The organism is Flavobacterium glaciei, assembly GCF_003350545.1.
Taxonomy (GTDB): Bacteria; Bacteroidota; Bacteroidia; order Flavobacteriales; family Flavobacteriaceae; genus Flavobacterium; species Flavobacterium glaciei.
Genome location: NZ_QQBA01000001.1, coordinates 1 through 115,343, shown reverse-complemented (window position 1 = coordinate 115,343; position 115,343 = coordinate 1). Strand labels below are relative to the sequence as shown.

At 33.1% G+C, this 115,343-nt stretch carries 112 protein-coding genes, 3 tRNA genes, 1 pseudogene and 1 riboswitch (1 of these 117 running past the window's edge); of the genes and pseudogenes, 56 read left to right on the top strand and 60 right to left on the bottom strand.

All coding sequences use genetic code 11. The features are described from left to right. The 3 genes in view from fmt to DFR66_RS00560 are tightly spaced (at most 59 nt apart) and all read right to left on the bottom strand, a layout consistent with a single transcriptional unit that may run on beyond the window. On the bottom strand, positions 1 to 845 hold the 5' portion of the coding sequence (gene fmt, locus DFR66_RS00570; RefSeq protein ID WP_114752927.1) for a methionyl-tRNA formyltransferase. 103 nt of this gene lie to the left of the window's left edge; the window shows 845 of its 948 coding nt (coding positions 1–845); it begins with the start codon at positions 843 to 845; the stop codon falls past the left edge of the window. Then, positions 845 to 2,740, bottom strand: a complete 1,896-nt coding sequence (locus DFR66_RS00565) for a RecQ family ATP-dependent DNA helicase (RefSeq protein WP_114752926.1) — start codon at positions 2,738 to 2,740, stop codon at positions 845 to 847. Before DFR66_RS00565 ends, fmt begins: the two co-directional genes overlap by 1 nt. 59 nt (positions 2,741 to 2,799) lie before the next feature. After that, complete coding sequence (locus DFR66_RS00560; protein WP_114752925.1) at positions 2,800 to 3,339, bottom strand: AAA family ATPase; 540 nt, start codon at positions 3,337 to 3,339, stop codon at positions 2,800 to 2,802. 146 nt (positions 3,340 to 3,485) lie between these two features. Between DFR66_RS00560 and DFR66_RS00555 the strand changes: the two genes are divergently transcribed. From DFR66_RS00555 to DFR66_RS00540, 4 genes are all read left to right on the top strand, one after another. Beyond that, entirely contained in the window at positions 3,486 to 3,770 is a 285-nt protein-coding gene (locus DFR66_RS00555) for a DUF493 family protein (protein WP_114752924.1), read from the top strand. Positions 3,771 to 3,859: 89 nt separating this feature from the next. Beyond that, complete coding sequence (locus tag DFR66_RS00550; protein WP_114752923.1) at positions 3,860 to 4,585, top strand: DUF4290 domain-containing protein; 726 nt, start codon at positions 3,860 to 3,862, stop codon at positions 4,583 to 4,585. Between the two features lie 104 nt (positions 4,586 to 4,689). Then, complete coding sequence (gene murA, locus DFR66_RS00545; RefSeq protein WP_114752922.1) at positions 4,690 to 6,000, top strand: UDP-N-acetylglucosamine 1-carboxyvinyltransferase; 1,311 nt, start codon at positions 4,690 to 4,692, stop codon at positions 5,998 to 6,000. A gap of 115 nt (positions 6,001 to 6,115) precedes the next feature. After that, on the top strand, positions 6,116 to 6,985 hold the full coding sequence (locus DFR66_RS00540; protein ID WP_114752921.1) for a cation diffusion facilitator family transporter: 870 nt from the start codon (positions 6,116 to 6,118) through the stop codon (positions 6,983 to 6,985). 156 nt (positions 6,986 to 7,141) lie between these two features. Here DFR66_RS00540 and DFR66_RS00535 read toward each other — a convergent pair whose 3' ends face one another. From DFR66_RS00535 to DFR66_RS00525, 3 genes are all read right to left on the bottom strand, one after another. Further along, positions 7,142 to 9,628: a DUF5686 and carboxypeptidase regulatory-like domain-containing protein gene (locus DFR66_RS00535; RefSeq protein ID WP_114752920.1), complete on the bottom strand. Its 2,487-nt coding sequence runs from the start codon at positions 9,626 to 9,628 to the stop codon at positions 7,142 to 7,144. Between the two features lie 94 nt (positions 9,629 to 9,722). Next, positions 9,723 to 10,136, bottom strand: coding sequence for a type II 3-dehydroquinate dehydratase (gene aroQ / locus DFR66_RS00530; RefSeq protein ID WP_114752919.1), 414 nt, complete (start codon positions 10,134 to 10,136; stop codon positions 9,723 to 9,725). Between the two features lie 184 nt (positions 10,137 to 10,320). Next, positions 10,321 to 10,884, bottom strand: a complete 564-nt coding sequence (locus DFR66_RS00525) for a porin family protein (RefSeq protein ID WP_114752918.1) — start codon at positions 10,882 to 10,884, stop codon at positions 10,321 to 10,323. 425 nt (positions 10,885 to 11,309) lie between these two features. Here DFR66_RS00525 and DFR66_RS00520 point away from each other — a divergent pair, with 425 nt between their 5' ends. The 3 genes from DFR66_RS00520 to DFR66_RS00510 all read left to right on the top strand — a co-directional run bounded on the left by DFR66_RS00520 (position 11,310) and on the right by DFR66_RS00510 (position 14,571). Further along, positions 11,310 to 11,906, top strand: a complete 597-nt coding sequence (locus DFR66_RS00520) for a porin family protein (protein WP_114752917.1) — start codon at positions 11,310 to 11,312, stop codon at positions 11,904 to 11,906. 76 nt (positions 11,907 to 11,982) lie between these two features. After that, positions 11,983 to 12,879, top strand: a complete 897-nt coding sequence (gene xerD, locus DFR66_RS00515; protein ID WP_114753168.1) for a site-specific tyrosine recombinase XerD — start codon at positions 11,983 to 11,985, stop codon at positions 12,877 to 12,879. A 165-nt stretch (positions 12,880 to 13,044) separates the two neighbouring features. Continuing rightward, positions 13,045 to 14,571 (top strand): sensor histidine kinase, encoded by a 1,527-nt coding sequence (locus DFR66_RS00510; RefSeq protein ID WP_114752916.1) that lies wholly within the window; start codon positions 13,045 to 13,047, stop codon positions 14,569 to 14,571. 113 nt (positions 14,572 to 14,684) lie between these two features. On the opposite strand, the gene rny is transcribed toward DFR66_RS00510, so the two are convergent. From rny to DFR66_RS00490, 3 genes are all read right to left on the bottom strand, one after another. Further along, a complete protein-coding gene (gene rny / locus DFR66_RS00505; RefSeq protein WP_114752915.1) occupies positions 14,685 to 16,250 on the bottom strand; it encodes a ribonuclease Y in 1,566 nt (521 codons plus the stop codon). A 206-nt stretch (positions 16,251 to 16,456) separates the two neighbouring features. Beyond that, positions 16,457 to 16,750, bottom strand: coding sequence for a cell division protein ZapA (locus tag DFR66_RS00495; protein WP_114752914.1), 294 nt, complete (start codon positions 16,748 to 16,750; stop codon positions 16,457 to 16,459). An 8-nt stretch (positions 16,751 to 16,758) separates the two neighbouring features. Further along, entirely contained in the window at positions 16,759 to 17,049 is a 291-nt protein-coding gene (locus DFR66_RS00490; protein WP_114752913.1) for a hypothetical protein, read from the bottom strand. 174 nt (positions 17,050 to 17,223) lie between these two features. Between DFR66_RS00490 and DFR66_RS00485 the strand changes: the two genes are divergently transcribed. From DFR66_RS00485 to DFR66_RS00475, 3 genes are all read left to right on the top strand, one after another. Next, positions 17,224 to 18,921: a M23 family metallopeptidase gene (locus DFR66_RS00485; protein WP_114752912.1), complete on the top strand. Its 1,698-nt coding sequence runs from the start codon at positions 17,224 to 17,226 to the stop codon at positions 18,919 to 18,921. Between the two features lie 72 nt (positions 18,922 to 18,993). Beyond that, a complete protein-coding gene (locus DFR66_RS00480; RefSeq protein ID WP_242008616.1) occupies positions 18,994 to 21,405 on the top strand; it encodes a TonB-dependent receptor in 2,412 nt (803 codons plus the stop codon). Positions 21,406 to 21,511: 106 nt separating this feature from the next. Continuing rightward, the gene (locus DFR66_RS00475; RefSeq protein ID WP_114752910.1) at positions 21,512 to 22,234 is read left to right on the top strand and encodes a hypothetical protein; all 723 of its coding nucleotides are present in this window, start codon (positions 21,512 to 21,514) and stop codon (positions 22,232 to 22,234) included. A gap of 10 nt (positions 22,235 to 22,244) precedes the next feature. Here DFR66_RS00475 and DFR66_RS00470 read toward each other — a convergent pair whose 3' ends face one another. The 5 genes from DFR66_RS00470 to DFR66_RS00450 form a co-directional block, all read right to left on the bottom strand. Further along, on the bottom strand, positions 22,245 to 22,946 hold the full coding sequence (locus DFR66_RS00470; protein WP_114752909.1) for a hypothetical protein: 702 nt from the start codon (positions 22,944 to 22,946) through the stop codon (positions 22,245 to 22,247). A gap of 101 nt (positions 22,947 to 23,047) precedes the next feature. Then, complete coding sequence (locus DFR66_RS00465) at positions 23,048 to 24,895, bottom strand: ABC transporter ATP-binding protein (RefSeq protein ID WP_114752908.1); 1,848 nt, start codon at positions 24,893 to 24,895, stop codon at positions 23,048 to 23,050. A 78-nt stretch (positions 24,896 to 24,973) separates the two neighbouring features. Further along, complete coding sequence (locus tag DFR66_RS00460; protein ID WP_114752907.1) at positions 24,974 to 26,701, bottom strand: phospho-sugar mutase; 1,728 nt, start codon at positions 26,699 to 26,701, stop codon at positions 24,974 to 24,976. Positions 26,702 to 26,833: 132 nt separating this feature from the next. Next, positions 26,834 to 27,790 (bottom strand): glycosyltransferase family 2 protein, encoded by a 957-nt coding sequence (locus DFR66_RS00455; protein WP_114752906.1) that lies wholly within the window; start codon positions 27,788 to 27,790, stop codon positions 26,834 to 26,836. 12 nt (positions 27,791 to 27,802) lie between these two features. Next, positions 27,803 to 28,336 carry a DUF4199 domain-containing protein gene (locus DFR66_RS00450; RefSeq protein WP_114752905.1) on the bottom strand — a complete coding sequence of 178 codons (534 nt, stop codon included), beginning with the start codon at positions 28,334 to 28,336 and terminating at the stop codon, positions 27,803 to 27,805. A 237-nt stretch (positions 28,337 to 28,573) separates the two neighbouring features. Between DFR66_RS00450 and DFR66_RS00445 the strand changes: the two genes are divergently transcribed. The 3 genes from DFR66_RS00445 (at position 28,574) to DFR66_RS00435 (ending at position 32,010) form a co-directional block, all read left to right on the top strand. Further along, the gene (locus tag DFR66_RS00445; protein WP_086455156.1) at positions 28,574 to 28,825 is read left to right on the top strand and encodes a type B 50S ribosomal protein L31; all 252 of its coding nucleotides are present in this window, start codon (positions 28,574 to 28,576) and stop codon (positions 28,823 to 28,825) included. Positions 28,826 to 28,971: 146 nt separating this feature from the next. Beyond that, positions 28,972 to 30,147: a GlmU family protein gene (locus DFR66_RS00440; RefSeq protein ID WP_114752904.1), complete on the top strand. Its 1,176-nt coding sequence runs from the start codon at positions 28,972 to 28,974 to the stop codon at positions 30,145 to 30,147. A gap of 228 nt (positions 30,148 to 30,375) precedes the next feature. Then, positions 30,376 to 32,010: an ABC-F family ATP-binding cassette domain-containing protein gene (locus DFR66_RS00435; RefSeq protein ID WP_114752903.1), complete on the top strand. Its 1,635-nt coding sequence runs from the start codon at positions 30,376 to 30,378 to the stop codon at positions 32,008 to 32,010. Positions 32,011 to 32,070: 60 nt separating this feature from the next. Here the strand turns inward: DFR66_RS00435 and DFR66_RS00430 are convergent, their stop codons facing one another. Then, positions 32,071 to 32,355 (bottom strand): GNAT family N-acetyltransferase, encoded by a 285-nt coding sequence (locus DFR66_RS00430; RefSeq protein ID WP_114753167.1) that lies wholly within the window; start codon positions 32,353 to 32,355, stop codon positions 32,071 to 32,073. 23 nt (positions 32,356 to 32,378) lie between these two features. Further along, entirely contained in the window at positions 32,379 to 33,101 is a 723-nt protein-coding gene (locus tag DFR66_RS00425; RefSeq protein ID WP_114752902.1) for a pirin family protein, read from the bottom strand. Positions 33,102 to 33,214: 113 nt separating this feature from the next. Between DFR66_RS00425 and DFR66_RS00420 the strand changes: the two genes are divergently transcribed. Continuing rightward, positions 33,215 to 33,883 (top strand): alpha/beta hydrolase, encoded by a 669-nt coding sequence (locus DFR66_RS00420; RefSeq protein WP_114752901.1) that lies wholly within the window; start codon positions 33,215 to 33,217, stop codon positions 33,881 to 33,883. A gap of 42 nt (positions 33,884 to 33,925) precedes the next feature. Then, positions 33,926 to 34,819 (top strand): lytic transglycosylase domain-containing protein, encoded by an 894-nt coding sequence (locus DFR66_RS00415; RefSeq protein WP_114753166.1) that lies wholly within the window; start codon positions 33,926 to 33,928, stop codon positions 34,817 to 34,819. A gap of 117 nt (positions 34,820 to 34,936) precedes the next feature. On the opposite strand, the gene DFR66_RS00410 is transcribed toward DFR66_RS00415, so the two are convergent. After that, a complete protein-coding gene (locus DFR66_RS00410; protein ID WP_114752900.1) occupies positions 34,937 to 35,452 on the bottom strand; it encodes a DUF2892 domain-containing protein in 516 nt (171 codons plus the stop codon). A gap of 164 nt (positions 35,453 to 35,616) precedes the next feature. On the opposite strand from DFR66_RS00410, the gene rpmH reads away from it, so the two are divergent. Further along, a complete protein-coding gene (gene rpmH, locus DFR66_RS00405; protein WP_007136275.1) occupies positions 35,617 to 35,778 on the top strand; it encodes a 50S ribosomal protein L34 in 162 nt (53 codons plus the stop codon). A gap of 150 nt (positions 35,779 to 35,928) precedes the next feature. Further along, on the top strand, positions 35,929 to 38,784 hold the full coding sequence (gene carB, locus DFR66_RS00400; RefSeq protein ID WP_114752899.1) for a carbamoyl-phosphate synthase large subunit: 2,856 nt from the start codon (positions 35,929 to 35,931) through the stop codon (positions 38,782 to 38,784). Positions 38,785 to 38,995: 211 nt separating this feature from the next. Here carB and DFR66_RS00395 read toward each other — a convergent pair whose 3' ends face one another. The 3 genes from DFR66_RS00395 to DFR66_RS00385 all read right to left on the bottom strand — a co-directional run bounded on the left by DFR66_RS00395 (position 38,996) and on the right by DFR66_RS00385 (position 44,795). After that, positions 38,996 to 41,431, bottom strand: a complete 2,436-nt coding sequence (locus DFR66_RS00395; protein ID WP_199755466.1) for a zinc-dependent metalloprotease — start codon at positions 41,429 to 41,431, stop codon at positions 38,996 to 38,998. A gap of 406 nt (positions 41,432 to 41,837) precedes the next feature. Further along, the gene (locus tag DFR66_RS13985) at positions 41,838 to 43,373 is read right to left on the bottom strand and encodes a CHRD domain-containing protein (protein ID WP_242008606.1); all 1,536 of its coding nucleotides are present in this window, start codon (positions 43,371 to 43,373) and stop codon (positions 41,838 to 41,840) included. 534 nt (positions 43,374 to 43,907) lie between these two features. Further along, positions 43,908 to 44,795: a dienelactone hydrolase family protein gene (locus tag DFR66_RS00385; protein WP_114752898.1), complete on the bottom strand. Its 888-nt coding sequence runs from the start codon at positions 44,793 to 44,795 to the stop codon at positions 43,908 to 43,910. A gap of 197 nt (positions 44,796 to 44,992) precedes the next feature. Here DFR66_RS00385 and DFR66_RS14110 point away from each other — a divergent pair, with 197 nt between their 5' ends. From DFR66_RS14110 to DFR66_RS00350, 8 genes are all read left to right on the top strand, one after another. Next, a complete protein-coding gene (locus DFR66_RS14110; protein ID WP_317048664.1) occupies positions 44,993 to 45,571 on the top strand; it encodes an ion channel in 579 nt (192 codons plus the stop codon). 8 nt (positions 45,572 to 45,579) lie between these two features. Then, positions 45,580 to 45,936 (top strand): hypothetical protein, encoded by a 357-nt coding sequence (locus tag DFR66_RS14105; protein WP_317048663.1) that lies wholly within the window; start codon positions 45,580 to 45,582, stop codon positions 45,934 to 45,936. 74 nt (positions 45,937 to 46,010) lie between these two features. Further along, a complete protein-coding gene (locus tag DFR66_RS00375; RefSeq protein ID WP_114752897.1) occupies positions 46,011 to 46,907 on the top strand; it encodes a MerR family transcriptional regulator in 897 nt (298 codons plus the stop codon). Positions 46,908 to 46,942: 35 nt separating this feature from the next. Beyond that, complete coding sequence (locus DFR66_RS00370) at positions 46,943 to 48,418, top strand: phytoene desaturase family protein (protein ID WP_114752896.1); 1,476 nt, start codon at positions 46,943 to 46,945, stop codon at positions 48,416 to 48,418. 1 nt (position 48,419) lies between these two features. Beyond that, positions 48,420 to 49,259 carry a phytoene/squalene synthase family protein gene (locus DFR66_RS00365; protein WP_113633488.1) on the top strand — a complete coding sequence of 280 codons (840 nt, stop codon included), beginning with the start codon at positions 48,420 to 48,422 and terminating at the stop codon, positions 49,257 to 49,259. Between the two features lie 46 nt (positions 49,260 to 49,305). Beyond that, the gene (locus DFR66_RS00360; protein WP_114752895.1) at positions 49,306 to 49,746 is read left to right on the top strand and encodes a sterol desaturase family protein; all 441 of its coding nucleotides are present in this window, start codon (positions 49,306 to 49,308) and stop codon (positions 49,744 to 49,746) included. Positions 49,747 to 49,925: 179 nt separating this feature from the next. After that, positions 49,926 to 50,387, top strand: a complete 462-nt coding sequence (locus DFR66_RS00355; RefSeq protein WP_114752894.1) for an SRPBCC family protein — start codon at positions 49,926 to 49,928, stop codon at positions 50,385 to 50,387. Continuing rightward, the gene (locus DFR66_RS00350) at positions 50,387 to 51,682 is read left to right on the top strand and encodes a cryptochrome/photolyase family protein (protein ID WP_114752893.1); all 1,296 of its coding nucleotides are present in this window, start codon (positions 50,387 to 50,389) and stop codon (positions 51,680 to 51,682) included. The genes DFR66_RS00355 and DFR66_RS00350 overlap by 1 nt, the downstream gene beginning before the upstream one ends. Before the next feature lie 77 nt (positions 51,683 to 51,759). Here DFR66_RS00350 and DFR66_RS00345 read toward each other — a convergent pair whose 3' ends face one another. From DFR66_RS00345 to DFR66_RS00305, 9 genes are all read right to left on the bottom strand, one after another. After that, positions 51,760 to 53,178, bottom strand: coding sequence for an SDR family oxidoreductase (locus DFR66_RS00345; RefSeq protein ID WP_114752892.1), 1,419 nt, complete (start codon positions 53,176 to 53,178; stop codon positions 51,760 to 51,762). A gap of 126 nt (positions 53,179 to 53,304) precedes the next feature. Continuing rightward, the gene (gene folE / locus DFR66_RS00340) at positions 53,305 to 53,916 is read right to left on the bottom strand and encodes a GTP cyclohydrolase I FolE (protein WP_242008605.1); all 612 of its coding nucleotides are present in this window, start codon (positions 53,914 to 53,916) and stop codon (positions 53,305 to 53,307) included. A 148-nt stretch (positions 53,917 to 54,064) separates the two neighbouring features. Continuing rightward, positions 54,065 to 54,748 (bottom strand): SDR family NAD(P)-dependent oxidoreductase, encoded by a 684-nt coding sequence (locus tag DFR66_RS00335; RefSeq protein ID WP_114752891.1) that lies wholly within the window; start codon positions 54,746 to 54,748, stop codon positions 54,065 to 54,067. 53 nt (positions 54,749 to 54,801) lie between these two features. Further along, positions 54,802 to 55,086, bottom strand: coding sequence for a TIGR03643 family protein (locus DFR66_RS00330; RefSeq protein WP_262510413.1), 285 nt, complete (start codon positions 55,084 to 55,086; stop codon positions 54,802 to 54,804). A 47-nt stretch (positions 55,087 to 55,133) separates the two neighbouring features. Next, positions 55,134 to 56,618: a cryptochrome/deoxyribodipyrimidine photo-lyase family protein gene (locus tag DFR66_RS00325; RefSeq protein WP_114752889.1), complete on the bottom strand. Its 1,485-nt coding sequence runs from the start codon at positions 56,616 to 56,618 to the stop codon at positions 55,134 to 55,136. Between the two features lie 7 nt (positions 56,619 to 56,625). Further along, entirely contained in the window at positions 56,626 to 57,930 is a 1,305-nt protein-coding gene (locus DFR66_RS00320; protein ID WP_114752888.1) for a DASH family cryptochrome, read from the bottom strand. Further along, positions 57,906 to 58,040, bottom strand: coding sequence for a DUF2256 domain-containing protein (locus DFR66_RS00315; protein WP_114752887.1), 135 nt, complete (start codon positions 58,038 to 58,040; stop codon positions 57,906 to 57,908). The genes DFR66_RS00320 and DFR66_RS00315 overlap by 25 nt, the downstream gene beginning before the upstream one ends. Further along, positions 58,040 to 59,347: an ABC1 kinase family protein gene (locus DFR66_RS00310; RefSeq protein ID WP_114752886.1), complete on the bottom strand. Its 1,308-nt coding sequence runs from the start codon at positions 59,345 to 59,347 to the stop codon at positions 58,040 to 58,042. Before DFR66_RS00310 ends, DFR66_RS00315 begins: the two co-directional genes overlap by 1 nt. Continuing rightward, on the bottom strand, positions 59,347 to 60,006 hold the full coding sequence (locus tag DFR66_RS00305; RefSeq protein ID WP_114752885.1) for a TetR family transcriptional regulator C-terminal domain-containing protein: 660 nt from the start codon (positions 60,004 to 60,006) through the stop codon (positions 59,347 to 59,349). Before DFR66_RS00305 ends, DFR66_RS00310 begins: the two co-directional genes overlap by 1 nt. A gap of 117 nt (positions 60,007 to 60,123) precedes the next feature. Between DFR66_RS00305 and DFR66_RS00300 the strand changes: the two genes are divergently transcribed. Beyond that, positions 60,124 to 61,038: a TIGR01777 family oxidoreductase gene (locus DFR66_RS00300; RefSeq protein ID WP_114752884.1), complete on the top strand. Its 915-nt coding sequence runs from the start codon at positions 60,124 to 60,126 to the stop codon at positions 61,036 to 61,038. 3 nt (positions 61,039 to 61,041) lie between these two features. Here DFR66_RS00300 and DFR66_RS00295 read toward each other — a convergent pair whose 3' ends face one another. The 4 genes from DFR66_RS00295 to rmuC form a co-directional block, all read right to left on the bottom strand. Then, the gene (locus DFR66_RS00295; RefSeq protein WP_114752883.1) at positions 61,042 to 61,581 is read right to left on the bottom strand and encodes a YceI family protein; all 540 of its coding nucleotides are present in this window, start codon (positions 61,579 to 61,581) and stop codon (positions 61,042 to 61,044) included. 176 nt (positions 61,582 to 61,757) lie between these two features. Then, positions 61,758 to 62,303, bottom strand: coding sequence for an acyl-CoA thioesterase (locus DFR66_RS00290; protein WP_114752882.1), 546 nt, complete (start codon positions 62,301 to 62,303; stop codon positions 61,758 to 61,760). Between the two features lie 5 nt (positions 62,304 to 62,308). After that, positions 62,309 to 62,674 (bottom strand): 6-phosphogluconate dehydrogenase, encoded by a 366-nt coding sequence (locus DFR66_RS00285; RefSeq protein ID WP_114752881.1) that lies wholly within the window; start codon positions 62,672 to 62,674, stop codon positions 62,309 to 62,311. 7 nt (positions 62,675 to 62,681) lie between these two features. Then, positions 62,682 to 64,052, bottom strand: a complete 1,371-nt coding sequence (gene rmuC, locus DFR66_RS00280) for a DNA recombination protein RmuC (protein WP_114752880.1) — start codon at positions 64,050 to 64,052, stop codon at positions 62,682 to 62,684. Between the two features lie 746 nt (positions 64,053 to 64,798). On the opposite strand from rmuC, the gene DFR66_RS00275 reads away from it, so the two are divergent. The 3 genes from DFR66_RS00275 (at position 64,799) to DFR66_RS00265 (ending at position 67,581) form a co-directional block, all read left to right on the top strand. After that, the gene (locus DFR66_RS00275; protein WP_114752879.1) at positions 64,799 to 65,374 is read left to right on the top strand and encodes a pseudouridine synthase; all 576 of its coding nucleotides are present in this window, start codon (positions 64,799 to 64,801) and stop codon (positions 65,372 to 65,374) included. Positions 65,375 to 65,400: 26 nt separating this feature from the next. Then, on the top strand, positions 65,401 to 65,856 hold the full coding sequence (locus tag DFR66_RS00270; RefSeq protein ID WP_114752878.1) for a tRNA (cytidine(34)-2'-O)-methyltransferase: 456 nt from the start codon (positions 65,401 to 65,403) through the stop codon (positions 65,854 to 65,856). 114 nt (positions 65,857 to 65,970) lie between these two features. Next, positions 65,971 to 67,581, top strand: a complete 1,611-nt coding sequence (locus tag DFR66_RS00265) for a class I SAM-dependent methyltransferase (protein ID WP_114752877.1) — start codon at positions 65,971 to 65,973, stop codon at positions 67,579 to 67,581. A 13-nt stretch (positions 67,582 to 67,594) separates the two neighbouring features. On the opposite strand, the gene DFR66_RS00260 is transcribed toward DFR66_RS00265, so the two are convergent. The 4 genes from DFR66_RS00260 to DFR66_RS13980 all read right to left on the bottom strand — a co-directional run bounded on the left by DFR66_RS00260 (position 67,595) and on the right by DFR66_RS13980 (position 70,903). Further along, the gene (locus tag DFR66_RS00260; protein WP_114752876.1) at positions 67,595 to 68,377 is read right to left on the bottom strand and encodes an ABC transporter ATP-binding protein; all 783 of its coding nucleotides are present in this window, start codon (positions 68,375 to 68,377) and stop codon (positions 67,595 to 67,597) included. Further along, positions 68,377 to 69,408 (bottom strand): iron ABC transporter permease, encoded by a 1,032-nt coding sequence (locus DFR66_RS00255; RefSeq protein ID WP_114752875.1) that lies wholly within the window; start codon positions 69,406 to 69,408, stop codon positions 68,377 to 68,379. Before DFR66_RS00255 ends, DFR66_RS00260 begins: the two co-directional genes overlap by 1 nt. A 1-nt stretch (position 69,409) precedes the next feature. Continuing rightward, entirely contained in the window at positions 69,410 to 70,552 is a 1,143-nt protein-coding gene (locus DFR66_RS00250; RefSeq protein ID WP_114752874.1) for an ABC transporter substrate-binding protein, read from the bottom strand. 90 nt (positions 70,553 to 70,642) lie between these two features. Next, positions 70,643 to 70,903: a hypothetical protein gene (locus tag DFR66_RS13980; protein ID WP_242008617.1), complete on the bottom strand. Its 261-nt coding sequence runs from the start codon at positions 70,901 to 70,903 to the stop codon at positions 70,643 to 70,645. On the opposite strand from DFR66_RS13980, the gene DFR66_RS13975 reads away from it, so the two are divergent. From DFR66_RS13975 to DFR66_RS00215, 7 genes are all read left to right on the top strand, one after another. Beyond that, a complete protein-coding gene (locus DFR66_RS13975; RefSeq protein WP_242008615.1) occupies positions 70,815 to 71,033 on the top strand; it encodes a DUF5522 domain-containing protein in 219 nt (72 codons plus the stop codon). The genes DFR66_RS13980 and DFR66_RS13975 overlap by 89 nt on opposite strands. Then, positions 71,030 to 71,545, top strand: a complete 516-nt coding sequence (gene cobU / locus DFR66_RS00240) for a bifunctional adenosylcobinamide kinase/adenosylcobinamide-phosphate guanylyltransferase (RefSeq protein ID WP_114752872.1) — start codon at positions 71,030 to 71,032, stop codon at positions 71,543 to 71,545. Before DFR66_RS13975 ends, cobU begins: the two co-directional genes overlap by 4 nt. Positions 71,546 to 71,635: 90 nt before the next feature. After that, a complete protein-coding gene (locus DFR66_RS00235; RefSeq protein ID WP_114752871.1) occupies positions 71,636 to 72,280 on the top strand; it encodes a Dph6-related ATP pyrophosphatase in 645 nt (214 codons plus the stop codon). A gap of 109 nt (positions 72,281 to 72,389) precedes the next feature. After that, positions 72,390 to 74,072, top strand: a complete 1,683-nt coding sequence (gene cobT, locus DFR66_RS00230; protein ID WP_114752870.1) for a nicotinate-nucleotide--dimethylbenzimidazole phosphoribosyltransferase — start codon at positions 72,390 to 72,392, stop codon at positions 74,070 to 74,072. 50 nt (positions 74,073 to 74,122) lie between these two features. After that, positions 74,123 to 74,929: an adenosylcobinamide-GDP ribazoletransferase gene (locus DFR66_RS00225; protein ID WP_114753162.1), complete on the top strand. Its 807-nt coding sequence runs from the start codon at positions 74,123 to 74,125 to the stop codon at positions 74,927 to 74,929. Then, entirely contained in the window at positions 74,914 to 75,450 is a 537-nt protein-coding gene (gene cobC / locus DFR66_RS00220) for an alpha-ribazole phosphatase (RefSeq protein WP_114752869.1), read from the top strand. Before DFR66_RS00225 ends, cobC begins: the two co-directional genes overlap by 16 nt. A gap of 39 nt (positions 75,451 to 75,489) precedes the next feature. After that, a riboswitch (cobalamin riboswitch) is annotated at positions 75,490 to 75,766 on the top strand. A gap of 77 nt (positions 75,767 to 75,843) precedes the next feature. Continuing rightward, positions 75,844 to 77,754, top strand: coding sequence for a TonB-dependent receptor plug domain-containing protein (locus DFR66_RS00215; RefSeq protein WP_114752868.1), 1,911 nt, complete (start codon positions 75,844 to 75,846; stop codon positions 77,752 to 77,754). Positions 77,755 to 77,842: 88 nt separating this feature from the next. Here DFR66_RS00215 and DFR66_RS00210 read toward each other — a convergent pair whose 3' ends face one another. Together DFR66_RS00210 and DFR66_RS00205 are read right to left on the bottom strand one after the other, a co-directional pair. Further along, positions 77,843 to 78,463: an N-acetylmuramoyl-L-alanine amidase family protein gene (locus DFR66_RS00210; RefSeq protein ID WP_114752867.1), complete on the bottom strand. Its 621-nt coding sequence runs from the start codon at positions 78,461 to 78,463 to the stop codon at positions 77,843 to 77,845. Positions 78,464 to 78,652: 189 nt separating this feature from the next. After that, positions 78,653 to 80,101 carry a S41 family peptidase gene (locus DFR66_RS00205; protein WP_114752866.1) on the bottom strand — a complete coding sequence of 483 codons (1,449 nt, stop codon included), beginning with the start codon at positions 80,099 to 80,101 and terminating at the stop codon, positions 78,653 to 78,655. A 120-nt stretch (positions 80,102 to 80,221) separates the two neighbouring features. On the opposite strand from DFR66_RS00205, the gene DFR66_RS00200 reads away from it, so the two are divergent. Genes DFR66_RS00200 through DFR66_RS00185 form a run of 4 tightly spaced genes read left to right on the top strand, consistent with a single transcriptional unit; the run spans position 80,222 to position 82,369 of the window. Beyond that, positions 80,222 to 80,731, top strand: coding sequence for an RNA polymerase sigma factor (locus tag DFR66_RS00200; protein WP_114752865.1), 510 nt, complete (start codon positions 80,222 to 80,224; stop codon positions 80,729 to 80,731). Next, complete coding sequence (locus DFR66_RS00195; protein ID WP_114752864.1) at positions 80,718 to 81,203, top strand: hypothetical protein; 486 nt, start codon at positions 80,718 to 80,720, stop codon at positions 81,201 to 81,203. Before DFR66_RS00200 ends, DFR66_RS00195 begins: the two co-directional genes overlap by 14 nt. Before the next feature lie 55 nt (positions 81,204 to 81,258). Beyond that, positions 81,259 to 81,834 (top strand): DUF4252 domain-containing protein, encoded by a 576-nt coding sequence (locus DFR66_RS00190; RefSeq protein ID WP_242008604.1) that lies wholly within the window; start codon positions 81,259 to 81,261, stop codon positions 81,832 to 81,834. Between the two features lies 1 nt (position 81,835). Beyond that, on the top strand, positions 81,836 to 82,369 hold the full coding sequence (locus tag DFR66_RS00185; RefSeq protein ID WP_114752863.1) for a DUF4252 domain-containing protein: 534 nt from the start codon (positions 81,836 to 81,838) through the stop codon (positions 82,367 to 82,369). Between the two features lie 324 nt (positions 82,370 to 82,693). Here the strand turns inward: DFR66_RS00185 and DFR66_RS00180 are convergent. The 3 genes from DFR66_RS00180 to DFR66_RS00170 all read right to left on the bottom strand — a co-directional run bounded on the left by DFR66_RS00180 (position 82,694) and on the right by DFR66_RS00170 (position 83,004). After that, positions 82,694 to 82,776, bottom strand: a tRNA-Leu gene (locus DFR66_RS00180). A 43-nt stretch (positions 82,777 to 82,819) separates the two neighbouring features. Continuing rightward, positions 82,820 to 82,892, bottom strand: a tRNA-Lys gene (locus DFR66_RS00175). Between the two features lie 39 nt (positions 82,893 to 82,931). Continuing rightward, positions 82,932 to 83,004: transfer RNA gene (locus DFR66_RS00170), tRNA-Lys, on the bottom strand. Between the two features lie 127 nt (positions 83,005 to 83,131). Here DFR66_RS00170 and DFR66_RS00165 point away from each other — a divergent pair. After that, positions 83,132 to 83,650, top strand: coding sequence for a shikimate kinase (locus DFR66_RS00165; protein WP_114752862.1), 519 nt, complete (start codon positions 83,132 to 83,134; stop codon positions 83,648 to 83,650). Here DFR66_RS00165 and DFR66_RS00160 read toward each other — a convergent pair. Next, complete coding sequence (locus DFR66_RS00160; RefSeq protein ID WP_114752861.1) at positions 83,642 to 84,142, bottom strand: phosphoribosyltransferase family protein; 501 nt, start codon at positions 84,140 to 84,142, stop codon at positions 83,642 to 83,644. The two genes, DFR66_RS00165 and DFR66_RS00160, sit on opposite strands and share 9 nt — an antisense overlap. A 169-nt stretch (positions 84,143 to 84,311) precedes the next feature. Then, positions 84,312 to 84,713 (bottom strand): RNA-binding S4 domain-containing protein, encoded by a 402-nt coding sequence (locus tag DFR66_RS00155; protein WP_114752860.1) that lies wholly within the window; start codon positions 84,711 to 84,713, stop codon positions 84,312 to 84,314. A 79-nt stretch (positions 84,714 to 84,792) separates the two neighbouring features. Between DFR66_RS00155 and DFR66_RS00150 the strand changes: the two genes are divergently transcribed. Then, complete coding sequence (locus DFR66_RS00150) at positions 84,793 to 85,773, top strand: FKBP-type peptidyl-prolyl cis-trans isomerase (protein ID WP_114753160.1); 981 nt, start codon at positions 84,793 to 84,795, stop codon at positions 85,771 to 85,773. Between the two features lie 71 nt (positions 85,774 to 85,844). Here the strand turns inward: DFR66_RS00150 and DFR66_RS00145 are convergent, their stop codons facing one another. The 3 genes from DFR66_RS00145 to DFR66_RS00135 all read right to left on the bottom strand — a co-directional run bounded on the left by DFR66_RS00145 (position 85,845) and on the right by DFR66_RS00135 (position 88,235). Further along, the gene (locus DFR66_RS00145; RefSeq protein WP_114752859.1) at positions 85,845 to 86,798 is read right to left on the bottom strand and encodes a transketolase family protein; all 954 of its coding nucleotides are present in this window, start codon (positions 86,796 to 86,798) and stop codon (positions 85,845 to 85,847) included. Positions 86,799 to 86,913: 115 nt separating this feature from the next. Continuing rightward, positions 86,914 to 87,765: a transketolase gene (locus DFR66_RS00140; protein WP_114752858.1), complete on the bottom strand. Its 852-nt coding sequence runs from the start codon at positions 87,763 to 87,765 to the stop codon at positions 86,914 to 86,916. A gap of 185 nt (positions 87,766 to 87,950) precedes the next feature. Further along, on the bottom strand, positions 87,951 to 88,235 hold the full coding sequence (locus DFR66_RS00135) for a rhodanese-like domain-containing protein (protein ID WP_114752857.1): 285 nt from the start codon (positions 88,233 to 88,235) through the stop codon (positions 87,951 to 87,953). 391 nt (positions 88,236 to 88,626) lie between these two features. On the opposite strand from DFR66_RS00135, the gene DFR66_RS00130 reads away from it, so the two are divergent. Next, complete coding sequence (locus DFR66_RS00130; protein ID WP_114753159.1) at positions 88,627 to 89,475, top strand: alpha/beta hydrolase; 849 nt, start codon at positions 88,627 to 88,629, stop codon at positions 89,473 to 89,475. A 72-nt stretch (positions 89,476 to 89,547) separates the two neighbouring features. Here the strand turns inward: DFR66_RS00130 and DFR66_RS00125 are convergent, their stop codons facing one another. From DFR66_RS00125 to DFR66_RS00110, 4 genes are all read right to left on the bottom strand, one after another. Then, positions 89,548 to 89,961, bottom strand: a complete 414-nt coding sequence (locus DFR66_RS00125; protein ID WP_114753158.1) for a DoxX family protein — start codon at positions 89,959 to 89,961, stop codon at positions 89,548 to 89,550. An 88-nt stretch (positions 89,962 to 90,049) separates the two neighbouring features. After that, the gene (locus tag DFR66_RS00120; RefSeq protein WP_242008603.1) at positions 90,050 to 90,490 is read right to left on the bottom strand and encodes a ribosomal maturation YjgA family protein; all 441 of its coding nucleotides are present in this window, start codon (positions 90,488 to 90,490) and stop codon (positions 90,050 to 90,052) included. Between the two features lie 385 nt (positions 90,491 to 90,875). Then, positions 90,876 to 91,907, bottom strand: a complete 1,032-nt coding sequence (locus DFR66_RS00115; RefSeq protein ID WP_114752855.1) for a histidine kinase — start codon at positions 91,905 to 91,907, stop codon at positions 90,876 to 90,878. Then, complete coding sequence (locus DFR66_RS00110) at positions 91,904 to 92,560, bottom strand: hypothetical protein (RefSeq protein ID WP_114752854.1); 657 nt, start codon at positions 92,558 to 92,560, stop codon at positions 91,904 to 91,906. The genes DFR66_RS00115 and DFR66_RS00110 overlap by 4 nt, the downstream gene beginning before the upstream one ends. Positions 92,561 to 93,127: 567 nt before the next feature. Between DFR66_RS00110 and tgt the strand changes: the two genes are divergently transcribed. The 10 genes from tgt to DFR66_RS00060 all read left to right on the top strand — a co-directional run bounded on the left by tgt (position 93,128) and on the right by DFR66_RS00060 (position 103,729). Further along, the gene (gene tgt, locus DFR66_RS00105; RefSeq protein WP_114752853.1) at positions 93,128 to 94,258 is read left to right on the top strand and encodes a tRNA guanosine(34) transglycosylase Tgt; all 1,131 of its coding nucleotides are present in this window, start codon (positions 93,128 to 93,130) and stop codon (positions 94,256 to 94,258) included. A gap of 73 nt (positions 94,259 to 94,331) precedes the next feature. Then, positions 94,332 to 95,420, top strand: a complete 1,089-nt coding sequence (locus DFR66_RS00100; protein ID WP_114752852.1) for an LptF/LptG family permease — start codon at positions 94,332 to 94,334, stop codon at positions 95,418 to 95,420. Continuing rightward, positions 95,407 to 96,294, top strand: a complete 888-nt coding sequence (locus DFR66_RS00095) for a DMT family transporter (RefSeq protein ID WP_114752851.1) — start codon at positions 95,407 to 95,409, stop codon at positions 96,292 to 96,294. The genes DFR66_RS00100 and DFR66_RS00095 overlap by 14 nt, the downstream gene beginning before the upstream one ends. A gap of 115 nt (positions 96,295 to 96,409) precedes the next feature. Then, on the top strand, positions 96,410 to 97,363 hold the full coding sequence (locus tag DFR66_RS00090; RefSeq protein ID WP_114752850.1) for an acetyl-CoA carboxylase carboxyltransferase subunit alpha: 954 nt from the start codon (positions 96,410 to 96,412) through the stop codon (positions 97,361 to 97,363). 152 nt (positions 97,364 to 97,515) lie between these two features. After that, positions 97,516 to 99,060 carry a replicative DNA helicase gene (gene dnaB / locus DFR66_RS00085; protein ID WP_114752849.1) on the top strand — a complete coding sequence of 515 codons (1,545 nt, stop codon included), beginning with the start codon at positions 97,516 to 97,518 and terminating at the stop codon, positions 99,058 to 99,060. Between the two features lie 187 nt (positions 99,061 to 99,247). Continuing rightward, entirely contained in the window at positions 99,248 to 99,628 is a 381-nt protein-coding gene (locus DFR66_RS00080) for a hypothetical protein (protein WP_114753157.1), read from the top strand. Positions 99,629 to 99,873: 245 nt separating this feature from the next. Further along, positions 99,874 to 100,266, top strand: a complete 393-nt coding sequence (locus DFR66_RS00075; RefSeq protein WP_242008602.1) for a hypothetical protein — start codon at positions 99,874 to 99,876, stop codon at positions 100,264 to 100,266. A 3-nt stretch (positions 100,267 to 100,269) separates the two neighbouring features. Then, positions 100,270 to 101,061 carry a sensor histidine kinase gene (locus DFR66_RS00070; protein WP_114752847.1) on the top strand — a complete coding sequence of 264 codons (792 nt, stop codon included), beginning with the start codon at positions 100,270 to 100,272 and terminating at the stop codon, positions 101,059 to 101,061. A 3-nt stretch (positions 101,062 to 101,064) separates the two neighbouring features. Further along, a complete protein-coding gene (locus tag DFR66_RS00065; RefSeq protein WP_114752846.1) occupies positions 101,065 to 101,733 on the top strand; it encodes a response regulator transcription factor in 669 nt (222 codons plus the stop codon). A gap of 736 nt (positions 101,734 to 102,469) precedes the next feature. Beyond that, positions 102,470 to 103,729, top strand: a complete 1,260-nt coding sequence (locus tag DFR66_RS00060) for an asparagine synthetase B (RefSeq protein WP_114752845.1) — start codon at positions 102,470 to 102,472, stop codon at positions 103,727 to 103,729. Positions 103,730 to 103,918: 189 nt separating this feature from the next. Here the strand turns inward: DFR66_RS00060 and cphA are convergent, their stop codons facing one another. Then, entirely contained in the window at positions 103,919 to 106,543 is a 2,625-nt protein-coding gene (gene cphA / locus DFR66_RS00055) for a cyanophycin synthetase (RefSeq protein ID WP_114752844.1), read from the bottom strand. 265 nt (positions 106,544 to 106,808) lie between these two features. Here cphA and DFR66_RS00050 point away from each other — a divergent pair, with 265 nt between their 5' ends. Next, positions 106,809 to 107,681 carry a cyanophycinase gene (locus DFR66_RS00050; protein ID WP_114752843.1) on the top strand — a complete coding sequence of 291 codons (873 nt, stop codon included), beginning with the start codon at positions 106,809 to 106,811 and terminating at the stop codon, positions 107,679 to 107,681. Between the two features lie 61 nt (positions 107,682 to 107,742). Then, complete coding sequence (locus DFR66_RS00045) at positions 107,743 to 108,585, top strand: isoaspartyl peptidase/L-asparaginase (RefSeq protein ID WP_114752842.1); 843 nt, start codon at positions 107,743 to 107,745, stop codon at positions 108,583 to 108,585. A gap of 1 nt (position 108,586) precedes the next feature. Here the strand turns inward: DFR66_RS00045 and DFR66_RS00040 are convergent, their stop codons facing one another. The 7 genes from DFR66_RS00040 to DFR66_RS13790 all read right to left on the bottom strand — a co-directional run bounded on the left by DFR66_RS00040 (position 108,587) and on the right by DFR66_RS13790 (position 113,708). Then, positions 108,587 to 109,390: an endonuclease/exonuclease/phosphatase family protein gene (locus DFR66_RS00040; protein ID WP_114752841.1), complete on the bottom strand. Its 804-nt coding sequence runs from the start codon at positions 109,388 to 109,390 to the stop codon at positions 108,587 to 108,589. Between the two features lie 455 nt (positions 109,391 to 109,845). Beyond that, positions 109,846 to 110,118 (bottom strand): hypothetical protein, encoded by a 273-nt coding sequence (locus DFR66_RS00035; protein WP_114752840.1) that lies wholly within the window; start codon positions 110,116 to 110,118, stop codon positions 109,846 to 109,848. Between the two features lie 18 nt (positions 110,119 to 110,136). Continuing rightward, the gene (locus DFR66_RS00030) at positions 110,137 to 110,442 is read right to left on the bottom strand and encodes a hypothetical protein (protein ID WP_114752839.1); all 306 of its coding nucleotides are present in this window, start codon (positions 110,440 to 110,442) and stop codon (positions 110,137 to 110,139) included. Between the two features lie 155 nt (positions 110,443 to 110,597). Further along, positions 110,598 to 110,885 carry a hypothetical protein gene (locus DFR66_RS00025; protein WP_114752838.1) on the bottom strand — a complete coding sequence of 96 codons (288 nt, stop codon included), beginning with the start codon at positions 110,883 to 110,885 and terminating at the stop codon, positions 110,598 to 110,600. A gap of 180 nt (positions 110,886 to 111,065) precedes the next feature. Next, entirely contained in the window at positions 111,066 to 111,734 is a 669-nt protein-coding gene (locus DFR66_RS00020) for a DNA-binding transcriptional response regulator (protein WP_114752837.1), read from the bottom strand. Between the two features lie 12 nt (positions 111,735 to 111,746). Then, positions 111,747 to 113,471: a tetratricopeptide repeat-containing sensor histidine kinase gene (locus DFR66_RS00015; RefSeq protein ID WP_146841063.1), complete on the bottom strand. Its 1,725-nt coding sequence runs from the start codon at positions 113,469 to 113,471 to the stop codon at positions 111,747 to 111,749. A gap of 57 nt (positions 113,472 to 113,528) precedes the next feature. Then, positions 113,529 to 113,708, bottom strand: a complete 180-nt coding sequence (locus tag DFR66_RS13790; RefSeq protein WP_146841061.1) for a hypothetical protein — start codon at positions 113,706 to 113,708, stop codon at positions 113,529 to 113,531. Positions 113,709 to 114,053: 345 nt separating this feature from the next. Here DFR66_RS13790 and DFR66_RS00010 point away from each other — a divergent pair, with 345 nt between their 5' ends. Further along, a complete protein-coding gene (locus DFR66_RS00010; RefSeq protein ID WP_114752835.1) occupies positions 114,054 to 114,908 on the top strand; it encodes a hypothetical protein in 855 nt (284 codons plus the stop codon). Positions 114,909 to 115,146: 238 nt separating this feature from the next. Here DFR66_RS00010 and DFR66_RS00005 read toward each other — a convergent pair. Then, positions 115,147 to 115,230 (bottom strand): annotated as a pseudogene (locus DFR66_RS00005) (50S ribosomal protein L20); the annotation flags it as partial. Between the last annotated feature and the right edge of the window lie 113 nt (positions 115,231 to 115,343).

The following is a 115,343-nucleotide window of genomic DNA, read 5'->3' as shown; positions in this document are numbered from 1 at the left end:
CCATTTTTTACTGCAATCTTCATTTCTTTTTTGGTACAAATCAAACTTCCTAAACTATAATTATGATCCTCATTAACAATTTTAGTTTCATATATTTTTACATTCCATTCGTCATTTTTGTCCTGAATAAAGCACCAAGCTGAAGGATAAGGGCTTAAACCTCGAATTTGATTATTGATTTCTACAGCTGATTTTGACCAATCGATTTTGCAGTTTTCCTTATTAAGTTTGTATGCTGTTTTAATGTCAGAAGTGTCTTTTTGAATAATTGTTGATACTTTTCCTTTTTCAATCATTTGCAAAGTGTCAATTACTGTTTTGCTCCCTAAATCCATTAATCGGTCATGTAGTTGTCCTGCATTTTCGGTTTCATCAATTGAAATGTCCGAGCTTAAAATCATTGCACCAGTATCAATTTTATCATCAATGAAGAAAGTAGTTACACCTGTCTTGGTTTCTCCATTTATTATTGCCCAATTAATAGGCGCTGCTCCGCGATAATTGGGCAGGAGGGAAGCGTGAAGATTGAAAGTTCCTAAAGCGGGCATCTCCCAAACGACTTTTGGTAACATTCTAAAGGCTACCACGATTTGTAAATTGGCATTTAGTGATTTCAATTCCGATAAAAAAGTTTCGTCTTTAAGATTTACGGGCTGTAATAAAGGTAGGTTATTAGATAGCGCATATTCCTTTACTGCTGAATATTTTATTTTTTGTCCACGACCTGCTGGTTTGTCTGCGGCTGTAATAACACCTACTATTTCGTAGTCGTTTTTTAATATTGTATCTAATATTCCCACAGCAAATTCGGGAGTTCCCATAAAAACAATTCGTAATTTTTCCATTATGATTTTAAAGTATATTTATTGTTTGATTTAACCAAAATAGTGTTATTTTCTAATAACTCCTTAAGTATAAAGAGAACTTCTTCCGGATTATTTTTAGTTCTGTTTTGTATATCTCTTGAATTCAAATCTTCGGATTGTAGTAGATTAATTATTTCATTAGAAAGTGACGTACTATTTTTTTTCTTATTTTTCTTTGTTATGCAAAAGGAACAAATTCCACAATCGACCTCCGTTTTTTCTCCAAAATAACGCAAGATAAGTTTGTTCTTGCAAACTTTTTTTTCGCTTATGTAATTCAGAACGGATTGAAGTTGTTCTTTTTTTAATTGATTTTGATTTTCTAAATATTTTGAAACCCGACTGATGGTTCTCTCATCTTCCCGAACTTCATTAAAAATTAATGTAGAATCATTGTTTTTCGAATGATATTCTATTATTTCTTTTCCTTTTAATTTATGTAAAACTGCTTGTATTTCGGATTCTTTATGATTTGATTTCTTTGCAATCAATTGTAAGTTGAAAGCAGTTTGCATTTCATAAATTCCGGGATATGTTCGCAATATTGCCAAAATAATTTCTTCATCATTTGGATTTAAACTCATATACCGAATCACTTCTTTGGAAGGAATTAGAAATTGTAGTGTGATTTTTTCTGAAAATTCTTGGGACAGACTAATGATTCCTTGTCGGTCTAGGAATTGCATGGCATTATATGTTTTCAATGTGGGGAATTCATATTTCAAACAAAAATGATGTAAATTAAAGGTATACTGTTCGTTGATTCCTTCTCCGTAAGCAATCTGGAAATAATTACAGAGTTTTACATACATGAGATTCAAAAACTTTTTATCAGGAAGAATATTTATAAATTGACTTTCAGCCTGAATAATATCTGAAGGGCTTGTTAGTAAAACGGCATAAGCTTTTTCTCCATTTCTTCCAGCACGACCTGCTTCTTGGTAATAATTTTCTAAATTTTCAGGTAGTTGAATGTGTATTACGGTTTTTACATTGGCTTTATCAATTCCCATCCCAAAGGCATTTGTGGCAACAATAACTTGTATATCTTCATTCATCCACATCTGCATGTTTTTATCTTTTTCTTTGGACGAAAGTCCACCGTGATAGTACGTTGCTTTAAATCCTAATGCATTTAATTGTGAGGAAATTTCTAAACAGGACTTTCTGTTTCTTACATAAATGATGGAGGGTTCTGGGTTTTTTTTCAGAATTTGTTCTATTCTAAAAAATTTATCTTCCACTTCAAAAACCATATACGCAATATTTTCTCTAGTAAATGATTTCTCAAAAACTTGCGCATTATGCAATTCCAGCTCAGTGATGATATCTTCTTTGACCCTTGGTGTTGCAGTGGCTGTCAAGGCTAAAAAAGGTACCTTTGGAAAATGTTTTTTTAATGTAGAAATCTTCAAATAAGCAGGACGGAAATCATGTCCCCATTGTGAAACGCAATGTGCTTCATCAATAGTAATCAAGTTTATGGGAAGGCTTTTTATTCGTTCCAGTATCCAGTCAGATTGTAAGCGCTCTGGCGATAAATAAAGAAATTTATAATTTCCGAACTGGCAATTGTCCAGTAAATCTATCATTTCTTCGGATCTGATGCCACCTGTTAATGCTATCGCTTTGATATTTCGCTTTTGCAAATTTGCAACTTGATCTTTCATTAGCGCTACTAATGGCGAAATCACTAAACAAATACCGTCGTTCATAATCGCCGGAATCTGGAAACATATTGATTTTCCTCCACCGGTTGGCATCAATGCAAAAGTATCTTGACCACTTAAAACGGAATCAATAATTTCCTTTTGTAGTGACCTAAATTTGTCGTGTTTCCAATATTTTTGAAGAATGGCTAACGCATCTTGCATAGATTACAGATTTCAATTCGTAGAAAAAAATCCCAAATTGTAACTTCTAAACTTTAAAATTATTTAGAAATTTCATCTAAGATAAAAAGAATTCTGTTATCTAAGGTATCTTTAGGTACTTCTATAAGACTGTAGCCGTAACTTTTATATGTTTCTGTAAGATGATTATAGATTAGTTTAGCTTGTTCGAAATTTTCATAACGCTCGTGATCACTTACATAGATTTCTTCCCACGGGGGAAGAATGAAGATTTTTGAGTAGGTATGTTCGCGACAAGCGATGTCAAAAGAAGCCGGATAACTATCGCCAATGTAATGCATGTAAGCTAAAACATCCGGAATTCCGCGATCTATAAAAACGACTTCGTGAGGCTCTTTGCAAGCATTTTGAAATTGTTTTTTTCTTCCTTCTAGAAGTAATTCGCTGAATAAGAGTGGTTTTTCGAGGAATAACTGCTCAATTCCTTGTTTTTTTGCTTCTAAAGTTACTTCCCGTGAAATTTCGGGATAACAACAATGTCCTTTGGCTACCAATCCATCGATGATAGTTGTTTTACCTGTTCCTGGACCGCCAATGATAACTATGATTTCTTTCTGCACCTTTAAAAAATAAGGGGCAAATTTACTTAAACTTATTGGGATTTAAAAAAATGATTGCGGGAAAAATAAGATTAGGTAAAAAATCATAATCCAAAATTCATAATTTACGTTTGAAACAGTATATTTGCCTTTATTTTAAATAAGAAATGGATAAAAACACTCAAGAATTTTATGATAGATTAAAAGTAGAGTTGGATTTGAGTAATACTTGGCCAGCTGAATACTTATTTAAGTTTATTGTGCCAACAGAAGATGATAATATTGAACGTGTTCAATTGGCTTTTGATTGTATGGGAGCGATTATAAAAACGACAAAATCTAAGACGGGTAGGTTTACCAGTATATCTATTGACGTAACCATGAAAGATTCGCAAGAAATAGTAGATAAATACCTAGAAGTTTCTACTATTAAGGGAATTATATCTCTTTAGATACAAAACAAAATTTTGATGCATTTACAATCGAATGATTACTAATCTTCGAAAAAGAGCATGTGAGATTAATAAATATACATTCGGATATGAATTCAAAATATATTAAAGAAAACTCGAACGATGTGGTACATCATTTGGAATACAATGCAGAGAGATCTCATTTGATTATTCCGGAGTACGGCCGTCATTTGCAGAAATTGATTGATCAAGCAACTAAGATTGAGGATGATGTAGAACGCAACAAAGTGGCTAAGTACATCATTCAGGTTATGGGGAACTTGAATCCGCATTTGCGTGATGTTCCTGATTTTCAGCACAAATTGTGGGACCAGATTTTTATTATGTCTGATTTTAAATTAGTGGCTGATTCACCCTATCCAGTTCCATCGCGTGAGGTATTGCAATTAAAACCGGACGTGTTAAGTTATCCTCAGAATTTTCCAAAATACAGGTATTATGGCAACAACATAAAGTATATGATTGATGTAGCTAATAAATGGGAAGATGGTGAAATGAAAAGTGCTTTAGTGAAAGTGATTGCTAATCATATGAAGAAATCCTATCTGAGTTGGAACAAAGACACTGTTAAAGATGATGTTATTTTCGAACATTTATATGAGTTGTCAGGAGGAAAATTGAATTTACTTCAAAGTACCGAAGAACTTCTTAATACTAATGATTTATTGCGAACTAACAAACGCGTTTCCAATAAAATCTCTCCTGTAGGTCCGTTAAAAATACAAAGTAATAAAAACACAAAGACAGGAAAACCAAATCCGATTCACAAAAATCAAAATAGAAAACCGCTTTAGGTTAGTTATGAATTAGGAGTTTTAAGTTTTGAATTTTCAATGTAACTTTTAACTCATCTCTTCTAACGCGCAATCAATAATTTATAACTCATAACTGTAAAAAAATGGGAATTTTTAAAATAGAAGGCGGTATCAGTCTTAAGGGAGAAATCACGCCACAAGGAGCTAAAAATGAAGCATTACAAATCTTATGCGCCGTTCTTTTAACTCCAGAAAAAGTGATTATTAATAATATTCCTGATATTATTGACATCAATAAACTCATAACACTTTTAGGAAATTTAGGTGTTAAAATCCAAAAAACAGGACCCGGATCGTACACTTTTCAAGCTGATGAAGTTGATATTCAGTATTTAGAAACAGAAGCATTCAAGAAAGAGGGTGGTTCTCTTCGTGGCTCTATTATGATTGTTGGGCCACTTTTGGCACGATTTGGAAAAGGATATATTCCAAAACCAGGCGGAGATAAAATAGGTCGCAGAAGATTAGATACGCATTTTGAAGGATTTATCAATCTTGGAGCAAAATTCCGTTACAATAGAGAAGATCATTTTTATGGAGTAGAAGCACCTAAAGGATTGAAAGGTGCCGATATGTTACTTGACGAAGCATCTGTAACCGGAACTGCAAACATAGTTATGGCTGCAGTTTTAGCAAAAGGAAAAACAACAGTTTATAACGCTGCTTGCGAACCTTACTTGCAACAATTGTGTAAAATGTTGAACTCCATGGGAGCTAAAATAACAGGAGTTGGATCTAACTTATTGACTATTGAAGGAGTTGAAAGTTTAGGTGGTTGCGAGCATAGAATTCTTCCGGATATGATTGAAATAGGTAGCTGGATTGGTCTGGCTGCAATGACAAAATCAGAGATTACTATAAAAGATGTTAGCTGGGACAATCTTGGGGTTATCCCGAATACCTTTAGAAAACTTGGAATTACTCTAGAACGTCGTGGCGATGATATTTATATTCCTGCTCACGTAGATGGTTATGAAGTAAAAACAGATATTGACGGTTCTATTCTTACAATTGCTGATGCACCTTGGCCTGGATTTACTCCGGATTTATTAAGTATTGTTTTAGTAGTTGCCACTCAAGCAAAAGGCGATGTTTTGATTCACCAAAAAATGTTTGAAAGCAGATTATTCTTTGTCGATAAATTAATTGATATGGGAGCCAAGATTATGTTGTGTGATCCACATCGAGCTGTTGTTATGGGACATGATTTTAAATCACAATTGAAAGCTACTACAATGTCTTCTCCAGATATTCGTGCTGGAATCTCTTTATTGATTGCAGCGCTTTCAGCAAAAGGAACCAGTACTATTCAGAATATTGAACAAATTGACAGAGGATATGAGCGTATTGACGAACGATTGAGAGCCATTGGAGCTAACATTGTACGTGCATAAATCAATCAATAATTATAAAATATCGTTTAAGTAAACCAATTAGGATTTGAATCTAACCATTCAATACGGTTTACTTAAACGATTTTAGTTTTAATTCATCTTATAAAAAAAGATCATGTCAACGGAACAAACTGCTATAAAGGCCACTTATTTTAGTATTATTGGAAATACATCTTTGGCCATTATTAAAGGTCTGGCAGGTTTTTTTGGAAATTCTTATGCTTTAATAGCGGATGCAATTGAATCTACAACAGATATTTTTGCTTCATTTTTAGTCTTATTTGGAATTAAATATTCTAATAAACCCGCTGATAAAAATCATCCTTACGGGCATGGAAGGGCAGAGCCATTAATCACTTTTTTAGTTGTAGGTTTTTTAATTACTTCGGCAACAATTATCGCTTACGAAAGTATCATCAATATTGGAACGCCACATGATTTACCAAAACCATGGACACTATTAGTTCTGGGAGCAATCATTATTTGGAAAGAATATTCTTTTCGGATAGTAATGAAACGCAGTATTGAAACTAATAGTTCCTCACTTAGAGCAGATGCTTGGCACCATCGAAGCGATGCAATAACATCAGTAGCAGCATTTCTTGGAATTTCAATTGCTTTGATATTAGGAAATGGTTACGAATCTGCAGATGATTGGGCAGCACTATTTGCTTCTGGGTTTATTCTTTATAACAGTTATCTTATTTTTAGGCCGGCATTGGGTGAAATAATGGATGAGCATTTATACGATGATTTGATAGAACAAATTAGAATAGTTTCCCTTACGGTGGAAGGAATTATTGATACCGAAAAATGCTTCATTAGAAAAGCCGGTATGCAATATCACGTGGATTTACATGCTACAGTTGATTCAAGTGTTACCGTAAGAGAAGGACATGATCTTGCTCATAAATTAAAAGATACCTTGCGGGAAGAAATTCCTGAATTGGGACATGTGATAATTCATGTAGAACCAAATGATTAGATTTTTATCAAATAAAATTAATAAAGGCACCGAGATTATTTACCGGTGCCTTTTTTAATTCGCTATACTTTTGTCACAACGAGAGCAGACGAGATGAAATAATTTTCCATCATAAATTTGAACTGACACTTGTAGTCAAATCTTAAAATTATTATTTTACTCTAATATATTCAAAAACTTTAGCCCAAAAACAACTCCGTCTCCTTGAAATCCATTTTGGTACGAACGGATGTAATCCACACGAAGCATCTTAAATTTCCCAAAACCTAAATTGTCTAAACCAACCGTGACTTCAGTATAGGGTTTGTTATTGGGTGTTGACAATGCATGCGCACCTAATATCAATGTTGATTTGAGTTTACTCAACAACGGTATTTTATTCATGATATAGCCTTTGTCGTTGTATTCAGAATGGGCCTCAAAATAGCTTTCATTAGTGCTGTTAGAGTAATACGGCAATAGATTAAATACATTCAAATAGCGCGCTGATTGTCCAATGTGGGTTTGATTGCCATTAAAATGTTTGTAATCTATAAAAGCAATATTATCTGCATTCAAGAACTTCCCCGCTTTTAGATTTAAACCAAGAATTCCTTTATTTCCCAATGATAAATCATACGTTAATCGGGTATTTAAATGGTCAAACTCATACTTTTTTTCGTTAGCCGCAATTGTTTTATCATAACCTAAATAAAGAGTAGGATATTTTTCATTTCGAATGTTAAATTTTCCATCGGGACGGGAGGAGTATTTATTTCCAAAATTGATTTTGGCCAGCAAATTAATTTTCGTTAAATGGTGTTTTTCAAAAGCTGCTGAGTTGAAATCATTGGGTGCTAACGGATTATTTGATGTATATAAATCGTCTTTGCTTAACAAGGAGAAATCAGTATTGTTGAATAATGGTTTACGTTGCTGGTATTCGATTTTTCCTCCCAGGTTAACTCCATTTGCTATATCCTGACTGAAGCCAATTGCCGCTGATTCCAAATTATACAACTTCATAAAATTGTTCTTGAAAGCTAATGAACTTATTGTGTTTATAACTTTACTTATTGGTTCGTTAGGATTAAATTGCTTTACGGAACTACCTCCTGTTAGGTATAAAGTGGCATAATTTTGATTGTTGAATCTATGGATAAATTGTCCGGTTACACGCAGACGATCTTCGGCAAAACCGTAATTGAGTTTTGTACTTATAGAAGTGTAAATCCCTTTACTCTCCTGATTTTTCCAGTTGGTGTATTTAAACCCTGAATCAAAGTTATAACCTTGTACGGTATTAAAACTTAGTGAACCAAGGTTAAATAATCCCTCGTAACTGAAGCTATTTTTTTCTGTACTGTTTTTGTAAGTGTATCCTGTTAGTAACTTTATGATTTTGAATTTATTTCCTTTTGCATCAATGGAGTCCAAATATTTTTTAGAATTTCTAACTTTGTAAATACTGTCTTTTCGAATGTAATCACTACTTTCTTCAAACGTTAAAGGAATCGGTCTGTTGCTATTCCAGAAAGTACTGTCTTTTTTATTTGAATTGATTTCAACGCTGGTAATTTCATTGGTAAAGGTTTTTTTTGCAAAAGCATCTACAAATTCGTAATTGCTATACACATAAGTATATTTTCCGGTAAATTTTATTCCAAAAGCGCCAGCTTTTATATCAAGACTTTGAGTGTTTTTTGCCCAAATTTTGTTGTTTTTGTTGTAGCTGAAATTTTGTTTTAAGGTCATGACATCAACAAATTCCTCTTTCATTCTGTATCCTTTTATATCCAAGTCAACGGCATAAATTGCCCACGAATCTTCAACAATGTAAATGTAACCTTCAAAAACAGGTTCGCTGTCTCGTTTTGCAATTACTTTTATTTTATTGATCATTTGATTATTAGCATCATAAAAAGTACTTTCCAGTTTGTATTTGTAATAATTGAAAGCATTATTTGCTACAGGAGAAATCATGTTGACTCCAAAGTTAATCGTGTTATCATAAAAATCATAAAACGAAGATCTAGCTGTATTGTAGCTGTATCCATTATCTCTACCGCTTACTTTTGATGCAGTTACGATTTCTTTTAAATTATTGGGTTTTTCAAAAGTAATTTTAGAGAATGTTTCTGATAGTGAAATAATCCCAGTTCCTGTTGAATCCAAAGAGCCATTCAGGTCACCAATTTTTTGTCCTAATATTTTTTTAGGTGCATTTTTTAGTTTAAAAATTCCTCTGGAATAAAAATCAGCATTAAATCGGGCTGTTTTTTCAGTATTTTCTTTTTTATTAGCAATTGCATTTTTTATTATCGCAAGTGCAGGATTGATTTTGGTATTAATTACAACTTCATTTAAAGAATAACTTTCTTCAATCATTTTAATATCAAATGAGTACGGTAACTTATCGGTCTGAATGGTTATTATTTGCGTTTTAAAACCTAAAAATTGAAATACAACAGTTTGTTTTTCAGATTTCTTTAAATTAAGTTCAAATTTTCCTAATTCATTTGAGGTTGTCCCGTTATAGGTTCCTTCTTGAAAAATAGTAACAAACGGCAGGGGATTCCCTTTTTCATCTGAAACGGTTCCTTTTATTTGTGCAGTACTGACAAATGAAACCATGAAAAGTAGTAATAAGTAGTAATTTTTCATGAAAGTTTTTTCTTTCACAAAAATAGAAGAAGTTTAAAAAGAGCGTATTAATTATTTGTTAAAGATTTCTTTGGGAGGGAATTATATTTTAAACCTATAAAAGAGACTGTATTGCTAGCTCGTAACTCTTTAAACCAAAACCTAGAATAACACCTTTTGCATTTCCCGAAATATAGGATTGATGTCTAAAGCTTTCACGAGAAAATGTATTAGAAATATGGACTTCAACAACTGGAGTGGTAATTGCTTTGACAGCGTCGCCAATACCTATTGAAGTATGCGTGTAAGCTCCAGCATTTAATATTATGCCATCGAATGAAAAACCAAATTCCTGAATTTTATCGATTAATTCGCCTTCAATATTACTTTGAAAGTAAACGAATTCTACAGTAGGGAATTTTATTTGTAAAGTGGTAAAATACTCTTCAAAAGTTAAGCTGCCATATACTTCTGGTTCGCGTTTGCCAAGAAGATTTAGGTTTGGTCCGTTGATGATACTGATTTTCATAAGTATTTAATTTTTGTTTTCTATTTGAATATGGAATTACTTCATTTATTAGAAAAAGCTCGGTTTGCATATAGCTTTTCTGCATATCAATTCCGATGCTCATTTCTTATTTCCTATTTTGGTAAAAATAAAAAAACCGTTCCAATTTATAGAACGGTTTAACTAAATTTAATTTTTATTATTTTTAGAATTTAAATCCAGCAGAAATTTGGACTACTGAGTTCTTAACCTCTGCATCTTGAGTCGCTTCAGTCAAGCCTAGTACATAGCGTCCTTGTAGAAAAATGCTTTTCGTAACATTTAATGTTAAACCTCCGGCAACTCCAAATTCAAAAGTCTCTGACTCTTTAAAATCCACATTTTTTCTTTCGCTCAATAAAAAAGAGGCTTGGGGACCAAAATCTAAACTAACCGTTTTATTAAAATTAAATTTTGCTAGAACGGGAATAGAAAGGTAACCCAATTCATTTTTGAATTCTTCTGCGGCATTTTTATATGTTGCTCCTTGTGTGGAATACAATAATTCGGGCTGAATGGAAAAACCATCAGTCACTTTAATTTCAGCAACTAAACCTGCATGATAACTCGTAATGGCTTCATTATTATAATTATCATTGGTAAGGGTTATGCCACTTCCTGACTGATTGGCATAATTTAAACCACCTTTTAAACCAAATTTAACCAACTGTGCTTGCATATCAACAGATGCTGCAAGTAACACTACTGCTACAAGAATTATTTTTTTCATAATTTTTTTTAAATATTAATTAGTATTTATTGATAAGTGACTTTTAACTAAAACTATATAGTTGAATATTTATTGTTTTATTTACCCATTTGTTCTCAATACAAATATTAGTCCAAAAATATTGATTAATTATTATTTTGAGTTTATTTTAATTAAAAAAGCATATTTAATTGTTGTAATTTTATGATTTTTAGTTATTTAGTTATAATTTTATTTTTTTATTTTTTTATTTATTTTTTGGTAACATTATCAATTTTTGTAACTTTAAGAAATATTTTTACGTTGTTTTTTGGTTTCTAAAATTAAAAAAGTAGAAAATAGATTTTAGATTTTTAATATCAATGTTAATAACTTGAGTTGGTAGAAAGTGTATTACTTTATTATTATCATAATTTTATGGCTGTATTTAATTAATCAAGAAAAAAATGAAAAAAATTATTTTGTCAGTACTTATTACTTTGTCATGTATAGGTGGTTATGCTCAAAAAGAAGGTGGATTTAGAGTTGGATTAGATCTAGGAATTGTACCTGCCAATAGCGGTGGGGGTGTACTTTTATCCTTGGAACCAAAATACAATATCAAAGATAATATGAATGTTGGTTTGCGAATAGGAGTAGCTGCGATTGTTCGTGATATAAATGATTCAGGAGCTAATACTAGTGCAAAGGTAGCTGCCAATGGTTCATACGTTGCCACTTATGATTATTATTTTAATGCATCGGGGAAGTCTTTTGTTCCTTATGTAGGTGCTGGAGCGGGATATTACACTATTGCAAATGTAGAGTTTAATGATTCAAGTACTTCTAATAATAATGATGTAAATGTTGAGGCAACAGGTAAATTTGGAGGATTGCTAAGAGGTGGTTTTGAGTGGGGTAAATTCAGAATGGGACTAGAATATAATTTAGTTCCAGAATCTACTTTACAAGATACCAATGGCAATAATCAGGGAAGTGTAGCTAATTCATACGTAGGAATCCATTTAGGATTTTATGTGGGTGGAGGAAAATGGAGAAGATAATTATTTACTGTCTTTATACGCAAAAACCATTCTACAGAATGGTTTTTTTATGCTCAAAAAGAGTTACTTTGTAGACATGAATTGGGACAGTTATATAAAAAATTATCAGTCGTATTTAAAAATCGAGCGCGGTTTATCAAAGAATACAATCGAAAATTATTCTTTTGATATCGAACGTTTGTTTCTTTTTCTGACTAAAAATGAAATTGAAGTATCGCCTGTTACAATTGGGGAAGAACCAGTACAACAATTTATTTATAGTTTGGCAAATGAGGTCAATCCACGTTCGCAAGCCAGAATCATTTCAGGTCTTAAAAGTTTTTTTAATTATTTAATATTTGAAGATTATCGGTTTGATAATCCATTAGAACTTATCGAAACGCCTAAAACGGGCAGGAAGCTTCCTGATACTTTGTCAGTAGATGAGATTGATAATCTAATTCTTGCTATCGATTTAACCACTAATGAAGGCGAACGCAATCGCGCTATGCTCGAAACGTTATATGGATGTGGATTGCGAGTTTCAGAATTAGTTTCATTAAAAATATCTGACTTGTTTTTTGAAGAAGGTTTTATCAAAATAACAGGTAAAGGAAATAAGCAACGCTTTGTGCCCATAAGTGATTTGACGCAAAAATACATTCAAATTTATAGGAATACCATAAGAACACACATTAGGATTCAAAAAGGTTTTGAAGACACGCTTTTTTTAAATAGAAGAGGGAGGCAATTAACTAGAGCGATGATTTTTACTATAATAAAAGATTTAGCAAAAAAAATAGAGTTAAAAAAAACAATAAGTCCGCATACTTTAAGACACTCTTTTGCAACTCATCTTTTAGAAAACGGAGCAGATTTGCGCTCTATTCAATTGATGCTCGGGCATGAATCGATTACAACAACAGAAATATATGTGCATTTAGACAGAAAATTCTTGACACAAGTTCTAAATACTTTTCATCCTCGTAAATAATATTTAATAATCTATCTCATGTATTTTTTAAGTAATAAATAAATTATTGATTATAATGCAAAATTAATTTTTTAAAATCATGAATTAAAGACTTTTAATATTTTTTTTTATTGTTAGTAAAAAAAATGTATATATTGTGGTTTAATAAATTCTGATAAAATTGATATGGAATATGATTTTCCTCAAAATGGAAATTACCAAGATTTGAATAATTTTTACTTTAAATTATTTAATGAAATTCCAGATTTAATTTTTGAATTTGTAATTGCTCCTGACAACACCTATTTTTTTCCTTTAGTGAGCAAATCGGTCACTGATTTCTTTGAGTTGACTTCAAATCATTTTGTAGACAGTGATAAAATTCTTGTTTATGAAAGAATATTTGAAGCTGACCGATTGACGTTTTTTCAGTCATTGGTCAACGCAAAAAGAAATATTACAAGATGGGATTTTGAGTTTCGTGTTATATTACCTAAAAACGGATTACGTTGGTTAAAAGTTTCATCAAAACCAGAATTATATCCTGACGGGAATATTGCTTTTTATGGAAGAATCTCAGATGTGACTGACTTAAAAGATCAAGAAATAAAACTAAAAATTTCTGAAGAGCGTTTTAAATTTGCTCTTGAAGCCTCTACTGCAGGAGTGTGGGACTGGGATTTAACGACTAATAAAGTTTTTTATTCCTCGCAATCGATGAAAATCCTCGAGCAGGAATCTATGGATATCTTTGATAATCCGGAGTTTTGGGATGGTATAGTGCATCCTGACGATTTAGAAAATTATTATTCTGAAATTCAAAATCATTTTGAAAACAAAACAACTTTTTATGAAAATTACCATCGTGTTTTAACTTCAAGTGGAAATTACAAATGGATTTTAGATAGAGGGAAAGTCATTTTGCGTGATTACGATGGTAAACCTTTGCGAGTTATTGGTACTCATACAGATATTTCTTTGCAAAAAGAAAAAGAGTTAGAATTGGTAAGGACTATGGAGTTGTATATTCAACAAAATAGTAGACTTTTAAATTTTTCACATATTGTATCCCATAATCTAAATACTCAAGCCGGTAATATTAAATCAATTTTAGATATAATAGATTACGATCAGGATATAGAAAATAGCAAAGAAATGTTATCTCATTTACGAACTGTGTCTAATGATTTAAATGAAACAATATCTAATTTGACCGAATTAGTTCTCATACAAAGTAATTTGAATATTCCTATAAAGTCTTTAAACTTGAATTTATATTTAATTAAGACTTTTGAATTGATAAATAATTTTCAAAAACTAAATAAAATTACGATTATTAATGAGATTCCAGATGATGTTTATGTAGATTATAATCCGGCATATTTAGAAAGCGTTTTGTTGAATTTTACAACAAACGCCATAAAATATTCAAATCCTAACAAGCCTGTAGAGATAAAATATTCTTTCTCATTGGAAAATGGTAAAAAAACATTATCGATTTCTGATAATGGATTAGGTATCGATTTAAAGAAATATGGAGATTCTCTTTTTGGGATGTATAAAACATTTCATAAGCATGAAGAAGCCAGAGGATTAGGATTGCACATTACTAAGAATCAAATAGAATCTATGAAAGGAACTGTTTCAGTCGAAAGTGAAGTAGGAGTAGGAACAACTTTTAAGATTGTTTTTAACGATAGTCTGAATGCTTAATTACGTTATTTAGTAAATAAGCAAAGTTTTTTAAGTAGATTCTTCGTTTATAATATTCCAAAAAAAAAACTTCTCAGTGATGAGAAGTTTTTTTATATGTCAGATATAATGAATTATTTAGCAATATTCACAGCTCTTGTTTCACGAATTACAGTAACTTTAACTTGCCCTGGATACGTCATTTCTGTTTGGATTTTTTGTGAAATATCAAAAGATAAGTTCGCTGCATTTTCATCAGAAACTTTTTCGCTTTCCACAATTACACGAAGTTCTCTACCGGCTTGAATAGCATAAGCATTCTTTACCCCACTAAATCCGTAAGCAACTTCTTCAAGGTCTTTCAGACGTTGAATATAAGAATCCAATACTTGTCGTCTTGCTCCTGGTCTTGCTCCTGAAATTGCATCACAAACTTGAATAATAGGAGATAATAATGATTTCATTTCAATCTCATCGTGGTGAGCTCCAATAGCATTACAAACCTCTTCTTTTTCGCCGTATTTCTCAGCCCATTGCATTCCTAATAATGCGTGTGGTAAATCACTTTCGGCATCTGGAACTTTACCAATATCGTGTAACAAACCAGCTCTTTTAGCTAGTTTTACATTTAGTCCTAATTCAGCTGCCATGATTCCACAAAGTTTAGAAACTTCACGGGAGTGTTGTAATAAATTTTGTCCGTAAGAAGAACGGTATTTCATACGTCCTACCACTTTAATCAATTCTGGGTGTAGTCCGTGGATTCCTAAATCAATAACGGTACGTTTACCAACTTCTATAATTTCATCGTCAATTTGTTTTGCAGTTTTAGCAACTACTTCTTCAATACGTGCTGGGTGAATTCTTCCGTCAGTTACTAGTTTATGTAATGCTAAACGCGCAATTTCTCTACGAACAGGATCAAAACAAGAAAGGATAATAGCTTCTGGCGTATCATCTACAATGATTTCTACTCCAGTAGCAGCTTCTAATGCACGGATATTTCTTCCTTCACGTCCAATGATTCTTCCTTTTACATCGTCTGATTCAATATTAAATACCGATACACAGTTTTCTACTGCTTCCTCTGTACCAACTCTTTGAATGGTATTGATGATGATTTTTTTAGCTTCTTGTTGTGCAGTCAATTTTGCCTCTTCAATAGTATCTTGAATATGAGACATTGCTTTGCTTTTTGCTTCTGCTTTTAGCCCTTCTACTAATTGTTCTTTTGCTTCTTCAGCAGATAAACCAGAGATAACTTCCAGTTGTTGCAATTGACTTTTATGTAATTTGTCAACTTCAGCTTGCTTTTTATCAAGATTTTCAATTTTAGAAGTGTATTCTAAAGTTTTAGATTCAAAATCATCATTTACCTTTTTAGCTTTTGATAATTCATTAGAAACTTGAGATTCTTTATCGCGAACTCTTTTTTCTATTTCAGCAACTTTTTTGTCACGGGATAAAATAACTTGTTCGTGTTCTGATTTTAATTCAATAAATTTCTCTTTTGCTTGAAGAATTTTATCTTTTTTTATGTTTTCAGCTTCTAGATTAGCATCTTTTAATATTGATGCTGCTTCTTTTTTTGCGTTTTTAATTAAGTTTGAAATATTGCTTTTTTCTATAAGCTTGGCAATACCAAATCCTCCCGCAATCCCTATAATTCCTGAAATAATAATCGTTAATATGTTGTCCATGTTTGTTAAAGTTTATATATAAAAAAGCCTACATTAGATTGATTGTATAAACTCGAAAAGACAAGTTTTGAGCTAACTCGTTGTTCAAGCTTCCAAACTGAATTGGCTTGCTATAGTAACGATGATTTGCTCATTCTAAATTGTTAGTGTTGAGTTTACCAAATATGAACTAATGTAGGCAGTATCTTAGTTTTTGTAAAGAACGTTTATTTGTCGAGATATTGATCTAAAATCGAATTGATTTTTTTAATTCGTTCGATGGTCGCTTCTCCATCTAATGTATTATCAATTTGTTTTTGTTCCGTTTGTGAGGCAAATTGTAAAGCACACATGGCTAACACATCTTGCTTGTCACGAACTGCGTAATTTTCTTCAAATTGCTTGATCATCGTATCAATTTTTTTTGAAGCGCTTCTAAGGCCTTCTTCCTGAGCAAAATCAACCGTTAACGGGTAGACTCTGTCTGCGATTGATATTTTAATTTTAAGCTTTTCGTCCATATCTTTTATTAATCTGATAGCTGTGCTATACAGTAATCAATTTCGCGAATTAATGAATTTATTTTAAGCTTCGTATCTCTTTTATTATCGTCACTGCCTAGTAATGTATTAGCTACTTTGAGTGTTTCATACTGCGTTTTTAATGCTTCAATCTCTTGTGATTGATTTTGTATTATGGATGCAGTTTTTATTAATTCGTTTTTTAAATCTTGATTATTTTTCTCTAAACTTTTCATTTTTATAAAAAGTTTTTCAATCTTACTTTCAAGAATATCAATAATTTCTGCAATTGCACTCATTATATATCTTATTCATTACATAATCATACAAAGTTAGTATTCCTTTTTAATTTTGCAATATTTTATTATTTTTTTTACATTAAATTAGTTAAATGTCAGTTGTACAAATGGTTACGAACTGTTTTTTTTAGCGATGATTTGAATACTTTTTTTATCTTAGCAAAAATGTAAACCATGAGATTTTCTACATATTTTTTATTTTTTTGCACTGCTGTTTTTGCACAAGTTGAATATCCAAAAGATTTTTTTAGATCTCCATTAGATATTCCAATGCAATTGTCTGGGAATTTTGGAGAGTTAAGACCCAATCATTTTCATGCTGGTTTCGACTTAAAGACCCAGCAAAAAGAAGGTTTAAATGTATATGCTGTTGCTGATGGTTATGTGTCAAGAATAAAGATTTCTACTTTTGGAAACGGAAAAACTATTTACATCAATCACCCCAATGGATTTACGTCGGTTTATGGTCATTTAAAAAAGGCCAACGGTGAAATAGAAAATTACATTAAGAAAACGCATTACAAAGAAGAATCGTTTGAAATAGAAATGTTTTTTAAGCCGAATGAAATGGCGGTAAAAAAAGGAGAAATTATTGCTTTCTCGGGAAATACAGGCGCTTCAGAAGGGCCGCATTTGCATTTTGAATTTCGTGATTCTAAAACAGAGTTCATAATCAACCCGTTGCTTTTTGGATTCAATAAGTTTATAAAAGATACTAAGAAACCTATTGTTTCTGGAGTTTATGTGTATCCATTGGATTCAAAAACTACTGTTAATCATTCTAAACGACCTTTATTACTAAATGTTTCATTACAAAAAGACGGAACCTATTTATCTGAAAAAGTCACTGCAAACGGTTCCATAGGTTTTGGTATTTCGGCTTATGATACTGATGATGTTTCGTTTAATAACAATGGAGTTTACAAAGTTCAATCATTTTATAATGGAAAACCAAATTTCGGATACGAATTCAACACTTATTCTTTTGATGATATGCGCTATATCAATGCGCTGATTGATTATTCGCGATATAAGAAAATGCAACAAAGGGTTCAGAAATTATTTATGAAAACGCCTTATAAATTAAGCTTTATTCAAGCCGATGAAAACAAAGGTGCTTTGCAAGTTACCCCAAATTTAGCTTCACTGTATCGTATAGAAGTTTCTGATTTCTTTGGAAATAAAAAAACAATAGCAATTCCTATTCAATATGATTTATTAAGTACAATTGTAAGTCCTGAGCCAGTACAATCAAACTATTTTGTAAAAGCGAATAAAGACAGTAATTTTACTTTAGCGAATATGTCTGTTTTCTTTCCTGCTGGAACTTTTTACGAAGATTTTAATTTAAATTTTGATGTAAAAAATGATATATTGTTTTTACACGACGATACTGTTCCTGCTCATACTAATTTTACGATTTCAATTGAAGACACAAAATCAAATGAAGCGCAAAGAGAAAAAATGTTTATTGGGAGAATAGAAGGAAAGAAAGTAAATTATAATTCAACTTATAGAAAGGACAGCGTATTTACTACAAAGGTTAAAGTTTTAGGAAAGTATGCCCTAGTTTCTGATACGGTTGCCCCAAAAATAAGCATGGTAGTACCCGTAGAAGGCAAATGGATCAGCGATCAAAAAACAATTCAGCTTTCTATTTACGATGAATTGTCAGGTATAAAAACATATAATGGATACTTAAATGGCAAATGGGTATTATTTGAATATGATAATAAAACCAGAAAATTGACTCATTATTTTAATGATGGAATTGTTGCTGATGGTGCCAATGAATTAAAAGTTGTAGTTACGGATAATGTAGGTAATTCAACTACCTTTGAAACACGTTTTTTTAGAAGTCAAAAAAAATAAAAACCAAACCATTTGAGCGCTAATAAATTAATTTTTGTTTTCTTTTTGTACTTCTTTGCCGGCCTCCCTTTATTGGCTCAAACGGCTAGGATTAGAGGAATTATTTTAGACAAAAACAATCAACCTGTAGATAATGTAAACGTTTCTTATTCTAATTTAGGAACGCAATCCAATCAAAATGGATTTTATGATATAAAGGTTCCGGCGAATCAAAAAATAACACTTGTTTTTACGCATGTCTCATTAAAAAAAATTACTGTATTTTTTTCTTTGGATTCTAATGAACAAAAGGAGTTTAATCCAGTAATGAGTGATAAGGAAGAACAAATGGGCGAAGTGATAGTAACTTCCAACAATCGAAAATTGATACAAGGTGTTGCTACAATAGAGCCAGAAATGATTCGGAAAATTCCAGGAGCAAATGCAGGTATCGAAAATATTTTAAAAACGCTACCAGGAGTAAATTCTAATAACGAATTGAGTACACAATACGCAGTGCGTGGAGGGAATTACGATGAAAATTTAGTTTATGTAAATGAAATTGAAGTCTATCGTCCGTTTTTGATTCGGTCAGGACAACAAGAAGGGCTAAGTTTTACCAATACTGATTTAGTACAAAATGTTGATTTTTCGGCGGGAGGTTTTCAAGCGAAGTTTGGTGATAAATTATCTTCTGTTTTAGATATTACTTATAGAAAGCCGGTTAAATTTGGCGCAAGCCTGGAAGCGAGTTTTCTTGGTGGAAGCCTTTCAGTTGATGCGGTTTCCAAGAATAAAAAATGGTCTGCAGTAACGGGAGTTCGATACCGAAACAACAGCCTTTTGGTAAAAAGTCAAGAAACCCAGACTAATTTTACACCATCCTTTGCGGATATTCAAACTAATATAAATTACCAGTCTTCCCCCAAATGGCAATGGAGTTTTCTGGGGAATATTTCCCAAAATAAATACCAATATCAACCCTTAACGAGACAGACTAATTTTGGCACGATAGATAGTCCAATGGCTCTTACCGTTTTTTATGAAGGTCAGGAAAAGGATAAGTACGATACTTATTTTGGAGCTTTAAAAACAACTTTCAACGTTTCTGATAACTTCACTTTGAAATTTATCAGTTCTATTTTTCATACTCTGGAACAAGAGTATTTTGATATTTTTGCGCAATATCGATTGGGCGAAGTGGATTCCAGTATTGGTTCTGAAACTTTTGGAGAAGTTGCTTTTACAAGAGGAATTGGTTCGCAGCTGAGTCATGCCAGAAACGATTTAGATGCCCTGATTGTAAATACAGAGATAAAGGGTTTTCACGATTGGAAAGAAAGTCAATTTGAATGGGGAGTAAAATATACACGAGAATCCATTCGAGACAGAATAATAGAGTGGGAGGTAATTGATTCTGCTGGTTTTTCATTGAATCCACCCATTATTGATTTGCCAAAAAATAATCAGCCGTATTCGCCTTACACAGGACCACTTGTTCCGTATCAAAATATCCGAGCGACAAATTTTAACTCCATCAATAGATTTTCGGGGTATGGACAATGGAGTTTGAAATCAAATATTGGTTCAAGTCAAGTTTGGTATAATGCCGGTATACGTTTTCACAATTGGGAAGTTACAGGTTCTACTATTTCTGGGAAATCCCAAATTACTTTCAGCCCTAGAGCACAATTTGCCATAAAACCAGATTGGGAAAAAGACATGGTTTTTAGGCTTTCAGGAGGATTGTACCATCAACCACCATTTTATAGGGAATTGAGAGATGCAGATGGAATGGTACAACCCAATATTAAAGCGCAACAATCAGTACATTTTGTTTTTGGGAACGATTATAGTTTCAAAATGTGGAATCGTCCATTTAAATTGGTTTCGGAGTTGTATTACAAATCGCTGACTGATGTAAATAGGTATACAATAGACAACGTTCGCATTCGATATGCAGCTAACAATGACGCTACCGCGTATGCGCAAGGATTAGATGTGAGATTGAACGGTGAATTTGTTCCTGGAACCGAATCATGGTTTAGTTTTGGCTATTTGAAAACAGAAGAAAACAGTAATGATAAAGGATTTATTGCCAGACCTACGGATCAACGATTGAAATTTGGGCTTTTATTCCAAGATTACATGCCTAATATTCCTAGTATAAAATTATATTTGAATCTAGTGTACAACACTGGATTGCCAGGTGGTTCTCCATCATATGTTGATCCTTATTTGTACCAAAACAGATTGAATGATTACCGTCGTGTGGATGTGGGTTTTTCTAAAGTATTTATAGATAATACTACTATAAAAAAGAATACAGGTTGGTTTAAAGACTTTAAGGAGTTGGCGATAGGATTGGAAATTTTTAATCTTTTTGACAATCAAAATGCCATTACTAATACATGGGTGCGGGATGTTTATTCTAAAAATCAATTTGCCATTCCAAATTATATGACGACCAGAGTTTTTAATATAAAATTGACCGCGAAGTTATAACAGACAAAGTAGTAAAGTTAACTCAGTTTTAATTCAATAAATCGAGTGTCGAATGACGTTACCATTTTTAAAAATGATTACATTTGAATTTTAATAATGCAAAAACATGAAAAAACTACATATCACAATATTAGGAATCGCAATTTTACTTTTGACCAGTTGTAAAGAGGAGGTTGAAAAACCAAAAGTTACTTACGACGGAACAAGTAGAGCAAAAGAATTGGTTAAAACTGATTCTACTCAAATACAAATTGCCGATTTGCCACTTCAAATGGAAGGAACAGATTATTTGATTCATCCTGTTGCAGACTTAAGCATTCGTGAAAAAGGAATAAAAGCGAGATATGGTTCTTCTAGTGTTAACGATTTGAGTTTTACGATATCCAATTATGGTGAATTTGAAATAACCGGTTTTTTGCAGAATTTGAAATTTCAAAAAATTGATTCGGATTCCATCAGAAAATTGACTGACAAAAGAGTTTTGATTCAAACAGCTACGTATTTGAAGTCGGTTGCGGATAAAACCAATAACCAAATTATGGTGTACACTATGGTCGACATGGATACAAATAAAGACGGAAAATTAGACATAAGTGATATTAAAGCCTTGTATTTAAGCGAGATAAGCGGTGAGAGATTTACTAAAATATCTTCAGATTTTCAGGAATTAATCGACTGGAAATTGATTGGTTCTAATAATCGTTTGTATTATAGAACAGTTGAGGATACCAATAAAAACGGCGAGTTTGATAAGAAAGATGTAGTCAATTATTACTATATTGATTTGTCTAAAAAAGAATGGAAAATTATTAGTTACGAGCCAGTTTAAAATAATGTAATTAAATCAAAATATCACTTTCTAAGTCTGATTTCTCTATGGTAAAATCAAATCCCAGTTGTTTTACTAATTGAATGACCAGATTCTTATACCAGTTTTCGGATTTAGGATGAATGTATATTTTTTCGATTAACTGATTTATGTCTACATTGATTTTCAATCCTTCATTAATTTTGATTTCGCTCTCGCCAATGTCTGTGATGATGCGAACTTCACCTTCATATTGAAAACTTTTTCGTTTGAATAAAAAAGGGAAAAACATATCATCAAACGGAATATGTTCTTTTTTGTAATCGATGTAATTCACTTCCCCTATATATTGTTTGAAATTAGTTTCAGTAATAAGTGATTCCTGCAAACGCCCAATTGTAGATTGAATTGCCAAACCTTCACTGTTTTGTGTGAAAATTTGCCACATGGCAAACGATTCATATTCGTTGATGTGCCAGCTGCTAATGGCTACTTTTTCCCGATGTGTTTTGTAATAATTTAAAAAATTAGGATTGTCAATAGAAAGTTTTTTTATTTCCTCAAATGTAGGTTCGCTAAAAGTGCCTTCATATTGGTCTTCAAATTTATCAGATCGGGACATAAATAATTTTTCGGACATCAATAAATCTAAGAATTTAGATAAATCAAGATATTTCCAAACAACAGTGTTTGGGTCTTTAGGAAGTTTTATGTTAGGATTGTTAATGTACATTTTAAATAAAAGTTTGAATGATTCAAAAATTTAAAAATTAGTTAAAATCTGTATTCATGCTTCATTAATATGTTTCTTCAGTGTGTTGAAAAATACAATTGTTATTCAAAAGACTGCATGGTAACCAACTTGTTATACATTCCATTCAATGCAATAAGTTCTTCGTGTTTTCCGTATTCTACAATTTTTCCTTTTTGCATCACCACAATCAAATCTGCTTTTTGAATGGTCGAAAGTCGGTGCGCAATTACAATTGAGGTTCTGTTTTGCATCATATTCTCAAGTGCTACTTGAACGAATTTTTCACTTTCGGTATCTAATGCTGAAGTGGCTTCGTCCAAAATCATAATTGGAGGGTTTTTAAGAACTGCTCTTGCAATTGATAAACGTTGTTTTTGTCCTCCGGAAAGTTTGTTTCCACTGTCGCCAATATTTGTATTAATTCCTAACGGCAAGTCTTTTACAAATTCGTAAGCATTTGCAATTTTTAATGCTTCGATAATTTCTGTTTCAGTGGCATCGTGTTTTCCTAAAGCTATATTTGCTTTTATTGTATCATTGAATAAAATACTGTCTTGAGTAACTAATCCCATTAAATCACGAAGTGAGTGCAGGTTGATATCCTTGATGTCTATCCCATCAATAGCAATTGTTCCTTCATTTACATCATAAAAACGCGTCAATAAATTGGCAATGGTACTTTTTCCACTACCAGATTGTCCTACAAGAGCGACAGTCTGACCTTTTTTGACTTCTAGAGAAAAGTCTTTTAAAACGTTCTCGTCTTCATACCTGAAATTAATATTCTTAATTGCGATACGGTCTTCAAAAGTTGATTTTTTAACCGCTTTTTCGCTGTCAGTAATCTCATTTTTTACTTCCAGAACTTCAAAAACACGTTGTGCTGCAGCTAATCCATTTTTTACAGAATAAGAGGCTTTAGAAATGGCTTTTGCCGGAGTTAAAATGTTATAAGCAAGACCCATATAAGCTAAAAATTTAGCTCCGTCAAGTAGTGCTTTTCCATTTGGGAGTGTGTCTACAAGCACCATTTTTCCACCAAACCAAAGTAATACGCAAATTGTAATAATTCCTAAAAACTCGCTAAGAGGTGTAGCTAAGTTGTTCTTTTTTCCGATGCTGTTAGATAAATTTAAAACTCGAGTAACTGAATCGTCAAATTTTTGTTTAAAATTTGATTCGGCATTGTAACTCTTAACAACTTTTAGTCCAGAAAGCGATTCTTCTACTATCGAAATTAGATAGCCATTTTCATATTGTACTCTCTCGGATTTGCTGCGCAATGACTTACCAATTTTTGATATTAATAGTCCTGAAAGAGGTATGAAAATAAAGACAAACAATGTCAATTTGAAACTGATTGCAATCATTCCTATCAGGGTAAATATAATAGTCATTGGTTCCTTTACAATCAATTCTAGAATAGAAAAAAAGGAATTTTGAACCTCATTTACATCACCTAACATTCGAGCCATAATATCTCCTTTTCTTTTTTCTGAATAATAGGAAATAGGTAAATTTATAATTTTGTGATACATTGAATTCCTTAAATCTTTTAACACACCATTTTTTAGATGCATCAAATGATTAGATGCTAAATAATTAAATAAATTTTTGAATAGGAAAGTAATGCTCACAATACCTATAACTAAAAGTAAGGCGAATTCAGGTCCATTTTTTTCTGTTAGTAATGTAATGTTGTAATATAAATACTCTTTGGAAAATTTAATAATATCAAAAATAGACTCTAAAACAGGTTTTTTATTGATTTTTTCAGTAGTGCCAAAAAGAACATCCATCATGGGGATTAATGCAATAAATGACAAGGTGCTAAACAGTGCGTAAAAAATATTGAATATCACGTTCCAAAACACATGAGAGCGATATGGTTTTGTGAAAGGAATAATTTTTTTGAAATTGGAGTCCATTTAAGTTATTTTTTTTATCATCAAGACCCGATGAGTGAAGCACTTATCGGGTCTATTAGAAAAATCAATTTTATTTTATTAGTTCAATTGCATTGCAATAATAATATTTTTAATCTTATCGTTTAAAATACTTTCTACTTCTTTGAAATCTTCTACGGATTCCAATTCCGTATTTACACTGATGTAGAATTTTATTTTAGGTTCCGTTCCGCTTGGTCTGGCGCAAATTTTAGAACCATCTTCCATGTAATAAATCAACACGTTCGATTTTGGAATATCCATTTGGGATTCCTCATTAGTAAGTAAATTTTTAGCTATAGAAGATTGATAATCTTCCAGCATAATCACGCGTTGTCCGTTGATTTCTTTCAATGGATTCTCTCTCATATCAATCATCATCTGATTGATTTCCTGTAAACCATCCATTCCCTTTTTAGTCAATGAAACTAAATGTTCTTTGTAAAAACCGTTGTCTACATACAATTTCAGTAATTCTTTGTAAACCGTACTTCCTTTAGCTTTGGCTTGAGCCGCTAATTCGCAAATTAATAAAGTAGCTGCAACAGCATCTTTATCACGTACAGCATCGCCTACCATATAACCAAAACTTTCTTCGCCTCCACCTATGAATTCCAACTCAGGAAAATCCTTAATCATTTTGGCAATCCATTTAAAACCAGTCAAACCTACTTTACATTCTACACCATAATTTGTGGCTAATTCCATCATCATAGGAGTCGAAACTATAGTAGAACCTACAAATTGTTTTCCATTGATTTTCCCTGCTTTTTTCCATTGTTCTAATAGAAATGCTGTCATCAAAATCATGGTTTGGTTCCCGTTCAGTAGTGTCATTTGACCATCATTATTTCTAACGGCAACACCTAATCTATCGCAATCAGGGTCTGTTCCCACTACAATATCCGAATTCGTTTTATCAGCTAATGCTAATGCCATAGTCAATGCTTCCGGCTCTTCTGGATTTGGAGATTTAACTGTCGGGAAATCACCATTTGGCACTCTTTGTTCTTCTACAATGTTCACGTTAGGATATCCCGCTTGCGCTAAAGTATCAGGAACTAGTTTTATAGAAGTTCCGTGCAAAGAAGTGAATACGATATTTAGATTTTCTTTAGCTTCAGTCGAAGTTCCAAAACTTGCATTTTCGATTGTCGATTTGATAAAAGCTTCATCAACTTCTGTATCGATATAATGTATCAAATCTTCATTGGCTGTAAACTTGATTTGATTGTAATTTAAATTCTCAATAACAGTGATAATTCCTTCATCTTCTGGTGGAACAATTTGTCCACCATCCTGCCAGTATACTTTATAACCGTTATATTCCGGTGGATTGTGTGATGCCGTAAGAACGATTCCGCACTGACAACCCAAATGCTTCACTGCAAATGACAATTCTGGTGTAGGTCTCAATTCCGAAAATAAATATACTTCAATTCCATTTGCCGAAAAAACATCAGCAACCGTCTTAGCAAGCGTATCACTATCATGACGACAATCATAAGCAATAACCGCTTTCAATGGTTGGTTAGGAAATGCAGTATGCATGTAGTCCGAAAGTCCTTGCGTACTTTTTCCAAGCGTGTACTTATTAATACGGTTATTACCCACACCCATAATGCCACGCATTCCACCAGTTCCAAACTCTAAGTTTTTGTAAAAACTTTCTTCTAGGTCCTTTGGTGATGTAGTCATCAATTCGGTAATAGCCACTTGTGTAGCGTTATCAAATGTAGGTGTAAGCCATTCGTTTACAGCGTCTAAAATGTTTTGTTTGATTTCCATCGTATGTTTTTTTTAATTTTTTGGAGCTTTTACCTGCTATTCGTTTCAATCTTTTATTCGCCGCGGCGAATAAAAGGATTTCCACTGCTATCAGGGCTAGAATTCGTCTCGTTGTATGTCGTTTTTCTTTAATTACAAATTTACAATACTTGCAATTTTATAGCGCTCTTCATTATTTTTTGTTCTCAAGATAATTTCTCCCAAAAAGCCAGCCAGAAACAACTGTGTTCCCAGAACCATTGTGGTTAATGCAATATAAAACCAAGGATTATTAGTCACAAGACTGTAACGCATGTCATTATACATATAATATAATTTTGAAAAACCAATGTAACCCGCCAGCATAAACCCTATAATGAACATCAATGATCCCATGGCTCCAAAAAGGTGCATCGGTCTTTTTCCAAAACGCGATAAAAACCAAATCGTAATTAGGTCCAAGAATCCGTTAATAAAACGTTCCATCCCAAATTTAGTTTCACCATATTTCCTTGCTTGATGTTGCACTACTTTTTCACCAATTTTTCCAAAACCAGCATTTTTAGCCAATACTGGAATATAACGGTGCATTTCGCCAGAGACTTCAATATTTTTTACCACAATATTTTTGTAGGCTTTCAAACCACAATTGAAATCATTCAATTCCACTCCCGATGTTTTTCTCGCCGCCCAATTGAATAATTTAGAAGGCAAGTTTTTAGCGACTACTGAATCGTAGCGTTTCTTTTTCCATCCGGAAACTAAATCATATTTTCCATTGGTAATCATGTCGTACAATCCCGGAATTTCCTCAGGGCTGTCTTGCAAGTCAGCATCCATGGTAATGATAACATCACCTTGCGCTTTTGCAAAACCAGCGTGCAGTGCCTGTGATTTTCCGAAATTTTTCATGAATCGAACGCCTTTTACATGAGGATTTGCATTTGCAAATCCTTCAATAATAGTCCATGAATTATCAGTACTTCCATCATCCAGAAAAATGATTTCGTACGAATAATTATGAGATTGCATCACTTTGATGATCCAGTTGTATAGTTCACTAAGCGATTCCTCTTCATTAAGAAGCGGTATGAGTATTGATAAATTCATTAATTTAAAAACTTAAGGTTTGTCGTTTTTTACTATTGCACCTATTATTAGGGAGTAAATTAAACCTAGAAAAGAATACATAGCTAAAGTAACAGGAAATACAATTAATGGATTTGAGAATTTTTTCATCATTGAAAGTCCCATTTCTAGTTGTTCAGATGTCATTTCTGGATTTTCTTTTAACATCGCAGTTTTAGAAATAGAAACCATCTCATCAATAAATTCAGGAAAAATAAAATTGAAAATTACACTAAAAGCACCATAAATAAATGCTGCTACAAAAGCGATAGAAACACCAACTTTCAAGCATTGACCAAAACTAATATATCCACCATTAATGTTTTTCTTGTAATGATTGCATCCTACATATATAAATATAAGTGGTAAAATAAGATAATTTGCAACATTTACAATTACACCAAAACTGGTATTTACTAAGGATTTCATTCCAATTACATACATAATTACGAACTCCAACACCATTATAACGCCATATAAGACGCCATAAGAAATTCCAGATTTAGCTGGGGATACATTATTTTCCATAAAGAGTTTATTTATTAATCCACAAATATAACAATTCCCAATATATTCGGAGCGAAAAATCACTTTTTACGATTATATAAAAAAAGTGATACAAAGATTTGTTTATTGGAAAATAATTGTAAATTTGCAAACTCAAAATAATAATGTAAAACAAAAAGTTATAAGGAGTTTATACCTTTTCTGTTAGAAGAAAAGCTTCAAGACTAATTATAATTAACAAATAAAAAGATTAACAAGATGAAAAAAGGAATTCACCCAGAAAATTACAGATTAGTTGCCTTCAAAGACATGTCAAATGAAGAAGTTTTTATCACTAAATCTACTGCAGATACTAAAGAAACAATAACTGTTGATGGAGTTGAATATCCAGTTGTAAAAATGGAGATTTCTAGAACTTCTCACCCTTTTTACACAGGTAAATCTAAACTTATTGATACTGCAGGACGTATTGATAAATTCAAAACTAAATACGCGAAACACGTTAAATAATTTTAACTTGTTCTTATTTATACTAAGGCCTTTCTTTTCTGAAAGGCTTTTTTTATGCAAATTATTTTAAAACTTTGTAACTTTGGGGTCAGTACTATAAAGTTTACGGCTTGCAATGCTTTCATTCATTACTAAAAAAATCACTTATGAACTACATACTTTTTGATGGTCCCTCAAGAAATTCTTTATTACCCTTTACTTTTACACGTCCGGTAGCCGATATTTTAATTGGTATCATGACCATTAGACAAAAATGGGAAATGCATCTAGGGACTACCACTACCACACTCACCGAAGAATATTTGTCTCAAAAATATCCTATGGTAGAGCTGGAAGTAAACGTAATGATAAATGCTTCATTCTTGCCAAATGCTGTATTGGCTGAAATGGTAAGTAATCTGGAACCCAATCAGGCGATTTTCAAAGGCGATGAAGTGATTGCTTTTTATACTTCGGAAGAACAGGAAGAAGTTGATTTTGATTCCTATGAAATTTTAGAGTACGACGAGGATTGTCTGACAGTGCAAAATACTTGGGATATTTTTTCTAAAAATGACGCCGCGATCCGTGAGGATTTTGAATATTTAATGGTGGAAAGAAAATCACAACCCATTCCAAAAAGCGTTAACGTCATTGCACCAGAAAATATATTTATTGAAGAAGGGGCAAAGTTAGAATTTGTAACTTTAAATGCTTCTACAGGTCCAATATATATTGGTAAAGACGCTGAAATCATGGAAGGTTCAGTAATCAGAGGTCCTTTTGCCTTGTGCGAAAATGCACAAGTAAAAATGGCGTCAAAAGTATATGGTGCTACAACGGTTGGTCCTTTTTCCAGAATTGGAGGCGAAGTAAATAATTCTGTTTTATTTGGATATTCTAATAAAGGACATGATGGATTCTTAGGGAATTCTGTCCTTGGCGAATGGTGTAATATTGGCGCCGATAGCAACAACTCTAATTTAAAAAACAATTACGAAGAAGTAAAATTATGGAGTTATGAAACCGAAGGATTTGCAAAAACAGGACTTCAGTTTTGTGGTTTGATGATGGGCGATCATAGTAAATGTGGTATTAACACGATGTTTAATACTGGAACGGTAGTGGGAGTGAGCGCTAATATTTTTGGTAGTGGTTTTCCACGCAATTTTGTGCCGAGTTTTTCTTGGGGTGGCGCCTCTGGGTTTACGACTTATATCACTAAAAAAGCTTTTGAAACGGCCCGTTTAGTTATGAGCCGACGAAATGTAGTCTTTGATGAAATAGAAGCGGCTATATTAGAACACGTTTTTGAGGAAACAAAAAAATGGAGGAAAGATTAAGATAATTTTTTAATTACTATATATTTTATAATGCTATTGCTGTAAAGTTGATACCGAAAGGTTTTGTACTTTATAGTAATAGCATTTTTGTTTTATGATACTCAAAACTTTCTGGGTTGCAAATTGTCTAATTCTGTATTTAAACTATCTTTGCACCTTCAAAAAAATGGGATTTTACAAAGTAATGTTTCCTTCACATTTTTGAACATTAAACTTTAAACTAAAATAATGATTACAGTAAACGATATTTCAGTGCAATTTGGTGGTACAACGCTTTTTAGTGATGTTTCTTTTGCCATTAATGAAAATGACAAAATCGCCCTTATGGGTAAAAATGGCGCGGGTAAATCTACCTTACTTAAAATTATTGCAGGGCAAAGTAAACCTTCAACAGGAAATATCTCGGCACCAAAAGATGCGGTAGTAGCTTATTTGCCTCAGCATTTGTTAACCACTGATGGCGCTACTGTAATGGAGGAAGCATCAAAAGCTTTTGGTGAAATTTTTGCTATGAAAGCAGAAATTGATGAAATCAACGAGCAGTTGACTATTCGTACTGATTATGAAAGTGATGCGTACATGAAATTAATCGAAAGAGTTTCGGACTTGAGCGAGAAGTTTTATGCTATTGAGGAAGTAAACTACGAATCTGAAGTGGAGAAAATCCTAACAGGTTTGGGATTTCTAAGAGAGGATTTTAGTCGTCAAACTTCAGAATTTTCAGGAGGATGGAGAATGCGTATTGAGTTGGCAAAAATTCTTTTGCAAAAACCAGATTTAATATTGCTGGATGAGCCTACCAACCACATGGATATTGAAAGTATTCAATGGTTAGAGGATTTTTTGATTAATGCTGCTAAGGCAGTTGTGGTGATTTCTCACGATAAAGCTTTTGTTGATAACATTACAAATCGTACTATAGAAGTTACTATGGGACGTATTTATGACTATAAAGCTAAATATACACATTACCTAGAGTTGAGAAAAGACCGCCGTATGCACCAGCAAAAAGCATATGACGAGCAACAACGTATGATTGCTGATAACAGAACGTTTATTGATCGTTTCAAGGGAACGTTTTCTAAAACAGATGCGGTGCAGTCGCGTGTTAAAATGTTAGAAAAATTAGTAATTGTTCAAGTTGATGAGGTGGATACATCGGCGTTAAAATTAAAATTTCCACCCGCAGCACGTTCAGGACAATATCCTGTAATTGTTAAGGATTTATCTAAATCATATGGTGATCATGTTGTGTTTAAAGATGCTAATTTGGTAATCGAAAGAGGTCAAAAAGTAGCCTTTGTAGGTAAAAATGGAGAAGGTAAATCGACTATGATCAAGGCTATTATGAAAGAAATAGGCATTGATTCTGGTAGTGTTGAAATAGGTCACAATGCTCAAATTGGGTATTTTGCACAAAACCAAGCTTCGTTATTAGATGAAAATGCAACCATATTTGAAACAATTGATGATATTGCAGTAGGTGATGTGCGTACTAAAATTAAAGATATTTTAGGTGCATTTATGTTTCATGGAGATGATGTGACTAAAAAAGTAAAAGTGCTTTCAGGTGGAGAGAAAACACGTTTGGCCATGATTAAACTTTTGCTAGAGCCAGTAAATTTACTTATTCTGGATGAGCCTTCGAATCACTTAGACATGAAAACTAAAGATATTATCAAAGATGCGTTGCGCGATTTTGACGGAACATTAATCTTAGTGTCACACGATAGGGATTTCCTTGACGGATTAGCCACAAAGGTTTTCGAATTTGGAAACAAGCGAGTGGTGGAGCATTTTGAGGATATTACCGGTTTCTTAGCTAATAAGAAAATGGAAAGTATGCGAGAAATCGAGAAATAATTCTTTTCAAATTATTGCAAATATGAAAGCGGCTATATTTTAAGATATAGCCGCTTTTTCTTATAGTCTAATTCCGGGAGGAAGTAATTCTTTGTAAACAGGATTTTTTTTGAAAAACACTACTATTTTTGGAAGAATAGGAACCACTTTTAATTTTCGTTCAATTGCAATTTCCATGATATTTTTCAGGAAATTAGAGACGAATTCTTCATCTTCGAAGGTTTCGGGAACATTTATTTTAGTTAGAAATATCTTCTTCTCCTGAAAAGAATATTCAACGGTAACTAATCCCTGATCGACTATAGTTTCAAATTGTCTTGAAAAAGTATTGTCTTTGATTTCCATAGTGCTTGCTGCATCCATAATAATTAACTCTGATTCATTGGTACCTCTACCAAAAGTATTTTTGATTTGGTGCTGATTTTGATTTCAATTGTGTCAAAATCTGTAATTCCCATGGCATCTCTTGCCGTCAAAATTTGGTTGTTCACTTCAATTTCACCTTCAATCAAAAATAAGTAAACACCATTTTTAGGAATTCTTACATTGTAACTAACGGTGGTATTGCTGTCGAATATTCCTAAATGGAAAAAGGTTTTTTGGTAAACCCAAAGGGCATTTCCATCATTACTGTCTTTTGGTGAAACAACATTTACAAAGGTATTGATTTGATTTTCAATATCAAATGATTTTTGATCATATCTTGGAGTCACGTTTTCTGTGTCTGGAAAAACCCATAGTTGTAGTGTTTTTGCTTCGTCTTTTTGACTGGCATTCATTTCAGAATGTTCCACTCCGGATCCGGCACTCATCACTTGAACTTCTCCAAAACGGATGACGCCTTCATTTCCCATGCTATCCTTATGCATCAATCCGCCTTCGAGAGGAATAGTGATGATTTCCATATTGGAGTGGCCGTGTGTGCCAAAACCTGTTCCACCCGCAATGGTGTCGTCATTTAAAACGCGTAACATTCCAAATTGTAGTCGTTCTGGATTGAAATAGTTTCCGAAAGAAAAAGAGAAATTAGCATTTAGCCATCCAAAATTGGCCTTTCCTCTTGTGTTTGATTTAAATAATTGTGTATTCATAAATTATTGATAATATAAAGTAAGAAGTGAGTAGAGTTTGAATAAAAAAATTAATTTTATACAAAATTCGCTATAAAAAAGCGGAATTTAGTTATAAAATCGTTAAAACAATTATGAGTAAAATCCCCGTGTATCTAATGCCAGGTTTGGCGTCAAGTGCTGCCATTTTTGAGCGAATTGTACTTCCTGAAGACACATTTGAAATCCATTTATTAGAATGGGAGATTCCGCTGGATCACGAATCTTTGACGGATTATGCCAAGAGGATTACTGCTAAAATAATTCATAAGAATCCCGTTTTGATTGGTGTTTCTTTTGGAGGAATCTTAGTTCAGGAAATGGCTAAATATATCGACACGCTTAAAGTTATCATTATTTCAAGTGTGCGATGTAATGCTGAATTTCCTCGCAGACTGAAAATTGCTAAAACTACTAAAGCATATAAACTGATTCCGATGAGTTTGTTTGCAAATATCGAAAGTCTGGCTAAGTTTTCTTTTGGTGAAAAAGTAAATCAACGACTTAAATTGTATGAAAAATTTCTTTCCGTACGGGATATTAGGTATTTGAATTGGGCGGTCGAGCAAGTGATTTTATGGGATAGAACCATTATTGATGAAAATGTAATTCACATTCATGGTGATGCTGATGATGTTTTTCCAATCAAATATATCAAGAATTGTATCGTTGTAAAAGGAGGGACGCACATTATGATTTTGAATAAATACAAATGGTTGAACGAAAATTTGCCTTCGATTATTTTGGGGATAAAAAATGAGTAATCGCTCTTTTATAACTTTATGAAAGGCACAAAAAATGAAAATATGAAAACAATTAATAGAATAGCTATAATAACTACCGTGGTATTTGCGAGCGGGATATTTATTTTTGCTTCTACAAATGATGCAAAACAAAAAAACAGTAAAAATGAAACTGTTTCTGTTTTTCCTGTAAAATTAGACTTTGCAGGAGAAGAAACACCATTAAAAATAGCAGATGTCAAAGAACGATTTGATAGAGAATTACTGGTAAATGTGAATTTACATGCCTCTACTATTTTGGCTATAAAAAGAGCCAATCGTGCTTTTCCAGTTATTGAACCTATTTTTAAAAAGAACGGAATTCCGGATGATTTTAAATACCTAGCAGTAATAGAAAGTGGCTTAGTAAATGTAGTTTCTCCAGCAGGAGCTAGAGGTATTTGGCAATTTATGCCAGAAACTGCAAAAGAGCGTGGGATGGAAGTGACTGAAAATGTGGATCAGCGCTACGACCTTGAAAAATCTACTGAAGCGGCTTGCAGTTATTTTTTGAGTGCCAAAGGAAAATTTGGAAGCTGGACTTTGGCGGCTGCTTCTTATAATGGTGGAATGTCTGGCGTAAATAAACAAATTGGAATACAGAAAGTGTCAAATTATTATGATTTGCTGCTTACAGAAGAAACATCTAGGTATGTTTTTAGGATTTTAGCCTTAAAAGAAATCATGAAAAATCCTGTAAAATATGGTTTCAGTATTGCTGCAGAAGATTTATATGGAGCTTTGCCTACTCGTAAAATAGAAGTTGACAGTTCAATTTCAGATTTAGCTGAATTTGCAAAAGGACAAGGAATCAATTATAAAATTTTGAAGATTCACAATCCTTGGCTTCGAGAAACGAAATTGATAAATGATACTGGTAAAAAATATCAAATCGAAATTCCATTAAAAGGTTATTAACTATTTTTTTAAACCATATCAGGCAATTAAGCAAACATGTAAGTTTGACTTATTAGTACAAAAAAAAGGGTCAAATATTGTAAGTATTTGACCCTTTTTCTATAAGTATAAAAAAAATTATATTTTCTTCATTTGTTCTTTCATCATGACAATTTGATCTTTCAACATATTCTGTTTGTCTAATTTTTTTGCTTCGTTCAATAGAGCAGTAGCTTCAAGTTTACGACGACGTGTCATGGCAACACCAGCGAGGTTTAATTTGGCTACAGCTAAATCCATATCCATCGATAATCCTAATTCGATTGCTTTTTTAAAATATTTTTCTGCTTGATTGATATTCGTTTGCGAAAGCATGATTCCGTGAAGGTAATTAAAGTATCCTTGTTGTTTTTGAACCAAAGCTGTTTCCGGGTTTTTGATGTAAGCCAACCATTTTTTTGCACCTTCAAAATCTTGTTTTCTTAGTTTTAAGAAAGCTAATAAGATGAATTCGTTTTTAAAGTAAAGGAAAATAGGAATTGCACTCAATAATATAAGGAAAATTCCATTACCTATATTGCTTTCTGTGAATTGCCAAATGCCAGTAATGATAATTAGTCCGGCGATAATAAGTTTAATATTTCTGTGAAACATAGTGTGATTATTTTAAGATCACAAATATAGTAAAATGAATTGAAAATATTTTTACAAAACTACTTGTGAGAAAAAAAAGTCTTTGTATATTTGCACTCGGTTTTAGAATAACAGTTATTCAAAAATAGTAAGACATATAAATAAGATTTTAAAGATACAAAGCAATGAGCAAAAGAACGTTTCAACCATCGAAAAGAAAAAGAAGAAATAAGCACGGATTTATGGACAGAATGGCTTCTGCTAATGGAAGAAAAGTTCTTGCGCGTAGAAGAGCTAAAGGAAGACATAAATTGACTGTTTCTTGCGAACCAAGACACAAAAAATAATGTTTTTATAAACATCAATAAGGCGTTACTTTTTTTAGTATCGCCTTTTTTTATACCTATTCGTTAAAAAAAATTAAGATTTAAAGTTAAAGGGTTTTATTTCAGTAACTTTAAATTTTTGAAGACAACAACTACACAACACTACATACAATGCCAAAAGATACATCTATAAAATCAGTTTTAATAATAGGTTCAGGTCCTATTGTTATTGGTCAAGCATGCGAATTTGATTATGCGGGATCACAATCTGCCCGTTCTATTCGTGAAGAAGGAATTGAAGTTATTTTGATAAACTCCAATCCGGCAACAATTATGACTGATCCAAGTATGGCCGATCATATTTATTTGAAGCCATTAACCACAAAATCAATTATTGAAATTCTTAAAGCACATCCGCAAATCGATGCTGTTTTGCCTACAATGGGAGGACAAACTGCCTTAAACTTGTGTCTGGAAGCTGATGAAAAAGGGATTTGGGAAGATTTTGGGGTACGATTAATCGGGGTTGATGTTAATGCTATCAACATTACAGAAGACAGAGAGCAGTTTAAACAATTGCTTAAAAAAATAAATGTACCTACTGCACCGGCAAAAACAGCTACTTCATTTTTAGAAGGAAAAGAAATTGCACAAGAGTTTGGTTTCCCGTTAGTAATTCGACCTTCTTTTACATTAGGTGGAACTGGAGCAGCTTTCGTTCATAATAAAGAAGAATTTGACGATAAACTTTCGTACGGATTAGAAATGTCGCCTATTCACGAAGTATTGATTGATAAAGCTTTAATCGGTTGGAAAGAATACGAATTGGAATTATTGAGAGATAAAAACGATAATGTTGTTATTATTTGTTCTATCGAAAATATGGACCCAATGGGAATTCATACTGGAGATTCGATTACCGTTGCACCAGCAATGACTTTATCAGATACGACTTTCCAAAAGTTACGAGATATGGCTATCTTAATGATGCGCAGTATCGGAAATTTTGCTGGAGGTTGTAATGTTCAATTTGCAGTTTCACCAGATGATAAAGAAGATATCGTGGCAATTGAGATTAATCCTCGTGTGTCTCGTTCCTCAGCATTAGCATCAAAAGCGACTGGTTATCCAATCGCTAAAATTGCTTCTAAACTGGCTTTAGGTTACAATTTAGATGAATTACAAAACCAAATAACCAAATCAACTTCGGCTTTATTTGAGCCAACATTAGATTATGTTATTGTAAAAATACCGCGTTGGAACTTTGACAAATTTGAAGGTGCCGACAGAACATTAGGACTTCAAATGAAATCTGTTGGGGAAGTAATGGGAATTGGACGTTCGTTCCAAGAAGCCTTGCACAAAGCCACTCAGTCTTTAGAAATCAAAAGAAATGGTTTAGGAGCTGATGGAAAAGGATACACTAACTACGAACAAATTATTGAGAAACTGACTTTTGCGAGTTGGGATCGTGTTTTTGTAATTTATGATGCTATAGCGATGGGAATTCCATTGAGTCGTATTTACGAAATTACTAAAATCGATATGTGGTTCTTGAAACAATACGAAGAACTGTATGTTTTAGAGAAAGAAATTGCTAACTATACTGTAGAAACTTTGCCAAGAGAATTGTTACTTGAAGCAAAACAAAAAGGATTTGCAGACAGACAAATTGCACACATGATGAGTTGTAAGGAAAGCCAAGTGCATACTTTACGAATGGATAAAAATGTCAAACGTGTGTTTAAACTAGTTGATACATGTGCCGCTGAGTTTAAAGCTAAAACACCTTATTATTATTCTACTTTTGAAGCTGAAATCGAGAAAGCAAACGGTGAACGTTATGTAGATAATGAAAGTGTTGTGACAGATAAAAAGAAAATCATAGTTTTAGGTTCCGGACCAAACAGAATAGGTCAAGGAATAGAATTTGATTATTCTTGTGTTCACGGGGTGCTTGCCGCCAAAGAATGTGGCTACGAAACGATAATGATTAACTGTAATCCAGAAACGGTTTCGACTGATTTTGATACGGCTGATAAATTGTATTTTGAACCTGTTTTCTGGGAGCATATTTACGACATCATTCAGCATGAAAAACCGGAAGGTGTAATTGTTCAGTTAGGTGGTCAAACGGCCTTAAAATTAGCGGATAAGCTTTCTAAATACGGAATAAAAATTATAGGAACTAGCTTTGACGCTTTGGATTTAGCCGAAGACAGAGGACGTTTCTCTGAATTGTTAACAGACTTAGAAATTCCTTTCCCACAATTTGGAATTGCAGAAACTGCAGATGAAGCGGCTGCTCTAGCAGATACTTTAGACTTTCCATTATTGATTCGTCCTTCTTATGTATTGGGTGGTCAGGGAATGAAAATCGTTATTAACAAGAAAGAATTGGAAGAGCACGTTATCAATTTATTGAAAACGATTCCTGGAAATAAATTACTTTTAGACCATTATTTGGCCGGAGCAATCGAAGCAGAAGCCGATGCGATTTGTGATGCTGATGGTAATGTGTACATCATAGGAATTATGGAGCACATCGAACCTTGCGGAGTACACTCTGGAGACAGTAATGCTACTTTGCCTCCTTTTAACTTAGGAGAATTTGTGATGCAACAAATAAAAGATCACACGGTTAAAATTGCTAGAGCTCTAAAAACTGTTGGTTTAATCAACATTCAATTTGCGATTAAAGATGATACGGTTTATATCATTGAAGCTAATCCTAGAGCCTCTCGTACGGTTCCTTTTATTGCAAAAGCATACGGAGAACCTTATGTAAACTATGCTACTAAAGTGATGTTAGGACACAATAAAGTAACTGATTTTACTTTCAATCCACAATTAAAAGGGTATGCTATTAAGCAACCGGTTTTCTCTTTCAGCAAGTTCAAAAATGTAAACAAAGCATTAGGACCAGAAATGAAATCAACAGGGGAAAGCATCTTGTTTATTGATGACTTGAAAGACGATCAATTCTACGAATTGTACTCTAGAAGAAAAATGTATTTAAGTAGATAAAAACTTAATTTATTATATGTAAAAAGCCCCAATTGGGGCTTTTTCTGTATACATTATTGCTTTAAAACAGAATCAGGATAGCAATCCCAATGACTTTAACTCAATTATTTTAATAAATATACTTCGACTTTGCTTCTTGCTGAATCGAAACTTTGGTTAGTTTTCTTTCTTAGAAGTGTTAAGAATAAATGGTACCCAGCATGTTTACATTCTAATTTTCATTCGTACCGCATCCTATTGGAGCTCCTGGAGGTGCTGTTTGATGCAAAGTTGCTTTTGCTTTTTCGGGTGATTTAATCCGCTCTAGTGTTAGAAGTAAATATCCTTTTTGAGTATTGTTATTAGTTTTTTTAAGTTGGGCTGTCACCTTCGTTTTGAGGTCGTCTATTGCTTTTAATAGTCCAGCTTTTGTGGCAAAGGAGGCACTATCATTCACGGAAACCGCAAGCAAATAGGTCAGCAACATTTGTTCGTTTTGTTGTTGTATCAATCCTTCTAATCCTACTAATTTTTGTCCGTTCCAAAGTTTAGTAGTAAGGACTTGAATCATATCATCAATTCCAAGACCGCCATTTTCTGCTTGGTATTCTACTAACCGGTTGAGTCTACTGGTATTGAATAAAAAAGAAAGTGGAATATCGGCAGCGGCCTCAGCAGCGGCTAATGGATCAAAAGCTAGACCGGTTTTGCGGTTAAATAGTTCCCGATCATAGTCATAATTAGCTGGACGAGGCGGAATTAATTTTATGATACGTTCTGGCAGTGCTAGTACTTTTGGATCCATACAATCCACAACAGCATTTAAAGCATTAAGTTGCTCTTCCTTAAAAACTGATTTAGTCACCATTTGCCCATCACCCTTTATAGCATAAGAATAATATTGTCCACCTATCACTTTAGTAGCAGCTTCAACTTGATAGCGGTGAAAAAGATAGACCGGTACTAATACATCTTCCAGCATAGCCATCGGAGTGCCTTTGCGAATGTTGTTTTCTCCAAATTTAGAGAGTGCTTTTGCTCTAATTTGCATAACCCTTTTTAGTTCAGTTACAGGATCATTTCCAGTATCCCACAAGTTAGCATTGGGATGTAGTCCGCCAGCATCGCGAGCATCGCGATCGGATATAAAGGTGAGTCCTTTTTTAGTGGCATCAGTCAATAGATTGTCTAATGCAACTGCTTCATCGGTTCCATTAGGGAATTGTTTATATCCATATTGAATACTGACTTTGTCCCAATCCCCAATTTCATTGGTGTACGCATTAGAGAGATCTATTTCATCATTACTGTTTAGGGTAGCCATTGGCGGTGGATAATCCATAACACTGGATCTATTTTGTGAACTTGAAATATAGTTATGCATGAGTCCTAGCGTATGACCAATTTCGTGAACAGCCAATTGTTTTAAGCGTTGCAAGGCCATTTGTAACATTTTATTATCAGCGGGTATATCGCCATTTTCAAAAGGTGCAAGCAATCCCTGCGCAATAAGATAGTCTTGGCGAACACGTAAGGAACCTAAGCTAACATTTCCCTTTAGAATTTCACCAGTTCTGGGATCAGCAATGGAGTAGCCATAACTCCAGCCTCTGGTAGAACGATGGACCCAGTTAATCACATTGTAACGAAGATCCATTGGATCAGCACCTTCTGGTAAAATTTTTATCTGAAAAGCATTTATAAATCCAGCCGATTCAAAAGCTTGATTCCACCAGCTAGCACCCTCTAATAAAGCACCACGTATAGGCTCTGGAATGCCATTGTCTAAGTAGTAAATTATGGGTTTAACGGCTTCACTTCGGTCAGCCAAAGGATCTTTTTTTTCTAGTCGATGTCTATTAATAAAGTTTTTTTGAATAGGCTCTGAAATGGGAGTGCTGTAATCAAAATAAGAATTAGTATTGTAAGGGGAGCGCGGATCATACGTACGAGTTTTAAAATTACTGTCAGGCAACTCAACAAACGAATGATGAATCCTTAGGCTAATGGCTTCACTAGCAGGAGTTACTGCATTGACATAAGCACCAGATTTTCCGCTGTTATTAACAAAAGTCATCGTAGTTTCAAATTCAGAATTCATGGGAAAGTTTTTTGTACGATTTAAGTACAATGCACTGCGTGTTTCGTCGAGCGTGTAGGTGCCTTGGCTATTTGTTTGTAGAATAGCGCTAATTTTTAAAGCATCACGCATGAAAAAAGAGGTGGCATCTACTAAAACGCTTCCGTTAGTTTCGGCAGCAACTGTAAATCCCCATAATATTGATTGTGCAAAGGATTGTTCGACAGCTCTCTTTTCGGCTGCATCATTTGTTATGGCTCGATAGGAATAATTGGGTTGAATCATTAAAATTTTGTTTCCAACCCGACTAAATTTAACAATATACGTTGCGCCCAATTTGCCTCGGTCGAGTCCAATATCATTTGATCCCAAACCAGCTGGAATAGCGGTTTGATACAAGAATTCTTCGTCAAATTTATCAATTTGCAGCCATATTTTACCTGTAGTTTCATCCCAATAAAAAGGTTTGTAGCCATTGTAAACTTTCATTGTTTTTGTTTTTTCGGCAATGGATACTGTTTGTGCCTTTGCGTACAAGGGAATCAAAAAGAGTAGCAATAAAGAGCGAAGTACATATAATTTCATCATAATTTGTTTTTTATTGTTCAATACTGTTTTTGTATAAGTGTTTGAAAATCAATTTTATAAATGAATATTGCTGATCGTAATTTAAATTGTTCCTTCAAATGTAATTAAATTTTTTCTTACTTTTTTAATTCTATTTTTAAGTTTAAAAAGACTTTAGGACCAGAATTGAAATCAACAGTGGAAAGTATTTTTTTATTGATGAATTGAAAGACAATCAGCTCTATGAATTGTACTCTAGAAGAAAAATATATTTGAGTAGATAAAATCTTAATTTGTTATATGTAAAAAGCCCCGATTGGGGCTTTTTCTGTTTATTGTTGTAAAAGGATTTAATAATCTAGTGCAAATTAGTTCATATCACTTATGCCTAAATATGATTAAAATATTTGGACTTGATGTATTTGTGCTAGTTAGTAACTGTGATTACACCTGTCATTGAAGAATGGAATTCACAAATATAGTACAACGTGTTTGGTGCGTTACTTGGAATTGTAAATGTAATCACTCCATTTGATGACCCATTATTAGTAACCCCATCACTATATGGGTTTGCAGTTCCTGTACTTTGAACACTTTTGATTAGAAAAGGATGTCCGGGTGTATTTACAGTGAAAGTATATGTTTTTCCTCTTTGCAATGTTAGATTTGGATTATTGCTATTGGTTAAACCATTTCCATTAAAAATATAAGATGAAGCTCCTGAGTTAGTAACATTATAATTTAAAGCAGTATTATTTCCAGTATTAGATCCAATATTTCCTTGTGCAATTATCGTTGATAAATTAGTAGCACTTTGATGTACGTTGATATATCCATTAAAGTCTAACAGCATATCATAAGTTATTGCTGTGCCATTATTTAGTTTGCTCACACTCGTTTCACTCTTACCTGTTGTACCATTTACAGCAGTTAAATCAATTGCAATTCCACCTCCTTGTGCTACACTATTAAGGTGGATGTGAGCTGGTGAAATTACACCAGCAGTTGTTCCTGTTAAAGCTATACTTATTAATGTTTCACCACTTACTCTTTTTGTGAATTTAGCAGTTCCGCTTATTGCATTATTAGTAACAGCATTTAGTGCATACGTTTTACTGATAGTGGTAAGTTCATTTTTACCTATATCACCTTGGGCAATTAATGTCGAAATTGCACTAGCACTCTCGTGAACATTAATATATCCATTAAAGTTTAAAAGTTCGTCATAAGAGATGGCAACACCTGTATTTAGATTATTTACACTAGTTTCACTTTTTCCAGTTGTGCCGTTAACCGGAGTTAAATCGACCACAACGCCACCAGTTTGAGCAACAGTGTTTAAGTGAATGTGTGCAATAGAGCTTACACCCTGAGTAGTTCCAGTTAACGAAATACTCACTAAAGTTTTTCCATTTACCCTTTTTGTAAGCTTTGCTGTACCACTAATAGCAGGATAAGTTACTGAACTAAGTGTATATGTTTTACTGGTACTAGTAAGTTCATTTATTCCTATGTCTCCTTGAGCAATCAAAGTCGCAAGGTCAGTAGCGCTCAAGTGTACATTGAAATAAGCGTCAAGAGCTAATAACTGCTCATAAGTTATAGCTGAACCATCATTAAGGGTCTTAATCACCGTTTCACTTTTGCCTGTTTTGCCATCAATTGCGTTTAAGTCAACTAAAATTGCACCACCTTGAGCTGCAGAACTTGTGTGAATGTGGGCTGGATGATTTTCTCCTGTTCTAGTACCACTTAGTTGTACTGTAACTAAGGTACTTCCATCATTTTTTTTTGAGAATGTTACTGTACCATTTATTGCAGGATTTGATTTTGCAAACAATACAAACTGTTTTGATTCTCCAGATAGTTCTGGCATGTTAGAATCATTATCACATCTTAAAAAAAGCGTCATGCTTATTAAAAGCAATAACGGTAAAAAAGAAATTTTTAAAAATTTTTTCATGTTTTGTTTAAGTTTTTTGGATTAATGTTAAACAAATGTATAACAAATATTTGTATAAAAATAGTTTTAATTACAATTTAAAAATTAATAAAAAAAAATACACAAAACTTAGTTCGTTCATTATGAACTTAAAGAAGAATTTTCATGATGTTTTTTTTAGATAAACACCTTTAAAATTGAACTTCCTGATTAATTTTAAAATAAGGAATAAGGATAAAGTTTTTTTCATCTCAAGAATACATCATTTGAGATTTGTTAATTTATTTAGTATTTCTTTTTTTTGAAAGTAAACTGAGGTTTTATTACTAAAAATGTAGGTTGAGAAAATTTTGAATTTTACAATGTTTGTAAAAAAGTAAAGGATTTTTGAACGCAAGTAGTTCCCTAACCAACTCGGTTATGATTATTTTGTACTAGTATCTGTAAATGTACTTAAGGTAAGTATCCGTTACGTTTTTTGCGGTATTCTAAAAATGTTGAACTAAACATAAAACATAATAATTTCTTGTTTAGATCAACACTCTAAAATTATCATCATTTCAATTTCTCCTTAAAAAAATCAATGGTTCGTGTCCACGATAAAGTCGCTGCTTTTTCATCGTATCTGGGTGTAGTATTGTTATGAAAACCGTGATTTACACCTTCATAGAAATATGCGATATGTTCTACTTTATTCTTTTTGAGGATAGCTTCGTAAGCGGGCCAACCTTCATTTACGCGGGTGTCTAAACTGGCATATTGTGCCATGATAGGCGTGTTTATTTTTTCAGCCTCTTCAGCTGTGGGCTGACCTCCGTAATATGGAACTGCGGCACACAATTTTGGTATTTTGACCGCCATCATATTGGCAATCCAACCGCCAAAACAAAATCCTACTACACCAATGTGTCCATTACAATCTTTGTGCGATTTTAGGTATTTATAGGCAGCAATGAAATCTTCCAGCATTTCTTCTCGGGTGCGTTTTTTTTGTAATTCTCTACCAGCATCGTCATTTCCAGGATAACCTCCTAAAGGGGATAAGGCATCGGGTGCCAAAGTGATGAATCCATCTACGGCTGCTCTTCTTCCCACATCTTCGATATAAGGATTCAGTCCGCGATTTTCATGTACCACAATGATTCCCGGTAATTTTTTTGTGGTTCCTGTGGGTTGGGATAAAAGGCCCTTGATTGTTCCGCCGCCTTTGGGTGATTTATATGTTATAAATTCTGATTTTAATCTGGGATCACCGGGTTTTATCAAGATAGAATCTACGTAATTAGGTGTCATAAAGCTCAGGAGCGATGGGAGGGTTAGCGTTCCTACCGCAAACAAGGATAGTTTTTCGATAAATTGTCTTCTCTCAATTTTATTGTGTGCGTAGTCATCGTATAAGTCAAATACTTCCTGAGTGATATCTGCTTTGGTTAATTGTTTCATAGTGAATAATTTGTACTAAAGTAAAAAAAAAAGTGGTTACAAATTACTTTTACTGACGGTCTTTATCATACGTTTAAAAAACGTTTTTATGCTAAGTATTCTCTTAGTGGCTTTATATTTATATTTTTGAGGTGTTAAGTACATTTTCAAGTAAATTATAACAGAATATTTTTTAGAATTTTAATAAATAACACGCTATGATTTTAAAAGGGGAGTCACAACAAAATACTGGTTTTGGAACAAATGCAAATAATTATGGTGGACGTTTTATTAATAAAAATGGAGCGGCCAATGTAGAGAAGCGCGGAATGCACTTTTTGAACTGCATTAGTTGGTATCATACTTTGATTGATTTGCCAAGATGGAAATTTATGTTGATTCTTTTGTTGTTCTATGTAGCAATGAATTTTGTTTTTGCCACATTATATTATGCCATCGGAATTGAAAATTTAAATGGGATTGACGCTTCTGGATCAAATTGGGCACAATTTGGTCAGGCCTATTTTTTTAGTGCGCAAACATTTACAACAGTAGGATATGGACACATTAGTCCTTCTGGTTTTTTTACTAGCTTATTAGCTGCTGTAGAGGCCTTAATTGGGTTACTGAGTTTTGCAATTGCTACCGGTTTATTCTTTGGACGTTTCAGCAAGCCTACCGCTTTTTTGAAATTTTCGCACAATGCACTTATCGCTCCTTACGGAGAAACTAGAGGTTTAATGATTAGAATTACACCTTTTAAAAATACTATTTTACAGATGCAGTTGCTAAAATGACTCTCGGGATGAGTGTGGAGGAGAATGGAACTAAAACGAATAAATTTTATGATTTAGAACTGGAATTGGAAAGAATAAATGCATTAACGTTAAGCTGGACTTTGGTCCATCCAATAACTGAGAATAGCCCGCTGTATAACTTTACCAAATCTGATTTTAATAGTATTCATAGAGAAATTCTTGTTTTTGTTAAAACTTTTGATGACATGTTTAGTAATACTGTTGCCATTCGGACTTCTTATACCTTTGAGGAGGTTATATACGGAGCTAAATTTGAACCTATGTACGAGAGAAGTACAGATAATACTAAAACTGTCCTTTATTTAGACAAATTAAATGCCTTTTATAGCGTCAAACTAGAATAATACAATTGTTTTAAAAATATTTCAAATTTATAATAAAATTTATTTTACATTTGTTTAATAAATTTATAGAAACGATGAACAATGTAAAAAGTGTCTTTAGTATCAAAGATCTTGAAAATCTTTCAGGTATCAAAGCACATACCATACGAATCTGGGAAAAAAGATATGATATTCTTCAACCAATGCGAACAGATACTAATATCCGATTGTATGATTTGGCTAGTTTGCAAAAGCTGTTAAATATAACTTTGCTTCACGATTACGGCTATAAAATTTCAAAAATAGCTACATATCCGCAGGATAAAATACCATCTCTTGTACGAGAAATAATTTCAAGTAAGACGGCTAAAAGTCACGCTATTAGTGAGTTTAAGATGGCGATGATGAATTTTGACCAAGAGTTATTTTTTAATACTTACAATTGGTTAATTGCCGAGAAATCTTTCAAGGAAATTTTTCATCAAGTCTTTATACCTTTGATGAATGAACTGGGATTGTTATGGCAATCTGATACAATAACGCCAGCCCACGAGCATTTTATCAGTTATTTAATCAAGCAAAAATTACTCATAAATACTGAAAAATTACAAGTTCTAAAGCCAACAAAAACCGATAAAGTTTTTGTGCTTTCACTTCCTATGAATGAGATTCATGAACTGGGTTTAATGTATTTGAATTATGAAGTTCTTTTGTTGGGCTACAAAACAATTTATTTAGGCGAAAGTATGCCTGTTAGTAATTTGAAAGATTTAAAAAAACATTTTAACTCCATTATTTTTGTGTCCTACTTAACTGTGCAGCCTGAGAGAGACATTTTGGACGAATATATCCAAAACATGTCAGATGAATTACTAGATGAAAATACTGAGTTGTGGTTTACGGGAAGATTGGTTGAATTTATTAATAAAGAAGGACTTTCAGACAAAATATCAATTTTCAATTCTATTTCTGAATTAGTGGATGAAATTTGATTTTTGTTTAAACTTTTCGTATATTTGCTAAACAAATGGAAAAAATAAAAAAAATTACAATAATAGGTTCTGGATTCTCTTCGCTAGCTGCTTCCTGTTATTTAGCACAAAGTGGCCATGATGTTACCGTTTATGAAAAAAATGCAACAATTGGCGGAAGAGCAAGACAATTAAAAATAGATGGTTTCACTTTTGATATGGGACCTAGTTGGTACTGGATGCCAGATGTATTCGATCGTTTTTTTGCTGATTTTGGAAAGAAAACTTCTGATTATTATGAGTTAATTAAATTATCACCAGCTTACCGTGTGTATTATGGGATTGATGATTATATTACTATTGCGGATAATTTAACGGACATTATTTTTGCTTTTGAAGAGATTGAAAAAGGTAGCGGAAAAGTATTAAATGACTTTATGGCTGAGGCCAAAAGTAATTATGATATTGCTATTAAAGATTTAGTCTACCGTCCTGGAGTTTCTCCGCTAGAATTAATAACAGTTGAAACAGCAAAAAAAGTAGGACAGTTTTTTAGCAACATTAGTAAGGATGTTCGCAAGAAATTTAAGAACGAAAGGCTAATTCAAATTCTGGAATTTCCCGTTTTGTTTCTCGGTGCCAAACCTTCTGATACGCCTTCATTTTATAGTTTTATGAATTATGCCGACTTTGGTCTAGGAACTTGGCATCCTAAAACAGGAATGTTTGATGTGGTGCGAGGCATGGAAAATTTAGCGTTAGAATTAGGAGTGAAGTTTCAAACGAATGCCAATATCGAAAAAATAATCGTTGATAATAAAACGGCAAAAGCCATTCAGATCAATGGCGAAATCATTGCTTCAGACTTAATTTTGAGTGGTGCAGATTACCACCATACCGAGACGTTATTGGATCAGGAACATAGAGCGTACTCTGAGAAATATTGGGACAGTCGCGTTTTTGCTCCATCATCATTATTGTTCTATGTTGGTTTCAACAAAAAAATAGATAATATTTCTCATCACGCATTATTTTTTGATGTTGACTTTTACCAACACGCTAAAGATATTTACGATGAACCGCAGTGGCCGCAAGAGCCTTTGTTTTATGCTAATTTTCCATCTATCACTGATAAGACTGCCGCTCCAGAAGGAATGGAATCTGGTTTTTTCTTGGTGCCATTAGCTCCTGGAATTAATGATACTGAAGCATTACGAGAAGAATATTTTGATAAAGTTATACATCGTTTTGAAACATTAACACAACAAAGTGTAAAAAATAATATTATATTTAAACAATCGTTTTGCAAAAATGATTTTGTGTCAGAATACAATTCGTACAAAGGAAATGCATACGGAATGGCTAATACGTTATTGCAAACTGCGTTTTTGAGACCAAAATTGAAAAGTAAAAAAGTGAAAAATTTATATTTCACTGGTCAATTGACCGTACCGGGACCTGGTGTTCCACCAGCATTAATTTCTGGAAAATTAGTGTCGGAATTAATTAATAAGCAATTTTCAGAGCAATAGTATGAAGCAATTATTTGATGATGTATCTTTTAAATGTAGCAAGTTAGTTACAAAAAACTACAGTACCTCTTTTTCATTGGCGGTATATATGCTTTCGCCAAGTATTAGGGATGCTATATATAGTATCTATGGTTTTGTCCGTTTTGCAGATGAAATCGTCGATTCATTTCACGGTTTTGACAAAGAAAGTTTAATCACAGAGTTTGAGGACGAGTACTACAAAGCCTTTGACAGAGGGATTAGTTTAAATCCTATATTAAATTCTTTTCAACAGACGGTAAAGCAAAACAACATATCTGATGATCTTATTCAGGCTTTTTTGAAAAGTATGAAATTAGATTTGATAAAATCAGACTATCACAGCAAAGCAGAGTACGATGATTACATTTACGGTTCTGCGGATGTTGTTGGCTTGATGTGTCTTAAGGTTTTTGTGGCCGGGGATAACAAACGATATGAGCAACTCAAAGACGAAGCCATGCGATTGGGTTCTGCGTTCCAGAAAGTGAATTTTCTACGTGATCTGAAGGATGACAATCTGGTTTTGAATCGTAATTACTTTCCAGGAGTCGATTTGAATTCCTTCGATGAAAATGCTAAAACCGCAATCATTAATGAAATCGAAGAAGATTTTAGAGTGGCTTATGAAGGAATTGTAAAACTTCCAATCGAAGCAAAGTTTGGTGTGTACACTGCGTTTGTGTACTATAAAAAACTATTAAAAAAGTTGGAAAACACACCTTGCCATGAAATCGGAAATGCAAGAATCCGAGTTTCTAATTACACAAAAGCCGGTTTACTTGCTAAATCTTTTGTGTCTTATAAATTGAAATTAGTTTAAATTACAGCTTGTTTTAATAAATTGTTATACTTAAATATAGAATAAAATGATATTTTTTTTGATTTTTCTAGGTACTTTTTTAATAATGGAATGCGTCACTTGGCTTACACACAAGTATGTAATGCACGGTTCAATGTGGTATTTTCACGCTGATCATCACCAGCCTAAATACGCAAATGTTTTCGAACGAAATGATATCTTCTTTGTGATTTTTGCCGTGCCAAGTATAGTGCTTTTCTATTATGGTGTCGAAGGTGGTTTGAATTATAAATTCTTCATCGGACTAGGAATTATGTTCTACGGTTTGTGTTATTTCATGATTCATGACGTCTTAATTCATCAACGTTTTAAGTGGTTCAAACACACTAACAATAAGTATTTAATAGGTTTGCGAAAAGCCCATAAAGTACATCACAAACACTTGGGCAAAGAGCACGGAGAATGTTTCGGAATGCTTTTCGTACCTTTCAAGTACTACAAAATGTAAAGTTTAATTTGGGCGTGACCCAGCTTTCACTAGCGTTACAGCGGGGTCGGGCTATCCGTTCCCGCTTTTTTATATTTGGTCTCGTCAAAAAAAACGAGACCAACTATAAAAAGAGCTCCACTTTTATCCCTCACGCAAACCCAGTGTTGCAAGATGGCATTCAATTTTAAAACACAACCATGAAAATATACAAACAAGAAACTGTTCAGAATGTTAATGCATCAATAGAAGAGTGTTGGTCCTTTTTTTCGAACCCAAAAAACCTTCAGAAAATCACACCGGAAGGAATGGGTTTTCAAATTACGGATTTTGATAATAAATCCATGTATCCAGGACAAATTATTCAGTATAAAGTAACACCCCTTTTTGGAATTACTTTGTCGTGGATGACATTAATAACGCAAGTAAAGGAAAATAGTTATTTTATAGACGAACAGCGTTTTGGACCATACAGTTTTTGGCATCATAAACACTTTTTTGAAGCAACTCCAAACGGAACTAAAATGACCGATGTCGTGCATTATGGATTACCACTTGGTTTTCTGGGCCAAATCATGAACACATTAGTTGTTAAAAATAAATTGAAATCTATTTTTGAATACCGTGTAAAAAAGGTGGACGAAATGTTTAATTCTAAGTAATGAGCAAGCAAGAAGTTTCTATTTTTTGGTTCAGACGCGATTTGCGTTTGGAAGACAATGTGGGTTTATTTCAAGCCTTACAGTTAAAATATTCGGTAATTCCATTGTTTATTTTTGATGAAGCCATCTTGGATAATTTACCAAAAAACGATGCTCGAGTAGGTTTTATTCACGAATCACTTTCGAAAATAAATTCGCAATTACAGGAAATTGGAAGTTCGCTTTTGGTCAAAAAAGGAAAAACTTTTGACGCTTGGCAATCTCTTTTAGAAGAATATGACATCAAAGAAGTTTTTTTCAACAAAGATTACGAACCGTATGCGATTCAACGTGATACGGCAATATGTGAACTTTTAGAAACCAATAAAAGCATTGCATATTCGTTTAAAGACCAAGTTATTTTCGAAGAAAAAGAAATCACAAAAGCAGATGGATTGCCGTACACGGTGTACACTCCTTTTAAAAATAAATGGCTGGAAAAATACAAGTCAATGGCTCCTGTTCAGGAATACGACACGGAATCTCATTTTTCTAATTTTCATAAAAACAGTTTTGATTTTCCCACTTTAGAGCAAATAGGTTTCCAGGAAAGTAACATAAAAGTTAAGCCACACAATTTAAAATTTATTGCAAATTACCAAGATATAAGAGATTTTCCAGCCTTGGATAAAACTTCTTATTTGTCGCCACATTTGCGTTTTGGAACGGTAAGCGTGCGCAAATTAGTAAATTGGGCATTTCATAAAAATGATGTTTTTTTGAGCGAATTGATATGGAGAGAATTCTTCATGCAAATCTTGTTTAGTTTTCCAAAAGTGGTTACGCAAAATTTTAAATCCGCTTATGATGGAATTCAGTGGCGCAATAATGAAGAAGATTTCAAGCGCTGGTGCTCGGGAACTACTGGATATCCTATGGTCGATGCAGGAATGCGTCAGCTCAATGAAACAGGTTACATGCACAACAGAGTTCGTATGGTTGTTGCTAGTTTTTTAATTAAACATTTAATGATTCAGTGGCAATGGGGTGAAGCCTATTTTGCCGAAAAACTACTCGATTACGATATGTCTGCCAATGTAGGCAACTGGCAATGGGCAGCAGGAACGGGTTGTGATGCAGCGCCATACTTTCGTGTGTTTAATCCGGATATTCAGCTAAAGAAATTTGATGAAAAAGGAATCTACATCCGAAAATGGATTAAAGAATTCGATTTAGGATATGGAAAACCTATGGTAGAGCACGCTATGGCTAGAGACAGAGCGATTGCAACATATAAAGAGGGAATCTTGAAATAAAAGATTTAACATATAAGTCATTTAAGTTTTTTAGCATTTTCTAAAAACTTAAATGACTTACATGTTTAAAAAGAAAATTATTTAATCAGTTTCTGAAGCATTCCATTGAAAATGAACCCGTGAAACGGCAAAACAGAATACCAGTATAATTTCCCCCAAATACCTTCAGGTCGGAAAGTTGCAGATTGATACAATGTGTTTCCAATAATTTTGAACTCTAACCAAGCTTCTCCTGGGAGTTTCATTTCTGCAAACAGGATTAATTTTCCCTCTTCTTTATTGGCATACAAAACGCGCCAAAAGTCTAACGCATCACCAGAATGAATTTCGTGTCGGTTTGTTCTACCTCTCCGAGAACCTACTCCTCCGTATAGTTTATCTATAAAACCGCGTAAATCCCACAACCAATCTCCATAATACCAACCCGTTTCGCCTCCGATGGACCAAATCCTATTGATAGTAAAATCACGGTCAATAATTTCCATCTTTCGACGGTCAATAAAGCAATCCTTCTTTGGTACCTTCAAATAATCTGACATATTACTGCTAAAACGTCCGCTGATTAAGGAATCTTTCCAACTCGATGCTACTTTATCTTCATCTACTTTTATCAAAGCACGCGATAAAGCTTGTTTGTAAGTCATGGGCGCTACTCCTAATAAGTCATTGATTCTGTTATCACTGCAAACTACTTCTACTTTCATACTGCTGACAAGAGCTGAAGCGAGTCTATACGATGTTGAGGTTACAAAATAGAGCCAGTAGGACGATAATTTCGGTGTCATTATTGGAACAGTAAAAATCCATCTCTTTAATTTTTTTGCTTCAGCAAAACCCAAAAGCATTTCTTTGTAAGTCAAAATATCGGGTCCGCCAATATCAAAACTCTGATTATAGGTAACAGGATTTAATAGCGATTTTGATAAAAATTCAAGAACATCCGGTATTGCTATTGGCTGACATTTGGTATTAAGCCATTTTGGAGTGATCATTATTGGGAGTTTGTTGACTAAATCCCTAATGATTTCAAATGATGCACTTCCTGAACCGACAATAATTCCTGCTCTTAAAGTAGTTACTGAAAAAGTTCCTGTGTTTAAAATTTCTTCTACTTTTTTTCTGGAAGATAAATGTTTGGATAACGATTTGTCATTGACAATTCCGCTCAGATAAATGACCTGTTTTGCGGTAGTTTCATTAAGGCGCTGAACAAAATTTAGTGCCGATTCACTTTCCAATTTATCAAAATTTGAAGCTGAACCCGACATAGAATGAATCAAATAATATGCTGCATCAATATCTTCAGGAATAGCAGCCATTGTTTCTTGATTCAAAAAATCAACTTCGATTACCGTAACATTTTTTTGAAATTCAACTGGACAATAAAACCTGTTTTTATCTCTTACACAACAGATTATTTCATGTCCTTGTGCCACCAACATAGGCAAAAGTCGCTTACCGATATAACCTGTTGCGCCAGTTAAGAGAATTTTCATTTTTTTTCTTTTTTTTGCTAGAGATTCTACGAATTAACTTCAATTTTAAACCAGTTCTAAAATCAGTGCTTTTCTGTTAAATCTGCAAGCTATTTTATTGATTAAGTTGTATTTCAGTATTTAAAATTAACTTAATTTATTGGAAACTAAACTAATAAATTCTTTTCTTGTTTTATCTTTTTCAAAAGCTCCAGTAAATGATGATGTTGTAGTAACAGAGTTTTGTTTTTGGATTCCTCTCATTTGCATACACATGTGTTGCGCTTCAATTACAACCGCTACACCAAGTGGGTTTAATGCGTCCTGAATACAATTTTTAATCTGATCTGTCAATCGTTCCTGTACTTGCATTCTTCTTGCAAAAGCATCCACTACTCTTGGAATTTTACTCAAACCTACAATTTTACCATTTGGGATATAAGCCACATGCGCTTTTCCAAAAAACGGTAACATGTGGTGTTCACACATAGAGTATACTTCTATGTCTTTTACGACAATCATTTGCTGGTGATCTTCAGTAAACATTGCTGATTTCAGGATTTCTAATGGATCTAATCCGTAGCCGTGTGTTAAGTATTGCATCGCTTTTGCCACGCGTTCCGGTGTTTTCTCCAGCCCTTCGCGTGTAACATCTTCGCCTAAATTTTCAATGATTACTTTATAATTATCAGCTAGTATTTCCGTTATTTCAGTATCGTATTGTTCAATTTTCTCGTAACTTTTCATTTCTTTTATCATGTTATTCTGTCTTTCTATATTAAATTTGGCTAATTATTTTATTGATTTTTTTTTGAACCATTAATGAATTAAGAAAAATTAAGGAATCTTTTCTAAATAAACTTAATTTCTTAATGGTTCAGATTTCTTTATGCGGCAAATAACTTCTTTAGATTTTAAAAGTTACGATTCCGTAATCCATTTCAAATACCTGACCTGAAATTGATTTGGCGTTTTCTGAAATTAGGAAGTTGGCCATATTCGCTACTTCTTCTGGTTTCAGATAGCCTTTCATTGGGTGGCGTTCCACCATGTTTTCTTTCATTCGATCATTTCTCAAAATTCCAGCTGAAAGCGATGTTTCTGTAATGGTAGGAGCAATGGCGTTAATGCGAACTACTGAAGCCAATTCTGCTCCCAGTGATTTAACTAATCCTTCGATTCCAGCTTTTGCAGTTGCGATACTCGCATGAAAAGGCATTCCTAATTTTGCTGCTACTGTACTAAACAAAACTATGGAAGGGTTTGACCCTTTTTTTAAAACCGGTAAATATTTTTGAATGGATTTTACAGCACCAATGACATTGATTTCAAAATCATTTCTAAAATCATCTATACTCAAACTTCCTATTGGCTTTAAGTTGATAGAACCCGGACAGTAAATTAAGGTGTCAATATTTTCGATTTCTGGAAGTGCATCTTTTAAAACATCCACACTAAAATGTTTTAGGTTTGGATGTGTGATATCTGGCGCATTTCTACTGATATTGTAGACCATGTTTGTTTCTAATTGTTGTAACAAAATGGCACTGCCAATTCCTTTACTACCACCAATGATTACTATGTTTTTCATTTTTGTATATTTATTATAGTTTTTACGGATTAATGCTCATGGAACACTAATTTTTATCGTTTGGAAATCTTATTATTGTTAATTTGTCTTTGCATCGTACACTTAAAACGTCCTTCTCGAAAATCTCTTAATTTTTCATGTTTTGTTTTACGGCCTTGTACTCTTTCGCGCCACATTCTAAAACTGGAAGGTTTCATTTCAGCGCGCATCAGGTCGATTACTTCTTGTTCTTTTAATCCAAATTGTAATAAAATGGCATCAAAAGTTGTTCTGTCTTCCCAAGCCATTTCTATGATTCGGTCTTTGTCTAAATCAGTAAGTTCTTTTTTTATAGTCACGGTATTTTATTTATTTGATTTTGTTTTTTCTTTTCTTTCTTTTAAAATTATTCAGTGTCGCCAATGTCTGCCATAGTGTGAAGTTTTAATATCCGAGAACTTTCTTCTTTGACCAATGGGTTTTTCTTCATTTTCCATAAAAAATCACTGGCAAATTTTCTAGTTCGTTCCATATTTACAATTGGTTTTGGATAACTAGTTCCTATTTCGAAATCATTAAACTTTTGGTCTAAATAAGTCATTTTGTATGGTTCGTGTACAAATGCTCGAGGTAAATTGCGCAGTTCAGGTACCCATTTTTTTATAAACTCACCATCGGGATCGTGTTCGTAACTGTTCTTTATTGGATTATAAATACGTAGCATATTGATTCCTGTTTCACCAGCTTGCATTTGTAACTGTGGAAAATGTATTCCGGGCTCAAAATCCAAAAACATTTGTGATAAATGTTGTGTTGCTTCTTGCCAAGGTTGCCACAAATTATGAGTAAAAAAAGAAACTAACATGGCGCGCATTCTAAAGTTCAAATAACCTGTTTCATTTAGGCATCGCATGCAAGCATCAATTAATGGAAATCCGGTTTGTCCCGTTTTCCAAGCTTCAATATAATTTTCATTTACTTTCTTTTTCAATGAGTGAAAACCTTTATTGACACTCTCAAACTCCATTATTTCTTCCATTTCAAATTTTTGTATGAAATGTGCTTGCCAAGTCAGTCTGGAAACAAATGAATCAATTTGCTTTTGATGGGAACACGTCAATCTAAATGTTGCTGCCTTTTGCAAAACTTGTCTGGAAGATAAATTTCCCCAAGCAATATATGGTGACAATCTACTGCAACTTTTTCGAGCCAATAATGGTTTCGATATATGAGAATTATAATTTTGATACCGTTCGTCAAAAAAAGTTTGTAAATATTTTCCAGCCATGGTGCTTCCCCCTTTTTGAAAAATTGCATCCGGAACAGTTTCTAAATTGGTCTTTTCTAATACTTTTTCTAGTTCAACAATTTCTGATACAGCAAGGAAATTTTCTGATTTAGCATCAAAAATCAATTGCGGTTGATTCATATAATCTTCCCACATGGTAACCCAATTCGTTCGGTTTCTTAACGCCCTGAAAATTCCATTATTTGTGTTTTCAATCCAATTGATTTGATTGTTTTTGCAAAATCGCTTGAAAGTTTTATCTCTTTCATACGTGATTTTTAAACCAGTTTCCTGATGCGAATAGACCGTTTCGATTTTATATGTTTCTTCGAGAATGTTGAAAACCTGAATCACTTCCGAAGTCACTGCTAAAACTTGAGTGTTTGATTGCTCCAGTTGTTTGTTAATATCTACTAGTGATTGTTTGATGAAATTCCAGTGTCTGGAACTGTAATGTGAATCATTTTCGAGAGATTTTTCGAATACATAAAGCAACAAAGTGGGTATTTCTGTTCTTGTTGCATTAAAAATCGCTTCGTTATCCTGTAAACGAAGGTCTCTTTTAAACCAAACCACATTGATATGTTTCTTGTTTGTATTCATTTACTTTTTAAAATAATTGTTGTTGCAGCCATAATTTCTGGAATTTTGATTCTCCATCGTAATTTTCGGCTTGTAATTTTATGTTGAATTTTCGGTCTCTTGGATCATTTCCAACTCCTGAAACATACATCCAATTCCCATAATTGCTGTGTACATCGTAATCTATAAGCATGGCCTCAAAATAAGCAGCTCCGATGCGCCAGTCTAACAGGAGATTTTTTGAAAAATAAGAACCTACATTTTGTCTGCCACGATTGCTCATCCACCCTGTTTGTTGCAATTCAATCATATTGGCATTTACAAAAGGCTCATGCGTATCGCCATTTATCCATTTATTTATGGCAGAAGAATTGGTTTTCCAATCGTAATCTTTGTCTAAAATTCCGCCTATTTTAAAAATAGAATTTCCATTTTTCATAGAAACGTATTTAAAATAATCTCTCCAAATTAATTCGAAAATCAACCAATATGTAGAATCGTTTTTTCCAATTTGTTGTTCATATTTAATAATCTCCCAATAAATAGTTTTTGCCGAAATTGATCCATTGGCTAACCAAGGTGAGAATTTCGAACTAAAATCAGTACCAATTAATCCGTTGCGGGTCAGTTTATAAACGCTTAGTTTTTTAGTTTCCCAAAAATAATTTTGAATTCGTTTTAATGCCTCATCTTCACCACCAGCAAAAGGGAATGCGGTTCTTGAATCTGTTTTGAAATCAGTAAAACCCAATGTTTCCATGCTGGGAATTTCAGTTTCGTTTGTTACGAAATTTTCTTTAGAAAGTGGCTGAACCTTAAATTCAGGTTTTACTTTAGTCGATTTTTCGCATTGATTCCTAAATTGTGTAAAAACATTAGGAATCTTTTCAATCGCAAACGGAATCGCATTAGGATGGAACAAGAATTGATTGTAAGTTGCTTTGAACACTACTGTATCTGAAACTTGAGACTTTACGTTCTCTAAAACTTCCATTTCTTCGCTTGTCCATTCTTCTTGAAGATAGACGGAACTAATTTCATTTTTAGCAATAATTTGCGGAATCAAATCTTCTGGTTTTTGATGGTATACGAAAAGCGTAATATTCAACTTTTCCAAATTCCGTTTCAATGCAGTTATCGATTCGATCAGAAATTTAGCCCGAAATTTTTCTGTTTTTTTAAATCCAAAACGTGTCTTTTCGAAATGTCTTGGATCAAAACAATACACAGCAATTACGCTATCATTTTCTTGAATAGCATTTGTCACCGATTCGTTATCGTGAACTCTTAAATCATTTCTAAACCAAACTAACCCTTTTTGTTTCTTTTGCATTTTTCGCTACAATATTTAACTTCTTCCCAAACTTTTTCCCATTTTTTCCTCCAGTTAAATGGACGGTTGCAAACCAGACACATTTTTGAAGGAAGATGCTCTTTTTTCACTATTTGTATTTTTGATATTCATTCACAACAATTTGCGCTTTTAAATCAAACATCAAATTGTATAAACCAAAAAACGTTCTATTCATATAAATAAAATGCTTAGAACCTCTATTTCCGTTCATTTTTCTAAGATTCGTATCTTTTGAAAAACGTTCTCCTAATGCTGCAATGCTTTCAAAAAAAGATTCATCTGAGAAATCAAATGTTTCTGCTTGAAATGGTTTTGTAAACAAAGACAGTAAATCATGAAATAATTCAGTAAAATAGGCTACCTCTGCTGCTGAATCATCTACACGTAAAATTTCCAGTTCAAACAATTTTGCATTAAACAGTTTTGTATTGTTAATTACTTTTTTATCAATCAATTCAAAATAAGGCGTGTAAAAATCAGTTGGTATTTGTTTCATACAACCAAAATCTAATGCCACTAACTGATTTTCGTCATTAACTAAGAAATTTCCAGGATGTGGATCAGCGTGTACTTTTTTCAAAACATGAATTTGGTACATGTAGAAATCCCACAACGCTTGACCAATTTTATTGGCTACTTCTAGATTGGTATTTATTTTAGTAAATTCTGAGAGGTGCTTCCCACTCATCCAGTCCATCGTTATAATTTTTTCAGAAGAGAATTCAGGATAATATTCTGGAAATACTAAATTTTGAATTTTCTCACATGCAGCAACTACTTCGCGACTTTGTTTTAATTCTAATAAGTAATTAGTTTCCTCAACTAATTTGTCTTCAACTTCTTTAAAATATTTATCAGAGTCTTTCCCCTGAAGGTTAAACATTCTTATAGCAATAGGTTTTACCATCGCTAAATCTGATGAAATACTATTAGCAACACCAGGATATTGAATTTTTACAGCTAGTTTTTTACCATCTTTTACCGCAATGTGTACTTGACCGATGCTCGCTGCATTCTTTGACTCAGCATTGAACTCATCAAAAATTTCATAAGGTGTTTTTCCAAAGTTTGTCTTAAACGTTTTTAATACTAATGGAGCAGAAAGTGGTGGTACAGAAAATTGAGATAGCGAGAATTTTTCTACGTAAGCTTGCGGCAAAAAACTTTTATCCATGCTAAGCATTTGTGCAACTTTTAGCGCACTTCCTTTTAAGCTTTTTAAACCGTCGTAAATATCTTCGGCATTGTCTTCATTTAATTTATCACGAGTCAAATCAGAATTGACCATTTTTTCTCCGTAATATTTTAGGTAGTTTACACCTACTTTTGCACCGGTTTGTACCAGTTTTGTAGCCCTTTCAATTTTTGAAGTCGGGATGTAGTCAATAGTTTTCATTACTTGTTGTATATTTTTTCTTTGAAAATAAATTTTCCAAAATCGATTAAGCTGTCAATAGGAGCAATGTTCATTAGTTCAAATGATACTTTTACAGATTTTTCGATATATATATCTGTTTTCTCGAATGAAGGCGAAGAATCATCTAACCAGAATTTCAGTGTCAATAAAAGTTGAATCCAAGATGATTCCTGAAATGTTTTTTCTTGGAAATTTTGAAGTTTTTCTTGTTGCGTTCTAAAATCATCTGAAATGATTTCCGTCAGAAAATTTTTGAAACTGTTTCTGAGTCCGGACAATTGCATTAGTTTTTTCAACTGATTGTTATGCTCTTTTAGAACAAGAACTACATAACTTCTGTTAGCAGTTAATATTTCAAAAAAGGTAAAGTAAAAACTTAGCATTTTACTTTTCATGTCATACATCTCGTACTCTTTGTTTTTGTTTAACAAATCGATAGTTTTTTCTACAAACATTTTGAAAATTTCTTTTTCAATACTTTCAATAGTTCCAAAAAATGCATAAAATTCTGTTTCAGTAAAATCATTTATTTTTGTAAAATGATAGACTGACTTAGGTTTTTCACTATGTTCCAATACATAATCCATGTACATTGAAACTATTTTGTCTTTTGTTATTGTTGTTTTTTTAGTTGCCATTTTGATTGTTTTTCTAATTAAAGTATAAAGGTATGAAATGTTTAACGATATATTAATAAAGTTAAACAAAATTTAATATAATTTTATACCATTATAAATCATTAGCTTTACACTATCATGAAAAAAAATGTTTTAATAAGCGGCGGTTCGGGATTTATTGGGAGTAATTTGACTGCTTTATTGGTATCTAAAGGATATTCAGTTTCTATATTAAGTAGGTCAGTAAAACAAAACAAAGAAGATGTTTTCTATTATAAATGGGATGTTAGCAATCAGACTATTGATGAAAAAGCAGTTTTAAAAGCAGATTACATCATTCACTTAGCTGGAGAAAATATTGCAGAGAAAAGATGGACTGCTAAACGCAAAGCTGAGATTATAGATAGTAGGGAAAAATCTACTCAATTATTGTATGCTGTTTTAAAAAAGCATAATAAAAAACTGGATGCATTTATTTCAGCTTCAGCGGTTGGAATTTATGGCGCTGTAAATGGAGAAGAGATTTGTTCAGAGGATATGACCCCTGCAAATGATTTTCTAGGTTACACATGCCAGAAATGGGAAGACTCATTGGATTTTATCGAAAATCTAAACATTCGTACCATCAAGATTCGTACTGGATTAGTTCTAGGAAAAAATGATGGTTTTTTAAAAAAACTTATTCCGTTATTTAAATTCCGATTGGGTTCTGCATTGGGTTCTGGAACGCAATACATGCCATGGATTCACGTAGATGATTTGTGTAATATGTATTTGCAAGCAGTTTATAATTCTAATATGGAAGGACCGTATAATGCAGCAATTTGTGATAATACGACCAACACAGTTTTTTCAAAAACTTTAGCGCGTGTTTTTGGCTATTCAATTTGGTTACCTAATGTTCCCGCTTTTATATTAAAATTAGTCATGGGAGAAATGGCTATAATTGTTTTGACCGGAAGAAGAATTTCTTCGGAGAAGGTGGAACAAACTGGTTTTAAATTTAAATACAAAAATTTAGAGGAGGCTTTAAGGGATTGTGTAGCAAAATAGTATTTATTGTAATACACAAATCAGTTGTGTATTCACTTTTTTAGAGATTTTGCTTCGGACCATAAAAGGAATTTCAATATTGAAATCATCCGTATTTAATGTAAATGCGGAGTAGAGTTCAATTCCTTTATTTACTTTTCTGAGCGTGCCATTAATCACAATTTTTTTAGTTCGTCCGCGAATGGTTATTTTACCAGTAATTTGGCAAGGAATGGATTTAGAGTTAATTTTATTTAAATCAAATTTATCAATTTTACCTTTAAATATAGCCCTAGGAAAACGATTGCTTTCCATGTAATTTTTGTTAAAATGCTCTTGCATCAATTCTCTTTTAAATTTAAAATCTTTGATGTTAGCCCAACATTCTATTTCACCTGTATTGGTCAATAAAACACAAGTTGTTTTGCTATTCATTGCTTTTACTTCTTCAAATGAAGGTATGGAAGCTTCAAAGTTTATAATTCCAATGTTCGATACCAATTTTTCTTGAGCAGAAGTAGCTATTGTAAAGATAAGGAGTGCTATTAAGGTTATTTTTTTCATATTGATTTATGAATTAAATTACTTAAAGTTACAAAAAAAATGATGAAATAGAAGCATTCGTACACGGAAATACGTGGAGTAGCAGTTAATTTCTGAAACGATTTTTAATTTGAAATTAACTGTCTTAAATAGAAAGATAATTTCTTAAAATTCGTTCGATATCAAGGATTCATGGATTAGATTTCCAGCTTGATATTATATTTTTTTAAACTTTCTAAAGCTTCTTCAGAGGTGTAATCAAACTCTTCTTCATGCAGGTCTTTTTCTTTTTTTAATGCTATTTGTTTGATACAATTAAAAAAACGACGGACTTCATAATTATTAGATAAAATTAATCCTGGAACAAGCATACTGTTTCCCTCTTTGTCTTTGGCGACCATTGTAAAATAGGATGAATTACAATGTTTGATTTTCCCCGTTTGAATATTCTCAGCTTCTACACGAATACCAATAATCATGGAACTATTGCCTACGTAATTTACACAGGCTTTAATTGTAACCAGTTCGCCCACTTCTATAGGTTTAAGGAAATTTACTGTATCTACTGATGCAGTTACACAATAATTCCCTGAAAATTTAGAGGCGCAGGCAAATGCAATTTGATCTAAAAGCGATAAGATATAACCACCATGAATCTTACCACTAAAATTAGTGTGTGAAGGCAACATCAATTCTGAAATTCGAATATTTGAAGAGGCAACAGTTTTAAAAGTGCGATTCATTTATTTTATTTTATTTTAAATGGAGAATTTACTTTTTTGACTTCCTTAATAAAATAGCGAGTGTCACCCCACCACGGAAATGTGCGGTATCGCTCTACATAATTGACCTGTACATATTGACCTTCGAATTCTTGTAAGTCAGCAATCACCTTTTCCTCACTGTCTAAAACTGAAAAAGAAAATATTTGTGCGCCGGATATTCCCTGACTTATTTCTCCTTCCCAAGTTTTAAATGCTACTCCTTTGCGACTTACTTTTATTAATTCGCCTGAACGCATCCCTTCGCTGTATGTGGCACTGTATAAAAAAGCAAAATATCCTGCAACAGCTACTACTAAAATAACTGTGATTATCATTAAAAATTTTCTCATTTTTTGTTTAATTTAAAAGTTGATTTTCGTCTTTGACGGCTCTATTTAATATGCTTTCTGGAAGTGACTTCTTGGCTTTTGCTCCCATTTTTTTTAATTTTTCGACACTTACAATCAGGTTTCCTTTTCCTTCTACGAGTTTGTTCATCGCACCGCTGTATTCTATTTTGCTCTCGTCTATTTTCTTTCCAATTTTGATTAAATCGCCCACAAAACCTTCAAATTTATCATACAAAGCGCCCGCTTGTCTTGCAATTTCGAGTGCGTTTTCCTGTTGTTTCTGGTTGGTCCACATGCTGTCTATCGTTCGCAAAGTAGCTAATAATGTCGCAGGTGTAACAATAACAATGTTTTTCTCGAATGCTTTGTTGTACAAACTCGGATCTTCATTTAGCGCCATCGCAAAAGCGGGTTCAATAGGGATAAATAATAAAACAAAATCTGGACTTTCTATTTGGTATAAATCGTGATAATTTTTATTTCCTAATTGTTCAACGTGGCGTTTGATGGAATTGACGTGTTCTTTTAAATAGTTAATTTTTAGAATATCATCTTCCTCATTGATGTATTTCTCATAAGCCGTCAATGAAACTTTAGAATCGACAATCATCTTTTTGCCGTCCGGCAGATTGATAACAACATCTGGAAATACACGATTTCCATCTTCTGTAGTGAAGGCTTGTTGTACTTCATATTCTCTGCCTTTTTCTAATCCTGATTTTTCAAGAACGCGTTCTAATACTAATTCGCCCCAATTTCCTTGCATCTTGCTATCGCCTTTTAAAGCCTTAGTCAAGTTGATGGTTTCTTTGCTCATTTGTATATTCATTTCTTGCAAGCCCAAAATCTGTTGGCGCAAAGCCGCGTGATAATCAATACTTTCTTTATGGGTGTCTTCGACTTTCTTTTCGAATAAATGAATTTTATCCTGCAATGGTGTCAGGATATTTTTCATATTTTCCTTGTTTTGCTCTGTAAATTTATTGGATTTTTCGTCTAATATTTTGTTAGCAAGATTTTCAAATTCTTTGGTGAATTTTTCTTGTAGTTTCTCGACTTCTTCTTTTTGTTCTTTGTTGCGTTCCCAAAGATTTTCAAAATCTACTTCTTTTTTTGAAAGTTGGATGGCTAAGCTGTCTTTTTCACTTCTAATATTTTCTTTATCGAGATTAAGGTTTTCTAATTGTTTTTCAAATGTTGTTTTGTCAACTATAATTTGTTCTTTCAGTTGATTGAATTGGGAATTTAAAGCGATTAATTTTTCTTCTAAACTAATTTTTTCGGATTGGAATCTAGCAGAGAAAATGATTTTTCCAATAAAAACACCAATTGCGAGCGCAACGATAAAAATAATTAAAAACGGAAGCATATTTGACATAGAATTTATTTTTGTAAGGATGTAAAAATAAACAAAAGTTTTTTGGTTTCCTTTTAGAAAGCAAAATAGTAACGGAAGTTTTAGTATTACTGAAATTGAAGCCTATACGAAGTTATTTGTTATTATAACTGTGGTGATGTGGTGCTCGATTACAAAAAATAAGCCAATATGAATCGTTTTTCATATCGGCTTTTTTTAAACAAGTGAATTACGATTCATCTAGTTTAATGTTTCCACGGTCTTCCTTATTATCAGGGTGTTCGTTAGGATATCGATTTGGAGTGATATCAGAATTATGACCTTTATTTTCCACCATTTTCTGTGCTTGTTTTTCGGAAACATTTGCAATATCAGAACTTAAATTTACGGGTGTATTATCTTCATTTTGTTCTAAAGTTCCATCAATATTTCGAGCTCTTTGAACAATTTTTTGATTCCCGTGTGCATCAGTTTCTACTTCTGATTTTAGATGTGATACATCTGAAACGTATTTTTGGCTATATTCTGACCGCTAAATCCTTCGTTAGTGTTTTGCTTATTATTAGTTTTTTTCGAACCTAAATCATTACTTTCCATACTTTTTTATTTAAAGTTAATAGTCATAACTTTTATAAGATTACGCTATTAATTTTAAGTAATTCAATCATTTAACATAGCTTTTGGTTTAAGCAAATAAATGTATGGTTGCATTTTTTTAAATCCCGCAAAAACAAAGCTATCTTTGCATTTACAACTAATACACTTAAATGTCTCATTCTCATTTCATCATTCATAAGCCTTACGGGTATTTGAGTCAGTTTATTTATGAATTAAAAAGAAAAAAGAAACTGCTGGGGGAATTACACGATTTTCCTAAAGGTACAATGGCAATAGGTCGTCTTGACGAAGATTCAGAAGGATTATTGTTGCTCACAACGGACGGAATGATGAGCGAAATAATTCGGAGTAGGAAAGTGGACAAGGAATATTATGTCCAAGTCGATGGCATTATAACGCAGGACGCCATTGAGCAATTGCAAAAAGGAGTTGAAATAGGTTTCAATGGCACGAAATACGTCACTAAACCTTGCAAAGCATCTTTAGTAAATGAAATTCCCGCTTTTGGTACAAGAGGAAAAAAAATTCGGGATGAACGTCATGGTCCTACTTCTTGGGCTTCAATAACGGTAAATGAAGGAAAGTTTCGCCAAGTTCGAAAAATGACTGCCGCAGTAGGTTTTCCTACGTTGCGCCTGGTGCGTGTTCGAATAGGTAACGTGCATCTCAAAAATTTACAGGCAGGAGAAGTTTTAGAAGTTGAAGATTTTCAAATAACCGAATAAACAAATAACCGATTAACCAATAAGAAATGTTAAACATTGTTTTAGTAGAACCTGAAATTCCAAATAATACCGGAAATATTGGCCGATTGTGTGTAGGTACCGAAAGCCGTTTGCACTTAATTCATCCTTTTGGATTTGTCATTAATGATAAAAATTTAAAACGTTCTGGCTTGGATTATTGGGTGCATCTCGATGTAACCGAGTATCAAAATGTAGCTGAATGGAAAGCACAAATTCCTGATTTATCCCGAGTTTTTCTAACGAGTTCTCACGCCGAAAAATCATATTTAGAAACTGAATTTCAGGATGGTGATTGGTTGGTTTTTGGGAAAGAAAGTAAAGGTTTGAGTGAAGCTGTTTTAAACGAGTTCCCCAATCATCTTACAATTCCTATGTCGCCGCTTATTAGAAGTTTTAATATTGCAAATTCTGTAGCGTTTATCATTGGCGAAGCTAAGAGGCAAATAGCTGTTAAGTTGTAAATTACGATATTGAAATTGTAAAAAGGTAGGTGTTTTTGTAGTTGAAATTGCATATATTTGATTAGTTCATTCTGGATTGAATTGAGTTTTTTTCTCCTTTAAAACGCACTTTTTATGATTGATAAAAATACTCTTAGAAGCACCATTTTTAAACATTTGGATGGTTTAGTTACGGCTCCAGTAGCCTATGTTTTGCATGAAAAAGGAGTGCTGTCCTATATTCTCGACAAAAAAGAAGTCACACTTACAGAACTCACGGAACACTTTAAAGCTAATGAAGGCTATCTCAATGTAGGTTTGCGAGTTTTGTGCTCGCAGGGATTCCTAGATTATCATATCAATACTACCACAGACCAAATTGCGTTTACGATAAACGGAAAAAGCACAATTGCTTTTCCTATGTTCTATTTGTATGAAGACGTGCTTGATTTGCTACATTTCACGATGCAATTTAGCACTCGATCATTAGACGATATTCCGTTTGTTCGATTGGGTTTAATTTTCGATTTGTATAAAAAAAATTATGGAATTTCATTTTCAAATGATGCGCTGACTAATAATATTCAACATCAGATTCTAACTCATATTGAAGGTTGTCTCGTTGGGCCAATATTAGTAAAATTAGGTATGAGTGGCATGTTTCATAAATATTTTATGGAGATATCATTTCGTCCCGAGGAGTTTCATAAATCTCCCGAAAATTTCAAAATTATATTGGATTTTTTAGTTGATTTAGGTTGGTTTACTCAAAAAAAAGGCAATTACCAGTTTACGGAAAAGGGATTGTTTTTTGCCAAAAGAGCTTCTGCTTATGGAGTGACAGTTTCCTATTTGCCTACATTTAGTAAGATTGAAGATTTGATTTTTGGTAACCCTAATATACTCCGAACGATTGCTGAAGGCGAAGATGAAATTCATGTGGATAGAGAAATGAATGTTTGGGGAAGCGGAGGTGCGCATGACACGTATTTTAAAGTAGTCGATGAGATTATTATCAAATTATTCAATTTACCAATTGAGGATCAGCCGAAAGGAATTCTCGATATGGGTTGTGGCAATGGAGCATTTATAGAACATATTTACACTGTAATCGAAAGACAAACCCTTCGCGGAAAAATGCTGGATGATTATCCTTTGTTCCTTGTGGGTGCCGATTATAATCAAGCAGCCTTGAAAGTAACCCGAGCTAATTTAATCAAAGCTGATATTTGGGCTAAAGTAATTTGGGGCGATATAGGTCGACCGGATGTGTTGGCCAATGATTTATTGGAAAATTATAACATTGATTTGAAGGATTTGCTGAATGTGAGAACCTTCTTAGATCATAACCGAATTTGGGAAATTCCAAAACAGATTACTAAAGAAAGAGTAAGTCATTCTACAGGAGCATTTGCACATAGGGGAGAGCGAATCAGTAATAGTTTAATCGAAGATAATCTATTGGAACATTTGTATAAATGGTCGCCTTATGTTCGAAAATTTGGATTGTTAATGATTGAATTGCATACGATTGCTCCAAATTTGACAGCTGCTAATCTGGGGAAAACGGCTGCTACGGCTTATGATGCCACGCATGGTTTTTCAGACCAATATATTGTTGAAATTCCTGTTTTGCACAAAATCGCTGCTGAAGCTGGCTTATATCCTGATACTAATTTCTTCAAAAGATTCCCGGATGCTACTATTGCAACAGTGAGTATAAATTTATTTAAAGGAAATGGATAGTGTAATTTTGAAACTAAACAATTATGAATTTTCCTTTATCAGCATCAAAAACAATATGCTCGTCTTTGAATAAAGTATTAAAACTTCCTTTTGAAATAAAATTACAAGGCCCGTCTTGAAGCACAGTTTCAGGAGTCATAATAATCATTTCATCACTCAATTGTATCGCCATATCAATATCATGAGTAGAAAATAAAATGCATTTTCCCGTTTCATGAGTAAGCTTTTTCAAAAGTTTAAATAAAGCTACTTTGTGTAATAAGTCCAAATGGGTAGTGGGTTCATCTAAAATTATTAATGGAGTATCCTGTGCCAAAGCGCGTGCAATCAATACTTTTTGTAATTGTCCGTCACTAATTTCATAATGTTTTTTGGTGGCTAAATGACTGATTTGAGTTAAGGACATAGCTTCGTTTACTTTGACAATATCAACATCGGATAAAGTTCCTATCCAATTAGTGTAGGGCTGTCTTCCTAAAGCAATGAGTTCAAAAACAGTTAAATTACTGGGAGGTAGTTTTTCGGTTAAAACAACACTTAAGTTTTGAGCTAAATCCAAAGGTTCGTAATCAGTGATTTTTTTTTCATTCAAGAAAACGGCACCTGAAAGCGGTTTCTGGATTCCAGTAATTGTTTTTAAAAGTGTTGATTTTCCAATGCCATTAGCTCCAATTAGAGCTATTAGTTTTCCTTTTTTTAAAGTAATAGAAATATCCGTAGCCACAACGATTTTCTCTTTTTTATGAGAATAACCGATACTCATTTGAGATACTTGCAAGATGATTTTGTTTTCCATTAGGCTATCATTTTTCGTTTTCTAACCAATAACCAAATAACTACAGGAGCACCAATTATTGAAGTCACAGCATTTATAGGCAAAGTGATTTCTAATCCTGGAAATTCTGATAGGACATCACAAATAAGCATAATCGAAGCGCCTAAAAGTAACGTACTCCAATACAAAACAGAATGATTACTGGTTTGAAATACTAATTTTGCTATATGGGGAACCGCTAATCCTATAAAGGCAATTGGACCTGCATACGCCGTGATGCTTCCTGCTAAAATACTCGTTGCAAAAATAATAATCAATCGTGTTTTCTTGAAATTCAATCCTAAACTGCGAGCGTAATTTTCGCCTAATAACAAGGCATTTAACGGTTTGATGCTAAACAGACTTAATAACAAGCCAATCCCCACACAAACAGTAAGAATTAAAATAGAAGACCAAGACAAACTGCCTAAATTACCCATGGACCAAAACGTAAATTTCTGTAATTGTTCAGCCGAACTAAAATAGGTAAGAACGCCTACTATAGCGCTAGTAAAACTACCAAACATTAATCCCACAATTAGGATTGCCATGGTATCACGTAGCTTTTGGGAAACCATTAAAACGGCAAGTAATACAGCAGAACTTCCTATAGTTGATGCTAATACCACTCCGTATGAAGACAGTAAAATTGTACTCAAAAAAGGCGGTAGTAATCCCGCTCCTAAAAGTACGAAAGCGACACCTAAACTCGAACCAGAACTCAGCCCTAAAACATAAGGTCCTGCTAATGGATTTCGAAATAAAGTTTGCATTAATAGACCGCTTATGGACAGTCCCATTCCTACTAGAATTGCTGTAATAGCTTTGGGTAAACGGTAATTGATGATGATATATTCCCAAGTAGATTTACTCGCTTGACCACCTGTTAAACTGGTATAAATATCTTTAAAAGGAATCGTGATAGAACCAAAACTAATGTTTACAAAAAACAAAAGAACAAGCCCTAAAGCAAGCAAGAAAAATAGAATTGTATTTCGTTTTTGATTCGCCAATTTAGTTTAATTTTTGTGCAAAAGTAAAAGTATAATTTGGAAGCAATTCTGGATGGAAGATTTTAATAAAATCTTTCAATACTAAATCAGGTCGGCTTGGGGCTAATTCATAATAAATAGTTCCTCCTGTGGCACCTAATTTACTTTCAAAAGTATATACATTTTTAGATTTAGTGGCGTCAAACTGAATGTAATGCGGATTGCTGTTTTGGAATTCAGCAATATTTTTAAATGAGCCTGTTGCAATCCAATATTTTGCTGTTTTTGCTTTTTCTAATATTTTTTCAAAAGGCAAACTTAAACTTCCTGTTCCTTCAATATTGGCCCACAAATAATTGGCTTTGGCATCTTTCATAAACTGCGCTACCCAGCTGCTTCCTCGTGCTACATACCATTGGTCTTGGTACATAGATCCATAAAGTACGGTTGCTGTTGGTTTTTGATTTGCAACTAATTGCATCGCATCATTGTAATTTTTAACGATTCCATCAAAAAGCGTTTTGGCTTCTTTTTCTTTTCCAAATAAAGCGCCATAAAGCTTAATCCATTCTGCTTTGCCAAGTGGAGTTTGTTCCATCCAATCCGCTTGTATGAGTACTTTAAGCCCGCTTTTTTGTAAATTATCAATCATCGGATTGTTGTTGTCAATGCCAAAGGTTACAATTAAGTTGGGATTCAAATCAATGAGTTGCTCGACATTTAATTTTTCATTTTGTCCTATATTTTTTATTGCGCGGGAATCAATTAGTTTTCTGGTTTTTTCAGAAGAAACATAATCAGTATGAGGGAAACCCACTAAAGATTTTTCAACTTCCAGCATTTCTAAAAAAGGGATATTGGTCGTTGAGGTAACTACGATTGATTCTAAAGGAACTGAAATTGTAGTGTACTTTTGTAGACTATCAGGAATGCTACCGGTTTTTTCTTTTAAAATATAAGTATAGTTTTTATTGGCTTTAGGCCAAGGATTTGAAACCGTAACTACTGAATATCCTTTATACTTATTAATAGAAAATCCCGAGGCATATTCTATTGTATTATTTGAATTTGTGCTTTCTTTTATCTTTGAGGTTTCGCTTTTTTTACATCCAACTAAAGTTGAAAAAGAGAAAATAAAAAGGATTAATTTAAAGGAGAATTTCATGATATAATTTTTCGATACCGACAAAGGTATACCAAATTTATAAAATTTCTTGTTTATTTTTAGTAGTAAAAAATTGAACAAATACTATCTTTACGAAATGAATAGCATTAAAGTCAAAAACTGTTCTACTTGCGGAACTCTCTTTAATTGTGGTGACACAGCAGAAGGAGGTAAATGCTGGTGTAGCAATTTTCCACCCATTTTTGCACCAACAGAAGTAGTAGATTGTCTCTGTTTCAATTGCTTTACAACTGCTTGTTCCATTAAAATTGACGAGTATGTAGCGACATTATCCTCTGAAACTGCAACGGATAATAAAGCGAAAGATTTACCTAAAACAACGAATCTCATCGAAGGAATTGACTATTATTTAGAAAATGGCAATTATGTTTTCAAGGCTTGGTTTCATCTCAAAAGAGGGTATTGTTGTGGCAATGGATGTCGACATTGTCCGTATGGATTTAAAAAAATATTAAAATGATATATTTAATAACTGGGGGCGAACGCTCTGGCAAAAGTAGTTATGCCGAAAATTTAGCAAAAAGATTGTCGGATAAACCAATGTATGTGGCTACAGCTCGGAAATGGGATGATGATTTCCAAAAAAGAATCGATCGCCATCAAAAAGACCGTGACGAACGATGGATTAACGTAGAAAAAGAAAAACACTTGAGCGAAATTGATTTTTCTGGAAAAGTCGCTATCGTCGATTGCGTAACGCTTTGGTTAACAAACTTTTTTGTGGATACTAAAAATGATGTTTCCTTATGCTTAGAACAGGCTAAAGCCGAATTTGATGCTATTGCTAATCAAGAAAATGCGACAATTATTATTGTGACAAATGAAATAGGGATGGGGATTCATGCCGAAACTCATATTGGCAGAAAATTCACAGAACTTCAAGGTTGGATGAATCAATATATAGCTGCAACTGCCGATTCTGTGGTGCTTATGGTTTCTGGAATTCCGGTAACGATAAAAGGAACAATATAAAATTGCTATGATTTTACATTATTGGATTCAACGAAAATAGAGCTTCATCGCGCATAACATATTCAAATAAAAATCAATAAATAATTACAGATGAATTTTGTAACTTCTTGGAGTGGTGGAAAGGATAGTTGTTATGCAATGATGCAAGCAATTCAGCAAGGATTTAGTCCAAAAGTGTTACTCAATATGATGAATGAAAACGGCAAAGTATCCCGTTCTCATGGATTGCCATTGTCTATATTGAATCAGCAAGCTCAAAAAATGGGTTTGCCTCTGGAAGGAATTCCAGCAACTTGGGGCGATTATGAAGCCAAATTTATTGCCGTTTTGAAAATGCTAAAAACCAAATATGAGTTAGAGGCAGCAGTTTTTGGAGACATTGATTTGCAACAACATAAAGATTGGGAAGACAAAGTATGTGCCTCAGCTTCGTTAAAAGCAATTCTTCCTTTGTGGCAACAGAATCGAATGGATTTAGTAAATGAAATGCTTGAAAATGGAATTGTAACGATGATAGTTTCTTGCAATTTAATAATGGGAGAACAGTATCTTGGTAAAATTTTGACCAAAAAACTAGCTCAAGAATTATCCGAAAAAGGAATAGACCCTTGTGGTGAAAATGGTGAGTTTCATACCTTGGTAATTAATTGTCCGTTGTTTTCTGGAGCAATTGAATTACCCGAATTTACTAAAATTACCTATGAGAATTATTGTTTCATAGTTTGGGAAGAATAACTTTTCAATAATAAAAAAACAATGGTAATGTCAATGTCAAAAATCAATTTCTAAGCAATTTTTTTGAAATTTATTTTTGAAATTGTCATTGAACTTTTAAATAAAAAACATGACTGACTTAGATGAAATTTTAAAATCCCGTCGCGACACCCGTCATTTTACTAAAGATGAAGTCCCAGATGCTGTTATTGAAAAAGCACTGCAAGCGGGGCATTGGGCGCCTTCTGTGGGATTGACTGATGCTACAAAATACTATCTGATTAAGTCAGCTGAAATAAAGAAAGCCATAAAAGGTTTGTTTTTAGAGTATGATGAAAAAGCAGTTGCGCTAACAGATAGCGAAGAACAAAAAATAGCTTACAAAACCCTAAAATTAGAAGCAATAGAGGAAGCTCCACTGGGATTAGTTATTTGTTACGATCGTTCCGTTCTGAATAATTTCACTATAGGAACCGTGGGGAGTAATGAAGCGATAAAGTTCAGTTCCGTTTGCGCTGCGCAAAACATTTGGTTATCATTAACGGAGCAGGGCTATTCTATGGGTTGGGTTTCTATATTGAATTACTATCAGTTCAAGCAATTATTGGGATTGCCCGAAAACATGGAGCCGTTGGGGTATTTTTGTGTGGGAAAACCAGCTACCAATTATGATAATCAACCCATGTTACAACAACTGAATTGGAAACAAAAGCAAGAGTTTCCATTAGTTGAGCAAATCACTGTTATGCATGAAAGTAAGGCGGAGAAAGTATCTTTTGGAATAAAAGAGGAGTTTGATTCTGCTGTTTTTGCAAATGCCTTACAACATAAAATCGATCAAAAAACGAAACCTACGGGCTCTTTAGGAGTTTTAGAGGTGCTTGCCAAACAAATTGGGATGGTGTTTCAAACTTTAGAACCTAAAATTATAAAACCTAATCTGGTTGTTTTTGCAGCGGATCACGGAATTGCAAATCATGGTGTAAGTGCCTATCCGCAAGATGTTACCAGACAAATGGTGACTAATTTTTTGACAGGTGGAGCAGCAATAAATGTGTTTTGTAAACAAAATAAGATTCAATTAGCAATTGTGGATGCTGGTGTCAATTATGATTTTCCTATGAACACGAATTTGATTTCGGCTAAAATAGGCATGGGAACACATTCTTTTTTACATGGTGCCGCAATGAGTAAAACAGAAGTTGAATTGTGTTTTATGAAAGGAAGTGAAATCGTTGCCTCTATTGCAAAAACGGGTAGTAACTGTATTGGTTTTGGCGAAATGGGTATTGGTAACACGGCTACTGCTTCAGTCTTGATGAGCATTATTTTAGGATTACCAATTGAAGATTGCGTTGGGAAAGGTACTGGTGTAAATGATGAACAGTTGATTCAAAAGATTAGTATTCTTGAAAAATGTATTGCTAATTACTATGGTTCAGATGATATACAAAGTAAGTTAGCTTATTTTGGGGGATTTGAAATCATGCAAATGGTAGGAGGGATGCTTCAGGCAAAACAAGAAAATATGCTGATTCTTGTGGATGGCTTTATTTGTAGTGTTGCTTTTTTAATTGCTTTTAAAAAGAATCCATCCATTATTGAAAATGCTATTTTTTGCCATTCATCTGCGGAACAAGGACATCAAAAAATATTAGATTATCTAGGAGTTCGTTCCCTATTGCAACTAGATTTACGATTGGGTGAAGGCACGGGTTGTGCGATTGCTTTTCCTTTAATTGAGTCGGCTGTAGCATTCTTGAATGATATGGCCAGTTTTAATTCAGCGGGTGTGAGTAGCCGGGAACTTTAAATTTAATGTATTAGTAAAAAGATAAATTGGCTTTAGCCAAAATAAAAGAAATGAAAAAAGAACTACACATATTTTTTACGGCATTAATGTTTTATACCAGGATTCCATGTCCTGCAAACATCAATCATGACCCGGATTATTTAAATAAGGCATCCCGTTATTTTCCATTAATTGGTTGGATTGTGGGTAGTGTGGCTTTTGGAGTATACTTTGTTTTTAATTTTTTAGTTTCACCAGAAATTGCGGTAATCTTCTCTATGATTGCTTCTGTTTTAGTTACCGGAGCTTTTCATGAAGATGGTTTTGCTGATGTTTGCGATGGTTTTGGAGGCGGTTGGACCAAAGAAAAAATACTGATGATCATGAAAGATAGTGCCATTGGTGCGTATGGAGCAATTGGTTTAGTACTGTTGTTAGTGCTTAAATTTAAAGGGTTAACTCAATTAATTGATGTTTCTGATAATCCTAAATTTATAATTTATAGTCCACAATTTATAATCCTGTTGCTTTTTGTTTCCGCGCATTCTATCAGTCGATTGGCGGCAATTTCAATTGTTTTTACCCATGAATATTCTCGTGAGGATGCTACCAGCAAAAGCAAACCTATTGCACAAAATTATTCATGGAAAGAAGTGGTGGGAGCTTTCTTTTTTGGATTTCTTCCATTAGTTATTTTGTCCTATTTTCAGTGGCAAATACTGTTGGTTTTAATCCCTATTTTTCTGACTCGATTCTTTTTAGCACGTTATTTCCAGAAATGGATTGACGGGTATACCGGAGATTGTTTGGGGGCAACCCAGCAGGTTTGCGAAGTGGTTTTTTATATATCAGTTATTGCATTATGGAAGTTTATTTAGTACGTCACACAGAAACGGTTTGCGAAAAAGGAATTTGTTACGGACAATCCGATGTGGAAATCATGGAGCCTTATGGTGCTGTTTTTCAGTCTGTTTTGAGTCTATTGCCTAAGGATGCAATTTTGTATTCCAGTCCTTTACTTCGCTGTGTTCTTTTGGCAAATTACATCAAAGACAATACAGAAATTACGGCTGTAAATGCAGATTCTCGCCTTATGGAAATGAATTTTGGCGATTGGGAAATGAAAAATTGGGATGCAATTCCACCAGATGACTTTACGCCTTGGATGACTGATTTTGTAAATGTTTGCGTGCCCAATGGCGAATCATTTACGGATTTATACAATCGAGTAATTGATTTTATGTACAATGAACTTCAAGTAACCAATTCAAAACCAGTAATTATTGTGGCACATGCAGGAGTTATACGAAGTTTTTTATGTAAAATTTCAAATTTACCTCTAAAAGATGCCTTTCAGAATAAAGTAGATTTTGGAGCAGTAATTAAAATTGAATTATAAAATTTGCAATTATTTAGGTTATTAACTTAATATAATTTTATCTTTGCCGCCGTATTGAGGTTGAGGTTTGTTTATTTTCAAACCCCATTAAAAGGGAATCAGGTGAAAGATTTCGAGTTTTAGATTTTAAATTTCAGGGTTCAAATCCTAAATTACGAATCATAAATCTTAAATCAAAAATCCTGAGCTGTACCCGCAACTGTAAGCTATCAAGCTTGATGTTATCTACAAAACCATTGTTTCGTTCTTAAAGACGAGATGAGAAGGTAAACAACAAGACGCAAGCCAGGAGACCTGCCTAGTACATCGAGTATCAAACTTTCGGGAAAAAAAGTTTGGGTATGGGTCATTCTGTGCTTTTCTCCCAATTTGTTAAATTTTTACATTTTTAAAATGAACAAAAAATTCATTCGCTTTAGTGCGATTGCAATGTTATTTGCAATGAACACTTATGCACAAGAACAAGAACCAAAACAACTTGAAGAGGTTGTTGTATCTGATTCGAAATTTTCTTTGCCAAAAGAAAAATCAGGTAAAGTAATCGTCCAAATTACTGCTGCAGATTTGAAGAAAAAAGCTGGACAGTCAGTAGCTACCATTTTAAGTACGGTTGCTGGAGTTGAAATTAATGGAAATCAGAGTCGTAATGGTAAAGATTTAGGACTTTACATTCGAGGAGGAAGAAATCATCAGGTTTTAATTTTGATTGATGGTGTTCCGGTAACAGATGCTTCTGGAATTAGTTTATCGTATGATTTGAGATTGCTTCCAGTGGAGCAAATTGAAAGTATCGAGATTATGAAAGGTGCTTCCAGTACATTATACGGTTCTGGAGCTGCGACTGGGGTTATTAATATTACACTTAAAAAAGCAGGTAAAAAAGCGATTGCAGGAAATGCATACCTAAATGTGGGAACACAAACGGTTGCTAAATCAGCAAATTATAGTGTGCAGGATTACAATCAGGGATTTGCTGTAAACGGTGGTTTCGAAAAAGTAAATTATTTTGCTTCCTTGAATAGTACTGAAACTACAGGAATTTCTGAAGCAAGACCCTTAAATTCGAATACTCAATTTGAAAACGATGATTTTTCAAGACTAAATTCTGTAGTCAAAATTGGATTTACACCTACTAAAAAATTATCCTTGGATTTCTTTGCTAATTATGACCGAATGAAAAGTGATTTTGATGCAGGTTCATTTTCAGATGACCCAATTAATTTCAGTCTTTCAGAGCAATTTAGAGTTGGTTTTTCTCCAAAATACAAATACAACAAAGGAGAATTTGTAATTAATTCTGGAGCAAATGTAATTAATCGTGATATTTTTAATTTTGGCTCTTTATTTCAGGCAAAGTCTAGAAGTGTTAATGTCGATGCCTTTAATAAATATGAAATTTCATCTCAATTATTTGTAGTTACTGGAGCTCAATTTCAGTTTCACGAAATGTCAAACATGAGCTTGTATGATGCAATTACAACTGATTTGGCAAAATTTAATATGATTGATCCTTATGTAACTGCAGTGTATAATTCAGACTTTGGATTAAACGTAAATGCTGGTGCGCGTTACAATATTCATAGCAAATACGGGAATAATTTAGTGTATAACGTAAATCCTTCGTACAGCTTTTCTGAGTCTTTAAAAGTATTGGCTTCGTATAGCACTGCATTTGTTACACCTAGTTTGTATCAATTGTATTCTCCATATGGCGATTTAGATTTATCTCCGGAGAAAGATGCCACAGCCGAAATAGGTTTTGAAGTAAGTTTAGCAAATAAAAAATTGGTCTTAAATGCAGTTGCTTTTCAAAGAGAAGAGGAAGATGCAATAGGTTTTGATTTAATGACTTACAAATACTTTAATGTTGATGGTAAAAACAAAGCTAAAGGTTTTGAAACAATGGTATCGTACGCTTTTAATGATAAAGTAAAATTTAATGCCAATTATACTTTTACAGAGCTTGAAAGACAATCACGAATTCTAAATCCAAAACATAAAGCTAATGCTACTGTAGATGTACAAGCAACTGCACGTCTTGCCTTTAATTTGGCTTACCAATTTGTGTCTGACAGATATTTAGAATACACAACGTATCCAGCCCCAAATTTTAGTCCTGTTTTAAATTCAGAAATTCTAAAAGACTATCAATTAGTAAATGCTAATGTTCGTTTTGAATTGATCAAAAACAGATTGAATATTTTTAGTGCGGTTGATAATATTTTAGATAAAGACTTTGTCGAAAGTAGAGGTTACAGTACAAGAGGAAGAAATTTTAAATTAGGTTTAAATTTCTTATTCTAAAATTTTAAATAAGTAGGTTAGTTGTAATTGGAAACGAAAAGAGAGACAATCAGCGGTGAAAGTCTCTCTTTTTTATTTACAACAGTTTTTATTTTAATTCTGAAACAAAAGATAGTATCGTAGATGCAATTTTATCTTGTTCTTTTTCATCCGTTAAATAGGCTCTGTCAGTAAGATTGGAAAGGTAGCCTAACTCAACAACAATAGCAGGAACAACTGATTTTTTCAAAATAAAAAATGGAGCTTTTTTTACTTCAGATGATGGTAAGCTGTTGTTCTGCGTAAATTTAGTACGAAGCGCATTAGCAATTTCAGCTGATTTTTCAAATGCCACAGATTCATTGGCAACATAAAACTCCATTCCAGATTTAGCGACATTCGTACTTATGTTAACGTGCAAAGACAAAACTAAGTCCGGTTTGATGGTGTTAATAATAACAGCACGATCGGATAAGGATAGGTTTTTATCTTCATTTCTCGTAAGATGCACTATCACATTTTCATTTTTATTCAAGAATTTTATTTTTTTCGTTATTTGTTCTACGATCAATTTTTCAGTACCAAAACTAGAAGTTGCTCCTAAATCGGATCCACCATGCCCAGCATCGATAACAACATTGATTTGCTTGGTCGTTTTAGTAATTGGTTTTACAAATGAAAAAGAAACTAAAGTAGCACACGCTAAAAATAGGGGAATTGATTTATTCATAAGATAGTTGTTGAATGGTTTATACAATATAAACTTACAAAATAACAATTTATTGCTTGAGTTAATTTTTTTTTTAAACAAGGATTAGAAAACAAATGGTTTAAAAAAGTATTTAGCATTAAAAAAAAATGCCACAAATTCAAAGGTTTTATCTTCTCAATTTGTGGCATAAATTATATTCTTAATTTTTTATTCCAATGCTTTTAGCAAACCTAATGGAGCTTCTTCAAGATACATTTGGTTCAATCCGTTTATGGCTTGTGAACTAGTGAAATTTTCATAATCAGCTCTTTGTTTTTGAGTGCTTACGCGTGCTGTTCCTGTAATTCTTGAAATTGCAGCTTTTAATAATGGTTCATTTTCATCACCTAAAACGCCAAGTGTACTCACAGTTTCTTTTTGCAGAAAATCTGGCTGTAGACCACTTTGGTAATCTCCAAAACCTAGAGAATTAACAATTTTAAGTACAATAGGTTGCATAGCATAACGGTGTTTTGGGTTTCTGTTTTCTTTCCCAAAACCTGGAGAATCGTATAAGGTTACTGAACCTACATTTTTCCCAACGGTAACATCACCTATTTGAATTACGTTGATGTGTGGTTCTAATCCGTTAATTACTAATTCACTAGCAGATGCGGAACTAGCACTAGTTAAAATGTAAACCTTAGTTAAGTTTAAACTATTTATGGGTGTAGTGCCTATTTTATCTGTAAAATTGTTGACAATAGATTCGGGACTTTCTTTTTCAAAGTAATCGTTAATTTCTTTATTCCATTGCTGTTTTGCAAAAACCTTACCTGTAAACTGTCCCGTAATCATACTTGCTAAACGAGTTGCTGTGAGTACAGATCCTCCACCGTTATAACGCAAATCTAACACTAGTTCTGTAACTCCTTGTGCTTTTAACGTGCCAAAAGCTTCATTTAATTGTGCGTCAAAATTTGCTGTAAAAGCATTATACATTAAATAACCTATTTTGTGTGTGCCTGAAGTTATTACTTTGTTTACATGAATAGGATTTTCAGTTAAGACTGTTTTTGTCAGGTCTATGTTTTTGCCATTGGTTACAAATGCACCTCCTACTAAATCAGCCATGTTTAGTGTATATTCATTATTAGACCCAAAAAGTAAGGATTGATAATTACTTACCGTAAGTGGCGTACCATTTACTGCTGTAAAAATATCTCCTCTTTTAATATCTTTGGTTGAGGCATTAGAACCTGGGATAATGTAGCGTACAAAACCAAAAATTTCTGAAGAACCAGTTGATTTTCTGCTTAAACCAAATTCAACGCCATTGTTATTAGTTGTTCCTTGAAGTTGACCTTCAAGTTCTAAATAATCATCTACAATCCAGCTGAATTTATCTTTGCTTGCGTCTACACGTAGTGCTGCAAATAAATTTTCAGGAGTATCAAAAGCTTTCAAGAAGTTGTTAAGACTTGCTTGATCAGCAAATCTATTTTCATCAAGATTAGGAACTTCATCTGTCCACAAGTAGTATTGGTTCATGCCTTTCCAGATAAAATCTTGAATTTCAAGGTTAGCTGGTGGAGCTACATCATCGTTATCTTGACAGCTTTGGAACGTAAATATCGAGATAAATAATAAAAGCGTAATTTTGAAACTTGTTCTCATAAGTAGGTTTTAATATAATTAACGTAAAAATACTAACTTTAGTTTTATTTTATGTTTTTTGTTACAAAAATAAAAATGAGTCGTCTTGATTATATAACCAGTTTAAAAACTTAATTTTTTATGAATCAAAATGAGTTTGTACTTCTCGTCACTCCTTTTAAAGATAAAGTTTTTAGGCTGGCTAAGCGATTGCTTACAAGTACTGAAGAAGCCGAAGATGCTACTCAGGAAATTTTAGTCAAATTATGGAGTAAAAATGGAAATTTATTAGAGTATAGCAGCGTAGAAGCATTTGCAATGACAATGACTAAAAATTATTGTTTGGATCAGCTAAAATCCAAAAGAACAGGGAATCTCAAAATCGTTCATGCAAATTATCTTGACAGAGATTCTGGACTGGAGAAGAAGATGGAAGACTTAGATAGTTTGAACTGGGTGGAGAAAATAATCGATAAGTTACCCGTTCAACAAAAATTAATAATTCAAATGCGTGATTTTGAACAATATGAATTTGAAGAAATCGCAAAAATACTCGACATGAATGAGAGCGCGATTCGGGTGGCGCTTTCAAGAGCAAGAAAAACGATACGGGATTATATGACTGAAAAACACAATTATGGAATTAGCTAAAATAGAAGATTTATTAGAAAAATACTTTCAGGGAGAAACCAGTATTGCAGAAGAAAATGAATTACGTAATTATTTTTCTTCATCGAATGTGGCGCCGCATTTAGAGCAGTACAAACCTATTTTTGAGTGTTTCTCTCTTGCAAAAGGACGTCAGTTTACGCCAGAAATTTCACTACCACCGAGGCCTCGAGATAAAAAACGTACTGTTGCGTGGATATCAATTGCGGCTTCGGTTGTTGTTTTGCTGGGAATAGGAACCTATGTTTATTACAGTACTGATGTTGTAAATAAAAACGAGGATTTAGGAACATATGACGACCCTCAAGAAGCTTTCAGAGCAACACAAAAAGCTTTGTCATTATTATCAAATAATGTAAATGTTGGCATAGAAAGTGTATTGTATATTCAAGAATATCAAACCACAAAGGACAAAATATTTATTAATACAAGTAAACACCCTGGCGGATTATAATTGCCTTGAGTAAACCGAAAAAAAACAATTTTAAACCATAACAATTTAAAAAAAAATGAAAGCAACAATTAATAATAACAAAATGAAAAATAATTTCAATAAGAGTAAAAAGTTGATACTGACATTAGTATTTACATTAGTTTCAAGCACATTTTTTGCACAAGCGATTTTTGATAAATTCGATGGGCAAGAAGGCGTAACATCAATTATTGTCAATAAAAAAATGTTTGATTTGATGAGCAAAGTAAAAATGGATGCTTCGGATAAAGAAACACAACAATACCAGAGCTTGATCAAGAAACTGGATGATTTAAAAGTATTTACTACTAAAAGTGCCAGAATTGAAGGCGAAATGAAAGTTGTAGCTGATAAATATATAAAATCAGCTGGATTAGAAGAACTGATGCGCGTAAACGAGGATGGAAAAAGCATTAAAATTCTTGTAAAATCTGGTGTGAGTGATTCTCAAATAAGAGAGTTGTTTATGTTTATAGAAGGCGCTAAAAATGAAGATACAGTTTTAATGTCTTTAAAAGGTAATTTTGATTTAAATGAAATTTCGGTGCTGACTAATAAGATGAAAATTCCTGGTGGGGAAGATTTGAAGAAAGCAACTAAAGGAAAGAATTAAGATGAAATTAGTTTATGGACTAGCGCTGCTTTTGAGTTTATTTCTCGTGAGCTGTAACTCGGAACCGACTTTACAAAAGTATTTTGTAGAAAATACTGAAAACAAAAATTTCATTGCACTAGATGTGTCACCTAATATTCTGAATGTTGATAAAACAAAATTATCCATTGCACAGAGTGATGCTTTGAAGTCTTTTGAAAAAATGAATGTTTTAGCTTTTAAATTAAATGATAAAAACAAAGCGGAGTTTGAAGCAGAACGTGCTAAAGTTGACTTGATTTTGAAAGATAAAAAATACAAGCAATTGATGAAGTTTGGTTCAGGAAAAGAGGGTGCTTCGGTTAGCTTTGTGGGAACTGATGAGCATATTGAAGAGTTTGTTTTCTTTGCCAATAAAAAAGAAAATGGTTTTGCAGTGGTTCGCATTTTAGGTAAAGATATGAACCCTACCAGTGTGATGAATATGATGAGCGTTTTACAACAATCTAATATTGATTTAGAGCAGTTGAAGCCATTGCAGCAGTTAATGAAGTAAACGTGTTTTTGAATAACAAAAAAGTGTCTTGATAATTATTTCAAGGCGCTTTTGTTATTTTGGTAGTGCGTTGTTTATCTATAGGAAATTTATTTATACTGTATGTTTTAATTGATATCGATTATATTTTAAACTATTGGAACCAAAAAAATACGGAGATTTGAATTTCATAGATATGTTAGCTAAAAGAGTTTTAGTTTAGTAGTGTACTTGAAAAGATAGGATCGATTTCGTTTATTGCAACAAAGCTCTGCTTAGAAAATAAAAATGCTTCAAAATAATTTCAAGTAAACTTGATTATTTTGAAGCATTTTTATTTATTCGTGACCACGGCGGGATTTGAACCCGCACGCCCTTGCGAGCACCAGCCCCTCAAGCTGGCAAGTCTACCGTTTCTCCACGTGGCCTAAAAAGACAAAAGGTCAAGTAATAAATTACTCGACCTTTTTGTGACCCGACTGGGGCTCGAACCCAGGACCCCATCATTAAAAGTGATGTGCTCTACCAACTGAGCTATCGAGTCAATGCTTTCAAGAAAATTATGTGTTGATCACTAAAATTGTGACCCGACTGGGGCTCGAACCCAGGACCCCATCATTAAAAGTGATGTGCTCTACCAACTGAGCTATCGAGTCATATTCTTCCCTTGAATGCGGGTGCAAATATAAGGACTTATTTTGGAGTTTTCCAAGCAATTTTATTATAAATTTGTCTTTTTTTAACAAAATCACTCAACACCTTAATTTGTAAGGTTTTATTCAGATGAAAAAAATTATATTATTAGGATATATGGGTTGTGGTAAGTCCACAATTGCAAATAAGTTGTCAAAAAATATCGAAATTCCTTTTGTGGATTTGGATAAAAAGATTGAAGAGAAAGTAAATTTGTCCATAAATGCTATTTTTGAAAAGTATGGTGAAATTTATTTTAGAAAGCTAGAACACGAAGTTTTTGTCGAATTATTAAATTTACCAGAGCAATTAATAATAGGATTGGGCGGAGGAACGCCATGTTATGCCAATAATCATGAGTTGCTAAAAGGAGATAATGTTGTTTCTATTTATCTTAAAGCATCAATCGAGACTTTGTTTGACAGATTAAGTCATAATAAAAACAAGCGTCCTCTTATTGCAAATAAAAGTGACGCTGAATTGAAAGAATTTATTGCAATGCACCTCTTCGAAAGAAGTTTTTATTACAATCAAGCTCAATACAAAGTAAATGTTGATGATAAGACAATCGACCAAACTGTACTTGATATCGTAGCAATTCTAGCTTAAATAAGCATAATTGTTGTCGTTTTCATCAAAAACGACTTGTACGTGTTCTAATAATGATGTTGAAAGAGATATTCCTTTGAAATCAGCTTTTACGGGGTATTTTTTGTGATTTCGGTCAACCAGCACTGCGGTTTTAAATTTTTTCAAAGGAACGTCAATAAAATGCCTTACTGCGTAAATTAATGTAGTTCCAGAGTTTAACACATCGTCAACCAGAACCAAGCCTTTATTAGCGTATTGTTCTTTTGATAATGAGGTGTGAATTGGTAATTCGGGATTTTGCTTATTTATTTGTACTTCGCAAAGTGAAACTTTAATAGGAGAAATGGTTTCTAAGATTGAAGCTATTTTTGATGCAAATGTAAAACCGTTAGAAGCAATTCCTGCAATTACAATTTCTTCTTCATCTACAAAGGTTTCATAGATTTGGTAAGCAATTCTTTTTATTTTATGCTCGATTTCTTGATTCGTTAAAATGATATTTTTGCTCATTATTTAAAGGTTTTTTCCCCTCCCCAGCCCTCCCCGAAGGGGAGGGAGCCAGGTCTGGGAAAGGTTATTCGATGTTTTACTTAATTTTTATTTGTCAACACTTGTCTTCCCATCATACCTTTTGGGCGGAAACTGGGTTTTGCAAAGGCTATTAGATATTTCACTTAATTTACGAAGGCTCGTCTCCCTCTCCTTCGGAAAGGGTCGGGGAGGGGAGAAATTCGTCAATGTCTCTACGGTCTTTTTTGGTAGGTCTTCCCGTACCATTTTTTCGGTAATGTTCTTTGGATAATTTTAGTAATTCTAGATGTTGATAGGCTTCCGCTGGAGTGTCATTTCGTCTATAAATATCGACTAATTTTGCTCCAACACGGTTTTCAGGTATATCCAGAACGGTTATGATTTGTGTAATTTGGTCTTTCCGGAATGTAATTCTGTCAGTAGGAAAAACCTCTTTTGATGGCTTGGCAACAAGACCATTTACTGTAATATGATTCTTTTTACAGGCTTCGGTAACCATGTTTCGCGTTTTATAATACCGCATGCACCATAAATATTTATCTATTCTCATAAATTTTCTAAAATCGGAGTTAAATAGTTTACAAAAATCAATCAATATTGTATCTTGCGCACTTAAAAATTTAGCTATAATGAACAAATTTAAGTATTATTTTATTCTATTGATTACAACTGCGTCTTTATTTTCATGTTCAAAGGATGAAGCTGCTACTCTTAGCCCACCAAGAGAATACGCCGTTCAGTATGCTACTGATATTGCGGACATTGAAGAATATTTAAAAACCTATTCTATAACTGTTATAAATCATCCTGGTTTTGCTGATGATCAAGATGTTACTTTTACAAAAATTCCAGCAGGCGGTACAGAACCATCAATTTATTCGTATTTGAACAGCGCTACTTTTCCTAAACTTTTGAGTAAAGAGGTTAAACTGCATGACATAACTTATACATTGTATTATTTAGTATTAAGAGAAGGAGTAGGAGAGCGACCTTCAAATGTAGATGGTGTATGGACCTCGTACAATGGGAAATATTTAGATCGTAAAACTGTTTCTGATGTTAAGGTATTGGCTACAACTCAATTTGAGGAAGTTAGAAACCCACAACAATTTTTAAATTTGTTTAATACAATAGCTGGATGGGGAGAATCTTTCCCTGAATTCAAAGCAGGTACATTTACCTCTAAAGCTGATGGTACTGTTTCTTATAATGACTTTGGTGCAGGAATTATGTTTATCCCATCAGGTTTAGGGTATTACAATTCTGGAAGCGCCAGTATTCCGCCTTATGCTCCTTTGATTTTTAACTTCAAGTTATTTGCAGTTAATAGGATTGATTCTGATGGTGATGGAATTCCGAACTTTCAAGAGGATTTAAATGGTGATGGTTATATGCGAATTTTGGCAACAGGTGTTGCAAATCCGGATGATACAGATGGCGATGGAATCCCAAACTTTTTAGATACGGATGATGATGGGGACGGCGTAAGTACAAGAAAAGAAATTACTGATGCAAACGGTAAAATAATTCCATTTGCTGACATACCAAGCTGTGATGGCAATACTACTAATCCAGCGAGAGTGAAAAGACATTTAGTAAAATGTAATTAATACTTACAACTAAAAAAAAATCCAGTTCAATTTAGATTGAACTGGATTTTTTTTGGTTTGAAATGAAAATATTATTTTCTTTTCATTATTCTTTCTACTGCTTCAACAATAGCTTGATTATTCAATTTGTATTTTTCCATTAATTGTTCTGGTGTTCCAGATTCTCCAAAACTGTCATTAACCGCTACGAACTCTTGTGGAGCAGGACTGTTTAATGCTAATACTCTGGAAACGCTTTCGCCAAGACCTCCTAAAATATTATGCTCTTCAGCAGTAACTATACATTTGGTTTTTGCCAATGATTTTAAAATAGCTTCTTCATCCAATGGTTTGATAGTGTGGATATTAATCACTTCAGCAGATATACCTTGTGCTTCTAATGCTTCAGCTGCGATTAAGGCTTCCCAAACTAAATGTCCGGTAGCTACAATAGTTACATCTGAACCTTCAGTTAAAACAATAGCTTTTCCTATTTCGAAAGGTTCGTCAGCTGGCATAAAGTTTGGCACTACTGGACGTCCAAAACGCAAATAAACAGGACCATGGTGATCTGCAATTGCTAATGTAGCTGCTTTAGTCTGGTTGTAATCACAGGTATTGATTACGGTCATTCCCGGTAACATTTTCATTAAACCGATATCTTCTAGGATTTGGTGAGTCGCACCGTCTTCTCCTAAAGTTAATCCAGCGTGTGAAGCACAAATTTTCACATTTTTCTCCGAGTAAGCAACAGATTGACGAATTTGATCGTACACTCTTCCCGTAGAAAAATTAGCAAAAGTTCCGGTAAAAGGAATTTTCCCTCCTACGGTTAAACCTGCTGCAATTCCAATCATGTTGGCTTCTGCAATTCCAATTTGGAAAAAACGCTCTGGATGATTTTTCTTGAAATCATCGAATTTTAAGGACCCAATTAAATCCGCACAAAGTGCCACAACATTTTCGTTTTTTTGACCTAATTCAGTCATTCCCGCTCCAAAACCCGAACGAGTATCTTTACTTCCTGTATTTGTATATTTTTTCATTTTCCTCCCCCAGCCCCTCCAAAGGAGGGGAGCTCCTATTGGGGTAAATAGGGTTTTAAATTTTTATTTAATGATTCTGTAGCTGTTACTCCCCTTGGGGGAGGCTAGGTGGGGATTAATAGTCGCTTTCTGCTTCAGTATAATTTTGACCTAAAGCAATTTCAAGTTGCGTATCATTTGGTGCTTTACCATGCCATGCATGACTGTACATCATATAATCTACACCATTACCCATTTCAGTATGCAACAATACACAAACTGGTTTTCCTTTTCCAGTTCTTGATTTAGCATCATTCATACCAGCAATAATAGCTTCGATGTCATTCCCTTTTTCTATTTTTAGAACATCCCAATCAAAAGCTTCAAATTTAGCACGAATACTTCCCATAGCTAGTACTTCGTCAGTAGAGCCATCAATTTGTTTTCCGTTTAAATCGATTGTAGCGATAAGATTGTCTACTTTTTTTGCAGAAGCATACATAATGGCTTCCCAGTTTTGACCTTCTTGCAATTCACCATCACCGTGAAGCGTATAAATAATATGGTTGTCACCATTTAATTTTTTAGCTTGAGCAGCTCCAATCCCTACAGATAATCCTTGTCCAAGAGAACCAGACGCAATGCGAACTCCCGGTAAACCGTCATGCGTAGTTGGATGTCCTTGTAGTCTTGAATTGATCAAACGGAAAGTAGCTAATTCAGCAACCGGAAAATAACCGCTTCTCGCTAAAACGCTATAGAAAACTGGAGAAATATGCCCGTTTGAAAGGAAGAAAAGATCTTCTCCAATTCCGTCCATATCAAAACCTTCTTTGCGTTCCATGATATTTTGGTATAAAACTACAAGAAATTCAGCACAACCTAAAGAACCACCTGGGTGACCTGAGTTGACTGCGTGTACCATTCGAAGAATATCTCTTCTGACTTGGATTGTTAAATCGTTTAATTGTTGTGTGTTCGGTTTCATTTGTGTGTTAAAATTAGACTGCGCAAATATAATCAGATAATTTGATTATTGTAAGGTTCCATTTTTAGAATTATCAATAGTTATCAAGGATTTTAGTTTTTTAGTTGCCACAATATTTTTATGAATTTTTGAGTATTTAGTGTCTTTCTGCCAAGTCCGAATATTTTTTTAGTATTTCAATCATTTTATATTGATTGAGATTGCAAGTAATTCACATCCAGCCATGAGCCGCCGTTATAACATTCTACACCATGTGCGGTTAGAAAAACTTGTGCCTGACCACTTCTATTTCCTGATGCACAACACAAAACTAATGGAGCCATAAGTTCTTGTATTTCCTGCATTCTATGCGGAATTTCATTCAACGGAATATTGATTGAACCTGCTACATGACCACCCATAAATTCATCATAGGAACGCACATCGACAATAGTTCCCAGTTTTTCTTTAATTATTTGAGCTACTTCCATAGTTTTATTTTTAGAATTAGTATTTTTTATTGGTTTGACAAAGGTACAATTACACAGCTGGTTTTTGGTATCATTTGTTACGCTACAAAAAAAATTTTGAGTTTGTATTATTTAAAAGCAGCTGATACATAAAGAAATTATCACATAATAATCAGACTGCTTTGAAAATACTTCGTGTAGTAATTTATTTTAAAATTCTATTTAACATTTTATCAAAAGCAGCTGTATTTTTTTTAATTTTCTTTAAAAATTAAATTAGGGAAAAATGTTTTGTCCCAAGAAGATAATTTTGGTTTAGCATATACATTCATTTATAAACTTTTGTTCTATTTTTATAGAATAAGCGATGTCAAGACTATTTTTTTAATCTTATATTCGTAAAAAAATGAATATGCGTTTCTCCTTCTTTATCATCGTCTTATTGAATGCTTTTCTTTTGGTCAACTGCGGTTCTAAAAAAAACACTGACATTTCGTACCTCAATTCTACCGAAAAGAATACTTCAAAACTACCACAACTGAATGTTTTTGTTCCCCGAAAATCAAGTGCGACTGAGGTTCCCGTTATTATTTTTGTACACGGAGGCAATTGGAACAGCGGTAAGAAAGGTACCTACGATTTACTTGGTAGAAATTTTGCCAGCAAAGGCGTGATTACAGTTATTCCAGACTACACGTTAAGTCCTGAGGCTTCTTATGATGATATGGCACAGCAAATCGCGTCTGTAATCCAATGGACAAAAAAGAACATAAGCCAGTATAATGGTAATCCCAGTTCGATTTATATCACGGGTCATTCAGCAGGCGGGCATCTAGGTGCTCTGGCAGTTATGAATCCAAAATATGGAATTGATGCTGGAACTATTGCTGGAATTATCCTGAATGATGCTGCAGGATTAGATATGAAAAATTATTTAGATGGAAATCCACCTACTTTAGAAGATGATTATATCACAACATGGACCTCAAATCCAGAGCAATGGAAAGATGCTTCGCCTATTTATTTCCTAAATAAAAACACGCCACCTTTTTTAATTTATGTTGGAGACAAAACCTATAATTCCATAAAAATTGCCAACAGCCGTTTTGTAACTGCTTTGCAACCTTATCAACCCAATGTAAAGCCAATTCGGTTGAATAAAAAACATGTCCCAATGGTGCTTCAGTATTTCTCGCCTTGGAGCAATCGATTTGACGAAATTATTGCTTTTATGGAAATGAACAATAAGAAAAAACCCTAAGCATATTGATAGGAGCAGCATAATTAAGGTTTTGATATTTAAATCCTAAGAATAAGAAGAATTTAAGTAGGCTTATTTTTTCAAAACAGCATCAATAGAATATTTACCACTTCCTAATAAAAATAGCGCGCAATAGGATAGTAAATACAGTAATGCAGGCTCCATCGATCCTAAATCATCAGCGATGTGAACAATAAATGCGGCAACCGCCATAGTTATAATAAGCGGAATCAAAGCCAGTCTGGTCCATAATCCAATTACTAGTAATGCGGAGCATAAAACTTCGGCAAAAACCGTCAAAGCTAATGATGCCGGAACGCCAATGCCTATTGGATCGCCAAATTCCATGTTGCCATCCATTAACTTCATTAGTTTTGGAATACCATGACTCAACATCAATAAACCAAATGTTAGACGTAAAATAAGCGAAGCCCAATCCGTTGCTTTAGCGGACCATGTACTTGAAGAAATTAATTTTTGAATCATATTTTTAAAGTTTTTAGAATCTTGTTCAGACAAACATAAGATTTTTTCTCAAGATTTTGAAGTACGAAATAATGTATTGTTTCTAAAGTTACAACAACTTATGGATTTTATTATTCCGTTTTAAACGGAATATTTCGATACCAATTACGGTTAGAATTCCTAGAACGTAGGCAAGTAAATCCATCCAAGCAAATGAATTCCCGAGCACAACTCTTGCAATCTTAGAATGTTGCAATCCCAGTTTTTCCACCATATTGAAATACTGAGCGATTTCGATACCAAATGAAAAAACCAAAACAACACTTGCTGCTACCAAAACCGAAACTTTTACAAAGGATTTCAGAAAACAATACAGTAAAATAACCACTAGAAAATCTCCGAAATAAGGTCTTATAAAGTCATCATGAACATACATAGCTATGGCGATTTCTGTCAGGAAAAGTAAAATTGTTAGTATAAAATAGTTGCGGTTATATTGAAACATCTTGGTGGTTAAATTATTTAGGATTTTATTTTTTAGAGCATTCATTTTTTGTTACTCACTTATTTGTATCGTTTTTTCAACCCGTGACAGTATATTATTTTTATGTGTTTCTTAACTATCTTATGGGTTCATAGCACGTAATCTAATGATTATTAGTGGTTCATAGATAATTTATCGCTACTCACTTTGTAGAAACCTAAGAGTAGTTCGGTTTTTTTTATATTGATTTTTACCATCCTCTAAATTGGGCTTGTGTTAAAAAAAGGATAACTTTATTATTATTTGTCTGTTGATTTCATGGTAAACGTTCCGGCGCCTTGAGCCGTTTGCGACTTACGAAGACGAGTATTTTCCTTTAAACGAAAATACAATCTAAAAACGGTAATTCCACTAAATTCGCAAATGGTGCAAGGCGTGTGTTATGCACAGTTTATGTTAATGGAAGTATTATTTCAAAGATGTTTTCTTCATATTCACTTCCATTATATTTCATGTTTTTCGAATGATTTGTATCTATTTTTAGATTTAAAATACCTCCATTTAATTCAATAAAATTTTTTATAATATACATTCCTGTTCCACTACCATTAAGACCTAAATAACATGAAAGCTCACCTGAAAAACCTTCATTAAATATTTCATCTAATTCATATTCGTAAATTCTTAGGCTTAACATTTTAAAAGTAATTATTAATTGTTTTGAATTTAATTTGCTAAAAGTTATATTTAGAGTAGAGTGGGGACAAGTATATTTTGTACAATTGTCAATTAAATGAACTAAAGCAACAGTAATAGTTTCATAATCAACATTTACTTCATCGTAGCAATTTTCAATTTCGACAACGACATTGTTTTCTATAAATGAATCCCAAAATGCTGATAAAGTAGCTTTAATTAATCTATGAATTGAATGTGATAACTTTTCTAATTTTTCATTATTAAATTTATAAAGTCTGTCATATACACTTAATTCTGCTTGAATTAATTTGTTATTTTTTATTATTTTTAAAAGTGAACTACTACTTTTACTTACATTTAAAGTTAAGTTACTTTTAATTGTATCGATTTGTGATTTAGTTCCTGACGAATTAGAATATGGGTCTAAAATATTTTCGGATGCTTGTATGCAATGTGCGTTATATTTTTTTAAATTATGTGTTAGTCTATCGGTAATAGTTATAAAATCTTTTGAAAGCTCTATCTTTAAATCTTTGAAAGTTTCTATAAAATCATGCAATAAAATCGCTTTGCTTTTCCAAATTCTTGTAGAATCAACAGCTTCATTTATGCATAATAATACTTCAATATCTCCTTTCTTAAAAACTCCACGCCTTCTGAACTCTTTTTTTTTGTTACAAAAATACTTTTCTGTCTGATTTGGAATTAAATTGTCTAAACAGCAATCATTTAAATCGATATTTTTAACTAATATTTTACCGTTTTCTTTAATAATAAACCTCATGGTGAAACAGAATGTGTTAAAAAAGTTTTTATTATTGTTCCAATTATAGAACCAGACTGAGCTGTTACTTTAAATGCTTTAAGGACCTTATCGGAATCTATTTCACCTTTATTTTGAACTTTTAATAAGTTAGTTTTAATTAAACTTAATTCTAAAAATTCTCCTGTTTCGTCTTTTACAAGTTTTTGAATTCTCTGAATGCATTCTTCGAGAGAAAAAGCTTGATTTGCAAATTTTTCGGTTAATTTTAAAAATTCGTATGTATCCGCATTTTTCCTTATTCGAGCATCAACAATTGATAAGGTATTATCAAAAATATCTCTTTTACCTTCAGAAGAATAAAGGATGACAGCTTTAGATGGATATTTTTCCTTTAATGCTCTTGCTAATCCAAGACCTTCGTCAGGAAAATTTAATTTTTTACCAACACCTTGAATATCAACAAAAAAAATATGAGTTTTTTCTACATCTGCATGGTCAAGATCCTCAATATCTTTAACTCTTGAACATTGTCTCCATCCATTTGTAGAAATTTTTTCTACAACTTCAAATTTTATATCATCTATAAACAAAATTTTAGTTACACGTTTTATATCGTCTAAACTGCGTTGTGGTATATTAGGTTTTTTATAAAACCAATTTAGTATATTCATCTATTTATTTGTTTTTATCGTTTATGGTTAAATTGTGCATAACTTGATTATAGTCGATACAAACCTTCGTATATACACCCAAATATGGGTAGATAGGCGAAGGTTTGTTTCGCTTTATTGATTTCCAAATATATTCAAATTTTCTTACAAATTATCAAAAGGTATTTTATTTAATAAGGTGCTTTTTTGAATAATAATATTAAGATTTTAGTTGTTGTTAAACCAAATATCGCGTGATGGATTACTTCACTTTTTTGATATTTTTCATAGGAGTTCAGTGAACTTCGTTTGTAGTGGAAATCCTTTTATGAAGCGCAGCGGAGTAAAAGATTACAACGAATAGCCCGACCTTTTTAGGGCACGCCCAAGCCTAAGCACTAAATTGTACATGCATTTTTGAACGCTATAATTGTCTCCTTTTTCTCTTAAAAAGTTGGTGTAATTTGATTTTCATTCCGATAGCTTTTGGGACACTTTTTTACTTTATAGGTTGAAAAACATTTTTTTGATGTAGATTTCAAATTAACCTATCTTTGCCAGCCGAACAATCGGGTGAAATACGTTACTATGAAGTTTGATTTATTAAAAAAAGACCCGCAGTCTAAAGCCAGAGCGGGAAGCATTACTACTGATCACGGGGTGATTGAAACTCCAATTTTTATGCCTGTGGGTACTGTGGCTTCGGTAAAAGGAGTGCATCAGCGGGAACTGAAAGAAGATATCAACCCGGATATCATTCTGGGAAATACCTACCACTTATATTTACGACCACAAACGGAAATCTTAGAGAAAGCCGGTGGTTTGCATAAATTTATGAACTGGGACCGTAATATTTTGACGGATTCTGGTGGATACCAAGTGTATTCCCTTTCGGCTAATAGAAAAATTAAGGAAGAAGGCGTGAAGTTCAAATCGCATATTGATGGTTCCTACCACTTTTTTACGCCAGAGAATGTGATGGAAATTCAGCGTACCATTGGTGCCGATATTATCATGGCTTTTGATGAGTGTACGCCGTATCCGTGTGATTACAACTACGCAAAACGCTCGATGAAAATGACGCATCGCTGGCTGGATCGTTGCATCAATCACCTCGATACCTTACCTTTTAAATATGGGTACGAACAAACGTTTTTTCCTATTGTTCAAGGAAGTACCTATAAAGATTTACGCGCACAATCAGCAGAATATATTGCGAATTCTAACCAGCAAGGAAATGCGATAGGCGGACTATCAGTAGGGGAACCTGCCGAAGAAATGTACGCAATGACTGAAGTGGTTTGTGAAATCCTGCCGGAAGACAAACCGCGTTACCTGATGGGCGTGGGAACTCCTATAAATATCTTGGAAAATATAGCTCTTGGAATCGACATGTTTGACTGTGTGATGCCTACGCGTAACGCCAGAAACGGAATGTTGTTTACAGCAAATGGTACGATAAATATCAAAAACAAAAAGTGGGAAGCTGATTTTTCTCCAATTGACGAAATGGGAATTACGTTTGTAGATACAGAATACACGAAAGCGTATTTGCGTCACCTTTTTGCTGCCAATGAATACTTGGGAAAACAAATTGCAACGATACACAATCTTGGTTTTTATATGTGGTTGGTTCGTGAGGCCAGAAAACATATCTTAGCAGGCGATTTCAGACCATGGAAAGAAATGATGGTGAAAAATATGAGCCAGCGTTTGTAAAATAATTATGAATTATAAATTATGAGTTAGCTCGTAGTTCATAATTTATAACTCATAACTCATAATTTAAAACATGCTTACAATAATAGACAAATACATCCTAAAAAGATATTTAGCCACATTTGCGGTGATGCTATTGTTGTTTATCCCCATAGGAATTGTCGTAGACGTATCGGAGAAGATCAATAAAATGCTGGAAAATAAAGTTCCATTTATGGAGATAGCACTTTATTATTACAACTTTACGGTTTATTTTGCCAATTCTCTTTTCCCTATATTTTTGTTTTTATCGGTGATTTGGTTCACGTCAAAACTGGCCAATGATACGGAGATTATTGCTATTTTAAGTTCGGGAATTTCATTTACACGATTTTTGAGACCGTATATTATAGGCGCATCTATCGTTTCTGTTTTTGTATTACTAATGGGTTTCTTTGTGGTTCCGGCGGCAAGTGAAGGTTTTAATAATTTCAGATACACCTACTTAAAAGGAGGCGGAAGGGAAGCCATGCGCGGTGATAATACGGATGTGTATCGCCAAATCAACGACAATGAGTTTATTTATGTAAACAGTTTTAATACTGAGTCTAAAACCGCATTTAATTTCTCCTTAGAAAAGTTTAAAAACGAAAAATTAGTTCATAAAATCACGGCCAGCAGAATTAAATGGAATCCTAAAGACAGTACTTATACGATGTATGATTACACGAAAAGAACTGTGGGTGTACTGAATGATAAAATTGAAAAACTTCCCCAAAAAGATGCTGTTTTCACTTTTGATTTAGAGGATTTAACGCCAGTGGTTTATATCGCAGAAACCTTGAGTTTAGGAAAATTGAATGCTTTTATTGAAAAAGAAAGAGAAAGAGGTTCTTCTAATATCAATGTGTATTTAGTGGTTTTATATAAGAAATATAGTATTCCGGTTTCCGCATTTATACTAACTATTATTGCGGTTGCAGTTTCTTCTATGAAACGAAGAGGCGGAATGGGAACAAATCTGGCCATAGGAATAGCTCTGGCTTTTGCCTTTGTATTTTTTGATAAAATATTTGGCGTAATGGCCGAAAAATCCAGTATTCCTCCCATGTTAGCGGTATGGTTGCCTAATATTGCTTTTGGAATTTTAGCCATTTATCTACTACGAAATGCAAAACGATAATTTAAAAAGTTATTTAAACCTCCATTTGATTGTTTTTATTTGGGGTTTTACAGCTATTTTAGGCGCTTTAATTACCATAACAGCAGATGCTTTAGTTTGGTATCGCATGTTTTTTGCCGGTGTTTTTCTGGCGTTGTTTTTGGTTTTCAAAAAAAAATCATTTCAAATTCCTTTAAAATCGTTTTTCAAATTGATTTTCGTCGGGTTATTGATAGCGTTACATTGGATCTTTTTTTTCAAGGCGATTCATGTTTCTAATGTGTCAATAACGTTATCCGTTTTCTCGTTGGGTGCTTTTTTTGCATCAATTCTTGAGCCTTTGTTTTTTGGTCGAAAGGTTTTGTGGTACGAAGTCTTTTTTGGACTCATCATAATCGCTGGACTAGCACTGATTATGAAAGTCGAAATCAACTATCTCAATGGTATGTTATACGCTTTGGCATCCATAATATTAGGTGTTTTATTTACGTTAATGAACGGAAAATTGATTGCAGATCACGATCCTTCAGTAATTTCCTTTTATGAATTTCTAGCAGGTGTTTGTTTTATTTCGATTTATTTTTTGTTCCAAGGGAAATTCACCACAGACTTTTTTGTACTCACGGCTCATAATTGGATTTTAATTCTGATTTTGGCTTCTGTTTGTACAGCTTATGCCTTTACGGCTTCAGTAAAAGTGATGAAAAAGTTAACGCCGTACACGGTAATGCTGACTACTAATCTAGAACCCGTTTATGGGATAGTATTGGCGTATTTTATTCTTGGCGGAAAAGAGAAAATGAGCTTTGAGTTTTACATCGGTGCATTAATAATTGTAATCACTGTAATCCTTAACGGAGTTATAAAACACTATCAAAAGAACAAAAAAGAATAATTTTCTCATTGTTTTGAGAAGCAAACTTTTACACATAAATAGAATATTTACCATTTCGAACGATATAAAATTTTATATTTGCGGTTCGAAATAAAAACAAAAACGCAAAAATCCTATGGAATATTTAGATTTTGAGCTTCCAATAAAAGAACTAGAAGAGCAGTTAGACAAATGTCTCGTTATTGGTCAGGAATCAGATGTTGATGTAACGAATACTTGCAAACAAATCAACAAAAAGTTAGAAGAGACTAAAAAGCAAATTTATAAAAACCTTACTGCCTGGCAGCGTGTCCAACTTTCTCGTCATCCTAATAGACCTTACACTTCAGAACACATTTCTAATCTTACAAAAGGAACTTTCTTAGAACTTTTTGGTGATAGAAATTTTAAAGATGACAAAGCCATGATTGGTGGTTTAGGTCAGATAGATGGACAATCATTCATGATTGTGGGTCAACAAAAAGGAATCAATACTAAGATGCGTCAGTATAGAAATTTCGGGATGGCAAATCCAGAAGGATATAGAAAAGCGTTGCGATTGATGAAAATGGCTGAGAAATTCGGCATTCCTGTTTTGACTTTGATTGACACTCCGGGAGCTTATCCTGGATTAGAAGCCGAAGAGCGTGGACAAGGTGAAGCGATTGCTAGAAACATATTTGAAATGATTCGTCTAAAAGTGCCTATTATCACAGTAATTGTTGGTGAAGGAGCTTCTGGAGGAGCATTAGGAATAGGTGTTGGTGACAGAGTATATATGATGGAAAACACTTGGTATTCTGTTATTTCTCCAGAATCATGTTCGTCTATTTTATGGAAAAGCTGGGAATACAAAGAACAGGCTGCTGAGGCCTTAAAGTTGACTTCTGCTGACATGAAAAAACAAAAATTAGTAGATGATATTATTCCAGAACCTTTAGGTGGTGCACACTATGATAAAGAGACTACTTTCAAAACGGTGGAGCAATATATCATGAAAGGTTTTAATGAATTGAAAGACTTATCAACAGAAGAATTAATAGCTCAAAGAATGGATAAATACAGCAGAATGGGCGAATATAAAGAGTAAAATCTTACAAATCAATCTTTAATCCGTCTCGTGCTAAAACCCTAGAACTAGACGGATTTTTTTTGGGTTATAAACAAAAAATAGTTACTTATGAACAATAGTTTGTAACAACTCAATGACAATATTTTTTTAATTTTTGCTACTTTCGTTCTATGGAAAACTTCAGAAATATAAACCCTGTAAAGGTGGATAAAACAACAATTATAAGCTTAGAAAAAGGGAAATTGCCACCTCAAGTTCTCGATTTAGAGGAGGCAGTGCTGGGTGCCATGATGATTGATAAAAAAGGAGTTGATGATGTAATTGATATTTTACAGCCTGATGCTTTTTACAAAGATGCACACAAACATATTTTTGAGGCTATTGTACAGCTGTTTACAGAAACACAGCCTATTGACTTATTAACCGTTTCTGCTCAACTTAAGAAAAATGCAAAATTAGAGTTAGCAGGCGGTGATTTTTACTTAATTCAGCTTACGCAAAAGATTTCCTCTTCGGCACACATTGAATTTCACTCCAGAATCATTTTGCAAAAATTTATTCAGCGTAGTTTGATTCGAATCTCTTCAGAAATCATTGAAGAATCCTACGATGAAACGACAGATGTTTTTGATTTATTAGACAGAGCGGAATCCAAATTATATGAAGTAACACAAGGAAATATCAAACGAAGCTCCGAAACAGCTCAGAGTTTAGTGTTACAGGCCAAGAAAAGAATCGAGGAAATTGCCGGCCAAGAAGGATTGAGCGGTGTTGCAACCGGATTTGATAAATTAGATAAGATTACTTCGGGTTGGCAACCTAGTGATTTAATTATTATAGCGGCAAGACCAGCAATGGGTAAGACCGCATTCGTATTATCGATGGCTAGAAATATGGCAATTGATTTTGGGATGCCAGTTGCCTTATTTTCTCTTGAGATGGCATCGGTTCAGTTGATTACTCGTTTGATATCCTCAGAAACAGGTTTGTCTTCAGAGAAATTGCGAACCGGGAAACTAGAAAAACACGAATGGGAACAATTGAGTACAAAAGTTAAAAATTTAGAAAAAGCACCATTGTTTATAGATGATACACCTTCATTGTCTATTTTCGATTTAAGAGCTAAAGCAAGACGTTTGGTTTCGCAACACGGCATCCGAATCATCATTGTTGATTATTTGCAATTGATGACAGCCGGAGGAAACGGAAAAGGTGGCGGAAATAGAGAGCAGGAGATTTCAACCATTTCCCGAAACTTAAAAGCATTGGCCAAGGAATTAAATGTTCCGGTTATAGCACTTTCGCAATTGTCGCGTGCGGTAGAAACGCGTGGATCTAGTAAAAGACCTTTGTTATCGGATTTACGTGAATCTGGGGCGATTGAGCAAGATGCCGATATTGTATCGTTTTTATACCGTCCGGAATATTATAAAATTGACGAATGGGATGATGATGAAGCTTCACCAACGACTGGACAGGCAGAAATAATGATTGCTAAACACCGTAATGGTAGTATAGAAAACGTTCGATTGAAGTTTATTGGACATTTAGGAAAGTTTGATAATTTAGAAGATTTTAGTGGAGGATATGATGATTTACCTTCAAGTATGAATCAAGATGATAATCCTTTTATTACTAAAAACTTACCATCGGCTAATGAAGCTTTTGGCAGTAATTTGAATGATTTAGATGATGACAGTGATGTGCCCTTTTAATAGTATATTGTAATTGTATAAAAATGCCCTCAAATGAATATTTTTTGAGGGCATTTTTTTGTAAAAAATTATCACTATGTTATTAATGAAATCATAATGTTATTTTATTGAAAAAAATTGAATAACTTAGCTTCGCTTATTTAATAAATTAAGTACTACAAAACTAACCTAAAATAAACTCATGATTATGGACAACGAAAATTTCCCAGGGTCAATTGAAATTTCATTACAAACTGCCGAAAAATGGACCAAAGCGTTTCAAAACAATATTGAAATTGAGGATTCTAAAAAGAAAGTAAATGCTTTTTTAATTCCAAGAGAAAGTCTTGAAGCAGTATTAGCTCTTAAAACAGAAGCTGTGCGTGCTTATATGGGTATAAATGATAATAATGAAAAAACACTCTTGTTTGTAGGAGCAAACAAAGATGAAACAGGGATCTATAGAGACGTTTTTGGAACTTCGGAAACTGAAAAAGAACCTAACGAAGATGAAGATATTAGTATTGTGTATGATGCTTCTAGACCTTGCCCTCCATATGGAGATCCTAACAGTCCACTTCAAAATTGATACTAATAAATTTGATATTTGTTTATTTAGGATATTTTATATTACTACTAAACTTTTTTTTATATTGGCGAGGTTTTTCTAAATATGGGAAAACCTTTCAGTATCTTGTTTATTATCTTACAATTTTGGTAATTGCACAAGTAAGTATGGAAATTTTAGTACTTCAAAGTATAGATAATTTATATTTCGTTCATGTTTACTTTATAGGTCAGTTTTTGTGTTTGGGATTTTTTTACAAATCATTAATGAAGACAAAAACACAAGTTGCTATAATACAATACAGTATGCTTGCAGGTTGTGTAATACTTATAGTTGATTATACAATCAATCCTGAACAATTTTTTAAGTTTAATTTACTTGAAATTGCTCTTACTTCACTACTTGTAGTTTTGTATGCCGTAATGCATTTGTACAACATGTTATTAGAGAAGAAGCAGTATTATTATTTAACTATAGGAATAATTACTTATTTATTAGCAAGTACTGTTTTATTTTTTGTAGGAAATTTAACAATTGGTTTGAGTGATGCTGTTAAGTTTTTGACTTGGACGTTAAATTCGTTTTTAATAATTCTTTTTCAATTGCTTATTTTAGTTGAATGGAAAAAAAGTTTTTACAAAAAAGCAATTAAAAATTAACTTATGTTGAAAAATTTAGCGAATGAGAAAGAAATAGTAGAGATCATTTTTTACATCTCTGGTTTTTTTATTGTCATTGCGGTGACTTTAATTTTATTTTTCTATTTTTCAAGAAAGAAAATAATTCAAAAAGAATTAGAAAAGAAAGACCTAGAGATTCAGTATCAAAAGGAACTTTTAAGTGCTGTAATTATTACGCAAGAAGAGGAACGCAAACGTATTGCACAAGATTTACATGACGATATTAGTTCTAAGCTAAATATAGTTTCTTTAAACAGTTACCTACTTACGGCACCTAACTTAACCGAAAATGAAACACTTGGGATTACAAAAACTATAATTGAGCTCACGAGCAAAGCACTTGATAATTCTAGAAAAATTGCACACGGTTTGTTGCCTCCCGTTTTAGAAAAATTTGGACTTCATGCTGGAATCGAAGAGTTGTGTTTAGAATTTAGCAGTTCTAAAGTAGTTGAAATACAGTATGAAAATAAAACGAGCTTTGATATTACTGATAACGATAGGCACTTGCATGTATTTAGAATTTTGCAGGAATTAATGAACAATTCATTACGTCATGGAAAAGCATCTACGATTTCGATAGTTTTCGAAAAAAAAAATGATGTGTATTGGTGTTTTTATTCGGATGATGGGATTGGTTTTGAAATGAAAAACAACGAAAATCAGAAAGGTTTGGGAATGAAAAATATAGAAAGTAGAATTGCATTTTTAAATGGTAAGATAACTTTTGAATCATCGATAAATAAAGGAATTTCAGTAGTTTTTAATTTTTAAGAAATGAGTAAAACTATTCAAATTATACTGGTTGATGATGAGATTCTTTTTAGAAAAGGAATCTCTTTTTTATTAGGACGCGATTCAAATATTGAGATTATCTTTGAGGCTTCTAATGGTGACGAACTAATTTCTTTTCTCCAAAACAATAAAAATAGTCATCCAGATATTATTATCATGGATTTAAAAATGCCAATAATAAATGGAGTTGAGGCTACTAAAATCATTAGAAAAGAATTCCCGGAAATCAAAATCATTGCGTTGACCAGTTATGATTCAAAATCTTTTGTAGCTAATGTGATTGATGTAGGTGCTGTTTCATATTTGATAAAAAATGCAACACCACAAGAATTACTCACTACAATAAATGAAGTTGCCTCAAAGGGATTTTATTATACGGATTATGTCATGCAAATCATTCAGTCTGATATATTAACAAATAAAAAGACCAAGAGTAATTTTGATAGCAACTTTCTTAGTCCACGCGAGATTGAAGTTCTTAAATTAATTTGTATCCAAAAAAGCACGGTGGAAATTGCGGAGCAACTTTTTATCAGTCCAAGAACAGTTGAAGGGCATAGAAATAATTTGTTGCTGAAAACCGAATCTAAAAATATTGCTGGATTAGTGGTCTACGCCATCCAAAACGGATTAATGTTACTGAATAATTAATTTTATAAAGGAATTGATTACGTTTTTTTGAAAGTAAGCTTCAATAATTTTGTAGTAATCAGAAGCTTTTTTGTAGGTTTTAAATGGGAGTTTTATATTTCTTAATACTTCAAGATAAATTGTTTCCAATTGTTTTTTTTCTAATTTATTTCAAAATCAATTAATAAAATATAGCTCGTGCCATTTTGATTTTTTTATTTTTAAATTTCTTTTTCTATTTTTTTAAGGTGCTATGGAAATAAGAATTCAAAGTAGTCATACAATCTTTTTTATTCATCCCTATTTACACTATTTTAAGTTTGGTTTGATATAAAAATTTCTGATTGTTGACAATATCCCATCCTGATTTAGTATCAGCAAGGTTCTTTTCTGATAAAGAGGTATAAAATTTTGCAATAATGGATTATCGTAAATATACTTTAAAGTGATTTTTTAATTAAAAATATGGTGATAACACATTACATAAAATGTAATTATAAGTATTACCAATATGAATATTGCAGCATTTACAATAATATTTTTAAAATTGACGGGTCTATTTTTTTCTGTTGAATTCATAGTTTTTTTTTAATTTAATGAATTGTAAGCATTTACTAAAGTATGAATAGAAAATTGCTTGGTTATGCGTATTTTTACGTGTTTTATCTATAAACTTTTTAGGAATAGATTTAATCGTTAAATTTTACGTTTATAAATAGCTTACTTTCTATCTTTGAGGTATAAAAATTAAAAATCGATGTCGAAATCCTTTCTATATATTCTTATTTTTTTGCTGAGTATAACAGCAAAAGCTTCTTTTATTTTGTTGCCAATGGATGAATCAAGTCAACAGAATCATCTCAAAGCATACGGAATAACTTATTGGTGCTTAGATAAAAATTATAAAGCCAGTTGGTTGCTTAACTATCGTGGAGGTTCTTTTTTACTGCCAGATGCGGAGGAAATACGCAAAGAATGCCAAATTAGAGGAGTGAGTTTTGAAGTTATTTCAGATGGTGATGAATTAGCAATTCTGAATGAAATTTCTAGTCCCTCTCAAAATATGGAATCTGTTGTATTAGAAAAAGCACCTAAAATAGCAGTTTATACTCCAAAAGGGAAACAACCTTGGGACGATGCTGTGACTTTGGTACTGACTTATGCAGAAATCCCATTTACTCCCATTTATGATGAGGAAGTTTTAACTGATCAATTGTTACTTTATGATTGGTTGCACTTGCATCATGAGGATTTTACAGGACAATATGGTAAATTTTATGGTGCTTATAAAAATGTACCTTGGTATATTGAGCAAAAGAAAGATGCAGAATCACTTGCAAGTAAATTAGGATTTCCTAAAGTGTCTCAAGAAAAAGGCGCCGTTGCAAAAAAAATCAGGGATTTTGTAATAGGAGGAGGTTTTATGTTTGCCATGTGCTCTGCTACGGATAGTTTTGATATTGCTCTAGCAGCGGATGGGGTAGATATTTGTGAAGCAATGTTTGATGGAGACCCGAGTGAAGGAAATTATCAATCAAAGATGAATTACAGCAATTCATTTGCTTTCAAAGATTTTACTTTAGAAAGAAGACCGGAACAATATGAATTTTCAGATATTGATATGACCTCTAAACGAAGAGTTCCTATGGAGAAAGATTATTTTTCATTAATGGAATTTTCGGCAAAATGGGACCCAATTCCTAGTATGTTATGTCAAAATCATACCCAACTTGTAAAAGGATTTATGGGTCAAACCACTGCATTTGATGTCCCTCTAATTAAATCAAATATTTTGGTTATGGGTACTTGTGAGGTCAATGGTGAAGCACGTTACATTCATGGCCAAAAAGGAAAAGGAATGTTTACATTTTATGGTGGTCACGATCCAGAAGATTTCCAGCATCAGGTGGGCGATCCTCCTACGGTTTTGGATTTACATCCTAATTCGCCAGGATATCGTTTGATTTTGAATAATGTATTGTTTCCAGCAGCGAGAAAGAAAAAACTTAAAACGTAGTATAATACAAAAGCCAATCATACTTAACTTTTCTTTCCATAAAAAATGCCCCAAATAGTGTCAAACTTTTTGGGGCATGTTCGTAATCGATTGGCTTTTGTGTTTTAGCCCTGATGGGAGTGACATCCTTTCTTTGCCTTTTTAGGCAGAGAAAGATACAACGGACAGCAGGATTAGCTCCAAAAAAAATTACACGATTCCGTGTTCGTTTTCTTTGTCTAAATATTCTTGTACAATATCGATGGCATTAGTAACAACATCGCTTAATGCGGTGATGAAACTTCCTTCTTCGGCACAATTTATAGCGTGTTTTATCGCTTCAGTTTCTTTAGGTATAATTTCATAGGTAACCGTTTTGCCTGTTTTTTTGATTCCATCAAGGATTAAATTAATGATTTCATCTTCAGTTCTTCCTCTTAGATATTTTTCCTGACGAATGATAATATGGTCAAACATTCGGGCTGCAATAGTTGCACAATCTCTAATGTCTTCATCACGACGATCCCCAACACCGGCAATAATTCCTATTTTTTTGGTAGCTTCAACACTTTGTAAATATTCTTCGACACCTTTATATCCAGAAGCATTGTGTGCAAAGTCAATTAATACTTTGAATTTTTTGAACTCAAAAATGTTCATACGTCCTGGTGTTTGCGCAGCACTTGGAATGAATGTTTGTAATGACAAGCTAATATCTTCAGTTTTGAAACCCCATAAATAACTGGCTAGGGTTGCAGCAAGCACATTAGCAATCATGAATTTTGCTTTACCTCCTAATGTTAATGGAACGTGAGTCGCGCGTTCTATTCGGATTTTCCATTCTCCTTTTTTGATGGTAATGTATCCGTTTTCATATACGGCAACTGTTTTTCCTTCTGCACAAAGTTTTTTAATAAAATCACTGTCTTCGCTCAAACTAAAATAAGCGACATTGCAATTTAAATCGTGTCCTATTTTTACACAATGTTCATCATCACCATTCAATACAGCCCAACCATTTTTTTTGATGCTTTTGACTACAGTAGCTTTTACTCTAGCTAAATCATCTAAGGTGTGAATATCACTTAAACCGAGGTGATCTTCTTGAATATTAGTGATAATTCCAATATCACAACTGCTAAAACCTAAGCCAGAACGGAGGATTCCTCCTCGAGCAGTTTCTAATACTGCAAATTCAACCGTTGGATCTCTTAAAACATATTCTGCACTAATAGGTCCTGTAGTATCGCCTTTTTCCATCATGTGATTTTGAATATAAATCCCATCAGATGTAGTGAATCCTACTTTGTAACCATTGTTTTTTACAATGTGTGCTAATAGTCGTGTAGTGGTCGTTTTTCCATTGGTTCCAGTTACAGCAATTATTGGAATACGGCATGATTTTCCCGGTGGGTATAGCATATCAATTACCGGTGCAGCAACGTTTCTAGGTAATCCTTCAGAAGGAGCTAGGTGCATTCTAAATCCGGGAGCTGCATTGACTTCGAGAATTACACCGCCATTTTCCTTTAAGGGTTGTGTTAAATTTTCGGCCATTATATCAACTCCACAAACATCGAGTCCAATAACTCTTGAAATTCTTTCGGCAAGAAATATATTTTCTGGATGCATCATATCAGTAACATCAACTGAAGTTCCTCCTGTGCTTAAGTTCGCCGTAGATTTTAGGAATACAATTTCACCAATTTTTGGTATGGTTTCTAATGTGTAGCCTAATTTTTCTAATAAATCTTCGGTATCTCTATCGACATCTATTTGTGTAAGTACGTTTTCATGTCCGTAACCTCTTCTTGGATCTAGATTCGTTGTTTTTATTAATTGCTGAATTGTATCTGTTCCGTTTCCAATTACATGAGCAGGAACTCGTTTTGCAGCAGCAACTAATTTATTATCGATTACCAATATTCTAAAGTCGAATCCGGTAATGAATTTTTCTACAATAATGCGTTTGCTATATTCTTTAGCAAAAGCTAATCCTGAAACGGCATCCTCCCAATTAGTAACATTGATTGAAGCTCCTTTTCCGTGATTTCCATCCAAAGGTTTTAACACTATTGGATAGCCAATTTTTTTTATGGTCTCTGCTAAATCGTCTTCGTCTACACAAATACTTCCGCTGGCAACAGGTATGGAAGCCATGTCCAACATTTTTTTGGTAAGCTCTTTATTGCAAGCTATATCTACGGCAATACTACTTGTTTTACAGGTGATAGTGGCCTGAAAGCGCATTTGATTGATACCATATCCTAGTTGTACTAAGGAATTAGTTCCCAATCTTATCCAAGGAATATTCCTAGAAACTGCTTCTTCCACAATACTACCAGTACTTGGCCCGAGTCTTACTCGTTCGCGTATTTCACGCATTTTCTGCAGGTCGGCATTCAAATCATAGTCTGTTCCAGCTATTAATGCTTCGGCAATAGCAACAGAAGATTCTGCTGCAAAAAGGCCTACATTTTCTTCGGTGTAACTAAAAACTACATTATAAGTTCCTGGAGTTTTAGTTTCTCGAGTTCTTCCAAATCCAGTTTCCATTCCTGCTAAAGACTGAATTTCAAGTGCAATATGTTCTATAACATGCCCCATCCAAGTGCCACGCTCCACTCTGGAAAAAAATCCACCACGACAACCTTCTGAACAACGATGTTCAATCATCGAAGGGAACATAGCTTCGATGCGTTCTTTAAATCCTTCTATTTTATTGGTAGGAAACTGTTCCATTTCTTCTAAATCCAATCGCATTTGGATTAATTTTTTTCTTTGGATGCTCCAAATATTAGGACCACGAAGTGCTTGTACTTTTATTATTTTCATAAAAACGGAAAGATTATTTTGAACTAAAAATGGATATAAATGAATTAATTTTAAATGTAATAGATTCTAACTTAGAAAATGAGCTGATTTGACACGTTTTTTTTTTTTTTTGAAAAAAAGTATAGAATCCAACTAAATTAGTTTTTTAAAAATAGGTATCAAAATTTATTGCATTAAAAATAAATATTAAATATTGAGTTTGCGATAATTTAAAAAAAAAGCCTAGTTCAGTGGCTTCTTTTAACTTTTTAGTTATTTTTACAAAATGAATATACTAGGAAAACTAATAATAATAGGAGGTGCAGTAGATAAAGGAAGTTTTACTGAAACCGATATAGATAAAAATGCAACTAGCAATTTAAACTTTTTTGAAACAGGTATTTTAAAAAGGATATTAAACGAGTCAAAACACAAAGAAAATTCACGAATCGAAGTAATTACAACTGCTTCAATCATTCCACGCGAAATAGGTCCAGAATATGTTAAGGCTTTTGAATATTTAAATGCTAAAAATGTAGATGTGCTTACTATAGAAAGAAGGGAACAAGCAGCGGATGAAGAAGTTTTAGCACGACTGAAAGCAGCAGATATTGTTATGTTTACCGGAGGAGATCAATTGCGATTGACATCTATTCTTGGTGGAACAAAATTTCATGATATTTTACTGGATAAATACCATAATGAAGAGTTTATTTATGCCGGAACTTCAGCTGGTGCAGCTGCGGCTTCTAATAATATGATTTATCAAGGCAGTAGCTCTGAAGCTTTATTAAAAGGTGAAGTAAAAATTTCAAGTGGATTAGGTTTAATAGATGGGGTTATTATTGATACCCATTTTGTACAGCGCGGAAGAATTGGAAGGCTTTTTCAAGCGGTTGTTGGTAATCCAAGAGTATTGGGGATAGGACTTGGCGAAGATACGGGATTGTTGATTACCAATAATATGCAAATGGAGGCTATAGGTTCTGGTCTGGTTATTTTAGTTGATGGTCGTGAAATAAAAGATACTAATTTAACAAAAGTTGAACTAGGTCAGCCGATATCAATCTCACATTTAGTAACGCATGTTATGAGTAAATTTGATACTTACAATCTCGAAACCCATAAAATGCACATTCAATCATCACACTACGTATAAATAATATAGCAATTTAGTATTTAGAAAACTGTCTAAATACGGAATTTGCACCCATTACATTATGAAGATAATCATACATGGAGGTTTTTTTTCGGAATCATCCACCAATCACGAAACAAAAGTTGCCAAACAAAATGCATTAGAACAAATCGTAAAGGATTCGTACAATTTTTTGAAAACGCATTCTTCATTGGAAACTGTTGTTTATGCAGTTTCGCTTTTGGAAGATGATGAATTGTTTAATGCGGGACTAGGTTCCCAAATTCAAAGTGATGGAAAAATCAGAATGAGCGCTGCAGTTATGGATGGTGTAACGCAAAAAATGAGTGGGGTTATCAATATTGAAGAAGTTAAAAATCCGATTCAAGTAGCTCAATTGTTAATGCAATATGAAGATAGAGTTTTAGGTGGGAGTGGAGCGACTAATTTTGCAAGAGAAAACGGTTTTGAACCTTTTTCTACAGAAACTCCTCAACGTAGAGCTGAATACGAAGCAAAGTTAAAATCACTTGGAACTGGTACTGTGGGTTGTGTAGCCTTGGATTCAAATGGTGAGATAGCGGTAGCTACTTCAACAGGAGGAAAAGGATTCGAAATTCCAGGACGTATTTCTGATTCAGCCACAGTAGCGGGGAATTATGCCAATTCTTTTTGTGGAGTGAGTTTGACAGGAGTAGGTGAGGACATTGTTAGTAATGCAACCGCAACTAAAATTGTGACTCGTGTTACTGATGGTTTTACACTACAAGAAGCATTTGCTAAAACGTTTAATGAACTTAAGCCTTACGATGGTTTTGCGGGCGCAATTGCTATAGATAGTAAAGGAAATATGTTTCACCAGGACTCGCATCCCAGTATGGTTTTTGCCAGTTTTGACGGAGATAAATTTGAAGTCTTCGATTGATTTAATTCAAAGAAAATTCAATCCAAATAGGAATATGGTCAGATATTATTCGGGCTTCTTTTAATGAACTAAAGTTTTTATAAAATGGGATAATTCCTGAATTTATAATGTTCATTTTTGTAATTTTATAGAACATATTGTCAAATTCGGACGCCAGACATTTATCATTTTTACATTCTTTTTTCAAAGATGTTTTCTGGTTAAACAAAACAGATTGATAGCCCATAGTTTTCAGAGGGTTGAATACGGTGTGCGATTGCGGACAATTAAAATCTCCAACAAATATTAAATTCAAGTTTGGATATTCTTTTGGTAAAAATTTAAAGTATTTTATCTCGGTTTCAGGTTGTCTATTTTTTGTAATAGCGTGAAAATTAACGACGGTAAATTCCTTTTTTTGATATTTAAACGTACAAAAATAAGGCTCTCGATCAATTTCTAAATGGTATTTTTTTTCGAGCCAAGCCTTACCAATCTTTTTTATTTTACTGGTTTTCCAAATAAAAGCATAACGTTCTGTTTTGTAAGCACTACTGCTTGTAGGGTCACTAATTGTATAATCCCACTGCGCTCCTTTGCGATTGAGCTCATTAACTAATCGGGCTACAGCTTGGGCACCGCCATAACCAGCAACAACTTCTTGAATAGCAATAATGTCATAGTCATTTAGTGTTTGTGCGATAAAGTTTATCGTTTTCTCTGATTTTGATTTACCAAGATTTTCTATATTCCAAGAAACGAGCTTGGTTTGTGAAAAACAATAAATGGAAACAAGTAAAAGTAGAATAGAATAAAGAGATTTCAATTTATAGGGACTTTATTTTAAAGTTTTTTAATTTAAGAATAGTTGAAATTACGGGCTATGAATTATTAGTATCCCACTATTTAATGATTATTGAAGTGTAATATTCAGTAAATTCAGGTTTTACCTTTCATGCTAAAACTGATTTTATTGTAAAAATAGTGAAATAACTGTGAAATTTATATTTTGTGATTTTCAATTCTATTCTTTATTTTTTTGTTCTATGACTAATCAAAATAATGAAATTTTATTTTATCTCCTTTTCCAAATACTATATACTAAATAAATAATAAAAATAAAACCTAAAATAATTATTGTGATATGTGCAGCGTATAAAAAATTAGATTTTAAAATAAAAAGTGACGACTTCATAGGTTTGATTTTTTATTGAGTTAAAACGAGATATTTAAAAATATAGTTTTACTTTTTTTGTATTAGCTGTAAAATATAATTAGGGTTTATTCTAAAACATAATGATTTTTTTTGGAGTAGATAATTTTTCCTTTTTGATGTCTGGAAAGATGTTTTACTCGAGGTTTTTCGTCAGATAGGTCGAAAGTGTTTTCTATTGGATCGTCAAATTTTTTTAATGTATAATTGTTTCTATTGATTATTGGATACTTTTCATCCTTGTCATATTGCATATTCCTTAGTTTTTCAGGTTGTTTTTTTGAAGTATAAGCGAATGTTGCTATGAATAATAATAGCCCTAGAATAATTATGTTTTTCATTTATTTTTAAATGGTTTTTTAACTACAACATGCATTCACTATTTTTTCTCGAATTTTAAAAACTTTATTAATTTGCTTTTTGGTTAATAACTCTTTTTTTACGCCTTTATTCAGTTTTTCGCTTAAGACCTCGGATTTTACTTTTAAGTAGGGGTATTTTGATAATGAAACGCTATTACCTTTAAGAGATTTTTTATAATGTAAGAGGTATTCTTTGACATAATTATTATATTCCTTGATTTTTTTATCCCATTTATCAAGAATTATTTCCTCTTTATTTTTTTCTTGCACGTTCTGAAAGGTATTAGTTTCGCTTTTCTTCATGACCTAAATTTTTTTAGATTATCAAAAGTAGCTTTGATTAAAGAGATTATCTTACGGGATTCCGTACTCTATTAATAAAATATAATAATTTAGGAAGGTATGGTGTTACGCCACTTATTAAATATTCTGAATTAGTACATTTAAATTAAAGAGCATTAGATTTTTATCCAATTACTAGCAATCCAATCTAATAATTGAGTTCGGTAGATTTCTTGTTCTAAATTGGGATGTTGTAAAAAACTTTCTACTCTTTGAAAACTTGCTCGGGTTTGAGGGACCTTATATTTTTTTAGAAACTGATTACAGAAATGAATTACTTCCAACTCTTCTGATTTATCAACATAAATCTTATCAAGAACTTCAATGGTTTTAGGAATATCATTAGAATCTATTGTTTGTGAATATCCAGTAAATGCTAAGTCTTCTCTAGTAAAATCTGCCATTTTATATGATTTAAAATTATATTAGTCAAACTTAATATCTTTAGAAATCATATTTTTACGGGAAACCGTAAAAGAGGTGTTTATTTTAAAAAATAGAGCAGATTCAACTGTAAGATTTGAAATTGTCTATTTTCATAAATTGTTTTATCAATTTTTCTTTTTTTCTTTTTTTTGAGTTTTTTAAACTAAACCTAAATCTTTTGTAATAGCTATTAGGTGTACATTATTATTGGCTTTGAAATAGATTTTTAATTTATTGATACGTTTTTCGAGACTGCTGCTCCCATTTGGAATTATTCCGGAATCTTTAAATTCTGATGAAATTTCTTCCAGAGTTAAGCCTTTGGACAATGATTTTAAAAGTGAAATGTCATAGGATTCAATTTCAAAAAGTGACTTATCTCTTAAAGCATGAGATATTTCAGCTGATGGTTTTATTTCTTCATTATTGTATAGGTGTTGAATCGATTTTTTTAGCTCAGGAATGCTATCTCTTCCTTTACATACATAGGCATTAATTCCCAAGTTATTGAATAATGATTTTATTCTAAAAGATTTGTCTTCTATAGAGAATACAATAGTTTTGATGTTGGGTTGTACTTTTTTTACAGCCTCAATTAATTCTTCACCGGAGTTCAGCTTATTTTCTCTATGATCTGGTTTAAATGATAAATCACTAATTAATAAATCATAGGGCTGATTGTCATGAAGTGCTTTTTTTATTTTTAAAAAAGCATCATCACAGTATTTGGCATGGTGAATTTCTAATATAGAAACTTCTTCCAAAGCTTTAACAACTGCTATGCTAATACTATCTAAATCTTCGGCTATTAAAACTTTGTGGAACATTGAATTGAGTTATTATATTGGAATAATAAATTGTACTTTAAATCCTTTATTTGATTTAGTTTCAAAAGTAATTATTCCTTTTATAGCCTGAATACGGTTTTCCACATTTTGAAGACCATTTTTTGAATTTAATTGTTCTATTGTTGTTCCAACTCCGTTATCGGTATAATTTATCTGTAATTTTTTTTCATTTTGTTTGAAAGTCAGTACAACTAAACTGCATTGACTATGTTTTTTCATATTGACAAGCAATTCTTGAAGTATTCGATAAACAATAATTTTTTTATTACTCTCTATAGCCAACCAATCAACCAAATCGATACCATTTGTTAAAACATTGACATTATCAGTATTGAATCCTGACATCATTTCTTTTAAATGAGACACAAATAATGTTCCTGTTTCTACTGTGCTGTTTTCACGGGATATATTTCGTGTTCGGGAATAAATAGTATCCAGATTAGTTAGTAATATTTCTTTATTCTGGCTGGTAGATAAATCTTGTGTTTCCGCAAAAGCCATAGTATGATAGACATCATTCGATAACTCATCATGAAGTTTCTTAGCAATTCGAGTTTCAGTATCGTACGAGGTTTTTATTTTTTCTCTTTTGTTTTTGGCTACTAGATAATTATATATAGTTACACTTATCATAATTATAATTCCAATAATTAAGTATAATATTAAATTTCTGTTTTTTTGTCGTTCTAACAGAAGTGCATTTTCCGCCTTTTGCGTTTTTAAATTTAGGTTTTCTTCCCTCTCTTTCTTGGAATCGTATTTGATTTTGGCAAATTGATTCTTGGCCTTTTGTCTGACTTTATTGATGCTGTCATTGATGTGCAGGTGTAATATGGAGAATTCTTTCGATTCATTTCCCGAGCTGTTCTCTATTAATAATGCTAATGATTTTAAGCGATCATCTACACTATTTATTTTAGTTGCTTTTTCATACGCTAAATGTGCATAATCATTAGATGGTTTGGGTTTGTTTTTTTTATGAAATTCTGAAAGATGCATATAACTTGCGATCATTCCAAAGTCATCTTTTATCTGTTTTCTTATTTTTAAAGATTGATTTAAATGGTCAAGACTTTTTGAATTACCTATTTTATAGTAGGAAAAGCCTAAATTATCGAGAACTCGGGCATAGTTTTCGGAATTATTAAGAACTTCTTTTTTTAGAGTCAGAGGCATAAGGGTTTGTATGGCGCGCTGATATTCGTGCCTGTCCATATATACAACTGCGACATTGTTTTGAAGAATTGCTTTTTGTAATTCATCTGTAGCTTCTTGATAAGCTAGGTTGTAATTAGTAATAGCATTGTCAAAATCCAATAGGTTCTCATAATTGATACCCAATATATTGTAAACAGCACACTTGTAATAGGGATTTGTGGTTTTTTGGAAAAAAGAAATGGCTTCAGTAGCCGTAGTTTCACTACTTGAATAATCGCCTTCATTTTGTTGAATAATGGACATTTTCAGTAATGAATATATTATCTTTTCACTATCCGTAGTTACATTACAAGCTAATTTTGATTTGTTGTAATAATAAAAGGCACTATCATTTTCTTGATTTGCCATGTGTTTTTCTGCAAGAGTTAAATAGGCAGAATAATTAGTATTGGTTTTAGGTTTGCTATTATTTGGTTGTTCCTTTTTACAGGAGGACAACGTATAAAACGTTGCCAGTAAAAGAATGATAATCGGGAAATGTAACTTTTTTTGTACCATTTCCCGAAAATACAGATTTTAATTAGAATATGAAAACGGTCTAATCAACAATTTACATTATCGTTTTGGAGGAGGAATGGGAGTTTGCCCATTTTGTCCACCAATATCGTCAGCTTGGACATCTGCAACTATTTGTTTATCATTATTGTTTGGAGTTGTTTCCATTTCATCATTGGTACAGGAAACCATCCCAACGCTTACGATGATATAGCATGATACTAAAATTATTCTTTTCATTTTTTCATTTTAAAAATTAGACATAGTTTGGCCTGTTCGATATTTAAATCGAATCATGCTAGTAGCAATCATTGTGAAATCTATGAACTGCGGTTTTGCTTTTTGGGAAGTGAAGTGAGCTGTAACAGAATCGTTTGGTTATACTTCCCGAATAAACTTGCTATACTGTTTAGCGACACTTTTTTTAGAACTAGTTTTGTACATTTGTCCTTATTGCAATTCAAGACATGAACTAATTCTGAAGCAAAGGAATGTGGTCTTTGTTAGTTGATTTCTAAGAAATTCCGGTAATTCCAGTAATTCGGTTAGATTCCGTTTAATGTTTGTTAATGCCTGTAAATGCTTATGAATAAAATTACTTTTGAAGAGTATAAGAGTGCGATTAAAAGCCAATATGAAGAAAATAAATATGTAGATGTTTCGGGTATTTTATTAAATCCTACACCAGCTCAATTGCGAAATCTTTGCTTAATGATTTTCGATAATTCGTTGTCTAAATCAGATGAAAATGTATTTAAATTATTTTTTAATTTAAAAGAAGAACAGTGTATAAGGAAGTGTATTGAAAATTATGATATTGCAAGATTTAGGCCTATAATTTCTTTTTTAAAAGGGGAAAAAGATTCTGAGAATACAACAAGAATTGAATTGGCAGCCATTCTTATTGATTTTAATCCAAGACCTTATAATAAATATTTGCTTAATGGAAAAATTGATGCAAGAGGAAAATCAGAAGCTTCTACATTAGTCGAAGTAAAGGAATTGATAGAGAGTAATTCTGAAGAAAGAAGAACGGACGAGAAAGCAGGAGCAACAAATAAAAGTTTAGCAAAAAAAGCAACCATTTTTTTTGCTGTATTGTTATCCTTGTTTTTTATGGGATATACTGTAAAAGGGCTGTTTTTTCCGGAAAAGGAATGCATGATGTGGAAAGAAAATCATTACGTCGCAGTTGAATGTTTAAATGATACTGGAGTACTAGGGCAGATTATCCCTATTGATGAAAATGTGATGAAGTTAAAAAAATTGGATTCTAATAAGAAGCTGAATTTCTTTAATAACGATAAGCCTATTGTTTGGTATTACAAACATGATGGAGTTGTAGAACTTTTTAATGCTCCCGGATTACATCCTATAAATGAGAAACCATTAAAGCCTATAACTAAATATATGATTAAGAAATACAATTTGAAGGAATGAGGATACCATTTGGAGCTGAAGATAAATCTAGTCTTTGCATCTTCTCTTTAATTCCATCCAGCATGAATTGCCTTTAGCTTTAGCTGTGAGAAAAAGGGATTCTAAAGTGGTTTTACCTAAAAGACTATGGATTGACTATTTTAGCAAAAAAAGACACCTCACAGAAAACAAAAAAAAACCAATCTTTCGATTGAGGTTTCTATATAAGTAAGTAATCTAAATTGAGTTTATAAAACGTTTATTTTACTTTGTTAAGAATTGCTTTGAAAGCATCTGGGTGGTTCTTTGCTAAATCTGCAAGAACCTTACGGTTCAATTCAAGAAAACGTAAGGGTATATTGAGGGCACTGAAAAACTTCGCTTATTTTGATTAGAGTCGTTTTTTAGACAATAAAGAAACGCTTATAACAGGATTTTAAACATCCGTTATAAGCG

What these genes read in the sequence shown, in the direction of transcription:
- DFR66_RS00565 (WP_114752926.1), bottom strand. Translation starts at nt 2,740, where the DNA reads ATGCAAGATGCGTTAGCCATTCTTCAAAAATATTGGAAACACGACAAA.
- DFR66_RS00555 (WP_114752924.1), top strand. Translation starts at nt 3,486, where the DNA reads ATGGATAAAAACACTCAAGAATTTTATGATAGATTAAAAGTAGAGTTG.
- DFR66_RS00550 (WP_114752923.1), top strand. Translation starts at nt 3,860, where the DNA reads ATGAATTCAAAATATATTAAAGAAAACTCGAACGATGTGGTACATCAT.
- murA (WP_114752922.1), top strand. Translation starts at nt 4,690, where the DNA reads ATGGGAATTTTTAAAATAGAAGGCGGTATCAGTCTTAAGGGAGAAATC.
- DFR66_RS00540 (WP_114752921.1), top strand. Translation starts at nt 6,116, where the DNA reads ATGTCAACGGAACAAACTGCTATAAAGGCCACTTATTTTAGTATTATT.
- DFR66_RS00535 (WP_114752920.1), bottom strand. Translation starts at nt 9,628, where the DNA reads ATGAAAAATTACTACTTATTACTACTTTTCATGGTTTCATTTGTCAGT.
- aroQ (WP_114752919.1), bottom strand. Translation starts at nt 10,136, where the DNA reads ATGAAAATCAGTATCATCAACGGACCAAACCTAAATCTTCTTGGCAAA.
- DFR66_RS00525 (WP_114752918.1), bottom strand. Translation starts at nt 10,884, where the DNA reads ATGAAAAAAATAATTCTTGTAGCAGTAGTGTTACTTGCAGCATCTGTT.
- DFR66_RS00520 (WP_114752917.1), top strand. Translation starts at nt 11,310, where the DNA reads ATGAAAAAAATTATTTTGTCAGTACTTATTACTTTGTCATGTATAGGT.
- xerD (WP_114753168.1), top strand. Translation starts at nt 11,983, where the DNA reads ATGAATTGGGACAGTTATATAAAAAATTATCAGTCGTATTTAAAAATC.
- DFR66_RS00510 (WP_114752916.1), top strand. Translation starts at nt 13,045, where the DNA reads ATGGAATATGATTTTCCTCAAAATGGAAATTACCAAGATTTGAATAAT.
- rny (WP_114752915.1), bottom strand. Translation starts at nt 16,250, where the DNA reads ATGGACAACATATTAACGATTATTATTTCAGGAATTATAGGGATTGCG.
- DFR66_RS00495 (WP_114752914.1), bottom strand. Translation starts at nt 16,750, where the DNA reads ATGGACGAAAAGCTTAAAATTAAAATATCAATCGCAGACAGAGTCTAC.
- DFR66_RS00490 (WP_114752913.1), bottom strand. Translation starts at nt 17,049, where the DNA reads ATGAGTGCAATTGCAGAAATTATTGATATTCTTGAAAGTAAGATTGAA.
- DFR66_RS00485 (WP_114752912.1), top strand. Translation starts at nt 17,224, where the DNA reads ATGAGATTTTCTACATATTTTTTATTTTTTTGCACTGCTGTTTTTGCA.
- DFR66_RS00475 (WP_114752910.1), top strand. Translation starts at nt 21,512, where the DNA reads ATGAAAAAACTACATATCACAATATTAGGAATCGCAATTTTACTTTTG.
- DFR66_RS00470 (WP_114752909.1), bottom strand. Translation starts at nt 22,946, where the DNA reads ATGTACATTAACAATCCTAACATAAAACTTCCTAAAGACCCAAACACT.
- DFR66_RS00465 (WP_114752908.1), bottom strand. Translation starts at nt 24,895, where the DNA reads ATGGACTCCAATTTCAAAAAAATTATTCCTTTCACAAAACCATATCGC.
- DFR66_RS00460 (WP_114752907.1), bottom strand. Translation starts at nt 26,701, where the DNA reads ATGGAAATCAAACAAAACATTTTAGACGCTGTAAACGAATGGCTTACA.
- DFR66_RS00455 (WP_114752906.1), bottom strand. Translation starts at nt 27,790, where the DNA reads ATGAATTTATCAATACTCATACCGCTTCTTAATGAAGAGGAATCGCTT.
- DFR66_RS00450 (WP_114752905.1), bottom strand. Translation starts at nt 28,336, where the DNA reads ATGGAAAATAATGTATCCCCAGCTAAATCTGGAATTTCTTATGGCGTC.
- DFR66_RS00445 (WP_086455156.1), top strand. Translation starts at nt 28,574, where the DNA reads ATGAAAAAAGGAATTCACCCAGAAAATTACAGATTAGTTGCCTTCAAA.
- DFR66_RS00440 (WP_114752904.1), top strand. Translation starts at nt 28,972, where the DNA reads ATGAACTACATACTTTTTGATGGTCCCTCAAGAAATTCTTTATTACCC.
- DFR66_RS00435 (WP_114752903.1), top strand. Translation starts at nt 30,376, where the DNA reads ATGATTACAGTAAACGATATTTCAGTGCAATTTGGTGGTACAACGCTT.
- DFR66_RS00430 (WP_114753167.1), bottom strand. Translation starts at nt 32,355, where the DNA reads ATGGAAATCAAAGACAATACTTTTTCAAGACAATTTGAAACTATAGTC.
- DFR66_RS00425 (WP_114752902.1), bottom strand. Translation starts at nt 33,101, where the DNA reads ATGAATACACAATTATTTAAATCAAACACAAGAGGAAAGGCCAATTTT.
- DFR66_RS00420 (WP_114752901.1), top strand. Translation starts at nt 33,215, where the DNA reads ATGAGTAAAATCCCCGTGTATCTAATGCCAGGTTTGGCGTCAAGTGCT.
- DFR66_RS00415 (WP_114753166.1), top strand. Translation starts at nt 33,926, where the DNA reads ATGAAAACAATTAATAGAATAGCTATAATAACTACCGTGGTATTTGCG.
- DFR66_RS00410 (WP_114752900.1), bottom strand. Translation starts at nt 35,452, where the DNA reads ATGTTTCACAGAAATATTAAACTTATTATCGCCGGACTAATTATCATT.
- rpmH (WP_007136275.1), top strand. Translation starts at nt 35,617, where the DNA reads ATGAGCAAAAGAACGTTTCAACCATCGAAAAGAAAAAGAAGAAATAAG.
- carB (WP_114752899.1), top strand. Translation starts at nt 35,929, where the DNA reads ATGCCAAAAGATACATCTATAAAATCAGTTTTAATAATAGGTTCAGGT.
- DFR66_RS00395 (WP_199755466.1), bottom strand. Translation starts at nt 41,431, where the DNA reads ATGATGAAATTATATGTACTTCGCTCTTTATTGCTACTCTTTTTGATT.
- DFR66_RS13985 (WP_242008606.1), bottom strand. Translation starts at nt 43,373, where the DNA reads ATGAAAAAATTTTTAAAAATTTCTTTTTTACCGTTATTGCTTTTAATA.
- DFR66_RS00385 (WP_114752898.1), bottom strand. Translation starts at nt 44,795, where the DNA reads ATGAAACAATTAACCAAAGCAGATATCACTCAGGAAGTATTTGACTTA.
- DFR66_RS14110 (WP_317048664.1), top strand. Translation starts at nt 44,993, where the DNA reads ATGATTTTAAAAGGGGAGTCACAACAAAATACTGGTTTTGGAACAAAT.
- DFR66_RS14105 (WP_317048663.1), top strand. Translation starts at nt 45,580, where the DNA reads ATGAGTGTGGAGGAGAATGGAACTAAAACGAATAAATTTTATGATTTA.
- DFR66_RS00375 (WP_114752897.1), top strand. Translation starts at nt 46,011, where the DNA reads ATGAACAATGTAAAAAGTGTCTTTAGTATCAAAGATCTTGAAAATCTT.
- DFR66_RS00370 (WP_114752896.1), top strand. Translation starts at nt 46,943, where the DNA reads ATGGAAAAAATAAAAAAAATTACAATAATAGGTTCTGGATTCTCTTCG.
- DFR66_RS00365 (WP_113633488.1), top strand. Translation starts at nt 48,420, where the DNA reads ATGAAGCAATTATTTGATGATGTATCTTTTAAATGTAGCAAGTTAGTT.
- DFR66_RS00360 (WP_114752895.1), top strand. Translation starts at nt 49,306, where the DNA reads ATGATATTTTTTTTGATTTTTCTAGGTACTTTTTTAATAATGGAATGC.
- DFR66_RS00355 (WP_114752894.1), top strand. Translation starts at nt 49,926, where the DNA reads ATGAAAATATACAAACAAGAAACTGTTCAGAATGTTAATGCATCAATA.
- DFR66_RS00350 (WP_114752893.1), top strand. Translation starts at nt 50,387, where the DNA reads ATGAGCAAGCAAGAAGTTTCTATTTTTTGGTTCAGACGCGATTTGCGT.
- DFR66_RS00345 (WP_114752892.1), bottom strand. Translation starts at nt 53,178, where the DNA reads ATGAAAATTCTCTTAACTGGCGCAACAGGTTATATCGGTAAGCGACTT.
- folE (WP_242008605.1), bottom strand. Translation starts at nt 53,916, where the DNA reads ATGATAAAAGAAATGAAAAGTTACGAGAAAATTGAACAATACGATACT.
- DFR66_RS00335 (WP_114752891.1), bottom strand. Translation starts at nt 54,748, where the DNA reads ATGAAAAACATAGTAATCATTGGTGGTAGTAAAGGAATTGGCAGTGCC.
- DFR66_RS00325 (WP_114752889.1), bottom strand. Translation starts at nt 56,618, where the DNA reads ATGAATACAAACAAGAAACATATCAATGTGGTTTGGTTTAAAAGAGAC.
- DFR66_RS00320 (WP_114752888.1), bottom strand. Translation starts at nt 57,930, where the DNA reads ATGCAAAAGAAACAAAAAGGGTTAGTTTGGTTTAGAAATGATTTAAGA.
- DFR66_RS00310 (WP_114752886.1), bottom strand. Translation starts at nt 59,347, where the DNA reads ATGAAAACTATTGACTACATCCCGACTTCAAAAATTGAAAGGGCTACA.
- DFR66_RS00305 (WP_114752885.1), bottom strand. Translation starts at nt 60,006, where the DNA reads ATGGCAACTAAAAAAACAACAATAACAAAAGACAAAATAGTTTCAATG.
- DFR66_RS00300 (WP_114752884.1), top strand. Translation starts at nt 60,124, where the DNA reads ATGAAAAAAAATGTTTTAATAAGCGGCGGTTCGGGATTTATTGGGAGT.
- DFR66_RS00295 (WP_114752883.1), bottom strand. Translation starts at nt 61,581, where the DNA reads ATGAAAAAAATAACCTTAATAGCACTCCTTATCTTTACAATAGCTACT.
- DFR66_RS00290 (WP_114752882.1), bottom strand. Translation starts at nt 62,303, where the DNA reads ATGAATCGCACTTTTAAAACTGTTGCCTCTTCAAATATTCGAATTTCA.
- DFR66_RS00285 (WP_114752881.1), bottom strand. Translation starts at nt 62,674, where the DNA reads ATGAGAAAATTTTTAATGATAATCACAGTTATTTTAGTAGTAGCTGTT.
- rmuC (WP_114752880.1), bottom strand. Translation starts at nt 64,052, where the DNA reads ATGTCAAATATGCTTCCGTTTTTAATTATTTTTATCGTTGCGCTCGCA.
- DFR66_RS00275 (WP_114752879.1), top strand. Translation starts at nt 64,799, where the DNA reads ATGTCTCATTCTCATTTCATCATTCATAAGCCTTACGGGTATTTGAGT.
- DFR66_RS00270 (WP_114752878.1), top strand. Translation starts at nt 65,401, where the DNA reads ATGTTAAACATTGTTTTAGTAGAACCTGAAATTCCAAATAATACCGGA.
- DFR66_RS00265 (WP_114752877.1), top strand. Translation starts at nt 65,971, where the DNA reads ATGATTGATAAAAATACTCTTAGAAGCACCATTTTTAAACATTTGGAT.
- DFR66_RS00260 (WP_114752876.1), bottom strand. Translation starts at nt 68,377, where the DNA reads ATGGAAAACAAAATCATCTTGCAAGTATCTCAAATGAGTATCGGTTAT.
- DFR66_RS00250 (WP_114752874.1), bottom strand. Translation starts at nt 70,552, where the DNA reads ATGAAATTCTCCTTTAAATTAATCCTTTTTATTTTCTCTTTTTCAACT.
- DFR66_RS13980 (WP_242008617.1), bottom strand. Translation starts at nt 70,903, where the DNA reads ATGAGATTCGTTGTTTTAGGTAAATCTTTCGCTTTATTATCCGTTGCA.
- cobU (WP_114752872.1), top strand. Translation starts at nt 71,030, where the DNA reads ATGATATATTTAATAACTGGGGGCGAACGCTCTGGCAAAAGTAGTTAT.
- DFR66_RS00235 (WP_114752871.1), top strand. Translation starts at nt 71,636, where the DNA reads ATGAATTTTGTAACTTCTTGGAGTGGTGGAAAGGATAGTTGTTATGCA.
- cobT (WP_114752870.1), top strand. Translation starts at nt 72,390, where the DNA reads ATGACTGACTTAGATGAAATTTTAAAATCCCGTCGCGACACCCGTCAT.
- DFR66_RS00225 (WP_114753162.1), top strand. Translation starts at nt 74,123, where the DNA reads ATGAAAAAAGAACTACACATATTTTTTACGGCATTAATGTTTTATACC.
- cobC (WP_114752869.1), top strand. Translation starts at nt 74,914, where the DNA reads ATGGAAGTTTATTTAGTACGTCACACAGAAACGGTTTGCGAAAAAGGA.
- DFR66_RS00215 (WP_114752868.1), top strand. Translation starts at nt 75,844, where the DNA reads ATGAACAAAAAATTCATTCGCTTTAGTGCGATTGCAATGTTATTTGCA.
- DFR66_RS00210 (WP_114752867.1), bottom strand. Translation starts at nt 78,463, where the DNA reads ATGAATAAATCAATTCCCCTATTTTTAGCGTGTGCTACTTTAGTTTCT.
- DFR66_RS00205 (WP_114752866.1), bottom strand. Translation starts at nt 80,101, where the DNA reads ATGAGAACAAGTTTCAAAATTACGCTTTTATTATTTATCTCGATATTT.
- DFR66_RS00200 (WP_114752865.1), top strand. Translation starts at nt 80,222, where the DNA reads ATGAATCAAAATGAGTTTGTACTTCTCGTCACTCCTTTTAAAGATAAA.
- DFR66_RS00195 (WP_114752864.1), top strand. Translation starts at nt 80,718, where the DNA reads ATGGAATTAGCTAAAATAGAAGATTTATTAGAAAAATACTTTCAGGGA.
- DFR66_RS00190 (WP_242008604.1), top strand. Translation starts at nt 81,259, where the DNA reads ATGAAAGCAACAATTAATAATAACAAAATGAAAAATAATTTCAATAAG.
- DFR66_RS00185 (WP_114752863.1), top strand. Translation starts at nt 81,836, where the DNA reads ATGAAATTAGTTTATGGACTAGCGCTGCTTTTGAGTTTATTTCTCGTG.
- DFR66_RS00165 (WP_114752862.1), top strand. Translation starts at nt 83,132, where the DNA reads ATGAAAAAAATTATATTATTAGGATATATGGGTTGTGGTAAGTCCACA.
- DFR66_RS00160 (WP_114752861.1), bottom strand. Translation starts at nt 84,142, where the DNA reads ATGAGCAAAAATATCATTTTAACGAATCAAGAAATCGAGCATAAAATA.
- DFR66_RS00155 (WP_114752860.1), bottom strand. Translation starts at nt 84,713, where the DNA reads ATGAGAATAGATAAATATTTATGGTGCATGCGGTATTATAAAACGCGA.
- DFR66_RS00150 (WP_114753160.1), top strand. Translation starts at nt 84,793, where the DNA reads ATGAACAAATTTAAGTATTATTTTATTCTATTGATTACAACTGCGTCT.
- DFR66_RS00145 (WP_114752859.1), bottom strand. Translation starts at nt 86,798, where the DNA reads ATGAAAAAATATACAAATACAGGAAGTAAAGATACTCGTTCGGGTTTT.
- DFR66_RS00140 (WP_114752858.1), bottom strand. Translation starts at nt 87,765, where the DNA reads ATGAAACCGAACACACAACAATTAAACGATTTAACAATCCAAGTCAGA.
- DFR66_RS00135 (WP_114752857.1), bottom strand. Translation starts at nt 88,235, where the DNA reads ATGGAAGTAGCTCAAATAATTAAAGAAAAACTGGGAACTATTGTCGAT.
- DFR66_RS00130 (WP_114753159.1), top strand. Translation starts at nt 88,627, where the DNA reads ATGCGTTTCTCCTTCTTTATCATCGTCTTATTGAATGCTTTTCTTTTG.
- DFR66_RS00125 (WP_114753158.1), bottom strand. Translation starts at nt 89,961, where the DNA reads ATGATTCAAAAATTAATTTCTTCAAGTACATGGTCCGCTAAAGCAACG.
- DFR66_RS00120 (WP_242008603.1), bottom strand. Translation starts at nt 90,490, where the DNA reads ATGAATGCTCTAAAAAATAAAATCCTAAATAATTTAACCACCAAGATG.
- DFR66_RS00115 (WP_114752855.1), bottom strand. Translation starts at nt 91,907, where the DNA reads ATGAGGTTTATTATTAAAGAAAACGGTAAAATATTAGTTAAAAATATC.
- DFR66_RS00110 (WP_114752854.1), bottom strand. Translation starts at nt 92,560, where the DNA reads ATGAATATACTAAATTGGTTTTATAAAAAACCTAATATACCACAACGC.
- tgt (WP_114752853.1), top strand. Translation starts at nt 93,128, where the DNA reads ATGAAGTTTGATTTATTAAAAAAAGACCCGCAGTCTAAAGCCAGAGCG.
- DFR66_RS00100 (WP_114752852.1), top strand. Translation starts at nt 94,332, where the DNA reads ATGCTTACAATAATAGACAAATACATCCTAAAAAGATATTTAGCCACA.
- DFR66_RS00095 (WP_114752851.1), top strand. Translation starts at nt 95,407, where the DNA reads ATGCAAAACGATAATTTAAAAAGTTATTTAAACCTCCATTTGATTGTT.
- DFR66_RS00090 (WP_114752850.1), top strand. Translation starts at nt 96,410, where the DNA reads ATGGAATATTTAGATTTTGAGCTTCCAATAAAAGAACTAGAAGAGCAG.
- dnaB (WP_114752849.1), top strand. Translation starts at nt 97,516, where the DNA reads ATGGAAAACTTCAGAAATATAAACCCTGTAAAGGTGGATAAAACAACA.
- DFR66_RS00080 (WP_114753157.1), top strand. Translation starts at nt 99,248, where the DNA reads ATGGACAACGAAAATTTCCCAGGGTCAATTGAAATTTCATTACAAACT.
- DFR66_RS00075 (WP_242008602.1), top strand. Translation starts at nt 99,874, where the DNA reads ATGAAGACAAAAACACAAGTTGCTATAATACAATACAGTATGCTTGCA.
- DFR66_RS00070 (WP_114752847.1), top strand. Translation starts at nt 100,270, where the DNA reads ATGTTGAAAAATTTAGCGAATGAGAAAGAAATAGTAGAGATCATTTTT.
- DFR66_RS00065 (WP_114752846.1), top strand. Translation starts at nt 101,065, where the DNA reads ATGAGTAAAACTATTCAAATTATACTGGTTGATGATGAGATTCTTTTT.
- DFR66_RS00060 (WP_114752845.1), top strand. Translation starts at nt 102,470, where the DNA reads ATGTCGAAATCCTTTCTATATATTCTTATTTTTTTGCTGAGTATAACA.
- cphA (WP_114752844.1), bottom strand. Translation starts at nt 106,543, where the DNA reads ATGAAAATAATAAAAGTACAAGCACTTCGTGGTCCTAATATTTGGAGC.
- DFR66_RS00050 (WP_114752843.1), top strand. Translation starts at nt 106,809, where the DNA reads ATGAATATACTAGGAAAACTAATAATAATAGGAGGTGCAGTAGATAAA.
- DFR66_RS00045 (WP_114752842.1), top strand. Translation starts at nt 107,743, where the DNA reads ATGAAGATAATCATACATGGAGGTTTTTTTTCGGAATCATCCACCAAT.
- DFR66_RS00035 (WP_114752840.1), bottom strand. Translation starts at nt 110,118, where the DNA reads ATGAAAAACATAATTATTCTAGGGCTATTATTATTCATAGCAACATTC.
- DFR66_RS00030 (WP_114752839.1), bottom strand. Translation starts at nt 110,442, where the DNA reads ATGAAGAAAAGCGAAACTAATACCTTTCAGAACGTGCAAGAAAAAAAT.
- DFR66_RS00025 (WP_114752838.1), bottom strand. Translation starts at nt 110,885, where the DNA reads ATGGCAGATTTTACTAGAGAAGACTTAGCATTTACTGGATATTCACAA.
- DFR66_RS00020 (WP_114752837.1), bottom strand. Translation starts at nt 111,734, where the DNA reads ATGTTCCACAAAGTTTTAATAGCCGAAGATTTAGATAGTATTAGCATA.
- DFR66_RS00015 (WP_146841063.1), bottom strand. Translation starts at nt 113,471, where the DNA reads ATGGTACAAAAAAAGTTACATTTCCCGATTATCATTCTTTTACTGGCA.
- DFR66_RS13790 (WP_146841061.1), bottom strand. Translation starts at nt 113,708, where the DNA reads ATGAAAAGAATAATTTTAGTATCATGCTATATCATCGTAAGCGTTGGG.
- DFR66_RS00010 (WP_114752835.1), top strand. Translation starts at nt 114,054, where the DNA reads ATGAATAAAATTACTTTTGAAGAGTATAAGAGTGCGATTAAAAGCCAA.